Annotated in this window: 103 protein-coding genes, 3 pseudogenes and 2 CRISPR repeat arrays (2 of these 108 cut by a window edge); of the genes and pseudogenes, 31 read left to right on the forward strand and 75 right to left on the reverse strand. The window is 52.6% G+C overall.

Translation table 11 applies throughout. From position 1 onward, the window contains the following. The 11 genes from AAFN83_RS14375 to AAFN83_RS14425 form a co-directional block, all read right to left on the reverse strand. Nucleotides 1–2,665 carry the 5' portion of an extracellular solute-binding protein gene (locus AAFN83_RS14375; protein WP_347770517.1) on the reverse strand. Its footprint begins 275 nt before the window's first position, so 2,665 of the gene's 2,940 nt are visible here — the first part of the coding sequence; the start codon lies at nt 2,663–2,665; the stop codon falls past the left edge of the window. A gap of 117 nt (nt 2,666–2,782) precedes the next feature. After that, nucleotides 2,783–4,138: an ABC transporter substrate-binding protein gene (locus tag AAFN83_RS14380; RefSeq protein ID WP_347770519.1), complete on the reverse strand. Its 1,356-nt coding sequence runs from the start codon at nt 4,136–4,138 to the stop codon at nt 2,783–2,785. 439 nt (nt 4,139–4,577) lie between these two features. Then, on the reverse strand, nt 4,578–5,609 hold the full coding sequence (locus AAFN83_RS14385; RefSeq protein ID WP_347770521.1) for a LacI family DNA-binding transcriptional regulator: 1,032 nt from the start codon (nt 5,607–5,609) through the stop codon (nt 4,578–4,580). 376 nt (nt 5,610–5,985) lie between these two features. Continuing rightward, nucleotides 5,986–7,020 (reverse strand): LacI family DNA-binding transcriptional regulator, encoded by a 1,035-nt coding sequence (locus AAFN83_RS14390; RefSeq protein ID WP_347770523.1) that lies wholly within the window; start codon nt 7,018–7,020, stop codon nt 5,986–5,988. Between the two features lie 228 nt (nt 7,021–7,248). After that, nucleotides 7,249–8,181, reverse strand: coding sequence for a manganese-dependent inorganic pyrophosphatase (locus AAFN83_RS14395; protein WP_347770525.1), 933 nt, complete (start codon nt 8,179–8,181; stop codon nt 7,249–7,251). A gap of 110 nt (nt 8,182–8,291) precedes the next feature. Next, the gene (locus tag AAFN83_RS14400) at nt 8,292–9,173 is read right to left on the reverse strand and encodes a sugar phosphate isomerase/epimerase family protein (RefSeq protein ID WP_347770527.1); all 882 of its coding nucleotides are present in this window, start codon (nt 9,171–9,173) and stop codon (nt 8,292–8,294) included. 28 nt (nt 9,174–9,201) lie between these two features. Continuing rightward, nucleotides 9,202–10,041, reverse strand: a complete 840-nt coding sequence (locus AAFN83_RS14405; protein ID WP_347770768.1) for a 1,4-dihydroxy-6-naphtoate synthase — start codon at nt 10,039–10,041, stop codon at nt 9,202–9,204. After that, on the reverse strand, nt 10,041–10,730 hold the full coding sequence (locus AAFN83_RS14410; RefSeq protein WP_347770529.1) for a futalosine hydrolase: 690 nt from the start codon (nt 10,728–10,730) through the stop codon (nt 10,041–10,043). The genes AAFN83_RS14405 and AAFN83_RS14410 overlap by 1 nt, the downstream gene beginning before the upstream one ends. Nucleotides 10,731–10,899: 169 nt before the next feature. Continuing rightward, on the reverse strand, nt 10,900–11,343 hold the full coding sequence (locus AAFN83_RS14415; RefSeq protein WP_347770531.1) for a MarR family winged helix-turn-helix transcriptional regulator: 444 nt from the start codon (nt 11,341–11,343) through the stop codon (nt 10,900–10,902). A gap of 11 nt (nt 11,344–11,354) precedes the next feature. Beyond that, a complete protein-coding gene (locus AAFN83_RS14420; RefSeq protein ID WP_347770533.1) occupies nt 11,355–12,389 on the reverse strand; it encodes an NADH:flavin oxidoreductase/NADH oxidase in 1,035 nt (344 codons plus the stop codon). 535 nt (nt 12,390–12,924) lie between these two features. Further along, the gene (locus AAFN83_RS14425; protein WP_347770534.1) at nt 12,925–13,695 is read right to left on the reverse strand and encodes a MerR family transcriptional regulator; all 771 of its coding nucleotides are present in this window, start codon (nt 13,693–13,695) and stop codon (nt 12,925–12,927) included. 228 nt (nt 13,696–13,923) lie between these two features. On the opposite strand from AAFN83_RS14425, the gene AAFN83_RS14430 reads away from it, so the two are divergent. The 5 genes from AAFN83_RS14430 to AAFN83_RS14450 are packed head-to-tail and all read left to right on the forward strand — an operon-like array spanning nt 13,924 to nt 18,517. Continuing rightward, nucleotides 13,924–14,652, forward strand: a complete 729-nt coding sequence (locus AAFN83_RS14430; protein WP_347770536.1) for an ABC transporter ATP-binding protein — start codon at nt 13,924–13,926, stop codon at nt 14,650–14,652. Beyond that, nucleotides 14,649–15,476 (forward strand): ABC transporter permease, encoded by an 828-nt coding sequence (locus AAFN83_RS14435; RefSeq protein ID WP_347770538.1) that lies wholly within the window; start codon nt 14,649–14,651, stop codon nt 15,474–15,476. Before AAFN83_RS14430 ends, AAFN83_RS14435 begins: the two co-directional genes overlap by 4 nt. Before the next feature lie 43 nt (nt 15,477–15,519). After that, nucleotides 15,520–16,287: an ABC transporter permease gene (locus tag AAFN83_RS14440; protein WP_347770540.1), complete on the forward strand. Its 768-nt coding sequence runs from the start codon at nt 15,520–15,522 to the stop codon at nt 16,285–16,287. Nucleotides 16,288–16,340: 53 nt separating this feature from the next. Then, complete coding sequence (locus tag AAFN83_RS14445; RefSeq protein WP_347770542.1) at nt 16,341–17,036, forward strand: response regulator transcription factor; 696 nt, start codon at nt 16,341–16,343, stop codon at nt 17,034–17,036. Continuing rightward, complete coding sequence (locus AAFN83_RS14450; protein WP_347770544.1) at nt 17,015–18,517, forward strand: HAMP domain-containing sensor histidine kinase; 1,503 nt, start codon at nt 17,015–17,017, stop codon at nt 18,515–18,517. Before AAFN83_RS14445 ends, AAFN83_RS14450 begins: the two co-directional genes overlap by 22 nt. Before the next feature lie 192 nt (nt 18,518–18,709). On the opposite strand, the gene AAFN83_RS14455 is transcribed toward AAFN83_RS14450, so the two are convergent. The 4 genes and pseudogenes from AAFN83_RS14455 to AAFN83_RS14470 all read right to left on the reverse strand — a co-directional run bounded on the left by AAFN83_RS14455 (nt 18,710) and on the right by AAFN83_RS14470 (nt 22,017). Next, nucleotides 18,710–19,738: a hypothetical protein gene (locus AAFN83_RS14455; RefSeq protein ID WP_347770546.1), complete on the reverse strand. Its 1,029-nt coding sequence runs from the start codon at nt 19,736–19,738 to the stop codon at nt 18,710–18,712. A 281-nt stretch (nt 19,739–20,019) separates the two neighbouring features. Then, nucleotides 20,020–20,199, reverse strand: a pseudogene (locus AAFN83_RS14460) (RNA ligase family protein); the annotation flags it as partial. 57 nt (nt 20,200–20,256) lie between these two features. Next, nucleotides 20,257–21,165: pseudogene (locus AAFN83_RS14465) on the reverse strand (AAA family ATPase); the annotation flags it as partial. A gap of 213 nt (nt 21,166–21,378) precedes the next feature. Beyond that, on the reverse strand, nt 21,379–22,017 hold the full coding sequence (locus AAFN83_RS14470) for a bifunctional 2-keto-4-hydroxyglutarate aldolase/2-keto-3-deoxy-6-phosphogluconate aldolase (protein ID WP_347770548.1): 639 nt from the start codon (nt 22,015–22,017) through the stop codon (nt 21,379–21,381). A 234-nt stretch (nt 22,018–22,251) separates the two neighbouring features. Here AAFN83_RS14470 and AAFN83_RS14475 point away from each other — a divergent pair, with 234 nt between their 5' ends. After that, entirely contained in the window at nt 22,252–23,205 is a 954-nt protein-coding gene (locus AAFN83_RS14475; RefSeq protein ID WP_347770549.1) for a sugar kinase, read from the forward strand. Between the two features lie 187 nt (nt 23,206–23,392). Beyond that, nucleotides 23,393–24,214 carry a MerR family transcriptional regulator gene (locus AAFN83_RS14480; RefSeq protein ID WP_347770551.1) on the forward strand — a complete coding sequence of 274 codons (822 nt, stop codon included), beginning with the start codon at nt 23,393–23,395 and terminating at the stop codon, nt 24,212–24,214. A gap of 152 nt (nt 24,215–24,366) precedes the next feature. Here the strand turns inward: AAFN83_RS14480 and AAFN83_RS14485 are convergent, their stop codons facing one another. After that, complete coding sequence (locus AAFN83_RS14485) at nt 24,367–25,392, reverse strand: LacI family DNA-binding transcriptional regulator (protein WP_347770770.1); 1,026 nt, start codon at nt 25,390–25,392, stop codon at nt 24,367–24,369. A gap of 260 nt (nt 25,393–25,652) precedes the next feature. On the opposite strand from AAFN83_RS14485, the gene kduI reads away from it, so the two are divergent. The 3 genes from kduI to kduD all read left to right on the forward strand — a co-directional run bounded on the left by kduI (nt 25,653) and on the right by kduD (nt 28,102). Further along, the gene (gene kduI / locus AAFN83_RS14490) at nt 25,653–26,486 is read left to right on the forward strand and encodes a 5-dehydro-4-deoxy-D-glucuronate isomerase (protein ID WP_347770553.1); all 834 of its coding nucleotides are present in this window, start codon (nt 25,653–25,655) and stop codon (nt 26,484–26,486) included. A gap of 30 nt (nt 26,487–26,516) precedes the next feature. Further along, nucleotides 26,517–27,272 (forward strand): DeoR/GlpR family DNA-binding transcription regulator, encoded by a 756-nt coding sequence (locus AAFN83_RS14495; RefSeq protein WP_347770555.1) that lies wholly within the window; start codon nt 26,517–26,519, stop codon nt 27,270–27,272. Between the two features lie 74 nt (nt 27,273–27,346). Further along, nucleotides 27,347–28,102: a 2-dehydro-3-deoxy-D-gluconate 5-dehydrogenase KduD gene (kduD, locus tag AAFN83_RS14500; RefSeq protein WP_347770557.1), complete on the forward strand. Its 756-nt coding sequence runs from the start codon at nt 27,347–27,349 to the stop codon at nt 28,100–28,102. A gap of 148 nt (nt 28,103–28,250) precedes the next feature. Here kduD and AAFN83_RS14505 read toward each other — a convergent pair whose 3' ends face one another. From AAFN83_RS14505 to AAFN83_RS14550, 10 genes are all read right to left on the reverse strand, one after another. Beyond that, nucleotides 28,251–30,152: a DUF2264 domain-containing protein gene (locus AAFN83_RS14505; protein WP_347770559.1), complete on the reverse strand. Its 1,902-nt coding sequence runs from the start codon at nt 30,150–30,152 to the stop codon at nt 28,251–28,253. 13 nt (nt 30,153–30,165) lie between these two features. After that, nucleotides 30,166–31,332, reverse strand: coding sequence for a glycosyl hydrolase (locus tag AAFN83_RS14510; RefSeq protein WP_347770561.1), 1,167 nt, complete (start codon nt 31,330–31,332; stop codon nt 30,166–30,168). Then, the gene (locus AAFN83_RS14515; protein ID WP_347770563.1) at nt 31,329–33,173 is read right to left on the reverse strand and encodes a heparinase II/III family protein; all 1,845 of its coding nucleotides are present in this window, start codon (nt 33,171–33,173) and stop codon (nt 31,329–31,331) included. The genes AAFN83_RS14510 and AAFN83_RS14515 overlap by 4 nt, the downstream gene beginning before the upstream one ends. An 80-nt stretch (nt 33,174–33,253) precedes the next feature. Next, entirely contained in the window at nt 33,254–35,602 is a 2,349-nt protein-coding gene (locus AAFN83_RS14520) for an ATP-dependent helicase (protein ID WP_347770565.1), read from the reverse strand. Continuing rightward, a complete protein-coding gene (locus AAFN83_RS14525; protein WP_347770567.1) occupies nt 35,599–36,141 on the reverse strand; it encodes a guanylate kinase in 543 nt (180 codons plus the stop codon). The genes AAFN83_RS14520 and AAFN83_RS14525 overlap by 4 nt, the downstream gene beginning before the upstream one ends. A 19-nt stretch (nt 36,142–36,160) precedes the next feature. Continuing rightward, nucleotides 36,161–37,450 carry an MFS transporter gene (locus AAFN83_RS14530; RefSeq protein ID WP_347770569.1) on the reverse strand — a complete coding sequence of 430 codons (1,290 nt, stop codon included), beginning with the start codon at nt 37,448–37,450 and terminating at the stop codon, nt 36,161–36,163. A 31-nt stretch (nt 37,451–37,481) separates the two neighbouring features. Then, entirely contained in the window at nt 37,482–38,258 is a 777-nt protein-coding gene (locus AAFN83_RS14535; RefSeq protein ID WP_347770571.1) for a YdcF family protein, read from the reverse strand. Between the two features lie 57 nt (nt 38,259–38,315). Then, nucleotides 38,316–39,461 (reverse strand): hypothetical protein, encoded by a 1,146-nt coding sequence (locus AAFN83_RS14540; RefSeq protein ID WP_347770573.1) that lies wholly within the window; start codon nt 39,459–39,461, stop codon nt 38,316–38,318. Between the two features lie 91 nt (nt 39,462–39,552). After that, nucleotides 39,553–40,656 (reverse strand): sensor histidine kinase, encoded by a 1,104-nt coding sequence (locus AAFN83_RS14545; protein WP_347770575.1) that lies wholly within the window; start codon nt 40,654–40,656, stop codon nt 39,553–39,555. Continuing rightward, nucleotides 40,653–41,327 carry a response regulator transcription factor gene (locus tag AAFN83_RS14550; RefSeq protein WP_347770577.1) on the reverse strand — a complete coding sequence of 225 codons (675 nt, stop codon included), beginning with the start codon at nt 41,325–41,327 and terminating at the stop codon, nt 40,653–40,655. The genes AAFN83_RS14545 and AAFN83_RS14550 overlap by 4 nt, the downstream gene beginning before the upstream one ends. A gap of 221 nt (nt 41,328–41,548) precedes the next feature. Between AAFN83_RS14550 and AAFN83_RS14555 the strand changes: the two genes are divergently transcribed. After that, entirely contained in the window at nt 41,549–43,933 is a 2,385-nt protein-coding gene (locus AAFN83_RS14555; protein ID WP_347770579.1) for an ABC transporter ATP-binding protein/permease, read from the forward strand. Nucleotides 43,934–44,112: 179 nt separating this feature from the next. After that, nucleotides 44,113–45,210 (forward strand): threonine aldolase family protein, encoded by a 1,098-nt coding sequence (locus AAFN83_RS14560; protein ID WP_347770581.1) that lies wholly within the window; start codon nt 44,113–44,115, stop codon nt 45,208–45,210. Here the strand turns inward: AAFN83_RS14560 and AAFN83_RS14565 are convergent. Continuing rightward, complete coding sequence (locus tag AAFN83_RS14565; RefSeq protein WP_347770583.1) at nt 45,207–46,484, reverse strand: MDR family MFS transporter; 1,278 nt, start codon at nt 46,482–46,484, stop codon at nt 45,207–45,209. The two genes, AAFN83_RS14560 and AAFN83_RS14565, sit on opposite strands and share 4 nt — an antisense overlap. A 339-nt stretch (nt 46,485–46,823) precedes the next feature. On the opposite strand from AAFN83_RS14565, the gene AAFN83_RS14570 reads away from it, so the two are divergent. From AAFN83_RS14570 to AAFN83_RS14580, 3 genes are read left to right on the forward strand one after another with little or no spacing between them, the layout of a single operon-like run. Then, entirely contained in the window at nt 46,824–48,275 is a 1,452-nt protein-coding gene (locus AAFN83_RS14570; RefSeq protein ID WP_347770585.1) for a spore germination protein, read from the forward strand. Next, on the forward strand, nt 48,272–49,420 hold the full coding sequence (locus AAFN83_RS14575) for a Ger(x)C family spore germination protein (RefSeq protein ID WP_347770587.1): 1,149 nt from the start codon (nt 48,272–48,274) through the stop codon (nt 49,418–49,420). Before AAFN83_RS14570 ends, AAFN83_RS14575 begins: the two co-directional genes overlap by 4 nt. Nucleotides 49,421–49,439: 19 nt before the next feature. After that, entirely contained in the window at nt 49,440–50,531 is a 1,092-nt protein-coding gene (locus AAFN83_RS14580; protein WP_347770589.1) for a GerAB/ArcD/ProY family transporter, read from the forward strand. A gap of 52 nt (nt 50,532–50,583) precedes the next feature. Here the strand turns inward: AAFN83_RS14580 and AAFN83_RS14585 are convergent, their stop codons facing one another. The 7 genes from AAFN83_RS14585 to AAFN83_RS14615 all read right to left on the reverse strand — a co-directional run bounded on the left by AAFN83_RS14585 (nt 50,584) and on the right by AAFN83_RS14615 (nt 56,730). Continuing rightward, nucleotides 50,584–51,588, reverse strand: coding sequence for an ROK family protein (locus AAFN83_RS14585; protein ID WP_347770591.1), 1,005 nt, complete (start codon nt 51,586–51,588; stop codon nt 50,584–50,586). Between the two features lie 129 nt (nt 51,589–51,717). Beyond that, complete coding sequence (gene rpmG / locus AAFN83_RS14590) at nt 51,718–51,867, reverse strand: 50S ribosomal protein L33 (protein ID WP_347770593.1); 150 nt, start codon at nt 51,865–51,867, stop codon at nt 51,718–51,720. Between the two features lie 114 nt (nt 51,868–51,981). Then, a complete protein-coding gene (locus AAFN83_RS14595) occupies nt 51,982–53,055 on the reverse strand; it encodes a CobW family GTP-binding protein (protein ID WP_347770595.1) in 1,074 nt (357 codons plus the stop codon). Beyond that, on the reverse strand, nt 53,052–54,269 hold the full coding sequence (locus tag AAFN83_RS14600) for a GTP-binding protein (protein WP_347770597.1): 1,218 nt from the start codon (nt 54,267–54,269) through the stop codon (nt 53,052–53,054). The genes AAFN83_RS14595 and AAFN83_RS14600 overlap by 4 nt, the downstream gene beginning before the upstream one ends. A gap of 16 nt (nt 54,270–54,285) precedes the next feature. Beyond that, entirely contained in the window at nt 54,286–54,555 is a 270-nt protein-coding gene (gene rpsN / locus AAFN83_RS14605; RefSeq protein ID WP_347770599.1) for a 30S ribosomal protein S14, read from the reverse strand. Between the two features lie 73 nt (nt 54,556–54,628). Then, nucleotides 54,629–55,546, reverse strand: coding sequence for a TIGR03943 family putative permease subunit (locus AAFN83_RS14610; protein ID WP_347770601.1), 918 nt, complete (start codon nt 55,544–55,546; stop codon nt 54,629–54,631). A 146-nt stretch (nt 55,547–55,692) separates the two neighbouring features. Continuing rightward, nucleotides 55,693–56,730, reverse strand: coding sequence for a permease (locus AAFN83_RS14615; protein ID WP_347770603.1), 1,038 nt, complete (start codon nt 56,728–56,730; stop codon nt 55,693–55,695). Between the two features lie 216 nt (nt 56,731–56,946). Between AAFN83_RS14615 and AAFN83_RS14620 the strand changes: the two genes are divergently transcribed. Next, entirely contained in the window at nt 56,947–57,912 is a 966-nt protein-coding gene (locus AAFN83_RS14620) for a CPBP family intramembrane glutamic endopeptidase (protein WP_347770605.1), read from the forward strand. A 25-nt stretch (nt 57,913–57,937) separates the two neighbouring features. Here the strand turns inward: AAFN83_RS14620 and AAFN83_RS14625 are convergent, their stop codons facing one another. From AAFN83_RS14625 to AAFN83_RS14655, 7 genes are all read right to left on the reverse strand, one after another. After that, complete coding sequence (locus AAFN83_RS14625; RefSeq protein ID WP_347770607.1) at nt 57,938–58,432, reverse strand: DedA family protein; 495 nt, start codon at nt 58,430–58,432, stop codon at nt 57,938–57,940. Between the two features lie 17 nt (nt 58,433–58,449). Further along, complete coding sequence (gene pssA, locus AAFN83_RS14630; protein WP_347770609.1) at nt 58,450–58,974, reverse strand: CDP-diacylglycerol--serine O-phosphatidyltransferase; 525 nt, start codon at nt 58,972–58,974, stop codon at nt 58,450–58,452. After that, nucleotides 58,971–59,657 carry a response regulator transcription factor gene (locus AAFN83_RS14635; protein ID WP_347770611.1) on the reverse strand — a complete coding sequence of 229 codons (687 nt, stop codon included), beginning with the start codon at nt 59,655–59,657 and terminating at the stop codon, nt 58,971–58,973. Before AAFN83_RS14635 ends, pssA begins: the two co-directional genes overlap by 4 nt. Nucleotides 59,658–59,682: 25 nt before the next feature. Further along, nucleotides 59,683–61,443, reverse strand: coding sequence for a sensor histidine kinase (locus AAFN83_RS14640; protein ID WP_347770613.1), 1,761 nt, complete (start codon nt 61,441–61,443; stop codon nt 59,683–59,685). 255 nt (nt 61,444–61,698) lie between these two features. Next, complete coding sequence (locus AAFN83_RS14645; protein WP_347770615.1) at nt 61,699–62,202, reverse strand: hypothetical protein; 504 nt, start codon at nt 62,200–62,202, stop codon at nt 61,699–61,701. 175 nt (nt 62,203–62,377) lie between these two features. Next, on the reverse strand, nt 62,378–63,436 hold the full coding sequence (locus AAFN83_RS14650) for a hypothetical protein (protein ID WP_347770617.1): 1,059 nt from the start codon (nt 63,434–63,436) through the stop codon (nt 62,378–62,380). Next, nucleotides 63,437–65,275 carry an HSP90 family protein gene (locus AAFN83_RS14655; RefSeq protein ID WP_347770619.1) on the reverse strand — a complete coding sequence of 613 codons (1,839 nt, stop codon included), beginning with the start codon at nt 65,273–65,275 and terminating at the stop codon, nt 63,437–63,439. A gap of 548 nt (nt 65,276–65,823) precedes the next feature. Between AAFN83_RS14655 and AAFN83_RS14660 the strand changes: the two genes are divergently transcribed. After that, complete coding sequence (locus AAFN83_RS14660) at nt 65,824–66,519, forward strand: hypothetical protein (protein ID WP_347770621.1); 696 nt, start codon at nt 65,824–65,826, stop codon at nt 66,517–66,519. Nucleotides 66,520–67,032: 513 nt separating this feature from the next. Then, nucleotides 67,033–67,670: direct repeats of the CRISPR family, unit length 33 nt; unit sequence ATTTCAATCCACGCACCTCATACGAGGTGCGAC. A gap of 181 nt (nt 67,671–67,851) precedes the next feature. Here the strand turns inward: AAFN83_RS14660 and cas2 are convergent. From cas2 to AAFN83_RS14720, 12 genes are all read right to left on the reverse strand, one after another. Further along, nucleotides 67,852–68,142, reverse strand: coding sequence for a CRISPR-associated endonuclease Cas2 (gene cas2, locus AAFN83_RS14665; RefSeq protein ID WP_347770623.1), 291 nt, complete (start codon nt 68,140–68,142; stop codon nt 67,852–67,854). 12 nt (nt 68,143–68,154) lie between these two features. After that, the gene (cas1c, locus tag AAFN83_RS14670) at nt 68,155–69,186 is read right to left on the reverse strand and encodes a type I-C CRISPR-associated endonuclease Cas1c (RefSeq protein ID WP_347770625.1); all 1,032 of its coding nucleotides are present in this window, start codon (nt 69,184–69,186) and stop codon (nt 68,155–68,157) included. Then, the gene (gene cas4 / locus AAFN83_RS14675; RefSeq protein WP_347770627.1) at nt 69,183–69,842 is read right to left on the reverse strand and encodes a CRISPR-associated protein Cas4; all 660 of its coding nucleotides are present in this window, start codon (nt 69,840–69,842) and stop codon (nt 69,183–69,185) included. Before cas4 ends, cas1c begins: the two co-directional genes overlap by 4 nt. Continuing rightward, the gene (cas7c, locus tag AAFN83_RS14680) at nt 69,829–70,701 is read right to left on the reverse strand and encodes a type I-C CRISPR-associated protein Cas7/Csd2 (protein WP_347770629.1); all 873 of its coding nucleotides are present in this window, start codon (nt 70,699–70,701) and stop codon (nt 69,829–69,831) included. Before cas7c ends, cas4 begins: the two co-directional genes overlap by 14 nt. A 1-nt stretch (nt 70,702) precedes the next feature. Continuing rightward, a complete protein-coding gene (gene cas8c / locus AAFN83_RS14685; protein WP_347770631.1) occupies nt 70,703–72,661 on the reverse strand; it encodes a type I-C CRISPR-associated protein Cas8c/Csd1 in 1,959 nt (652 codons plus the stop codon). Beyond that, nucleotides 72,662–73,381, reverse strand: coding sequence for a type I-C CRISPR-associated protein Cas5c (cas5c, locus tag AAFN83_RS14690; RefSeq protein ID WP_347770633.1), 720 nt, complete (start codon nt 73,379–73,381; stop codon nt 72,662–72,664). Nucleotides 73,382–74,017: 636 nt separating this feature from the next. Then, nucleotides 74,018–75,139: a helicase-related protein gene (locus tag AAFN83_RS14695; RefSeq protein WP_347770635.1), complete on the reverse strand. Its 1,122-nt coding sequence runs from the start codon at nt 75,137–75,139 to the stop codon at nt 74,018–74,020. Nucleotides 75,140–75,299: 160 nt separating this feature from the next. Beyond that, nucleotides 75,300–76,451 carry a CRISPR-associated endonuclease Cas3'' gene (locus AAFN83_RS14700; RefSeq protein ID WP_347770637.1) on the reverse strand — a complete coding sequence of 384 codons (1,152 nt, stop codon included), beginning with the start codon at nt 76,449–76,451 and terminating at the stop codon, nt 75,300–75,302. Nucleotides 76,452–76,863: 412 nt separating this feature from the next. After that, a CRISPR array of direct repeats spans nt 76,864–77,573; the repeat unit is 33 nt; unit sequence ATTTCAATCCACGCACTCCATACGGAGTGCGAC. A 281-nt stretch (nt 77,574–77,854) separates the two neighbouring features. After that, nucleotides 77,855–78,853: a MerR family transcriptional regulator gene (locus tag AAFN83_RS14705; protein WP_347770639.1), complete on the reverse strand. Its 999-nt coding sequence runs from the start codon at nt 78,851–78,853 to the stop codon at nt 77,855–77,857. A gap of 339 nt (nt 78,854–79,192) precedes the next feature. Beyond that, nucleotides 79,193–79,612 carry a hypothetical protein gene (locus AAFN83_RS14710; RefSeq protein ID WP_347770641.1) on the reverse strand — a complete coding sequence of 140 codons (420 nt, stop codon included), beginning with the start codon at nt 79,610–79,612 and terminating at the stop codon, nt 79,193–79,195. Between the two features lie 109 nt (nt 79,613–79,721). Next, nucleotides 79,722–80,171 (reverse strand): hypothetical protein, encoded by a 450-nt coding sequence (locus AAFN83_RS14715; RefSeq protein ID WP_347770643.1) that lies wholly within the window; start codon nt 80,169–80,171, stop codon nt 79,722–79,724. Further along, a complete protein-coding gene (locus tag AAFN83_RS14720) occupies nt 80,168–81,202 on the reverse strand; it encodes a methyltransferase (protein WP_347770645.1) in 1,035 nt (344 codons plus the stop codon). The genes AAFN83_RS14715 and AAFN83_RS14720 overlap by 4 nt, the downstream gene beginning before the upstream one ends. Nucleotides 81,203–81,597: 395 nt before the next feature. Between AAFN83_RS14720 and AAFN83_RS14725 the strand changes: the two genes are divergently transcribed. The 3 genes from AAFN83_RS14725 to AAFN83_RS14735 all read left to right on the forward strand — a co-directional run bounded on the left by AAFN83_RS14725 (nt 81,598) and on the right by AAFN83_RS14735 (nt 84,134). Next, complete coding sequence (locus AAFN83_RS14725) at nt 81,598–82,797, forward strand: MFS transporter (RefSeq protein WP_347770647.1); 1,200 nt, start codon at nt 81,598–81,600, stop codon at nt 82,795–82,797. 256 nt (nt 82,798–83,053) lie between these two features. Beyond that, on the forward strand, nt 83,054–83,485 hold the full coding sequence (locus tag AAFN83_RS14730) for an Lrp/AsnC family transcriptional regulator (protein ID WP_347770649.1): 432 nt from the start codon (nt 83,054–83,056) through the stop codon (nt 83,483–83,485). Between the two features lie 22 nt (nt 83,486–83,507). Continuing rightward, the gene (locus tag AAFN83_RS14735) at nt 83,508–84,134 is read left to right on the forward strand and encodes a LysE family translocator (RefSeq protein WP_347770651.1); all 627 of its coding nucleotides are present in this window, start codon (nt 83,508–83,510) and stop codon (nt 84,132–84,134) included. 2 nt (nt 84,135–84,136) lie between these two features. Here AAFN83_RS14735 and AAFN83_RS14740 read toward each other — a convergent pair whose 3' ends face one another. Together AAFN83_RS14740 and AAFN83_RS14745 are read right to left on the reverse strand one after the other, a co-directional pair. Then, nucleotides 84,137–84,880: a CD3324 family protein gene (locus AAFN83_RS14740; RefSeq protein WP_347770653.1), complete on the reverse strand. Its 744-nt coding sequence runs from the start codon at nt 84,878–84,880 to the stop codon at nt 84,137–84,139. Between the two features lie 4 nt (nt 84,881–84,884). Next, nucleotides 84,885–85,679, reverse strand: coding sequence for a hypothetical protein (locus AAFN83_RS14745; RefSeq protein ID WP_347770655.1), 795 nt, complete (start codon nt 85,677–85,679; stop codon nt 84,885–84,887). Between the two features lie 290 nt (nt 85,680–85,969). Between AAFN83_RS14745 and AAFN83_RS14750 the strand changes: the two genes are divergently transcribed. Both AAFN83_RS14750 and AAFN83_RS14755 read left to right on the forward strand, forming a co-directional pair. Next, a complete protein-coding gene (locus AAFN83_RS14750) occupies nt 85,970–86,416 on the forward strand; it encodes a GNAT family N-acetyltransferase (protein WP_347770657.1) in 447 nt (148 codons plus the stop codon). Nucleotides 86,417–86,428: 12 nt separating this feature from the next. Next, nucleotides 86,429–86,941, forward strand: a complete 513-nt coding sequence (locus tag AAFN83_RS14755) for a GNAT family N-acetyltransferase (RefSeq protein WP_347770659.1) — start codon at nt 86,429–86,431, stop codon at nt 86,939–86,941. Nucleotides 86,942–87,074: 133 nt separating this feature from the next. On the opposite strand, the gene AAFN83_RS14760 is transcribed toward AAFN83_RS14755, so the two are convergent. Both AAFN83_RS14760 and AAFN83_RS14765 read right to left on the reverse strand, forming a co-directional pair. After that, nucleotides 87,075–87,485: a rhodanese-like domain-containing protein gene (locus AAFN83_RS14760; protein WP_347770772.1), complete on the reverse strand. Its 411-nt coding sequence runs from the start codon at nt 87,483–87,485 to the stop codon at nt 87,075–87,077. A gap of 18 nt (nt 87,486–87,503) precedes the next feature. After that, entirely contained in the window at nt 87,504–87,773 is a 270-nt protein-coding gene (locus AAFN83_RS14765) for a metal-sensitive transcriptional regulator (RefSeq protein WP_347770661.1), read from the reverse strand. 418 nt (nt 87,774–88,191) lie between these two features. On the opposite strand from AAFN83_RS14765, the gene AAFN83_RS14770 reads away from it, so the two are divergent. Then, nucleotides 88,192–89,136 (forward strand): ring-cleaving dioxygenase, encoded by a 945-nt coding sequence (locus AAFN83_RS14770; protein WP_347770663.1) that lies wholly within the window; start codon nt 88,192–88,194, stop codon nt 89,134–89,136. A gap of 2 nt (nt 89,137–89,138) precedes the next feature. Next, on the forward strand, nt 89,139–89,753 hold the full coding sequence (locus AAFN83_RS14775; protein WP_347770665.1) for an alpha/beta hydrolase: 615 nt from the start codon (nt 89,139–89,141) through the stop codon (nt 89,751–89,753). Between the two features lie 136 nt (nt 89,754–89,889). Here the strand turns inward: AAFN83_RS14775 and AAFN83_RS14780 are convergent, their stop codons facing one another. Beyond that, on the reverse strand, nt 89,890–90,513 hold the full coding sequence (locus AAFN83_RS14780) for a YcnI family copper-binding membrane protein (RefSeq protein WP_347770666.1): 624 nt from the start codon (nt 90,511–90,513) through the stop codon (nt 89,890–89,892). A gap of 154 nt (nt 90,514–90,667) precedes the next feature. Next, nucleotides 90,668–91,075: a GNAT family N-acetyltransferase gene (locus tag AAFN83_RS14785; RefSeq protein ID WP_347770668.1), complete on the reverse strand. Its 408-nt coding sequence runs from the start codon at nt 91,073–91,075 to the stop codon at nt 90,668–90,670. A gap of 120 nt (nt 91,076–91,195) precedes the next feature. On the opposite strand from AAFN83_RS14785, the gene AAFN83_RS14790 reads away from it, so the two are divergent. From AAFN83_RS14790 to AAFN83_RS14800, 3 genes are all read left to right on the forward strand, one after another. Beyond that, nucleotides 91,196–92,074, forward strand: coding sequence for a LysR family transcriptional regulator (locus AAFN83_RS14790; RefSeq protein WP_347770670.1), 879 nt, complete (start codon nt 91,196–91,198; stop codon nt 92,072–92,074). Between the two features lie 87 nt (nt 92,075–92,161). After that, entirely contained in the window at nt 92,162–93,571 is a 1,410-nt protein-coding gene (locus AAFN83_RS14795; protein ID WP_347770672.1) for a carboxylesterase/lipase family protein, read from the forward strand. Between the two features lie 110 nt (nt 93,572–93,681). Continuing rightward, nucleotides 93,682–94,068, forward strand: coding sequence for an iron chaperone (locus tag AAFN83_RS14800; protein ID WP_347770674.1), 387 nt, complete (start codon nt 93,682–93,684; stop codon nt 94,066–94,068). A 159-nt stretch (nt 94,069–94,227) separates the two neighbouring features. On the opposite strand, the pseudogene AAFN83_RS14805 reads toward AAFN83_RS14800, so the two are convergent. Next, nucleotides 94,228–94,644, reverse strand: a pseudogene (locus AAFN83_RS14805) (MerR family transcriptional regulator). Nucleotides 94,645–94,792: 148 nt separating this feature from the next. On the opposite strand from AAFN83_RS14805, the gene AAFN83_RS14810 reads away from it, so the two are divergent. Further along, nucleotides 94,793–95,833, forward strand: coding sequence for an NAD(P)-dependent alcohol dehydrogenase (locus AAFN83_RS14810; protein WP_347770676.1), 1,041 nt, complete (start codon nt 94,793–94,795; stop codon nt 95,831–95,833). A gap of 46 nt (nt 95,834–95,879) precedes the next feature. Here AAFN83_RS14810 and AAFN83_RS14815 read toward each other — a convergent pair whose 3' ends face one another. After that, a complete protein-coding gene (locus AAFN83_RS14815) occupies nt 95,880–96,194 on the reverse strand; it encodes a hypothetical protein (RefSeq protein ID WP_347770678.1) in 315 nt (104 codons plus the stop codon). Between the two features lie 269 nt (nt 96,195–96,463). On the opposite strand from AAFN83_RS14815, the gene AAFN83_RS14820 reads away from it, so the two are divergent. Genes AAFN83_RS14820 through AAFN83_RS14830 form a run of 3 tightly spaced genes read left to right on the forward strand, consistent with a single transcriptional unit; the run spans nt 96,464 to nt 99,468 of the window. Then, nucleotides 96,464–97,744, forward strand: a complete 1,281-nt coding sequence (locus AAFN83_RS14820; protein ID WP_347770680.1) for a phosphotransferase enzyme family protein — start codon at nt 96,464–96,466, stop codon at nt 97,742–97,744. Next, the gene (locus tag AAFN83_RS14825; RefSeq protein WP_347770682.1) at nt 97,737–98,984 is read left to right on the forward strand and encodes a class-III pyridoxal-phosphate-dependent aminotransferase; all 1,248 of its coding nucleotides are present in this window, start codon (nt 97,737–97,739) and stop codon (nt 98,982–98,984) included. The genes AAFN83_RS14820 and AAFN83_RS14825 overlap by 8 nt, the downstream gene beginning before the upstream one ends. Nucleotides 98,985–99,009: 25 nt before the next feature. Next, nucleotides 99,010–99,468, forward strand: coding sequence for a GtrA family protein (locus AAFN83_RS14830; RefSeq protein WP_347770684.1), 459 nt, complete (start codon nt 99,010–99,012; stop codon nt 99,466–99,468). On the opposite strand, the gene AAFN83_RS14835 is transcribed toward AAFN83_RS14830, so the two are convergent. The 14 genes from AAFN83_RS14835 to AAFN83_RS14900 form a co-directional block, all read right to left on the reverse strand. Continuing rightward, nucleotides 99,458–100,471, reverse strand: coding sequence for a zinc-dependent alcohol dehydrogenase (locus AAFN83_RS14835; RefSeq protein ID WP_347770686.1), 1,014 nt, complete (start codon nt 100,469–100,471; stop codon nt 99,458–99,460). The two genes, AAFN83_RS14830 and AAFN83_RS14835, sit on opposite strands and share 11 nt — an antisense overlap. Beyond that, a complete protein-coding gene (locus tag AAFN83_RS14840) occupies nt 100,449–101,849 on the reverse strand; it encodes a helix-turn-helix transcriptional regulator (RefSeq protein ID WP_347770688.1) in 1,401 nt (466 codons plus the stop codon). Before AAFN83_RS14840 ends, AAFN83_RS14835 begins: the two co-directional genes overlap by 23 nt. Before the next feature lie 203 nt (nt 101,850–102,052). Continuing rightward, nucleotides 102,053–102,364, reverse strand: coding sequence for a hypothetical protein (locus AAFN83_RS14845; protein WP_347770690.1), 312 nt, complete (start codon nt 102,362–102,364; stop codon nt 102,053–102,055). Between the two features lie 22 nt (nt 102,365–102,386). Beyond that, complete coding sequence (locus AAFN83_RS14850) at nt 102,387–103,469, reverse strand: hypothetical protein (RefSeq protein WP_347770692.1); 1,083 nt, start codon at nt 103,467–103,469, stop codon at nt 102,387–102,389. Nucleotides 103,470–104,176: 707 nt separating this feature from the next. Next, nucleotides 104,177–105,496 carry a hypothetical protein gene (locus tag AAFN83_RS14855; protein ID WP_347770694.1) on the reverse strand — a complete coding sequence of 440 codons (1,320 nt, stop codon included), beginning with the start codon at nt 105,494–105,496 and terminating at the stop codon, nt 104,177–104,179. Beyond that, nucleotides 105,493–106,377: an AbiJ-NTD4 domain-containing protein gene (locus tag AAFN83_RS14860; RefSeq protein WP_347770696.1), complete on the reverse strand. Its 885-nt coding sequence runs from the start codon at nt 106,375–106,377 to the stop codon at nt 105,493–105,495. The genes AAFN83_RS14855 and AAFN83_RS14860 overlap by 4 nt, the downstream gene beginning before the upstream one ends. A 50-nt stretch (nt 106,378–106,427) precedes the next feature. Next, entirely contained in the window at nt 106,428–107,027 is a 600-nt protein-coding gene (locus AAFN83_RS14865; RefSeq protein ID WP_347770698.1) for a hypothetical protein, read from the reverse strand. 76 nt (nt 107,028–107,103) lie between these two features. Further along, nucleotides 107,104–107,853, reverse strand: a complete 750-nt coding sequence (locus tag AAFN83_RS14870) for a TatD family hydrolase (protein WP_347770700.1) — start codon at nt 107,851–107,853, stop codon at nt 107,104–107,106. A 14-nt stretch (nt 107,854–107,867) separates the two neighbouring features. Next, nucleotides 107,868–109,211, reverse strand: a complete 1,344-nt coding sequence (gene qatC, locus AAFN83_RS14875; protein WP_347770702.1) for a Qat anti-phage system QueC-like protein QatC — start codon at nt 109,209–109,211, stop codon at nt 107,868–107,870. Nucleotides 109,212–109,213: 2 nt separating this feature from the next. After that, complete coding sequence (locus AAFN83_RS14880; RefSeq protein WP_155612114.1) at nt 109,214–109,939, reverse strand: hypothetical protein; 726 nt, start codon at nt 109,937–109,939, stop codon at nt 109,214–109,216. Nucleotides 109,940–109,946: 7 nt separating this feature from the next. Further along, complete coding sequence (locus AAFN83_RS14885; protein ID WP_347770704.1) at nt 109,947–111,905, reverse strand: KAP family P-loop NTPase fold protein; 1,959 nt, start codon at nt 111,903–111,905, stop codon at nt 109,947–109,949. A gap of 106 nt (nt 111,906–112,011) precedes the next feature. Then, nucleotides 112,012–113,178: a UvrD-helicase domain-containing protein gene (locus AAFN83_RS14890; RefSeq protein WP_347770706.1), complete on the reverse strand. Its 1,167-nt coding sequence runs from the start codon at nt 113,176–113,178 to the stop codon at nt 112,012–112,014. Next, nucleotides 113,123–114,751 carry an ATP-dependent nuclease gene (locus AAFN83_RS14895; protein WP_347770708.1) on the reverse strand — a complete coding sequence of 543 codons (1,629 nt, stop codon included), beginning with the start codon at nt 114,749–114,751 and terminating at the stop codon, nt 113,123–113,125. The genes AAFN83_RS14890 and AAFN83_RS14895 overlap by 56 nt, the downstream gene beginning before the upstream one ends. Before the next feature lie 97 nt (nt 114,752–114,848). Further along, nucleotides 114,849–115,343 carry the 3' portion of an AlbA family DNA-binding domain-containing protein gene (locus AAFN83_RS14900; RefSeq protein WP_347770710.1) on the reverse strand. 429 nt of this gene lie beyond the right edge of the window, so 495 of the gene's 924 nt are visible here — the last part of the coding sequence; its start codon lies off the right edge, out of view; it ends in the stop codon at nt 114,849–114,851.

The following is a 115,343-nucleotide window of genomic DNA, read 5'->3' on the forward strand; positions in this document are numbered from 1 at the left end:
TGAGTCCTTCCATCTCGCGTCCGAACAAGGTTTGCGCTTCTTCACTCGTCCACCATTTCATGAACTGCCATGCCGAATCTTTATCCTTGGCATGCTCGAGCATGAGGGTGCCGCTTCCGCCGGCAGGAACGTCCCGGCGAATCGTTCCGTCCGCTTGGAGGGTCCCCGGTACAGGAGCGAAGCCCCACAGGCCGCGGATTTCCGGCGCAAAGACGACAAGTTGGTTGTAAATCGTATAATCGGCTACGCCGATCGGCATTTGACCCGTACGGAAACGGTTCGCGAAGTCATATTCGCGCTCCAGTTTATAGTCCGTGTAATACTCGGTCCATTGCTTGAACGCCTCGACGCCAACCTTGGCATCCAGGTCAGAGGCTTCTCCGTCGTTCTTGTAGAATTGACCGCCGTTCTGGAACAAAAGCGTGGCAAACATGGAGTTCGGCTGCAGGTTGGTCCATTGGTTCGGCGCCTGTGCGACGACGGGCAGTCCGAGGTCCATGTGGTTCTTGTTCAGAACCGCCAGCAGGTTGGCAACATCATCCCACGTTTGCGGAACGCTTAAGCCCAGCTCCTGAAGGACGTCCTTGCGATAGAACAGCATGTTGAAGGTTTGGGTCTCCGGCAGGGCAAAAACCCCGTCGCGATACGTATAAGGCACCATCGCACTGTCCCGGAAGGCTTTGATGGTCTCTTGGAAATCCGGGAACTGGGTCAGGTCGGCTGCGGCATTCCGCATCGCATAGTTGACCGGAAGGTCATTCCCGATCTGCATGGCGACATCCGGTCCTTTGCCGGCCAGAGTAGCAGGCAGCAGCGTACCCATGTTAACCAGCTTCAGGTTTACGCTGATGCCGGTCTTCGGAGTGAACGATTCGTCGATCATCGCCTTGATCGTGTTGGCTTGGTCGCGACCGCTGCCGATCCATACGGTGATCGATTTTGCATCTTCGCTGTTCTCCGACACATTCCCGATCTGGCTGTAGTCGATGAAGAAGGAGTAGAGGAACGTGCCTGCTTCATGCTTCAGCTTCGAGAAGAAGCTCATGCCCTTCGTAGAAGGCTTCTTATTGGTTGGAGTGATCTGAATCGAATCAAACTCCAGCGGCATCTCGCGGGCTTGCTGCAGCCAGGTGCCGAGACCGCCGGTGTTGGTTTTGTAAGCATTCAGCCGACGCGGAATCGTATCCGGCTTTTTGATCATTTCGTCCAGTTGCTGCACCATCGTCTTCAGGAGCGCATCCTGGTCGCCGGTTTGCCCGGACAGTTCGACAAGCTTCTTGGCCGTCGTCTGCAGGCGTTCTTTCTCCGTTTCGAAGGTGGAGAGAAGATCCGGAATTTGCGTATCCAGCCGGTAGTCGCGAACTTCATCGGGCGTAGACCCGGTGATCATCAGGATTTTCCGGTACATGGAGTTCAGGTTCAAAAGGCTGGTTTTCACTTCGTCGATGAGCGGAGCGAACTCGCCCAGCGTCGCTTCCATGCGAAGCACGTGCTTGCCCTTCGTGAGCGGGAACAGATAAGGCTCGTCTCCGCCCATCTTGTCGAGACGATAGCCGCTCTTGTACTTGAAGGCGACATCTTTCATCTCTTCAAAGGGTACCTTGCCGTCGATCGTGAGCTTACGGGTCGAGTAAATGCCGCGAACGAAGTTCTGCTGCGAGATGAAGGACAGGTTGTACAGCCCTTCTTCCTGAACCTCGAATTCCCACTCGATCCATTGGCCCGGCAAGCGCCAGTTGTAGCCGCCGATGGTATTGATGCGCACCTTGGAGGCACTGTAAGGGGACACTGCGGAGCTGGAGCGCTCGCTCTGTGGATAGAGCGTCGGTGAGGATTTGGCACTCGCCTGCTCCGCTTCGATCACGATGGGTTCCCCCGTCGCTTCCTTCATCCCATTCGCTTTTGCCTGCTCAAGCACTTTCTCGTAAGGCAGCGGCGCATCTTCCTGATAGAGCTTGATCTGGGAGATGACCATCGGCTCGCGCGTCGAGACGAGCGTCAGGGTATGCTGGCCTTTCGTGAAATAAAAGAGAAAAGGTTCGACCTCATACCCGTCCGAATCCTTGAAGAAGCCTTCCCTCCATTCGGGATGCTCCACCTGTCTTGGACGAAGGTCATTTCCTTGGTTGTCCTTCTCTACCGCTTCTTTCTCATTGCCCCAAACCCGGTCGAACTGCAAATACTTTGCCTGCTCGAAGGGAGTTTCCCCATCGATCAGCAAAGAGCGTTCGATCGCCGAGCTTTTCCCCTCGACGGGGAAATAGAGAGCCGAGATATTGTAGAGACCCTCCTCATCAACCTGGAAGGTCCACTCTGCTTTTCCCGTCTCTCCTGTATAAAGAGAGGTTCCCGACTGGCCCTCATAGTTTTCCAACCTCTTAAAATCGGTTCCTTCCACCACGCCGGGCTCTCCTGCTTTCAGGACGATCTCCCGGTCAGGGCGAGGCATGGCGCTGTACTGCTTCAAATACTGGCTGTAGGCGATGCCCGTTGGCGCTACCGTCAGGTCCGACTCGCTAGTCGTAGCCGTCTGTTCGGTTGCTGCGGTATTCGTCGATTCCTCTGCATAGAGAACGTGACCGCTGGTAGGCATCAGAAGTCCGATTGCCAGCCACACGGTCAAGATTTTTCCTGCTTTATGAAAACGCCGCTTCTTCCCGCTCATGCTAGTCCCCCTCTCACACACCGCTATTCTCTGCGGCTACTCATAATCCGAATTCTGAGATCAAACACAATGGGGAGGTCTCCACGACATCCCCATTGTGACTCGACCTTTTTTGGTTTATTGACCCAGCTTTTCGATTGCTGCTTGTGCTTGTTGCTTGTATTTCTCAGCAGCAGCCGTTACCGAGGTATTCTTCACGAGAACGTCTTCGACGAATGCATACGTCGGATAGTCCGGATAAGCGTCATCCAAGGTCGTTACGCCCGTACGAGCGATGTGCTGACGAACCATGTCGATGTCTTCTTGGTGCTTGTAAAGGCTTTCCAGGTAATCTTGGCCGGCATATTCTTCCGTAGGAGGAATGTCGAACGTTTCTTCGAAGATTTGGTAGACCAGCTTCGGATCCTTAACACCCTTCGGAATGAACTTGCCGGATTGGGCGGTGTTGGCATAGGTAGCTTCTTTGTTGCCGTTCGGGCCTTGCGGCATCGGAACTACACCGAAGTCAAACTTGGTGTCCGGAAGCATCCATTCAGCAGCGGTGAACATTGCGACATCGCCGTCTTTGAACGTGTTGGATTCGTTCCAGTCCATCTTGTTGCCGGTCTTCACTTTGACAACCTTGTCAACGTTATACATCTTGTTAACAAACTCGGTTGCTTCGATCGTCTTAGGATCGGAAAGACCTTCTTTCTTGTTCGTAGCGTCAACAGTCACGCCGCCGTTCGAAACGGTCAGGTGACGGACGATATCGAGAGACCAGCCAGAGAAGCCCCAAACGTCGGTCTTACCGTCGTTATCGGTGTCTTTCGTAGCTTGCTTAGCGATTTCGAGGAACTTATCCCAGTTCCATTCGCCCTTGTTGTACAGCTCTTGCAGGTCCGGAAGACCGAGCTTCTTGAACACGTCGCGGTTGTAGTGCATGCCGAGACCCAGTACAACGGGGTTGTCGAATGCGTATTCGCCGCCTGCGATAGCCGGCAGTTTTTCCAGCAGATTGTGTTCCTTGTTGATATTGTTTTCCGGAGTGGTGTATTCGCTAACCGGAAGCAGTTGACCCTTCAGGATAGCAGGCAGAGCGGATTTGTATTCCATTTGCACGATATCAGCGAACGGTTCGCCAGCCAGTACCGTGGTCGTGAATTTGTTCATGTACTCTTCAAACGGTACATTGACGAATTCGAATTTAACGTTGTATTTTTTCTCAACCTCAGCGATCTTCTCAAGACGGGCTTTCTCGCCTGCCGTGTTGCCAGCCGGCTTCAGATCCCACCATGCCGATACCTTGATCACGCGGCCGCCAAGGTCCGGTACTTCTTCCGGCGTAGGCGTGGCAGCCGGCGCAGTCGATGCGCTGGGGCTGGTAGCGTTTTCAGAAGGAGATGTACTTGGGGATGCCTCTTTGCCACCGCAAGCCGAAAGCGAAAGCATCATGCCTGCAAGCAAAATTGTAAGCACTTTCATCTTTTTCATGAATAAACCTCCCATTTGATTTGTGGACATCAGATGTACGATTGCTGGCATACATTTGACCCCGACCCATTCCTTGCATTCTTGCCTCATGAACCAATAAGACAAGTCAAAAACAAAACCAATAACCACCACCGTTTGTTATTCATTTTGTTTTGTTTTACAAAAAAAATAATAACATCGTATGCTAGTTCCGTCAATAAAGATTTATTTGATTTTCCAACGGATATTCAAGTTTTTTGAAATTATAAGGAACTGTGATCCAACTCACTGTCATTTTCGATCCTTTGGTATCGATTTCATTCCCAAAGAGATCGCTTTCAACAACTTGAAGGGCTTTTTCCTTCTTTTCTTCTTAGAATGACTAGCGCTTTCATAATAACCTAACAAAAAGAGGGTTTGCCTGGGGCAAACCCTCTCCTTTCGTTCGAGTTCGTTTGGGTCAGGATACGGTTTCCTTCACTAGCGCGAAGGATTCCCGCACCATGACATCCGCCTGGATGAGCAGCTTTTCGAAGGAGGTCGTCCGGTTCTGGATTCTCCACAACAGAAGATCCACCGCGCGCCGCCCCAGAAGCTCCTCATTCACGTTCACCGTGGCGAGGATGGGCATCTCCTCGTAGGTATTGTCAAAGCCGGTTACCGCCACTTGACCGGGAACACTGATGCCGATCCTCTGCATGGTTTCGATCGCGAAGGTGGCCACCGTATCGTTGACGCATACGAAGACTTCAGGAAGCTCCTGTCCCTCCAGCATATCGGGGAGCAGGCCGTGAATGTTCTCCACCTCCGGGCTGATCAGAGCTGGAATCTGCTGATGGGGAATATCAAATTCCTCCAGCGTCGCTCGAAAGGTGATCCAGCGCTCGTAGTAGCTCTGGGCGTCGCGGATGTTTCCGATGAATTGATACTTTTTGTACCCGCGGCTGATCAGCTTGATCATCAGCTCTCTCATGCAGGACAGGTTATCGGTGAAGACCATATCGCAGTGGAAGGCTGGATCCAGATGGTCGACCATCACCACCGGGATGTTGAGCCGCTTGATCTCAAGGAGAATGGGAGTAGAGATCGACCCCACTGTCACGATGCCTTGAATGGCATCCGGGTTCAGCAGGGTAAACAAGCGGTCCCCCGTCGGCTCCGTCAGCGTCAGGATATCGCGCCCCTTCTGATTCAGTCGAGCAGATATTCCGTCAAACAGCGGCCCCCAATACAAGGAGTCCTTGTTTTGGTACCGGATATTCGGAAAGAGCACAAGAATGGTTCCCGATCCTTCTCTCGATTCAGGCTGCAGGCGTTCGGCTTCCTCGGTCATCGGCCGGGACTTAAAATACCCGAGTTGACCCGCAGCTCGCAGAATCATCTCCCTCGTCTGGCTGCTAACGCCGGATTTACCGGACAGTGCGCGCGAGACAGCAAATTTGGATACCCCGGTCAAGTCTGCTATTTGTTGAATGGTTACTTTGCCCCGCATCCTCATCATCCTATATTCCGCAGTTTTTAGAAGCTCTAGGCGACTCTTCGGTTATCGCTATCCCAAGAATGTTTGTTCGGTTGAGTGGTTTTTGTGCCGCCACATTTGTTATTCTACAACATAACGTTTTGTTGTAAAACTGTTTTTTTTCGACACTCAAAAAAACCGCGAAAAATCCGCTATTTATACGAAAAAAGGGGTCGAACTACCTATCAAGTAAGCGCTATCTGAAAACCCATTCTTTATCCTGCCCCCATTCCGTTTTTCGACGTTAGGAAAAAAGGAGCACCGATCACCAAACGAAAAGGACCCGCTCCCGCGAGTCCTCCTTCTATCGATCTTCCCCATTATACCTGACTGTTTCCGCTTCTCTTCCCTAAACCGATTCACGAAAGACCGGATCCGCATAAACCAAGGTTTTCTCCGGATGGGAGCCCGGGTGCTCGATTCTCCACAGCATCTTGTCCGCCGCTCTTGCTCCGAGGTGCTCCAGGTTGACATGAACGGTCGTGAGCAGCGGCTCCGCATCCGGTCTTGAATCATCGAAGCCCGTTACGCCGACTTGCCCGGGGATGGAGATTCCGAGCTCCTTGCAAGCCTTCAGGACGAGAGCAGCCGTATCGTCGTTCGAGCAGACAAAGACATCCGGCAGACGATCCTTGCGAAGCACCCGAGGGATGACCTGCTCCAGGGAGTCCCGGCTGATCAGATCCGGATTCTGCTCATAGGGAAGGCCGTACTCCTCCAGAACCGAGCGGAATGCAAGCCTTCTCTCTTGAAAAGAAAGCCCGCCGCCGGGGTCGCCGACAAATTGAAAGCGGCGGCAGCCTTTGCTGATCAGCTTGACGACCAGCTCGCGCATGGAGGAAAAATGGTCCGTTGTGATGATATCGCAAGGAAAAGCGGGATCGGCATGGTCCACCATGACTACCGGGATTCCAAGCCGTCTCATCTCCAGCAGATTCGGCGTGGACACCGGGCCTAACACGATGATTCCTTTGAGCGCGACCGGATTCAGCAATTGAAACATGGAATCCCCCGAAGGCTCGGTCAGGGTCAACACATTATAAGGACAAGAAGTCAACCGGGAAGCAATGCCGTCGAACACCGAGCTCCAGGAGGTCGATGTCCGGGATTGCGCCCGAATGCTCGGAAAAAGCACGAGGATGGCGCCGGATGCAGGAACAAGCGTTGGAATTGCCGAAGGCAGCTCTCTCTTTGGTTCTCTTGCTGCCGGACGAGCATCCTTTGCTTCCTTTCGTTTGTAGTACCCCAGCTGTCCCGCTGTGCGTACAATCAGTTCTCTCGTCTCTTCGCTAACCCCTGGCTTGCCCGATAAGGCACGGGAAACGGCGAACTTGGATTTGCCGGTTAAATCGGCTATCTCTTGTATGGTCACTTTATTTTTCATTGTTGCCTCATCCTACTCTCGACAGTCTGGGGACTTCCCCTCACTCCTCTACAAAGAGTAGCATACCGCCCCGGTTCAGTACAATTTCAAGCGCTTTCTTGGAGAAAAACCCGACCGAAATTCGGTTCAGCCGGGAAAAACGTACCGAACCCTCAAAGAAAAACCGCTTCTCCGCATAGGGAGAAACGGTTGACAGTCGATGCGAGTTTAGCAGGAATGAGTCGATCATTATGCCTTGGACAGAACATCCGTGAGCACTGGAACGACCTGCAGCTTGCGGGAGACTACGCCCTTCAGGACAGCCTTGCGGTCTGCAAGGGTGACGCCAAAGGCTTCTTCTACGGCTTGCGAAGCGCGGCCGAGCACGAGAGCCGTGGAATCGTTCTTCAGGATGTCGGTCACGACGAAGAGGAAGAGGTCCAGGTCCTTCTCCTGAATGATGCGGCTGAGCGCATCCTCCAGCTCGACCTGGCGGGCGAAGACTTCTGCCGGGTCCACGGCGTTGACCTGGGCGATCTCCACCTTGCTCTTGCCCATGCCGAATTCCTTAGCGTCCAGGGAAAGAAGCTCGGCGATCGTCTTCTGGCTGAGGTCTGCTCCCGCCTTCAGCATCTTCAAGCCGTATTCCTCTGCGTTCACGCCTGCGATCTCGGCCAGCTCCAGCGCAGCTGCACGATCTTCGTCCGTAAACGTCGGCGATTTGAAGAGGAGTGAGTCTGACAGGATGGCGGACAGCATCAGCCCGGCAATATTCGCCGGAACCGGTACCCCCTTCTCCTTAAACAGCTTGAGGATGATCGTCGCGGTGCAGCCTACCGGCTCTGCGCGATAGTATAGCGGTCCTGACGTTTCGAAGTTGGCGATCCGATGATGGTCCACCACTTCCTTCACTTGAACATGCTCGATTCCGTTCGCGCTTTGCTGCTTTTCGTTATGATCGACGAGAATAACGCCTGCCTTCACGCCTTCCACGGTCTCGATCAGGCGCGGAGCTTCCACCCCGAACGTATCGAGCGCGTATTGGGTTTCACCGTTGACGGCTCCGAGACGAACCGCTTCCACCTCAAAGCCGAGGCTTGTCTTGAGCGCCGCGTAGGCGAGCGCCGAGCAGATGGAATCCGTGTCCGGGTTTTTGTGTCCGAAGATCAAAGTCTTTTCCATAATCCGACTCCTTATATATTGAAGAGTATAAATCCCTATGCGTGCTTGAACAAACACGCGCTTGCTACGATTATACCTTGCAGCCAGAGGATTTTCACCCCCGAAAGACTTTAGGAACGCATCAGCACGCGCAAAAAGCGGACGGCGTTCGCAATGTCCACCTCGGGGCGTACGCCGTCCTCCCTTTCAATGGTCAGGTATCCCTCGTACCCGATGCTGCGAAGGGCTCGCAAGCAGGATGGCCAGTCAACGGCTCCGCTCCCGAGCGGCGTCTCCAGAAAATGTGGGCCGAATATCGCGAAATCGCGGTCCACCTCCAGCGAGTTCCGGTTAAAGCCGGGCGCTCCGTACACTTGGCGAGGATCGACGGGTCTCAAGCGGATTCCATCCTTGGCGTGGACGTGAACAATATACTCCCGCAGGGTGTGGACCCCCTGCACCGGATCATCCCCCATCACCATAACCAGGTTGGCGGGATCGTAATTGACCGCGATACCCTTCGTTCCGAGGGAATCCAGGAAGGCCTTAAGCCGGGCGGCCGGCTCCGGCCCGGTCTCCACCGCCAGCCGAAGACCAAGCGATTCAGCGTATAGGCCAAGCTCCATGCAGGCTCGCTGCATGGCGGCGTAGGCCGGCGTTCCCTCCTCCTCCGGCACGATACCGATGTGGGTCGAAACCACCGGCGTGCCGAGATCCGCAGCGAGTTCAAGCACGCGCTTGACCTGCCGGATTCGCCGCCCATTCTCTCCCGCATCCTGAAACCCATGGCCGCCAAAATCACCGACGAGCGCGGACAAGCCCAGGCCGAGCTCATCGAGTCTGCGAACCAGTGCTCTCCGATCAGACGGCTGCAGCTTCTCCGGGTCCATCTCTCCCGATACGGCATAGAGCTGTACCCCGTCGGCTCCAGCCTGCTTGGCCTTGAGCAGATTCTCCTCCAGCCCGGCGCGAAAGCTGTCCGCAATCACGCCGATTTTGTTCGGCTCGTCCATCTCTTGTCCTCCTTTTTCGTTGGAAACGCTAGGACAGCTCGGTAAGCCATTCCTCCGGTACCCGGGGAACCAATCCTTCCTCCGCCGCCCGGTTCAGCAAGGCCCTCACGGCATTCCTGCCCTCTTGTCCGAGGTCCTCCGTGTACTCGTTTACGTACAGCTTGATATGGGCGTCCGCCACCTGCGGGTCCATCTCCTGGGCATGCTGGAGCACGTAAGGCCTCGAGTCCTCCGGGTTCTTCCAGGCATGACGCACGGAAGCCCGAATCCATTCCGCCAAGGCCTTCCGGTCGAGGCTTCGTCTGGCAACGATCGCACCGAGCGGAATGGGCAGCCCGGTATCCAGCTCCCACCATGCCCCCATATCGGCGAGAAGCGTCAAACCATAAGCCGGGTAGGTAAAGCGCGCCTCGTGAATAACGAGCCCGGCGTCGATCTCCCCGTCTCGCACGGCAGCCATGATGCGATCGAACGGCATGACGACGATCTCGCCGACACCGTTCGGGACATGACGGGCGGCCCACAGGCGAAAGAGCAGGTAGGCCGTCGAGCGGTCACTCGGAACGGCCACCCGTTTTCCGGCGAGGAAGGCGGGGTCGGACGAGCCGTCCCGCGTCAGCACGAGCGGCCCGCAGCCTCTTCCTAGTGCTCCCCCGCAGGGGAGAAGCGCGTACTCCTTCAGCATCCAAGGGAGCGCGGCGTAGGAAACCTTGAGCACCTCGGGACCGTCCGGCTGCAGGGCAAGGCTGTTCGTCACGTCGATGTCGGCATAGGTGACGTCAAGCGGCGGTGCGCCGGGAATCCGGCCGTGGACCCAGGCATGAAAGACAAAGGTATCATTCGGGCAAGGGGAAAAGGCGATGCGCATCATTCGTTTAAAGCCTCCTTCACGATCAAGGCTGCCGCTTCGAGCGCGGCGAAGGCCTCCTTCATCCGCCAGGCCCCGCGGTCACGGGGGCCGACGGCGTTGGAGATCGCGCGCAGCTCGGCAAACGGCAGGCCGAAGAGCTGCGCGGCTTCTGCGACGCCGAAGCCCTCCATGCCTTCGGCGGCAGCTCCGGGCACCCGGCGGCTGCGAGCCGCCAGGGTCTCCGCCGTCCCGGTGACGGTGCTGACCGTCAGCACCGGGCCTTCCACGGCGGAGAGCCCCGCTTCCCGCAGCAGCCGCAGCAGCCACCCCGCCGCGTGCGGATCGGCGGGGTAACGACTTACGCCGAAGCCGAGCTCCTCCAGCGGGAGGAAGCCTCCTCCCGGCTGGTCCGTCTCCGGCGTCTCGGCGCCCAGGTCGGCGGCGACGCTCTCCGTCGCCACGACGAGCTCGTCCGGCCGTGCTCGGCCGGGGAAGCCGCCGCCGATGCCAGCGCTCACGACGAGCGCGTAAGCGCCGGGAGCCGCAGCCAGCAGCGCCGCCGTTCGCGCGGCCGCGGCAGCGGGGCCGACGCCGGCCAGGGCCAGTTGGACGCGCGGGGAATCGGCGAGCGGCGCGAGGGCGACGAGCTCGGCCTCGACGGCGGCGAGCACGAGCACCTTGCCGGTGCGGGAGGAAGGTTGGGTCATTGCGGCAGCTCCTTGTTCGTTCGTATTCTCCTTAAAAGTGTATAGTCCCCCCTCGGCAAAAGCAAATGAGGCGCTCGGGCGGCTTCAAGCCCTGGACTCCTCACACGAAAAAGGCTCCCCTGCCCAAATGGTTGGGTCAGGGGAGCCTTATCCTGGAAGTCTACTTCGCTTATTTGTCCGCCGCTTCATCCCGCGCGGCGAGCAAGGTGCTCAAGGCTTGCTCCAGCTCCCGTTCGGAGAGGGCTTCGGCAAGGACCTCGCGGAAGGTAGCCGTTGCGGCTTCCACCTTCGCATCGCCCAGCTCCGTCAGCGCCGTGTAGATGCTGCGGCGGTCTTCATCACAAGCATGACGCTGCAGAACACCGCAAGTCTTCGCTTCGAAGCGGCTGACAAGCCGGGAGACGGCGCTCTGGCTGAGGCCGATCATGCCCTCCAGCTGCTGCAGCCTCAGCTTTTTGTTTGGAGCGACAGACAGGAAATAGAGCAAGTAAAAGTCGTTAAGCGACAGCCGATGGCGGGCCTGCAATTCCTGTTCCAGCTTTGCAGCGACGCCCAGTTGGACCTGGGTGAGCGCGAGCCACCCGTCAATCAGCCCGTTCGGTTGCTCCTTCATACTACCTCCTGTTACTTTCGAATGGTGTATCCTCTCTCCAGCGCCTTCGGAATGTCCGTGCTCTTTCCAAGCGCTTCGGCAGCATTCAGCGTCCAGTTGGGATCTCTCAGCATCCCGCGGCCGACGGCCACCAGCTCGGCATCTTCATTGCCGATCACCGCATTCGCGAGTGCCGGATCATCCAATCGTCCCACGGCGATCACCGGTACGTCAAGGGCTTCTTTGAGCTTCCGGGCAAGCGGCACTTGGTAGCCCGCATGCGTGCCGGGACGTCCGGCAGCCCCGATCGGGCCTTCGCCTCCGGCGCTGACATGGAACACATCAACCCCTGCATCGCGGTAAACCTTGCTGAACGCGATGCTTTCCTCGATGCCATAACCGCCATCCACAAATTCCTGTGCGGAAATGCGGAGCAAGAGCGGCATATCAGCCGGCATTTCTTCCTTCGCAGCGCGGATGATCTCCGCTCCGAAGAGGGTTCGATCCTGTCCGTATTCATCCGTTCTCTTGTTGGTGAGCGGAGAATGGAATTGATGGATCAGGTATCCATGAGCACCGTGAATCTCGATGGTATCAAAGCCCGCCTTGACGGCGCGGCGCACCGCGTGACGGAACTTCTCCACCATGTCCTTGACTTCAGCGGTCGTCAATTCCCGCGGGGTCTTCCAGCCTTCATCGAACGGAATCGGCGACGGTCCTACCGGAACCTCAGCATCCTCTGCCTTGCGGCCGGCATGGGCAATCTGAATGCCCACCTTGGCTCCGTAAGTATGACTGGCTTCGACGATGCGAGCAAGCGGCGCAATGTGGTCATCCGACCAGAGCCCGAGGTCATAATCGGAAATGCGGCCATCCGGCTCTACATCGGTCATCTCAATAATGACCAATCCGGTGCCTCCGATCGCGCGGCTCACATAATGCAGGTAGTGCCAATCGGTGGCAACCCCGTCCTTGTTCGGCACCGAATATTGGCACATCGGCGGAAGGACAACCCGGTTTTTCAATTCTAGGCCCTTGATGCGATAAGGCGTAAACAAATCGTTCATGATCTCCACTCCCTCAATACGGAATAGTCGGCAGCCCAGTCTCTCTTAGGCTCCCAAGTGAAACACGGCTCTATGCCTGGTCATGCATTCATAAGGAGGGGAGCAGCATCTTGCCTCCAAGTTCTCACAACCTCCAATGCCACACACGAGGTGCTCAACCTATTGGACAGGTGATATGGAGCGGGGGGAGACTTGCTCAAGATCAGACACTCATGAAAAAGGGAAGTATTCCATTCGAGCTCTTCTCCATCCATCCTTATAAATGCATGCACATGCATGTAATTGCAGTATACTCCCTCTCTTCGTTTGCCGTCAACCTCCCTTTGTATTCTTTTCGCAGTCCGAATCCTGCTCAAAAGCTCCGCCCTTTGGGGGCCCCATGAATGGATCAGAACGCCAAAAAGGACCGGATCGCCATCCTGCAGCGAACCGATCCTCAATTAGGCTTCTCGTGTTACCCTGATACTTCTCCCCATGTTGCCCCTATGCTTCTACCATTACCTTAGTGCCATACTGCTGGCGCTGCCTTCCACGCTTATTCTTGCGGCAGGCTCGCCGTATACGCCAGCACGGCATCTCGCAGGAAACGGGACGCCCCCTCCCGATGCTTGTCGTAGTAAGCGGTGAACCGCTCGTCATCGACGTACATCTGGGCGACGCCTGCATGTGCCTGCGGCGAGTACGAGCCCCAATGGGACGTGATCCACTCCCGGTGCAGCTCGGCCGCACGCAGGGCCGCTTCGCCGGAGGGGTTCTTCTCATCCATGCCTCGGAGCAGGGCGGCAAGCATCGCTTCCTCCGTTTCGCACAGCCTGCGGTAATCCGCCTCCGTCATGCCGTTCCATTGTTTCTTGCTCTCCTCGTAAGCCGCTTCTCCATAGCGCTCCCGGACCTCCTGTCCGTAGTTGCGCTCATTGTCCTCCAGCTTCTCGCGCTTGAAGGCTTCAAATTTCTGTTGATCGCTCATGACGATTCTCCCTTCCGCTGCATACAGCGTCTTCTCGACGCTTGCAATGAGCCGGTCCAGTTGCATCCGCTTCTCCACCAGGCGTTCCCGGTGCTCCCGAAGCGCGGCCGACGCATCGAAGCCCGGCGAATGGACGACGTCGCGAATCTCTTCCAGGGGCATACCGAGCTCGCGGTAAAAGAGAATCTGCTGCAGCAAATCCACCTCCGCTGCTCCATAAATCCGATACCCGGACGAGTTCACGCGTCCCGGCGCAAGCAGCCCGAGCTCGTCGTAATAACGCAGCGTTCTCGTGCTGATGCCCGCTAATTTCGCCAGCTTTTGAATGGTGTATTCCACCGGATGCACCTCCCGACTTCCCTCAGCTTAAACGTTTCCGCAACGTGAAGGTCAAGCGCCATTTTTAGCCCTTTTTATGTCTCAATCGAAAAAGCAGTTCCCGCCTATTCGCAAGGAACCGCCTCGGAAACCGCCTCGAATCAAAGGATTCCTTCGGTCCAGGTACCGCTCCTTTATTCTTTCTTGAGAATTGCGCGATATCCTGTTCACCAGAAGGAGTTGAACCCCATGACAAACCTTGTTCTGGATGTCCAAAACGTAACCAAAACCGTCCGCGGCCGAAAGCTGGTCGATTCGCTTCGCTTCTCCGTTCCGAAGGGGCAAATCTGCGGGCTGCTCGGCCCGAACGGCGCCGGCAAGACCACCCTCATCCGCATGATCACCGGATTGATTCGCCCGACCTCCGGTTCAATCGCCATCGGCGGCACCGATGTGCACACCCATCGGCCGGAAGCGCTCGCCAAGCTCGGCGCCATCGTCGAGTCTCCGATCTTCTTCCCGTACCTGACCGGCAGCGGCAACCTGCTGAACCTCGCCCGCCTCGATGCGAGCCTCTCTCCTGCGGAGCAGAAGGATCGCGTCCGCGAGGTGATCGCAACCGTCGGGCTGGAGGGACGCGAGCATGACCGCGTCGGCACCTACTCGCTCGGCATGAAGCAGCGGCTCGGCATCGCCCAGGCCATTCTCGGCCGCCCCGAGCTGATCATCCTCGACGAGCCCGCGAACGGCCTCGACCCGATGGGCATTCGCGAGCTGCGCGAGCTCATCCAGAAGCTGCACGATCAGAGCGGCCTCACCTTCCTGATCTCGAGCCATCTGCTCGACGAAATCCAGAAGATTTGCCCGCAGGTGGTGCTCATGAAGGAGGGACGGCTCGTCTACCACGGCACGACCGATGAGCTTCGAAGCGGCAGCGAAAGCCTGGAGGATGCCTTCGTGGAGAGGATGCTCCGATGATCCGACTCCTCCATAGTGAATGGCAGCGGCTGTGGAAGCATCGCATTTTCCTGCTCATGCTGGCTGCCGTCCCCGTCTCCGCCTATGCCGCAGCGGCCTACATGAAGAAAGCGAATGCCGGAACGGACGCCAGCCTCCCGCAGTATGCCGTTGCCGGCAATTTCAGCGTGCTCGGCTTCGAGGAGATGCTCCTCACCGCCTTCAACCTCGCCGTCATCGTGCTGGCCGCCTACGTCATCACGGACGAATACCGATCCGGGGCGCTCCGGATGGTGATGCAGCGGGCCTATACGTTCGGCCAGCTCCTCGCGGCCAAAGCCATCATCCTATTCGCGGCGATCACCACGCTTTGCCTCGTCTACTTGCTCACGACCCTGCTGGTCGGCGCCGTCATGCTGCCGCATTCGGAGGCGTTCCCGCTCTTTTACCGGGAGGGGACGGTGGATTACATGGGCGGACTGCTGTATGCCCTGCAATTCTACGGCATTGCCCTGCTCTCGCTCGCGGCCATGACGGCTGTCCTCGTCTTCCTTGCCGTGATCAGCCCAACGGTGACGACGGCGATGGGCCTGGGCCTCGGCTTTCTCATCGTCTCTCTCACCGCCCCGATGCTGCTCAGCTATTTTGCTCCGCTGATCGAGACAAACCTTTTCTTCCGCCTGTATTTCTCCTCGATCCCCATGATCCAGTGGCAAGGAATCGTCTACCTCCTGGCCGAACCTCCCCGCTATGCAGGCTGGATGTATGGAGTCCTTGCCACGTACCTGCTCGTGTTCAGCACAGCTGCTTATGCCGTATTCACGCGAAGAGACCGTTGGGTGTAAGGCGCCTGTCCTATTTTTCCGTAATCGAAAGGAGTTATGTCCGATGCTTAACCTGATGAAAGGCGAATGGGCCCGCATGATGGCCCGTACGAAAACCAAAGTCATCCTTATCCTTTATTTTTTGGCTGTTCTGTTCATCTGTGTTTTCCTGAAAGCGATGGGAACCGGAATGGTCGACATCACCCGCTCCTTCCACCTGGACGAGCTGAATCTCTCCCCTTATCTGCTGCGAGAGTTGTCCATCTTGCTCAATTTCCTACTCATTCCGATGCTGGCCGCGGACAGCTTTAATGGGGAATATACCTCTGGCGCCTATCGGATGATGCTGCTGCGTCCAGTCTCCCATGCCCGCTTGGTCACGGCCAAATGGTTGGTCCAGGCACTCATGCTCCTCGCTCTCACACTGGTTACCGGGGTCGTGGGAACGGCCTTCGGCAGACTGTTTCTCCCTTCCGCCGAGACGACGCAGTTTCTGGGGATGTCCCCTGTAGGTCCAGGCAAAGCGCTTGCGTATACGGTTGTCTTTTACCTGATCTTCTATCTCGTGGAGCTGGCGGTGCTCGCCCTTGCGGCGTTCTTCTCCACGATTGCGCCTCATCCCATTCTCGCCTACGCCTGCACGGTATGCGGACTTATCGGAGCCATGTACGTGTCGGATCGCCTCTCATTCCTCTTCAGCTCGTCGGATGCGATCTTTGCCCTCCTGGGCGGGGAAGGCGGAACCAGCATGCTCGTGGTCTCTGCGCTCTGTGTTATGATGGCGTATAGCGCTGTTCTCCTCCTTTGGAAGAAAAGAGATTGGCGCCAGTAAGGCGCTCGTCAAGCGGCGAGGCCTGCTAGAGATCGAAAGAGAGGCGAAGCCTTTTGCTTAAAGAACGCATACTCGTCGTGGACGACGAACCCGATATGGTGGCCTTCATCCAGGATGCGCTGGAGGATGACGGCTACGAGGTCTTAACTGCCACCCGTGGAGACGAGGTCTTTGCCCTGCTTGGAAAAAAGCCGGATCTCATCCTGCTCGATATCATGATGCCTGGGCTGAACGGACTCGATGTCTGCCGTGCGATCCGTGACAAGGCCCTCTGCCCCATCCTCTTCCTGAGCGCGCGCCATACGGAGATCGACCGCATTCAAGGCCTAGCGGCAGGCGGCGACGATTACCTCGTCAAGCCGTTCAGCCTGCGGGAGCTGAAGGCGCGCATCATGGCTCATCTGCGCCGCGAGCAGCGGGCGCATCGGGCTGACAGCCGGACGCTCCTCCATGACGGCGAGCTGACGCTGGATTTAAACAGCCTGACGCTGTTTTGCCGGGAACAGGAGGTTCCGCTCACGCTGCGGGAATTTGAAATTGTCCAGCTTCTCGCTCTGCACGCCGGGCAGGTGTTCTCCCGAGAGCAGATTTACGAAAAGGTGTGGGGCTTTGAGGCGGAAGGAGACTCGGCAACGGTGACCGAGCACGTCAAAAACATCCGCGCCAAGCTTGCCAAATGCGCATCGGGAGCCGACTTTATCTCAACCGTCTGGGGGATCGGGTACAAATGGCAAAGCCGTCGCTCTTGAACCGTTGGTTGAACCGGCAATCGCTTCACCAGCAATTTCGCTCCATCTCGCTCCTCACGCTGGTCAGCACCATTGCCGCCTCGCTCTTCACCTGGATCATCAGTGTCGGCTATGTGTTCGCAGCTGACCTCGGGTTTCCTCATCCGGCTAACACCTACGAGCAGCAGATCCCGGCCATCCTCGCTTACGTGGACGAGCAGCGGGATGCTCTGCTCCGGCCGGAAGCCCGAGCAGCGCTCGAACAATTGATTCCGGCAGAGGGCATCCGCTACCAGGTGGTTACCGCTGCCGGGGACAAGCTCTATGGCACGCTCGAAGGAAGCTTCTTCGCGAGCGGGAAAGCCTTGGTGCACAAATTGAACTCCGTTGATTCGATCGCGGATGGTTCGTTCCTGCGGGTATACCCCGTGCTGGACGAAGGCGGGACGCTGCGGGGGGCGGTGCTGCTCGATTACCGGCTCAGCCTGGCCGATGCGAACCAGGACCGCCCGGTGCTCGCCCGGTTCTTTATCTTAATGAACCTCGCCGTCCCCTTCGTCTGGCTCTCGTTCTTCACCTTCTATTACGGCCGACGCCTTCGGGAACGGATAAAGCCGGAGGTGGGCTACCTGATCGACGCGGCGCACCGCATTGAGCGTCAGGATCTGGACTTCACGCTCCGAACGGTTTCGGGAGCGAAGGAGCTGGAGGAGCTCGGCCTCGCCTTCGAGCGCATGCGGGCCGCCCTCCGGGAGGCGCTGAGCCGCGAGTGGCGCTCCAATCAGGAGCGGCACGACATGGCGGCGGCGATCGCGCACGACCTCCGCACCCCGCTCACCATCGTGCTCGGGCATGCGGACGGGCTGATGGAGAGCCTGGAGAGCGGCGGAAGCATTCCGCCGGAGCGGCTCGACCGCTACGTCCGCACCATCCGGCACAACACCGAGCGGGCGGCTCGGCTCATCCAGGAGATGAACCAGGTCACCGAGCTGCAACGGGAGGGCTTTACCCTCACGCCGGGAGCGGTGCTGGTGGAGCCCTTCTTCTCGCGCAAGGCAGAAGAGTATCGCATGCTCGCCGCGGCGAAGAAGCAGCGCCTCCTCTACGAGTATCGTGATCTGCGCGAGGAGGCCCGGCCCTTCTGGCTCGATGCGAGCCGGATCGAGCAGGTGCTCGACAACCTCGCCGCGAACAGCATCCGCTTCACCCCGGAGGGAGGCGAGCTGCGCCTCGCCATTCGGGTGAAGCCGGGCTGGATTGAGGCGGAGCTGCGGGACAGCGGCCCCGGCTTTACGCCGGAGGACCTGCATCACCTGTTCCGCCTCTTCTACCGCGGCGATCCCGCCCGCTCCGGCTCGGGCTCGCACGAGAAGGGCCATTCCGGCCTCGGCCTCTACCTCGTCCGTACGCTGCTCCACAAGCACGGCGGCGATATCGAGGCAGCCAATCACCCGGACGGAGGGGCGTGGCTCCGCTTCACCCTCCGCGAATTGGCGGAGTAGCGCGGAGCAGCAGCGTGCTTGGAGCAGCCGGTAGGCTGCTGAACGCTAGGACCGAGCCGAACCCGCCGCCGCAAAAAACAAGAGAGTGGCCCGCTAGGATCAAGTCTATGATTGGTATGATCCCCTCACTGTAGACCAGAGGGGATTTTTTGTACCACCAAAGACACGGCTGATGACCCGTCTGGCATCCGTTTAGTCCGCTTGATAGTGCTTTTCTGACTCTTTTAACAAGGTATTCTGATCCCAGACGAGTTTTTGGATAACCCCAGAGTTATAATCTGCCTTCTGCCAATTTAACAAGTATCCATCATGCACTTCAAATTCTGAAAGCATCTCATCACATTGTACTTTAACAAAATTGTTGGCAGATTCATCCCAAACGTATAATGCATAACTGTTATTAAAAGTACCCGGTTCTTCCAAAAAACGAATATCCGCGTAGCCATCCCTATTCGCATCTATAAATTCAATAACATCATAAAATTCTCCGTATGTAGATAATGCCAACCGGTTTTCGCCTTTCTCATTTTTCAGAGTAAAATGATAACGATATGGTCGATTCTCGTCGCGATTTATTTCCCCAAAAAAGTGAGCCCCATCTTTCCCTTGAAGAATCTCATACTCTGCCTTTTCAAAATCGTTCTCGTTGTTAGCCGTGGTTACACGAACATGGGTTGTATAAGAGTCCGCACACTGTATCTTACGTTTATCCACCTCATAATTCGCGGTAGGATCATTTTTGAATAGATACATGTCTAACATACTGGAATCCGATTCAACGAAATAGTAAGCATCCCTATAGTAGACCACATAATTCGTGAGTCTACCTACTGTTACACTATATACTCCGATAATTCCAGAATCATCGGTTACATTCTTATAAATCCTTATTCTCTCATAATCAGGTGATATACCACCTAAATACGATAGGATACTTTCCGTATTGGGGAAATCTTGTTTTTCTATTGAGCGAACCTTTAGGGTTATATTCGTTTCCGGTCTAACCCTCCCCTTATCGACCTTATACGTAAATATTCCGGTATTATCGCTGCGTGTATCCGAGACTAAATGATAATCATCAAAATAGATGATTAATTTTCCATAATGTAATTCCTTATGAGTTTCATCCGCATATGTTTTAGCATTATTAGTTACTTCATGATTGCAAGCAACTAATATCAGTGCAGCTATAATAATGATTCCTAGCGCGATTCTTCTCATATTCCAGAACCCTTTCTTATTGACTACTATTAATTGCTACCAATTATACCATTATCTATTTTTTGTGTTGTCTGCCCTCTAAAAAAACTCGGCGACCGCTCTCCCGTGGATTTCCGGGTAACGATCGCCGCTTAGCTTACTCTTTTCTTATTATCTACTTGACGGGGCTATGACCTATGATGACGAAGGAGCACTCTCTTGTTTATTTTCTATGGAATCAACCTTTTACAAAGGGAATGTTCGTTGGGATGGGTAGTTAATAAGCTCAACGCTCTCATTCGTTACGCCAGCCGATTCGGTTCTACGGGCTTGCTCAGCCAGTGCTCGTCCGTCTGCACATGGTTTTTGCGGACAAATTTGGCCACCGACTGCTTGAAGGCTTCATAGCGGAACCCGGAGGCCAACCGGACCACATACCCTTCCTGCTCTCCGCCGTACCGGGATTCCTTCGTGTAACAGGACAGCAAATGATAGATTCGGGAGGCTCCGGCATCGCCTCCATGCAGAATCTCCATGTGAAAGCTTACCCGGTTCACCACCTGCAGCACGAACTCGTCCTCGTAGCCCAGCTCCAGTAGTACGTGACAAGCGATTGCGGCGGAGACATGCTCATGCCCAAAGTACGAATAATAGCCGCGATTCGACTTCCAGACCTTGCAAAAGGGCTTGCCTGCATCATGGAACAAAGCCGCCAGCTGCATGGCCAGACGATGCTCCCCTTCATAGAACGTATCGATATATTCCAGAACGGCATACGTATGCCGGGACAAGGTCCGCGTATGATAGGGATTCTCCTGATCAAACCCCACCATCTCGGCAAAATGCGGCGACCGGGTCAAGTAGGCGAAAAGCTCGTCATGCCCCACCTTCGCGGCCAGCAGCTCCTCCAGTCCAGCTCGGGTGAGAGGTTTCGGCAGCTTATCCTCCCTTGGGGTATGCACCAGATGCAGTCGCTCAAAGCCTTCCGCCAGCACGGGAAACTCGAAGTTCTTCGCATACTTCTCCAGCACCTTGTCCTCGATGGTTCGCTTTCGAGCTCGAACCCGATCCCGGGCCACTTCATAAGGAGCGGCAAGGATGTGGCAATGGACGGGGACCTCCTGGAATCGCTTGAGAAGTTGGACGCGTCGGTCTCGGGCGATGTTAGTCGCGTCGAAGACGACATTTCTTCCTGCCCTCAGGGCCTGCTCGATCTCGCGATAAGCCTCATGGAAAACAACATAGGAGCTGCGCTGCTTGCTCTCGGAGCCGAACAACCTCTCTCGGATCTCATCCGTTGCAACCCGCACGGCTCGTTCTCGCTTGCTGCATACCTCAGCATAGTAGCTTTTGCCGCTGCCCGGAATGCCTACCAGCATGTGAATGCTATTCATAAAGTTCACCTCCTTTCCTGTGGGCAGCCCTCCTCGGGATGAATGACCGGTCATTCAAATGCCTGAAAGAAGCTGCGTCTCAGTTCATAATAGTCGGGTACCCCATGCGCGCGGTAGGTACAAAATGGATATAACCAAAAAAAGAACCCCGCTCCAGCGAGTGTTCCCCACCCGTGTCGTTGGATTCTTGGCTTGTTTCGATTCCGTGTTGTTCCATGCCTTGCCATCAGGCTATCATAGCCATCTTGTGAAACCTGCGGACAGGCGTTATCCCCGCAGCTCCTTAAATCGGCTTACGTATTGCGAAGCGAGAGAAGCAATCTCCTCATAGCGCCCCTTCTTGGCCGGGGCGGTCAGGTTGCCGCCGATGCCAACGGCGACGCAGCCGGCCGCAAGCCACTGCTCCATGTTGGCGAGATCGACGCCGCCGGTTGGCATGATGTTGACATGCGGCATCGGGCCCTTCACCGCTTTCACAAAATCGGGGCCGAAGGCGCTGCCTGGAAACAGCTTGAGTATATCTACACCCGCCTTGAGCGCTTCCTTGATCTCCCCAAGTGTAAGAACGCCCGGCATATATGAAATGCCATACAGATTGCAGATGCGTGCGGTCTCCTCATCGAAGGAAGGGCTCACGATGAACTCCGCTCCGGCGAGCATCGCCACGCGGGCCGTAACCGGATCGAGAACCGTGCCCGCTCCGATCAAGGCGCGTTCGCCATACTCTGCAACCAGTCGGCGAATAACCTCCTCCGCTCTCGGTGTCGTAAACGTGACTTCAATCGAGGTCAGGCCTCCCTCGATGCAGGCAGCCGACATCCGGCAGGCCTCGTCGGGATGGTCGGCCCGGATGACGGCGACGACTCCGCATTCGGCAAGGCTCTTCAGCACCTTCAGCTTCTTCATGAGCGATATCCCTCCCTAAAATGGGCTTCAGTTCTCAAAGTTTACTAAACTATATTCCTTTGTCGCCCTCATAGTAATCGGAAATACGGCCAATCGTCAACGATTTATTAGGGTGAAAAAGATACACTCTTTCGACATCCTCTCGTAAATTATTCCTCCTTGTACAAAACCGGTTTACGTGTTACTTTCGAAGGGATTCCGGGCTGCTCGTTGAGGAATGAGGAGGAGTGCACCATGAGCAATGAGTTTGCGGCTGTCACGTTCGGAGAGCCGATGGCGATGTTTTATGCAAATGAGGTCGGGGACCTGCACGAGGTTCATTCGTTCACACGGGCGCTGGCAGGCGCAGAGAGCAACGTTGCCGTCGGGCTCAGCCGGCTCGGCCACAAAACCGGTTATTTCACGAAGCTGGGGAACGATCATCTGGGGACCTACATTCGGAGCGCGCAAGATCGGGAGGGCATCGATACGAGTGCGATCCGTATTCGGAACGACCGTTCGACCGGCATCCTGATCAAGGCCAAGACGCAGAGCGGAGACCCGAAGGTGGAGTACTTCCGGCATAATTCGGCAGCCTCCACGCTCGAGGTCCCCGATTTTGACGAAGCGTACTTCAATCGGGCGGGCCATCTGCATGCGACGGGGATTACGGCCGCCCTCTCTCCAACAGCCAGAGCCTTCAGCTTTCATGCTATGAAGCATATGCGTCATCAAGGGAAAACTGTTTCGTTCGACCCCAATCTCCGCCCCGTCCTCTGGCCAGATCAGGAGACAATGGTTCGGACGATCAACGAGCTCGCCGCTTGCTGCGACTGGATATTCCCCGGTGTGAACGAAGGGGAACTGCTGACCGGCAGCTCCGATCCCGAGAAAATGGCTTCCTTCTATCTGGAGCTTGGCGTCAAGCTCGTCGTCATCAAGCTCGGGCCGGAAGGAGCCTACTACAAGACCGAAGAGGAAGAGGGCGTCGTACCCGGCTTCCGTGTGGATCAAGTTGTCGACACCGTAGGTGCGGGTGACGCCTTCGCCACGGGGGTCATCAGCGCACTTCTTGAGCGAGAGCCGCTCTCCGAAGCCGTAAAGCGCGGCAATGCGCTCGGTTCGCTCGCGGTGCAGGCACCCGGCGACATGGACGGCTTGCCGACGCGCCCCGAGCTGGAGGCCTATTTGAAGCGTCACGGGCGCTGAGCAGAGGGCCTTCGGCTCCTCTCAACAGGCCACTGCCCTCGCCAAGCCTCCGACTCCGATAGAACAAACAAGGAAAGCAGCTTCTCCCTGCCGGGAGAGGCTGCTTTTTTTAGGGTTGACTCTACCATTATGCGAGACATTATGGTTAGATAGAGCTCAAAAATCACATATATGTGAGGAACCGAACATGTTAAAAATTGGAGATTTTTCGCGGCTGTCCCGGGTCAGTATCCGCATGCTGCGTCACTACGACGAGATTGGCCTCCTCGTTCCGGAGAGCATTGACGCCTTCACCGGGTACCGGTACTACAGCGAATCGCAGCTTCCTCTTGCCAACCGGATCGACTCCTTCAAGCAGATGGGGTTCAGTCTGGCCGTCATCGCCGACATTCTGAGCACCTGCAGCGATGCGGATGCCCTGAATCGGTATCTTCTCATCAAGAGAACCGAGCTGAACGAGCAAGCCGGAAGGATCAATCGGCAGCTGCAGGAGCTGGAAGCGACCCTAAGCCAAATCAGAAAGGATGAATATGTCATGGAATACGTAGTCACCGTCAAAGAAATGCCCCAGCGTCAGGTAGCGAGCCTGCGTCGGCACATTCCGGCTTACGATCAAGAAGCGATTCTCTGGGAGGAGCTGATGAGAGAATTGACCTCGCGTTCGATTTCCTACTCCACTCCGTGTTATTCGCTTGCGGTCTTTCACGACGCGCAGCACCAAGAGGAAAATCCCGATGTGGAGGTTCAGATTTCCGTGCAAGGAAGCTACGCAAGCAGCGGCAGCGTGCAATTCAAGCAAGTGCCCTCCGCCCTCATCGCTTCCGCCACCTACAACGGCGGCTACGATCAGCTTGTCGGCGTCAATCAGGCGGTTGCTCAATGGGTCCGCGACCATGACTATGAGTTCGACGGAGCGATGTTCCTCATCTATCACGTGAGCCCGTCGCAAACGAAGAATCCCGAGGAATGGGTTACGGAAGTCTGCTTCCCTGTGAAAAAGAAGGCCTAACCTCGCTTGACCGGTCCGGCATGACCGGCTAAGCAACGAGAACGCCCGTACCCACTGCCCCTAGTAAGACGGGGACAGTGGGTACGGGCTTATTTTGCGGGGCTGTGATTCATCGAGACTGGCGGGCGCATTCGCGCAGGCGTTCCTTCCGCTCAATGAGGGGATGGAAGGCCCTTCACCGACGAGCCGCGAATCAGCTCGGGATGGAAGCGATAGGTGATGGGGACCCCGACATCCTTGCCCTCAATGCGAGCCAGAATCGTCTTTGCTGCCTGCGTACCCATTTCGGACGCCGGTTGGCGCAGCGTCGTGATCACCGGATTGTAGATGGAGGCGAAGGCCGCCTCATCGATTCCGATGATCGACAGCTCGTCGGGAATGGCGATACCCCTGCGATTCGCAGCCTTGAGGACCTCCGCGAGCACCAGGTCGTTCGCCGCGAGCAGCGCCGTCGGCGGCTCCGGGAGAGCGAGCATGCGCTCGAGCTCCTCTCCAATGCGATCCACCGGCACACTGGCGAGGCAGGCTTCGTTCACCGCAAGGCCTGCCTCCTCCATCGCCCGCCGGAAGCCACTCACCCGCTCTTTGCGCGGCGTGATGGCCCGCGGCCCGAGGGCGAGCGAGAGCAGGCCGATGCGGGTGTGCCCCCGGCCCACAAACTCATCCACCGCGAGCCGGGCGGCGCGCTCGTTGTCGAGCAGCAGGCTGTGGGCCGTCACCCCGTCCACCAGTCGATCTAGGAAGACGAAGGGTACGTCCTCGTCAACGAGCTGCTTGTACATCGCATGGCGGTGGCCGGTGGGAAAGAGGATCAAGCCATCCACCTTGCGGGCGATCAAGTCCTCGATGGCGCGTCCTTCGAGATCGGGATTTTCGTCAGCGTTGCAGATCATTACCTGATTTCCCCGCCTCACCAGCTCGCTCTCGATGGCACGGATGCACTCGATGGACAACGTATAGCGGATGTCCGCGACGACGATGCCCACGGTTCGAGTCCGCTTTTGCTTCAGGCTGCGGGCCGCTCCGTTCGGCCTGTAATTCAGCCGGTCAATCACCTCGGCAATTCGCTTTCTCGTCTCTTCGCTCATATACGCATAGCGCTCGTTCAGGTATTGCGAGACCGTGCTTTTGGAGACGCCCGCTTCCCGGGCGACATCGTTGATGGTCGACTTTTTCATAAGGGAATCCCGTTTCTTTCTTCTGCCGCCATATCCGGCAACATCGTGTTTGCCCCAGTATACCGGAATTCTCGCCATCCAACCATGCCCCCTGAACTTCGATCTCCACTTACTCCTCCTCCGCTAGTGGATTCCTTTTCCGATCCTAACAAATGAACTTATATGAACATTCTTTTGTTCATTTAATCTTGAAATGAACCGTTCGGACGTTTATGATGAAGGTATCCCCTTTCATACTTGGACAAAAGGAGAGGACCCTGATGGAGAGACGATATGCATCCCACCCTCATGAGGTGAAGCAGTTTGACACGGATCGGCTGCGCAAGGAGTTCCATGTTCCGATTCTGTTTGCTCCGAATGAGCTGAAGCTCACGTTGACTCACGAGGACCGCATGATCATCGGCGGCGCGATGCCGGTCACCGAAGCGGTTGCCTTGACCACGGACCTGAAGGAGCTTGGCGTTGCCTTTTTCCTGGAGCGTCGGGAACTCGGCATCATCAATGTGGGAGGCCCGGGCACCGTGGTGGCGGACGGAACGAGCTATTCCCTCGGCTTGAAGGACTGCCTCTACGTAGGCAAGGGCACCGAGACCGTCACATTCCACAGTGATGATCCCGCGAGCCCGGCGAAGTTCTACCTCAACTCCGCTCCCGCGCATCAGAACTATCCTACTGTTCTCACGACGCTGGCGGAGGCCGAATCGGCTGAGCTCGGCTCGATCGAAAGCTCCAATGAACGCTCCATCCACCGCATCATCCACGCGAAGGGCATCCAGAGCTGCCAGCTCGTCATGGGCCTCACCCAACTGAAGTCCGGAAACATGTGGAACACGATGCCCGCCCATACCCATCCCCGCCGGATGGAGGCGTATTTCTACTTCGGCTTGCCGGAGGACGCGATGGTGGTGCACTTGATGGGGCAGCCGGAGGAGACCCGTCACCTCATCGTGCGCAACGAGCAAGCGGTCATCTCCCCCAGTTGGTCCATTCACAGCGGTGTCGGTACGAGCAGCTACACCTTCATCTGGAGCATGGCCGGTGATAATATTCGCTACGATGATATGGACCCTGTTCCCATGAGCTTGCTACAATAGGAGGAAACTACGCGAAACGAGAGGTACGCGATGAATCCGATCCGAAGGCATGAAAAAATCATGGAACTGCTCCTGCAGCAAAAAGAGGTAACCGTCCAGGAGCTGAGCGCTCAGCTTGGCGTGACGGGCAAGACGATCCGGGAGGACTTGAGCCTGCTTGAAGAGCGCGGCTTCGTTCTCCGGGTGCATGGCGGTGCGATGCTCGCGCAGAGCGAGCAGTTCGGCATCCTCCCTTCCCGGGAGCCGCTGACGATCTTCTCCGAGGAAAAGACGGAGATCGCCGCCAAAGCTTGCGCTCTCCTGGAGCCGAACGACATCATTGCCCTCGACGGAGGCAGCACGACCCTCGCCATCGCCCGCGCTATTGGAAGCTTGCCGCTTACCGTCGTGACAAACGATCTATACATCATCAGCGAGCTGGTACCCAAGAGCAACGTCCGTCTGGTCGTCCCCGGCGGATCCCGTGTTCGCAACGTGCTCACCGGTCCCGAGGCCGTCTCGTATCTGTCTCATCTCAATTTGAAAAAGGCGTTCGTATCCGCCACTGCGGTCCATCCTGAGAACGGCTTGTCCGTCTACACGACGGATTCTCTGGAATACAAGCAGGCGCTCGTGAGGACGGCCAACCACGTCTATGCCGTTGCCGACCATCATAAGTTCGGCCGTACGGCCCTGCGCACGTTCGCGCGGCTGTCGGATGTCGAGCTCATCCTGACCGACAGCGGATTATCGACCGAGCAGGCAGAGGAATTCCGCAAGGCTGGCGTTCGGGTGGACCGGGACTAGAGCCGCCTCTCAGAAGCCTGGATCGGTTCCTCGGGATGGAGCGTCTCACCTCATCTGCCAAAGGAGCTGTCATCATGACCTCTTACTTCGATCTGTCGGGCAACACCGCCCTGGTCACCGGAAGTGCCCGCGGCCTCGGCCAAGGGATCGCGCTTGCGCTCGCCGAAGCAGGAGCCGACCTCATCTGCGTTTCGCTTACTTCGAGTGAAGAAACCGTCCGTTCAGCGGAAGCATTCGGCGGGAAGGCCCTCGGTATAGAAGCTGATCTCGGCGACCACAGCAAGCTGCAGGGCGTCTTCGATGAAGCGCTCACCTTAACCAGGCGCGTCGACATTCTCGTGAACAACGCCGGAATCATTCGCCGCGCCCCGGCCAAGGACCATTCCGCGCAGGATTGGTTCGACGTGATCAACCTGAACCTGAGCACCGCGTTCCTGCTCACGCAGATCGCGGGTCGCCACATGCTGGAGCGCGGCTCCGGCAAGGTGATCAACATCTGCTCCATGCTCTCATACCAGGGTGGCATCAACGTGCCCGGCTACACAGCGAGCAAGCACGGCATTGCCGGGCTGACCAAGGCCTTCGCGAACGAATGGGCCGCAAGCGGCATTCAAGTCAACGGCATCGCCCCGGGCTACATGGCGACGGACAACACGGCTCCGATTCGGTCAGACGAAGAACGTACCCGTTCCATTACCGATCGAATCCCGGCCGGGCGTTGGGGAACAGCCGAGGATGTGAAGGGCCCCGCCATCTTCCTGGCCTCCTCTGCCTCCGATTATGTGAACGGCCACGTCCTCTGCGTCGACGGCGGCTGGATGGCCCGCTGAGCAGGGCGATCGATCGAAAGGCGCATGCAGCCTCTTCGATTTCAATCCATTGAAGCCAAAAGCCCCTTGTTTCCGCACTTTGCGGGAAACAAGGGGCTTTTTCATCGGTTTGGATGCAGCGCCAAGCGCGGATTTGATGCGGCGCCGCTTAAAGCCGAATGATCGTCGTGCCATGCGGCTTGACGATCTTGACCTCTCCCTCGTGCACGCTGACGCCGAGCCGCATGGCCGCCTCCCTCGCCGCGTCTGCCGTCAAGGCGTCCGGGTGGGCATCGGGCGTCGAGCCTGGACGCCCGTAAAAGAGGCCGGCGAGCAGGTGGGTTCCGGGGGGAAGCGCGGTCCGCAAAGTTGGAATCACCGTGCGCGGGTGGAGCACGTTCGTATTCGCCTGCGGGTAGAGAACCTCTGCCTGCGAAAATCCAACGAGTCCGTAAGCGCCGACCGCGCCGTGTTCCGTGCGGGCCCAGACGCCGCAATTCTCAACCCCGCTTCCCGGGCCGGTGCTCCCAAGGCCCAGGGCAAAGCCCCCTTCCGCCGCATCCAGCCCTCGCCTCGTCTTGATGAGATGGACCCGGGCATGCCAAGGAAGTCCGGCGATGACCCAGGTCTCCACCTCGACATCGCGCCACGGTTGCCAGCGCGCATAGAGTACGTCGCCCTTGATGCGCGTCTCCTCGTTCCGTCGGCGGACGCGGAACAGGTTATCCTCCTCCGACAACGCCAGCATTGAGTCGAAGGCGCCTTGCCAAAGCCCCCACTCGGCACGGGGGACGCTGAAGCCGAACGCAGTGGAATAGGCGAACTTTTCGTACTTCGCTGACGTGTGCGTGTGCTCGTTCGAGGATCGATGCCCGCTGTTGAAGGCCGCCACATGCCCCGTCTCCTCGTCTCGACACAGCACGAGATGAGGCTCCGGCTGAATGGAGAGCTTGGGCAGCGTCGGCAAGGGCTCCTCGTCGACCTTCCAGAAGGGGTGATCGTCAGGCAAAGCAAGCACGAGAAAGGTTTTAAACGCCCAATAGGGGGAGCCGGGGGCGTTGTAATTCTCCGCCATCACGAGGTTCGGGTAGCCGTACCCTACCGTGAGCACACCAGCTGCATCGAGAATCGGCTGCTTCCACCACCAGCGCAGGTGACGCAGGACGAGCCCTTTGAGCATGCCCGTTGTAAGCCCCGGCACCTCGACTTCCGCATAAGCCAAAGCGCTCCAGAACGCCGCCTGTGCGAAGCGGTAGGTCAAGCTGCGGCCATACGGCACTGCTGAGCCGTCCGGAGAGAACCACTGGAGGAAATCGGCCGCAAAGGCCGCCGCCCGCTCCTTGAAGAGCGTTGCCCGCTGCGGGTCTTCCTCACCCATGAAGGTGGCGTAAAGCAGCCCGTAATAGTGAATGGCAAACGGGATGTAGTAATCGCTATGCCCCCCTTCGCCGTCACTGTACCAGCCTCGTCCGAGGTAGAACGACTCCATCCGGTCGAGATTCGCCTCCATAAGCTCCTGGTTCACCGGCAAGCCTACACGGCGAAAGCCGAGGTTCACCATGATGGGGAAGAACAGCCAGTTGCAATCGCAACAGGAATGATCGTTCACCTGACTCAGCCAAGCGTAGAGGTTGGCTTTTTCCTTCTCCTCCAGAGGCTCCCACAGTTTCTCGGGGATCAGGCATAAGCCGAGCCCGATCGCCGCCATCTCAACGAGACGCTGGTCATAATCGTTGACCTCGCCCCAGTAATCCTCGCTGTCCGGGTCGGTTCCCGCCAGAATTCCACGCAGGCATCGCGACCACCACGCTTCGCTCTCGCCTTCTTCGGAATCCCCCGCCACGTAGGGAGCCATCCCCCACAGGAGCCGCGAGAATCCCTCCATGTCGGCGACGGGATGCGGATGCCCTGCCCCGCTGTACCGGAGCGCGAGGCGTCCCCCTCCTTCGCTGAGATGCTCCTCCAGCGGCATGAGCAGATGACGAAGCGCCTCCTGAACGTCCCGTTTCGTCCGCATCGGGCTCTTGCGAAGCTGATCGGCTGCAATCGACCACTCTCTATGCTCTTTCATGCTCAGAACCTCCTCATTCCCACGGAATTGGACCGATGCCCTTCAGGCGCGCCAGTCCTTCCACAAAAAAGTAATCGCCATAGATGAGCGGCACATCGAGATTCCTCTGCTCGGGATAATGGCTTGTGCCGTGCTTCAGCAAGCCCTCCTCCTGAGCATCGTTCCACGAGCCGCAGCGCTCATCCAGCGCCTGAAGCAGACGCTCGCCCATCCGCCGATAGACATGGCCGTCTTCTTCGCCTCCCTTGTCGGCCAGAAGCAGTAGCCCGCTGGCCGCGCAAGCCCCGGCCGAGGAGTCGCGAAGCTCCTGCAGCTCCAGTGGAGCGCGGAAGTCCCATGCCGGAATGAGATCATCCGGCAGGCGGCTCAGGAAGAAGTTCGCAACCCGCTGAGCCGCTTCCAGGTAATCAGCCTTGCCCGTATGATGGTACGCGAGAGTCAATCCATAGAGGGCCCAAGCCGTCCCCCGCGACCAGGCTGATTCGGGAGCATACCCTTGCCCGCCGAGAGCCTCTTGCCTCTCCCCCGTGATCGGATCGAAGAGGACCACATGGTAAACCGACCCGTCCGCTCGCACAAAATGCTTTACTACCGTATCCATGTGCGCCTCCGCCACATGGGCGTAGCGGGGGTCGCCGCTCGTCCGAGACGCCCAGAACAGGAGCGAGACATTCATACAGCAGTCGATGATGGCGAGCCCTGTGTTCCGGTCTCCCTCATGCCACGGGTTCCAGGCACGGAGGAAGCCGCCCTTCAGGTTGAAGCGTCCGGCCAAGTAATTGGCCGCCTTGAGGGCCCGAATGCGGGAAGCCTCACTTCCGCTTCGTTTGTAGGAGGCCACACTCGTCAGCGTCCACATGAAGCCGAGATCATGATCCAGCCGCACGAAGCCGTCCAGCACGGAGTCGAGCCGCTCCTCGCACTCCCCGGCCAGACGGGCCAATTCCTCTTCCCCGCTTCCGCTGTAGAGGAGCCCTAGCATGCCGGGCCAGAAGCCCGCCGTCCACCATTCCGGTTCCGCCAGCCCATAGCGTCCGCCTTCGCTCGCATGCGGAAAGCCCGCTCCGATTCGCTTCGCATTCGTCAGCGTCTTCTCCAAAGCCCGGCGCCATGCCTCGTCTACCCAGCTTTCCGACGGGGACACTTGCGACGCATTCCTCTTTTCCCGTTCGCTTGTCATGATCGCTCCTCCTCTGCACTCTCCTGATAGAGAAAGTCAAACCGCGCTTCCCCACTTACCTGCGGCTCCCGCAAGTGGAAATCAACCGTGTACCAAACCGCGTCCGCTCCTTCATGGTCCCGGAACGTTCGCTCCGTTACCTCGGGTGTCCACCGTTCGGCGTCATACGTCATCCGAATCGACAGGCCGCATTTTCCCATGAGGCGAATTCCGCTCGCTTCCACCATCGGAGGAATCCGCGTCACGAACCGCTCCGTCAAGTTCACCGGAAGCCCGTCATCCGAACAAAAGGAATCAAGCAGCGTAAGACGAGGCAGCTCCTCCTTCTCCCAACGCCAGGTCCGTTTAAGCGATCGAACCCCGGAACCCGGATAGGCTCCAGCCAGCTCTACCGAGAAGAGGTCCTCGTGCTCCCCGCATACCGCCTCCGCCACAGGAGCCGAAAAAGCAATTCCTGGCATCTGCAATTGACCATTCATAATCGGCACGGAATGTCCCTGCGATCCATTGCAGGCGTACGCATACCGCCCTTCGCCGAAGTAATCCCGGGTGTACTCTCCACAGCCCAGGTCTGCAAGAAGCACCTCTCCGCGAGCCACGATCAGAAAATGGCCCAGGTCGTTGTGATTGTGCGGCTCTCCATTGTGCCCTCCCTTTGCCGCAAACCCGAAGGTCCCGGCTCGGGTATGCACGCGGGAAATCCACCACCTCGCATCCGGGAGGTACCAGCTTCCAGGAGGCCAATCTGTTTCCCCCGTAGATCGAGACTTCCACAGCAGGCTGCGGAAGGCCGGCGCCCAACGGCTGCAGGCATCCTCCGTGTAAGGAGCCCGAAGGGAGGCCGGCGGAGCTTGAACATTCGGAAGCTTGTTGGCCAGATAATGCGAGAGTCCGATGGAAACGCTTGCAAAAGGATCAGCATCGGAGAAGTTGACCGCCGCTCTTCCTCCAAGAAAAGCTACCTGCTGGAAGCCGGCGATCCGCTTCACTTTCTCCTCATGAAACCAATTCCGCTCTCCCGAGGTTCTCCGGTCAAGCAAGTCTGCATAGTAAACGAAGTACCCGAAGCCATAATTCCAGTACCCCAGACCTTCCAGGCAAGCTCCGTCATCGTCAAACCCTCGCAGGTAAGCGCTCATGCTCTTCTCGGTCCTTAGTAAAATGCGCCGAAGCCGATTCTCATCCTTCAGGAGCAGCAAAGCCGCCGAGCCGAGAGAGCCTGCACACACCGCCGACCAATTGTGCTCCGCCTCCTCCCAACCATATGGCCCGCCCTCAAGAAAGGGGCGGAACAGCCGCTCCTCCACCAATTCCTCCATACGAGCTCGAAGGAATGGCGGAAGCTGATCCCCGAGCAGCACCGAGAGCTCGGCCAGAGAGAATCCGGTTTCGGCCGCAAACAGGTCGATCTCCCCGGTGAAGGAACGAGCCGGATCCACATGTGCCGGGAGGCACCAGGTAAACTCGCTGCACACGGACCACAGACTCTCCAGCAGCGCAGCCCGATGCTCTTCCCGGTTCGGATGATCCGGGAGCAAGAGGGCAAGCAGGGCGAACGTGTTCATTCGCCGCCTCTGCTCGAAATAGACGCGTTCATACTCCAGCCGGGACCCTCGCTCGGCAAAAAGCGCAAACCGGGCATAGCTCAGGACGGGGGCAGGGGAATTGAGCAAGCGAGCTCCCTCCTGCAAGAGCTCCTCCCGTTCTTCCCGAAAGGCATCCTCCTCGCGGAATGCGCGCCGAAACGCCTCCCACTCCTCTTCAGACCCGTAGAGCCTTCGGCCAGCAGGGCGGAAGGGGCCCCACACCCGATTTTCCAGCTTGAATCCGTCCGAAGTCATCCGAGATCACTCCTTCTCCGAAGGGACCGTCTTCCCTTTATGTTCGATGTGAACGATTCATAATGTTCGTTTCGGTTCAATTATACACCCTTTAGTAGATTCATTTCCAGACATGCGCCGATAGAAAATGCACGATTTCCCGATTTGAACTCAATCTCGATGCGATCTCCCTCCAGCTTGCGGATGATGCCGCGTCCGATCACGGAATGCTGGACGGTCTCCCCTTCCTTCAAAAAAGGCACCTCTGCCTGATAGGCAGGATCGTAGTACTTCGAACGAACCGGGGTGAGCGGCGCAGACGATCTCGCCGCCTTAGCAGTTGAGGAGCCCGACCGGCTCGGAGCAGCCGTCCATTCCTTCCGTCCACCGCCCTGCTGGCGTCCCGTGCGGCCCGTCCCCCCTCCTGTTCCTCCCGATCTTGCGCCTCTTGGGGTCGATGCTCCATCGCCTGCCTCTTGCGGGTTCACAATGCGTCGAACGGCTTTCATGAAGCGGGATTCCACAAGGTCCTTCTTGTCCTTTTTGCCGTAGGAGATCAGCGTCAGCTTCCGCTTGGCCCGTGTCATGCCCACGTAGAACAGCCTCACCGCTTCCTCCATCTTCTCTTCCGTGTCATCCCGCTCATCGGGAACAATGCCTTCCACGAGGTCGATAAGATAAACTCGCTCGAATTCAAGCCCTTTGGCGCTGTGGAAGGTCGAAAGCGTCACCGCAGGCTGGTCCTTTTTGGGACGGGGCTTGCGGGGCACGGTGCGGAGGTAGGCGAGCCGCTCAGCGAATTCCTCCATCGTCAGGAGAGGTTCCGCGATATCCTCCAGCGCGTCGAGGATGCCGGAGATGTAATCCATGTTGTAGCCGCGCCGTTCGCTCAGCTTGTCCAGTGCCTTGTCATACCCAAGCTCCTCTCGCACCGAACGGATCACCGCAAGCGGCGGCGCCCCCTTCAAGCTGCGGAGGGTATCGCGGGATTCCGTGAGCGGCTTCACCTGATAGTCGGCCAGAAGCGAACTGGCAAGCAGAGCGTCAAACATCGATTCCCCGATGTCCAGCTCCTTCAGCGCCTCCACTTGGGCTCGACTTAGGTAGCCGTTCATTTTCGAGACGAGCCTCTCCAGAAGCTCTACCCTTTTTTCCGTAAAGGTCAGCCTCATGAAGTTCAAGATGTCTTCGACGACCCAGTGGGAAAAGAAGCGATTGTCCACATCCTTCATATAGAAGGGAATGCCCGCCCGGTCCAATCGGTTCATGAGCGGAATAGACGACGTGTTGGTGCGGAACAGCACGGCGGTCTCCGACAGGTCGCTCGTCTTGCTAAGCTGTTCCACCAGGTAGGTCATCTGCATGCGATAGTCCCCGAAGCGATGAAAGACGAGCGGCTCCCCAACCGGATTGAGGGTGTTCATCTTCTTGGGGTATCGCTGCTTGTTGCGGCCGATAAACGCATTGGCCGCTTCGACAATCTCTCGGGAGGAGCGATAGTTTTGCTCCATGTAGAGGAGCTTGGCTCCCGGGTACTCCCCGCGAAAGTTCAGCAGGTAGCGAGGTTCCGCCCCCCGCCACGCGTAGATACTCTGATCGTCGTCCGCCACGACGCACAGGTTGCCGTGTTTCTCCGCCAGCCAGGCGATGATCGCATGCTGCACGAGCGAGGTGTCCTGGCTTTCGTCGGTCAGGATGTAGTCATATCGGCCTTGATAAGCCTTTAGCAGTCCCTTGTCCCGTTGCAGCGCTTCGAGCGCCAGCACGAGCATATCGTCAAAGTCGATGAGACGCCCGTTCGGACTCTCTCGCTTGTAGGTTTCATAGGCATCGAGAAGCTTTTCCGCATGGGGAAACGGTGCGTCCACCTTCGCCCATCTTTCCCCGGGAAGGGTTTTGTTCTTCACGCAGGTGATGTAGGTCTCCAAATCCTCCAGTTGATCCTCGGTCGGAAGCTCGCGGACATGGCTGCGGTACAGCTCCTTCAGAATCATCCGTTTGGTCAGCATCTGCGGGAGTCCCGGCTCCAGGCTATCCGGCAGCACATCGCCTTCTGCTTCTTCTTGGGCTTCGGAACCGCCTCGGCGTTCCCCCTCCAGCGATTGGAAGGGTTCTCCTCTTCGCCAGAAATCTTGCCGTAGAATCCCGAAAGCCAAGCTGTGTAGAGTCGAGAAATTCGGCATCTCCATCTCTGGAAAAAACCGCTCGAACCGCTCACGCATATCCCTCGCCGCCGCCCGGCTGAAAGTCACGGCCAGCATCCGCTTCGGATTGACTCCCTTCACCTGGGTAAGGTAGCCGATCCGGGAGATAAGCGTCGTGGTCTTGCCTGAGCCCGGCACCGCCAGCAGGAGGAGAGGGCCCTCCGATTGCAGGACCGCTTGTTTTTGCACGTCATTTAACACAACGCCCGCCTTGTTCAGGCGGGCCCAATAAGCAGATTCGTTCACGTGGTTAATCCTTTCTGCAGCAAATCCATGATGGCTTCCGCACTGACGCGCTGTTCATCCGAATTGGCGATGATCATATCGCATTCCGATAGGGCGGCGAGTTCGTCCGCGTAGGTTTGAAGGCGCCGCTCTGCTTCTTCGGCTGTCCCGCGTTCGAGAAGGCGGCGCCTGCAGTCGGTTTCCTCGGCATGAATGCCGATGCGGAGCACCGCCTCGGGATACAGCTGCTTCAGCCTGCGCGCTCCGTTCGGGTCAAGAATGACCGAACGCCGCTCCCCTTCCCGAAGCAGCTTCTCAAAGAAGGCGAGTGGCGTTCCGTAGAGATGCCCGTTGTAGACCGTCGTCTCCAGGAAAGCACCCTCTTCGCGCATCCGCTCCATCTCTTCCCGAGAAGCGAAATAGTAATGGATGCCGTGCGTCTCCTGCTGGCGGGGAGCCCGGGAGGTCCAGGTGACGACGCGGGGCAAGCCCAGCCGGGCTTGCAGGGTCGTTTTGCCGGAAGCGCTCGGCCCTTGCATGACGAGAATCTGAATGGTCATGGTTGCCCCTCCTTCCTGCTCATGAGATCGCATCGGATCGCAGCTTTCTCCTGCCTATGACGGCAATCAGGCAAACCGCGAGGTTGAACACGCCGGTCATCGTATAGACGAAGGTGATGCCATACCGGTCCGTGAGCCACGAAAGCAGCACGACCGAAAGCCCGAACAGCGAATAGCTGATCGTGTTCTCGGCGCTTAAGGCCTTGGGCAGCTTGTCCTCGGGGCAAGCTTGCTGGAAGACGGTGCGCTGGGTGACCTCCCGCACCTGCTGGAAGGGTCCCATCGCAATCGTGAGAACGAGTGCGATCCACGGTACCGTTGTGTAGGTGAAGAACAGCGTCATCACACCCATCACTCCAGCGCCTAAGGCAATGGAGCGTCCGGGATAACGCTTCAACCGTTTGGTCAGGGTGACGAGCATCAGCCCGCCCAGGATCGCCCCGGCGAAGTAGCCGCCGTTCAGGAAGCCGTACCACTCTTCGCCCTGCTGGATTTGGTCGGTTACGTAGATGAGCAGAAGAGCTCCAATCCACGACGCGCTCACCGCTCCCTCCACGATCTTCATGGTCAGGATCAGTCGAAGGGTGGAATGCTCCCAGATGGCGACCCAGCCTTCCTTGATCGAGTCCCAGGCACCGGCCTCCGCCTTGCGCCGGTTCTCCACCGCATTGCTAGACTTCTCCTTGATCGGAGCCGACTGGGTTGCCTCCTGCTTCTCCTCGGCATGCCCTGCTTCTTGCCCATGAGGTTCGCGCAGCAGAACCGTCAAGACCAACGAGATGCCGTACAAGGCCAGAATCCACAGCATGGCCGCATGGCCGCCGATCCGGCTGACCAGAATCCCCCCGCCGGCCCAGCCGAGCATGAGCACCATCTGGTCCGTCGTGGCCATCAGGCCGTTCGCCTTGAGCAGCGTATCCTTGCCCGTGTATTGAGGGATAAGCGAATTCCGCACCGGCGTGGTAACCCCGTCCGTGAAGGACAGAAGGCCGACCATCACCAGCGCGAGCGGAATGGTGCTCGTGTCCATACCGTTGGTGATCAGGACGAGGATGCCGAACAGGATGGCTTGCAATCCCTGGGAGAGCTTGATGAGGGAGGTGAGCTTCATCTTGTCCATGATGAGAGGCGACAGCAGGCCGCAGGAGAGCTGACCCGCCACGCGGGCGAGCGGGATGAAGGAAGAGAACAGCGCAGAGCCGGTCAACTTGTAGACCAAGGTTACGATGGTCAAGGTATAGAGGCTGTCCGCAAAGTTGGAGATCGTTTGCCCCGTCCACAGGAGGCGGAAGTCTTTAGGCTGGCGCATGGAAGCAGGTAGTCCTTTCGAAAGTGCGATTCTATCGGTCAAGTAGGTAGGATTTGATGACAGCAAGGCATTCACGTACGTAGCTGTTTATACTGACCGACCTCGGGGTTACGCTCACGATCCCAAGGGGCTCGAAGCCGTTGCGCCGAGCGAGCAGCTTGGCGCGGAACATATGAAAATCGTTCGTTACGATCATGACCCGCTTCTCGTCGGAGCCGCGAGTTTCCAGAAGCTCTTTGGAATAGCGGAAATTCTCCATGGTGCTCGTGGCGCGCTCTTCGAGTAAAATGCGCTCGGGGTCAATCCCTCCGGCGACCAGGTAGCGTTTCATTGCTTCGGCTTCTGTAATGGCTTCACCGAAGCCCTGTCCGCCTGTGACCACCACCTGGGTGGAGGGGTATCGGTTGAGGTAGTCCATGCCTTCGTTCAATCGGGCCTTCAAGGACGCGGAGGGCGTTTCCCCGTGGAGAGCCGCACCCAGAATGATCAGGGTATCCACCGCAGTGTCTTCCTGCGAGCGGGCCTCCGATTGGATCAGGACCCCGATTCCGATGAAGCTGAGCAGGGAGAGCATGGCCCCGAGCAGCAGGGTGATGCGAAGGGGACGGCTCCTCACGAGCGGCCGATCCCGGTAGCGGGTCAGCTTCAAGAGGGCGATGATCACGAGCAGCAGGCCTGCCGTCCCGGGCAGCAGCGTCCCTACGTTCACATTGGTAATGGTCAGCATAAGAATCGTGTTCACGATGCCGACTGCACCGAGGGCGAGGAGAACCCCATACCCTAGTTTCTTGGTGAAACTCTTCTTCATGGATTGTTGCACCTCTCCTTGTCTTCCCGTACACCTCATGGAAGCCCGGTTTAAGAATTAGAGTAGACCAGCTTCTCGGAGTAAGAGAATCTTTTCCAGCGGGACGCTGCCCTCAAAATCTCCACCATCCACATCAAAGCCTTCTTCATCAGCAAAAACAACGAAAAGATCGGTCACACGAATATAAGGCTTCCAATCCATCCGGTTGAGCTCCATCGCCACTTCTTGCCAAAGCGCCTTCGCTTCTCCCCACCATGTACCATACGGCAAAACAGGGCGTAAAAGCGAGTTTGACCAGTCGGAATAAACCTGCCAATAAGCCAGTAGCAGGTGAAAAGGTTCCTTTAGTTTATCATCTTCCGGGTCATCTTGATAGGAAACCGGATGCTCTCCTGAATTCCAGAGCCCGGCGGGTCCCTCTCCTTCGAGCAGTTGCTCATCCCTTATCCGTTGCACACCAGGTTGAAAAACAGGAGCGATTACCGCCTCGGGTTCATCATGAAGATAGATAGCCACAAAGCAGAGCGTCTCATCCCCAATCTTCAAGCCAATTCGCTTCATGGCTTGCTCCGAGGCGATTATAAGCTCTTTCTTCACTTTTTCACGAAGCTCACGCACTTGCTCCTCCTGGAAGACTTGATAATGATGGCTTCCATCTTTATAAATAGAAAACAAGGCACCCTCCCCATCATAGGTCAAGGTGAATTCCTGTCTTCGTTCATCCTGTCCTGCATTCCAATACTCCCTACGAAGGATAGTAGTCAAGCGGTCATGATCATATTGATACTTTTCTTCGAAATGCCATTCCTGTCCGGGCTCGGTTCCGTTGCGAACGATAAATTCCGTATAATGAACAGGCTTATCGTCTGCAATTTGAACCACCTCAATCGAATCCAAAGAGCCGTTTTGATAACGACGGTTGATCAAGCGGTCATTCTCTCGGTCGAAACACTCTTCTATTATCCATTGTACATAACAAACATGGCCGTCCACATCGAAACCATATGCCACCGTTCCATCTTCGGAATCAAGCAGCGGCGCTTGCGGCTCCAGATTGCGTTCGAACCAGAATGGAGGGATTGCATAGCGATCCCCTTCGGTGTACTCCCACCGAACAACCTTTGATTTTGCTTGTTGGACATAGCTTTCACGGTTTCTGCTCGCCTCCTGGACCAAGGCAAAAAATGATGCTTTTTCAATCATGGGATTCCTCCATAAAAAAAGTAGGGATCTTCACCCTCCTTCAAATATATCGGTATAGCAATAACCCAGTGTTATACTTTAATCCCTCATATTACCATACCCGCTCCGGAAGCCGCACCGTAAACACGGCCCCGGCCCCCGGCTCGCTCTCTACCCTGACTTCTCCCCCGCACAGCTCGACGATGCGCTTGACGAGCGGGAGCCCGAGCCCGTTGCCCTCCCGGGCTCGGGAACGGTCCCCCTGGTAGAAGCGTTCGAACGCCCTTCGCTGAACCTCCTCGCTCATGCCAACGCCTGTATCGGACACCGAAACGGTAACGCCGTCCTCCGCGCTGCGCAAGGTGACGCCGATCTCGCCGCCGCGCTCCGTAAACTTGATCGCATTGCCCAGCAGGTTCATCCAGACCTGCATAAGAAGCTCCTCGTCTCCAATGTACCGGACGGGATCCAGCTGCAGCTCCAGGTTCAGCTCCTTCTCGTTCCACAAGGGCTCCAGGAACAGCAGAGCATGGCGGATCTGCTCGTCCAGTGGAAACTCACTCGCGTTCAATGTGATCTCCTGGGTTTCCAGCTTGGACAGCTTCAGAATATTGCTGGAGAGCGAGGACAGCTGCTTCGTGCTCTCCATGATCAGGCGGCTGTATTCCTCGCGCTCTTCCATGGGAAGCTCCGGGTCCTGAAGCAGGGCGGAATATCCTTCGATCGCTGCGATCGGTGTCTTGAACTCGTGGGAGACATTCGCCACGAAATCGTTCCGCAGCGTTTCGATGCCGTTCAGCTCCTGGACCATTTTGTTGAAGTTGTGCGCCATCTCGCCCAGCTCTCGCACCTTATGGGTCTCGTAGTCCAGCCTCACATTGAAATTTCCTTTGGCGACCTCCTTGGCCGCGTCGCTGAGCTGGGTCAAGGGGGCGAGCACCTTCCGCCCGGTGAGGCCGGTGATGATGGTCCCGAGCAAGACACTGGTCATCGTCATGATCGCGATCACCAATAAAAAATTCGGATGCCCTGTTCGGACCAAATGAAACTGGATGACAATAAATGCCAGAATCGCCATGATAATACCGGCGGACAGCATGATACCAAATACGAACAGAACCAGCATCCCCCACAAATCTCCGGGAATGCGGGTTAATCTCCGAGAGATTCCCGGCTCTGCGTCCCCATTTCCGCCTTGCTTACGATGATGATTCAAACGAGCTTCACCGCCTTGTAGCCCAATCCGCGGACCGTGACGATCTCGAACTCATTATCCTTGCGGAACCGCTCCCGAAGGCGGTTGATGTGCACATCCACGGTGCGCAGGTCTGTCTCCGACTCCATCCCCCAAATTTCATCCATCAGTTGAATCCGGGTGAAGATTTTATTCGGATAGGAGAGCAGCTTATACAGCAGATAGAACTCCTTTTGAGGAAGAGGAGTCTCTTCCGCTCCACGAAAGACTGTGATGGAGTCGTAATCAAGCACCAGCTCTCCGATGGTCAGCTTGCGTTCGCTGGCGATCTTGGCCCGGCGCAGAAGCGCGCCCACCCGCAGGATCATTTCATTCACATCAATGGGCTTCACCATGTAGTCATCCGTCCCCGCAAGGTAGCCCATCTGCTTGTCCCTAAAGCTCTCTCTTGCCGTTACCATCAGAACGGGATTCAGATACCCGGCCTCCCGCAGCCGGCGTGTCAGCTCATATCCATCTACATTCGGCATCATAATATCGGCGATCAACAGATCGACGTGGGTCGTCTCCAGGAGATCGAGCGCCTGCTGGCCATCCTCCACCAGAATGGCCTGGTACCCGTTCTTGACGAGAACCGTTCCCATCAACTGACGCAGCTTCTCGTTGTCTTCTGCCACCAGTACCGTGTTCATGGCTTTCCCGCCTTTCTCACAATTTGTGAACCTACTTCGTCTGTCTTATTATACAGCCTGAATGTGAACCCATCATAAACCGAAACCCTACCCGCCCGCTTCCGTACTTAGTTTATATTGAGTTCATAAACCCGTGTTATGCTGAACGCAATCGAGACGAAGAGTGACTTTCAAGAACAGAGAAAAAGGAACAAAGAGACAGAGAGGATGAGAAACCGGTCATGCTAGAACTCAAATCCATTACCAAAAGCTACACCACCGGAAGCTTTACCCAGAAGGCGCTGAACGGCGTCAACCTGCGGTTTCGCGCGAACGAATTCGTGGCGATTCTGGGACCGAGCGGCTCGGGCAAAACCACCTGCTTGAACGTCGTCGGGGGGCTCGACCAGTACGACAGCGGCGACCTGATTATCAACGGAGCGTCCACGAAGAACTACAAGGACCGTGACTGGGATGCTTACCGCAACAACAGCGTCGGCTTTATCTTCCAAAGCTACAACCTGATCTCCCACCTCAGCATCACCGACAACGTCGAGATGGGCATGACCTTGAGCGGCGTATCCGCATCCACCAAGCGCAAGAAGGCGCTGGAAGCGCTGGAGCGCGTCGGCTTGCAGGAGCACATTCACAAGAAGCCGGGTCAGCTCTCCGGCGGTCAGATGCAGCGGGTCGCCATTGCCCGGGCGCTGGCGAACGATCCCGACATCATCCTGGCGGATGAACCGACCGGTGCTCTTGATACCGCGACCAGCGAGCAAATCATGGAGCTCATCAAGGAGATCGCCAAGGACAAGCTGGTCATCATGGTTACGCATAACCCCGAGCTGGCCGAGACTTATGCCGATCGGATCGTGCAATTCCGGGACGGCAACGTCATCTCCGACAGTAACCCGCCGGAGGAAGAAAGCATCCGCAGCAATTACCAGCTCAAGAAAACCGCGATGAGCTTCTGGACCGCCCTCAAACTGTCCGGCAAGAACATCGGCACGAAGAAATGGCGGACGGCCCTCACGGCCTTTGCCTCCAGCATCGGCATCATCGGCATTGCGCTCATTCTGTCCTTGTCGAACGGGTTTGACAAGCAGATCAGCAGCTACGAATCCGGTGCTCTGTCCAACTTCCCCGTCACGGTCAGCCAGACCGCGGCTATGCTCGACACGGCGAACGCCACCTCCCCCGGGCAGATGCAGGGAACCGCAGGCATGACCGAGTTTACCAAGGCAAGCGAGCTCTATCCGTACGATCCCATGGCCAACACGATCCTGCACAAGAACGTGATAACCCCGGAGTACATCGAGTACCTCCAAGGAATTTCCCCGGATTACCTTGATGGGATCTCTTATAGCCGCAAAGTGAACATGAACGTCCTCCGTATGGATGGAACGAATGCCGTCTCGCTCAACACAAACAACGCAGGCTTCGCTCCTTATCCGAGCAAGCCGGGCGGCTCGACGAGCAGCTACCTGGAATCCTACTATGACCTTCTCGCCGGCAGCCTGCCCAAGGAGCCAACCGACCTCGTCATGGTCGTCGACTCCTACAACCGTCTTAACAACAGCGCCCTCGAAGCGCTCGGCCTCGATTACAAGGCCAAATCCATTTCGTTCGACCAGATCGTCGGCAAAGAATTCAAGCTGATCTACAACGACGATTTCTATACGAAGAACGGCTCCCTGTTCACGGTAAACGGCGATGCCGCCAACCTGAGCAAGCTGTACAACAACCCGAATGCCGTTACCTTGAAGATTACAGGGATCATCCGTCAGCAGGAAGATTCGCCAATGTCCACCATGACAGCCGGAATCGCCTACTCGGATAAGCTGGCCGAAACCTTCATCGAGAATGCGAAGAATTCTGCTGTCGCGAAAGCGCAAACGCAAGATACTAAGCTTAATGTCGTATCCGGTAAGCCTTTCCTGGAAGCAAGCGAAGCGAACCCCATGAACAACCAAGTCATGATTGGCCAAACCAGCGTCGGCTCCGTCGATCCGCTCACAGCCCTCACGCAGGAGGATGCGCTTGGTTCTCTCGGCGCTTCGGGCATCCCCGCTATGATCTCCCTGTATCCCAAGGACTTCGAAGCGAAGGAAAGCATCGTCAGCTTCCTGGACAAGTGGAACGAAGGCAAGGAAACGAAGGACAAGATCGTCTACACCGACATGGCCGAGATCGTCACCAAGCTGTCGAGCGGCATCATGAACGGCATCACCATCGTCCTGGTTGCCTTCGCGGGAATCTCGCTCGTCGTCTCCCTCATCATGATCGGGATCATCACCTACATCTCTGTTCTGGAACGGACGAAGGAAATCGGCGTTCTGCGCGCCTTGGGCGCCCGGAAGAAGGACATTACGCGGGTATTTAACGCGGAAACCTTCATCATCGGATCGCTCTCCGGCCTGCTCGGCATTGCCATCGCCTACCTCCTGACCCTTCCGATCAACCTCATCCTGAAGAGCATCACTGACCTGTCGAACGTGGCGCAGCTCAATCCGCTGCACGCCTTCCTGCTGGTGGCGCTGAGCGTATCGCTCACCATGCTGGGCGGCTTCATGCCCGCCAAGTTCGCCGCCAAGAAAGACCCGGTTGTCGCTCTTCGCAGCGAGTAATTCAAGGAGCTCGTCTCCGGCAACACTTAAGGAGGAAGAGGATATCCCCAACGTCATCCTAGATGGCGGAGGGATATCCTCTTTTTTGTTGAACAATCTCTTATTGCCTTTTGGGAGCAGGCTTGGGATGATAGAGACAAATCAAATTCGCCGCACAGAAGAAAAGGTGGGTGTACCGAATGATCGATGAAAAAAGCTTAATGCGTTCTTATATGACAGCAGCCAATCAACTCGGAGGACACGGGAAATGGAAGGTAGGGATGTTGAAGGACGCTTTTGCTGAGGTAGAAGGAAGCCTCGGGGCCGATGTCTACGGCAGAGGACCGCACATTGAACCGTTTCAGGCGGAAATGGCGGGCTTGCTCGGCAAGGAAGCCGCCGTCTTCTTTCCGAGCGGCACCATGGCCCAGCAAATCGCTTTGCGCATTTGGAGTGACCAAGTCGGCTGCAAACGGGTGGCCTACCACCCGCTCTGCCACCTGGAGATTCACGAACAAGACGGCTTGAAGGAGCTGCATCATCTGGAGCCGCTGCTGCTCGCCGACAAGGATCGGCTGATTACGCTTGAGGATGTGTTGGCCATCGAGGGCGACCTCTCCTGCCTCCTGCTGGAGCTGCCGCAGCGGGAAATCGGCGGCCAGCTTCCCCCTTTTGGAGAGCTGGAGGCCATCTCTGCCCATTGCCGGGAACGGGGAATCCGGCTTCATCTCGACGGTGCGCGGCTGTTCGAAATTCTCCCCTATTACGGCAAAACCGCAGCCGAGGTCTGCCAATTATTTGACAGCGTATATATCTCTTTCTACAAAGGAATCGGCGCGGTAGCCGGAGCGATTCTGGCCGGACCGGAGGCATTCACCGAGCAATCGAAGATTTGGAAGAGACGGCACGGAGGAGACCTGATCAGCCTCTATCCCTACATCATCTCCTCGGCCTATTACTTCCGGCAGCGCATCGGCAAGATGGGGCTTTACTACGAAGGGGCCAAGGAGCTGGCGGCCTTGTTCAACAGCTGCCCTCATGTGTCCACTCTGCCGAAAGTACCGGTTTCGAACATGTTCCATGTTCACATCGCTTTGGCCAAGGAGAAGCTGGAGCCGATCCTGGCTTCTGTTCAGGTGGAGACCGGCATCGGCATCACCCGCTATCTGAAGGAAACCGAGGACGGCATCAACTCCTTTGAAGTGAGCATCGGAGATGCCTATTCCGCCATTCCCCAGGAGGAAACGAGGAAGGTGTTCCGCTTGCTGGCTCAGCGTCTTGAAGAGTCCGACCGCTAGGATGAAGCGGAACCGGACGTCGAAGCTGCCGCTTCGCTCTCCGGCCGCTCCACATAGATTCGGAAGAGCCAGCGATACAGCCCCACGCTGATAAGGGAGATCGCCAGAATGATGCTGAAGATTCCCATGGGAGCGATCCAATTGGACAAAAAGACGGTAAGGGGAGCGCGGAACTTCGCGATCGTATTTTGAAGGCTGTCCGCCCCCATGTACTGCCCTCGGGCATGCTCGGGGGCATACCGGCTGATGAAGCTCTGGGTCACGGGGGAACGAACCAGTTCACCAAAAGTGAAGAGGATCGTCACGAAGAACAAGTAGCCCAGCCGATCATTCAGTCCCACAGCGAAGGTCCCCACACCGGATAACAGCGAAGAAAGAATGAAGACATCCCGTTCCTTCCAGCGGCGAAACCATTTGGTTACCGGGAGAATAAACAAGACAAACAAGAGACCGTTAAAGCCCAACAGCCACCCGTAGATTTCCTTACCGGTCAGCAGAAGGGCGTCACCCCTCCAGGTAATCAAAGCTTGGGTGGGGATATGATGAATGACGTAAACAGACAGGTAAAGATCGAGCTGCATGATGGGGATGAGGGCGAAGATGCCTGCCAGAAGGTACACCCGAAACACACGGTCCCGTAAAATAACACCGTAGCCGCTCCACTGCTCCTTGAACACAAGCGACAAGGATCGGGGCTCTCTCCGCTTCCCCGTTGACGGCAGAGACTCCTGAACCAGGAAATAAATAGCAATCAAATACAGCAGCAGCACGAGCGCGCAGGCTCCAAGCAGCGCTGATCGGTAGCGGAAGAAGAAAACGGCCCCTAGCGCTGGCCCCAGCACAGCGCCAATGTTATTGGCCGTCATAAACGTGGCAAACACCTGACGCCGTTCCTCCGCGGGAACCAAGTCCGCCACCATGGCGCTGCTTGCCGGCCGATAGACGGCTCCCCCTAACCCAATGCCGATGAAGGCTGCATAGTCGATCCAAGGAGACGGGGATATCGCGAACAGAACAAACATGATGGTCTGAATGAAAGCGCCCAGCAGCATCACCGGCCGTCTCCCTAATCGGTCTGCCAATCCGCCCCCAGCCAAACTCCCGATTATGCTAAACAAGGGCGGTACGGACATGATTGCCCCCGCTACCCCATTGCCGAACGCTTCTCCGAAGTAGACGGTAAGGAAAGGGAAGTACATCCAAAACAGCATGTTGTACAGGGCTTCTCCGAATAATCGGACCTTCAAATTGGTATTCCAAAGACGAATCTGCACGGACTTCCCTCTTTCTGTCCAGAATGCCCCGGCCGGGTATTCAAACTATAGACCACTTTTTGGAAAAGAGGTAGACTTATCTTCTCGGCCGATTTATACTAATATTGTGAAAAACAAGCAGGACTTGCTTTGCTTCCATTGTCCCTCGTAACGAACATACGTTCCATATATTGTCAAGACGCTTCCCACTGGGAGCGTCTTTTTTGATGAAGGAGCGTCCTGAACAGAGAAGGCTCTTGACCGCCTACATTTGGTTAGGCTTTTTGTATTGGCATACTTTTCCGTAAAATCTGGCATCCTACCGGAATAGATCCTGCTGAACCCGGAAGGAGGCCTCCTATGTCCAAGTCCCTTTTACAGGGCTTAACCAAGCACCTGACCAACTGCTCCGATGTCACATTCAAGCCCGTTCGAACCTACGGCCGCACCGGGGTTCTGGTCTATATCCCGTCCATCATCAACACCAATGCCTTGCAGCATTCCATCCTGCTCCCACTGCGGGAGAAAGAGAATGCCGAGGAGGAATGGACCGAATTCGTTCGCCGGATGGAAGAAGAGGTAGCCTTCTCAATTCCCGGCTCTCTTGTCGAGGATCCGTCTCAGGCCGCCGATCACGTGGTGATGGGCAAAGCCGTGCTCTACCTGGAGGGCTTTCGGGCATTCGCCTCGCTGGACATCACCCAATACCAGAAGCGGTCGATCAGCGAATCACAAAACGAGTTGGTCATCATCGGCCCTCAAGAGGCCTTTATCGAGGACATGGAAAGCAACCTGTCCCTCATCCGCCACAAGATCAAGCATCCCGGCTTGAAGACTCAGATGATGACGGTCGGAACCTTTACCAAGACGAACATCTGCCTGCTCTATATCGAGGGCCTCGCTTCCGAGTCGCTCATCCAGCGCTTGAGAGAGAACCTCTCCTCAATCCAAGTGGACGGGGTCTTCGGAATCAGCTACCTGATGGAAAACATGAAGATGAGCCGGTCCCTCCTCCCCCTGTTCCTGACCACCGAGCGCCCGGATGCCGCTGCCTCCTCCGTGCTCGACGGCCGTGTCGGCATTCTGGTGGACGGAACACCGACTGTGATTCTGGCTCCGGTCACCTTTTTCTCGTTCATGCAATCGTCGGAGGATTACTACCAGAACTACTTTGCAGCAAGCTGGATTCGTCTGGTCCGGCTGTTCTTCTCGCTCGTTTCCGTGCTGCTGCCCTCTCTTTATGTGGCGATTACAACCTTTCATCCTCAGATCATCCCGTCCAATTTGCTGATCACCATCGCGTCCGCCCGGGAAAATGTCCCCTTTTCCGCTCTGTCGGAGGCCCTCGTCATGGAACTGACCTTCGAGGCGCTGCGCGAGGCCGGAACACGGATCCCCAAGCCTCTCGGCCAGACCGTATCCATCATCGGAGGTATCGTCATCGGCCAAGCAGCCGTGCAGGCCGGGATCGTCTCCGCTCCCCTTGTCATTGTCGTTTCGGTCACGGGGATCGCCTCGTACATCATCCCGCATATGGAGTTAGGATTGATTTTCCGCCTGCTGCGCTTCCCTATCCTTCTCTTAGGGGGTACCATGGGCCTGATCGGCGTGTTCGCCGGTTCCTTCCTGCTCTACGCCCATATGGCTTCGCTGCGTTCGTTCCAGACTCCGTATCTGGAGCCGCTTGCCCCGCTCATCTTTCGGGAGTGGAAGGACACCTTCTTCCGATTCCCTTCTTCTTCCCTCAACAAGCGCAAGCGTACGCCGATCTCTTCCAGAGAGCCGTCGCGGGGAGGAGCATCCGGCTCATGAAAGCGATCAAGCTGGCGATGGCGCTCGTCATGCTCTTTGGCTTGACGGGCTGCTGGTCCCGGGTCGAACTGGATGAATGGGCGTTTGCCTTCGGTCTCTACCTGGACGTCGGTCCCGCTCCAGGTACGGTGAGCGTCACGATCAGCACCCCGCTCCCCAATCACCTGACAAGCGGTCAGCAGACCGGCAGCAGCGGGGGGGCCAATAAGCCCTACGCCATGATCACAAAAACGGGCCGGACGATACCGGATGCGCTCGTCATGATCCAGCAGGACCTAAGCCGTCAGCTCAGCCTGGCGGAGCTGAAGGTCATTCTGGTGGGCAAAGCTTATGCCGCCCAAGGGCTAACCGACCTGCTGGAATGGATCACCCGGGACCCCGAGGTTTCCATGGGTGCCTTTCTCATCGGTACCGATAATGTGATACAGACAGCCAACCTGACTCCCATCTATGAGCAGATTCCTTCCCAAATCCTCATGTCCTTCGCTTCGGAGCGGCACATGCTGAATACGAGCGCGAGGGATTGCCTGGTCGCCAGCTCCTACGGGCTCGGCTACGGCTTGACGTACATCACGAGCAGCTCTGTTCCAACACCAGAGAAGTCTGCAGATGGCAACCGCACTTGGTCAGGAATCAACGGCGTGATGCTGTTCAACAAGGAGAAGCTAAAAGGAACCTTGGACCTGGAGGAAGGACGTTCGCTGGCGCTGGCCTACGGCAAACTAAAAGACCCCAGCTACACCATCTATTGGAACAACGAGAAAAGCTACGCAAACGCCATCTTCACGAAAACCTCCTCCCGACGAACCGTGAGGCTGGAGAAGGGCCGGCCGGTCTTTACGATCCATCTGAAGGGACGGGTTGGCCTGACGACGGTGAAGGATCAAGAGGGAAGGAATGCCAACGCCCTCCACAACCTGATTTTGCGGCAGCTGAATCGGCAGATTCGGCAAAATGTGGAGCAAGCGTTGACCAAAACACAAGAAGCCGGAACAGACGCCATGCGGCTGGGATCGCTTGTGGAATGGAACTACCCCAAGCTGTGGCAAAAGCTTCGCCCCCGGTGGGAGGAAGCGTACCGCAAGGAAGTCGACATTCGCGTCGTAACGGATTACACCCTCAACGATTACGGCAAGCAAAACTGAACCCGTCAGGAGGCTCGTCATGCGTACCTCTCCTTGGCAGCTCGCCCGCCTGTTTATTGTTTATTTCAACTCGCAGGCCGCCATCTTTCTTGTTCCCACCCTGCTAAACGACAAGGACTACCAAGGCTGGATGGGCATTATTGCGGGCTACCTGGGAAGCCTCGCCCTCCTCTGGTTCACTGTGTATGTCGTGCGGGCAAACGGAAACAAGCCATGGATCCAGTTTGGCCGCAAGCTGCTGGGGCGCTGGATTCATGGCTTCTTCGTTCTTTTGGTGCTGGCTTGGTGTGTGTACTATACGGCCTTCGACATGCAAACCTTCGTGCTTTTTTTTAGCTCCAATTACTTGCGCGACACGCCGCCATGGTTCATCTTAACCATCATCGGACTCGTCATCCTGTACACCGTCACGCGAGGCTTCCCTACGCTCGTCTACATGGCGGAGGGCTTGTTCCTGCTGATCATCGGCACCATGGCCTACATGGCTTTCCTGTTCACCCAACAGGCGGATTACCAAATGATGAGGGCGATGGTCACATCCTTCGACGGAATGAAGCTGATGAAGCACGGAGTGATTACCTTGTCCTGGTTCGCCGAATGGATTTTGCTGCTCTTCGTGGCCCCCGACCTGAAGCTTGAAAAGGGAACGTTCAAACGGATCGCGATTGCCGAGACCGGGTTATGCCTGGTGGTGCTGTACAGCTGGCTGCTCATCCTGATGATCTTCGGCCCTTATCTTGGAGCAGAATTCGACTACCCGTATGTCATCCGCAGCATGAACACCGAGTCGATTATGTCCAAGACCGCTCCCCTACTCATCGGGGTCTGGAGTGCCTCCATGTTCATCCACAGCGCTTTCCTGATCTACTGTGCCATTCGCTCAGTGCTCCATTTCACACGTGGCAAAGGAGAGCGGCTGATGGCTCCCGTCCTGATTGGAATCGCATGGCTCATCGCCTACTATTACGCCAATCACCTTGCAATCTACCGTATGCACTTCTATTCCACTGTGACGGTTATCCTTTGGATAGTGGTGGAACTGATCCCTGTCTATTACACCTTCGCATTCTGGTTCCCTCTTCGGCGAAGAAAGACGAGTGCAGCCGCTTAACACCTAAAGAAGGCGAGTCGTGTTCCGCCTATCCTCAGGAAAAGGCGTGTCCTCAATCCCAATGCTGCTCCTGCTCAGCGGACCGTCTCTCTGCAGAATGTCTCTCTGCGGCATAAGCGGCCGCGCCGATCATCCCCGCTCGCCCCCCCAACTTCGCGGGGACGATCTCACAGGCTTCCCGCGGCACCTTCAGGCTGTGAAGCGCCACCGTCTCGCGCACAGGAGCAAGAAGCCGCTCGCCTGCGGCGGACATCCCGCCGCCGATGATGACGAGCTCCGGGTTGAACAGGTTGATCGCGCTCCCGAGCCCGAAGCCGAACAGCTCGCCCGTCTCCTTCATCACCTGCCTCGCCAGACCATCCCCGGCGTCGTAGGCATCCGAGATCATACGAGCGGTGATCGCACTGGTGTCCCCGTCTACCCATTGCCGAACCACGCTCGGCTCGCCTTGATCCAGCCTTTCCGTGAAGGTGCGAACCATGCCCACTGCGGAGACATACCGCCCGAGGCAGCCGGAGCTTCCGCAGCGGCAAGGACGTCCTTCGCGGAACATGTTCAGGTGACCGATCTCTCCGACGCTGGCTGTTTGCCCATACAGGACGCGGCCGTCGACCACAATCCCTGAACCGAGTCCCGTCCCGAGCGTGACGAGCAGCAGGTTGCGCCGCCCCACTCCAGCCCCAAACTTCCACTCTCCGTAGAGGTTTATCCGCACATCATTGTCGATGTAGATCGGAAACGGAAAATGCCGCTGCATCTCCTCCACCACCGCAATGTTCTCCCAGCCGGGAAAGTTGGGGGAGAAGAAGGACATCCCCGTGGCCGGGTTCAGCAGCCCCGGAATGCCCATGCCCATACACTCAACCTGCTCCGAAGCGATAGCCTGCTGTGCTAGCATCTCCCGCACGATGTTGGCAATCCGGGCGAGAACAGGGAAAGGACCCGACGAGGCTTCCGTCGGGTCGCTTCTCTCCAGCAGGAGATGATTGTCGGCGTCGAAGATGGCCGATTTGATATTGGTTCCTCCGAGATCGATGCCGATCCGATAGCTGCTCATGGCGGGTCTCATCCTTTGCCTGTTTGGTTGAGACCAGTGTATACGAAGCAGAACGAGCCTACCAATGCTCCGTATGAATGGGTTCGCCCCAACCGATCTGTTCCGCGTTCCCTGTCCCGTGCGGACAGCCTATCGGGTCTCCCGGTGCAGGGTAACCTTTTTCAAGCGGGGGCAGTACTTCTTTAGCTCCAGTCGTTCCGGCGTCGTTCGCTTGTTCTTCGTCGTCGTGTAATTGCGTTCTCCGCTCTCCGTGCAAGCCAAGGTGACGATCACGCGCATGGGATTCACCTCCTTTTTTCTTCATAACCATGCTTGATGTCGCTTTAGACGTTAAACGACTTCGCTTCCTCGCTCCGTTCTGTTCACGCAATGGCGAGGGTGTTGCTCATCGCGTTACTGCCGCGCCCCAACCCGCAGCCCTGATCTTCCGCGAGCGGCTCCGGGAAGCCGCTCCTCCAGTTGAAGCACCAGTTGCCGAAGCTTTGCAAGCGAGATGCCTTCTCCCATCACGACCAGCACATCCGGGATTTTCTTGCGCGGAAGCAGCTTGGTCAGTGACAGCTCTCGGTAGGCATACTGCATCAAGTGCCTTGCTTCTCCAGAGTCCTCGCCCTGGAACGTGACGAGCCCTTTGGCTCGATAGACCTCAGGCGGCAGGCTTGCCATAAACTGCTGGAAGTTCTTCCTCTTCACCGGACCCTCCAGTTGGTGCGTAAAGACGGTGATGTGCTCGTGGGGCAGGCTTCGAGGCTCGCCCTCTTCCCGATCCGAGCGGGTCTGAGCGGGAATGCCGGGTTGGGGCTCTCCTTTTCCAGCCTCCGTGAAGCTCACAATCCAGTCTTCAACCGGAACGGATGAGTAAGAGGCAGGCTGCAAAAGCGCCTTGTCATTCCACTGCCGAAGCTTCTCCTTCACGAGGTACAGTTCGTCGGGCTGCAGAAGCTCCACCTTGTTCAGCACGATCCGATTGGCTACCCGTACCTGATCCTCCAGGAGGTGCAAGGTGGAGCGGGAGATGCGGGAGGCGTGACTGCCGAATAGCATCCCGTAGAATTGATCGGCACCGATTACGGTGATCAAGCTTCGAAGCTCGGTATTTAGGAAAAGCGAGGTGTCGGTAATCGCCTCGACGATCTCAATGGGATTCGCAAGTCCCGTTGCCTCGACAAAGAGGAGATCGGGCTTATGCTCCTCGATGAGAGACTGGATCGCCCCGACCAGCTCTCCGCGGACGCTGCAGCAGATGCAGCCGTCCATCAGCTCGGTCATCGGCACCTCCTCCTGCACGAGCGCTCCGTCCAGGCTGACCTGGCCGATCTCGTTCATGAGCACGGCTGGTCGGAGGCCCGCCCGCTTCGCTTCGTCGAGCATGCGGGTGAGCAGGGTCGTCTTGCCGCTGCCGACGAAGCCGGTCAAGAGCACGACGGGAGTCGGCCCGCCTACCGGTCCACTTCCAGACAGAGTCATGAGCCGATCTCCTCCTTCGCCTCATCCGGTACCGTCCACGCAGGGAGCGGATCGGGGAGGGCGGTCCAGTCTGAGGTAAGTTCTTCATCCGTCAGCAAGCACGCGTCCAGGTCAGCGGTGATCGCTTCCTTGTCGAGCCGAATGCCGATCAGCACCCATTCCGTCATGCGGTCGCCCCATACTGCATCCCATTGTTCCAGAACCTCTGGATTCTCCCGCAGGATGGCGTCCCGCTCAGCAGGAGAGGCGGCGGCGATCCAGTAGCCCGCCGGGCCGAACTGGATCGAGGGACCCGCTTGGCCGATAGAAGCGGCGATGGAATTCCGCGTCGCGATCCACAGGTAGCCCTTGGAGCGAATGACCTCCTCCGGCCATTCTTCAAAGAAGCGGAAGAGCCGCTCGGGATGAAACGGCCGCTTGCGGCGATAGACGAACGAGCCGATGCCGTATTCCTCGGTCTCCGGCGTATGCTCCTGCTGCAGCTCGCGCTGCCACCCGGCCGAAGCGCTCGCGGCCTCAAAGTCGAACAAGCCGGTGTTCAGGATCTCCTTCGGGTCGACCTGACCGTACGTGCTTCGGAGAAGCTTCGCCCGCGGCTGCAGGGTATGGAGGACCGCCTCCAGTTCACGCAGCTCATCCTCTTCCAGCCGATCACACTTGTTCAGAACCAGCACGTCGCAGAACTCGATCTGATCGATCAGCAGATCGACCACATCGCGGGTATCGTGATCGCCTGATGCCTGGGACCGCTCCAGCAGGCTTTCTCCCGAGGAGAAGTCCTTCCAGAAGCCGTAGGCATCGACGACCGTAACCATGCAATCGAGGCGGCAGCGGTCCGTGAGGTCGACCTGTCCCGCCTCATCCCGATAGGAGAAGGTCTGCGCAATGGGCAGCGGCTCGGCAATGCCCGTCGCTTCGATGAGGATATAATCAAAAGCCCCTTGCTCGGCAAGCCGATTGACTTCGTCCAGCAAATCCGCACGCAGCGTGCAGCAGATGCAGCCGTTTGATAGCTGGACGAGCTTCTCCTCCGTCCGCGACAGGTTCGAGCCGGAGCGGATCAATGCAGCGTCCACGTTTACTTCGCTCAAGTCGTTCACGATCACCGCGACCTTGAGGCCGTCGCGATTGTTCAGTACATGGTTCAAGAGGGTCGTTTTCCCCGAACCCAGATAACCGCAGAGCACCGTTACCGGAATGCGTGTCTCCATCATGCTCGTTCCTCCTTTTTTACCAGCTCGATTTCTTAACGCCCGGAAGCTGGCCCCGGTGGGCCAGCTCGCGAAATGCGATGCGTGACACGCCGAACTTCCGCAGGTAACCGCGGGGGCGTCCTGTCAGCGCACAGCGGTGATGCAGCCTGGTCGGCGAGGAATCACGGGGAAGCCGTTGGAGGGCTGCGTAATCCCCACGTTCCTTCAACTCCTGACGAAGCGCAGCGTAGCGAAAAACGAGCTGCTGCCGCTGCTTTTCCTTTGCAATCTTCGATTGTTTAGCCATTTTCGTCCTCCTTAATAGTAATTTTTACGATATTTCAACATAGCCTTCCGCCACCTTGCCAGCCCATACCGGATCAAGGAAGATCGGCATAGGCTCCGGTGTAGGGATAAACGTAAGGGGAGCTTGGCTTCTCCATGCTCTCCACCGAGACGGCAGTCAAGGCGAGAATCATCTGGTTCTGGTAAGGGACTTCTCGAAGCGTGCCCGTCACCCGCACCCAGTCATCTCGCTTGAAGGCAGTCGCTTCCGCCCCCTCGATCAGCAAGCCATAAGGAAGGGAGTCGGCGGAGCAGCACTGCATGACGAGCCGAGAGAGAAAGAACGCCCCTGCCCGATCCTCCGCAGGATAGACAAACCCGCTGAGCTGTAATGTCTTGCCGACAAACCGCTCCCGGTTCAAGTCCATCGCCGCCAGGCGCTCCATATAGCCGACGTCTCCGATTCGAATCCAATCCTGCCCGTGCAATTCGTCGGCCAGCAGCTCATATTCGCGCAAGCGGGCCGCACTCACCTCCGGCGAGAAGCTCTGCGGCGAGCCTCCGCCGTCTTTGCCTCCTCCCCCCTTTCCGCCTCCGCCGCCTGCATAAAGCTCTGCGCTCTTGGCCGCGTAGTCGCCGGGGTTCCACACAAGCCCCTTCTTGTCCGCGACGCTCGCCCCGAGAACGGTGTCCGGCAGCAGCGCTCCAAGCAGGAGCGGCAGGGCCAGCCACAGAGCCGCCAGCTTCCTGCGCAGCCCCGGCTTCCTCCCCTCCTCACATGCGCATGCATAGCGGGGGATGGTGTCGCGAAGGCTTTGCAGCGCCTGCCAGGCTCCAAGCAGGAAAAGCGCCAGCCCCGCCGCTCGAACCGCAGGTTCCAGCCGAGGCACAATGTAGAGGGACAGCTTGTCCGCCTGGATCAAATGAGCGAGGTAAGCAGACAGCCCGATGAAGAGAACCCCCTGCATTGCGCGCGACAAAGAGCTGTTACCCGGCTTCTGCTCATGAGCCATAGCACCCTCCCCCTCTCCAGCACAATTTCTGATTAACAAAGACGAACGCTAACGGTTCAATGCTACTCTTCGTGTCGTACCCTGCAATGACCCCGCTCTTCTTGCTGTGCTCTTCATGATCCCTATTCTCTTTCGTGCTGTGCCCTTCACGGAAACACCCAATGCGCCCACAGCATGGCTCCTCCCGTAACCGTAACGGCGACGGCACCCGCCAGCAAAAGCACAAACCGGGCGCGAAAGCCGGACAGCAGCAGCAGCGTGGTTTTGAAATCGAGCATCGGCCCGGCAACCAAGAAGGTTAAGAGCGCCCCCGCCGGGAAGACTCCCGCGAAGGAGGCCGCCACGAAAGCATCCGAAGTGGAGCACAGCGAGGACACGTAAGCGAGCCCGAGCATCATCCCATACGTCGCCCAGCCCTCCTGTCCCGCATCCATCAGCCAAGCCCGTGGAATCGTGGCCTGGATCCAGGCCGTCACGGCAATACCCAGAACCAGGTACTTGCCTGTGTCCACGAGTTCATTCGCCGTATGATCGAGAATGGAAGCGAGCTTCCCTCCCCTCGCTCTCTGCTCCCTTCCAGCCCGCCACGCATGGCTGGACCCTTGCGCCAGCAACGGTTCATGGTCGTCCGCTGCCTCCCGCAGCGGGTTCGACCGGACGAATCGGTATACCAGCCCGCTGATCGTGAACGCAACCAGCAACGCGAGGCCCATGCGGGCATAAACCATCGCGGGATACAGCCGGAAGGCCGCCCAGGTTGCGCTCCAGACGACCGGATTCACAATCGGGCCTGCCAGCAGGAAGGCGACTCCCGCATGCAGCGGCATCCCTTTGCGCAGGAGTCTGCGCACCACCGGAACCATTCCGCATTCACAGATCGGAAGGAGCAGGCCAAGCAGAGAGCCTGCCGCCATCCCTCCAATCGGACCGCGAGGAATGACTCGCTGAATCCATTCATCCTTCACCAGCACCTGCAAAATCGAGGAAACAAACGCCCCCAGCAGGAGGTAGGGGAAGGCTTCGAGGAACAGGCTGATGAACATCGCTTTAAAGGCCTGTACCTCTTCGGTTCCCAAAAAAGACAGCCCCGCCGTCAAATCCAGCTTCCCCGCCAGCCCCGATAGGAGCAGAACGGCAAGCAGGGCTAGAGAAATTGCTGCAACGGATACCGTTCGCCGAGTCACAAATCGGGTCTCCTCACCACAATTGAAGAATCAATGCTTATTAATAGTAATTTTTACGATTTAAATTGTCAAGGCAGCCTATCAGGAAGATGTCTTCCTTTTTTGAGAGGTGTGTGTCAAATTTCAAAATGAATGCTTCATTTTATCTTGAGTTACGTAGTAGTAATGCTACACTCATTCTTACTAAAGAGACACTTGGCGAAGGAGATTCTGTTTATGCTAACCCCGGCACCAGACAGCAAGAAAAGCTTCAGGAAAGAGGTAAACAAAATCGGCCTCACCCTGCTGGGCTATGAGGGAGCCCTATTCCTGACCATAATCATCTATGCCATCATCTCTATACTTATCCAAATGCAAGCTTCAAAGTCATTGGATGAAGCCGGCGATGCGTTATTTTCCTCACTGAACGAAAACGGCTGGCCCAGCATCCTGGGAATTGTCCTGGGGATGCTCTTCCTTGTGCTTTTCCGCAAAAGGAAGTTGGTTTCCCCCGACCTTACGGTGAGCAAGACCCCCATGAACACGACCACTTTTGTCCGAATCCTGCTCTGCTTCTTGTCTGCTCAAAGCGTCTTCAGCCTTTGCGGAGTAGGGGCAGAGAGAGCCTTCAACGCGTTCGGCTATTCTCTTATGGGAGAGATCGATTCGGCAACGTCTACAAGCACGACCTTATCCATGCTTTTGTACGCTTCCTTCATCGGACCGATTGCGGAGGAGATTGTGTTTCGGGGGGCGGTTTTGCGCTCGTTGGAGAAGTACGGAAGGGTGTACGCCATCGTCACCTCCTCCATTCTGTTCGGGGTGTTTCATGCCAATCTTATGCAGGGTCTGTTCGCGACTTTTGCAGGACTTATCCTGGCTTATGTTGCTATGGAGTACTCGATCAAATGGGCTATTCTTCTTCACGTCATTAACAATTTCGTGTTCAGCGATGGGCTTGGCTTCCTGATACAGGATTTTCCGGATCGGACACAGGGGATCATCACCTATACGCTTTACGCTCTGTTTTTTGTCGGAGGGATGATCGCCTTTCGGAAAAGCAAAGCAACCGTAAAAAGCTACTTGCGTGAGAATCAAGTGGAAAAGGGACGCTACCGAGCGACCTTCACAGCCCTTTGGATTGTTCTTTATGTTGCGGCAAATCTGATGCTGGCCATCGATGGCATTGAGAAGCTGCCGTAAGCTTGGGGCAGCTCTGTTCATCCGCTCAACCCGCTGCGAATTTGTCTCCAAGCATGTAGCCGATCGAAACAAACAACACCGTCCAGATCGCCGCACCCACGCAACACAGGATGACATAGCGGCGGAATGACATCTGGGTAATGCCCGAAACATAGCCCGCCACATGGCGAACGCCGGGGACAAAGTACGCGATCAGGATAGACCACATCCCGTATTTTGCCACCCAGCCCTTGATCTTCTCGAATCGCTTGGGCGTGAGGCCAATCCATCTGCCGCATTTGTTGACCGCCTTCAACCCAAGCCGCTTGCCGATCTCGTAGCTGACGAGCATTCCGGTAATCGAGCCGATGAAGCAGAAGAGGAGAGAATAGAAGTAGTTCAGAATCTCTTGAGAGGCCAGGTACCCCACGAACACCATGAGCGTTTCATCGGGAACCGGCAGGCCGACAATCCCGAGAGCAAGGAGCAGGGTGATGGCGTAATAGCCGTGCTGGGAAATCATTTCTTTTGCCATTTCCATCTGCGTTCAACACCTCATTACTTCTTGATGGCGATCTTTTTGAGGGAGGGGAACGAGATGCGGCTGACCATCAGGTAGGACAGAAGCACGATCAATAGAAGGGTTCCCACGGGAGATACGGTCGTATGAGTCAGCGATGAAAAAGCGAGAAGCGTACCGGCCGCCGTAATGGGCATTCCGGTAAAGACAGGGCTGCTGGCGGTGAGGTTAAAGCGGGCCAGACGAAGCGCTCCGCAGATGATGAACACGATGCCCGCAGCCGGGCCAAGCACAGGGGCTTCTTCGAGGTTCTGCTGCAGGATGAGAAAAACCGGGGCAACCCCGAAGGACACCAGGTCTGCGAGGGAATCAAGCTGCTTGCCGAACTCGCTCGTGCAGCCCAGCATCCGAGCCAAAAATCCGTCGAATACGTCAAACATAGCGGCGGCTACGATGAGAAGCAGCGCCCATTTGTAGTGGCCGCGGATGGTCAACAGCAGCGAGACACCTCCGGCTCCCAGATTGGACACCGTGCACGCGTAAGGAATGAGTTTCTTGTTCATATGTCCTCCATCATGGAAAATTGATAGCCGGTTCCCACCACGGTGCGGATGTGATGAGAGTCGTAGCCCAGCTTGGCTCGGAGCTTCTTGATATGCGAGTCCACCACCCGGTTGTCTCCGTCAAACTCCATGCCCCACACGCGGGCGATGATGGCTTCTCGGGTAACGACTCGCTCCTTATTCTGTATGAGGAAGGCGAGCAGCTCGTATTCCTTCGGCGAGAGCTCCACCTCTCGCTCCCCCACCTCCAGCCGATGGGACAGCGTGTTGAGCACCGCCCGGCCAAATCGCAGCAAGTGGCCGTCCGGCAAGTAATTCTCCGTGACGCGCTTCATGAGCGAATTGGCTTTGGCCACGAGCACCTTCGGGCTGAACGGCTTGGTGACGTAGTCATCTGCCCCGAGCTCGTAGCCGAGCAGCTTGTCCTGCTCGGCCGACTTGGCAGTGAGCAGAATGATCGGCACGCCGGAGCGCTTCCGCACCTCCCGGCACACCTCAAATCCGTCCATCTCCGGCATCATGACGTCGAGCAGGATCAGATCGGGATAGCACGATTCAATCCACCGAAGGGCGTCCTGGCCGTTCTCTGCCTCCGAGACATCCCAGCCGTCCTGTAGAAAATAATCGGACAAAACCTCCCGAATGCGAATTTCATCTTCGACAATAAGCACTCTTTTTGCCATATGGGTCTACCCTCTCTCTACCGAATCAGCCTCGCCCAGGGAAGGAGATCGTGAATCGCACCCCGTCCGGCTCATTGCTCACCCCGTACTCACAGCCGTGCAGATCCAGGATGTGCTTGGCGATGGAGAGCCCGAGGCCCGTGCCCCCCGTCTGGCGGCTCCGCGAGGCTTCTCCCCGATAGAACCGCTCCCAGATGTGACTGAGTTGGGCCTCCGGGATCGGCTCCCCTTTATTTTTGACGGACAAGCGGCTGGTCTTCTCGTCACTCTGGATCTCGACGGTGATGGGGCTCCCCTCTTCCGCGTGGCGAATGGCATTGGTCAGCAGGTTGATCATCACTTGCTCCATCAGCTCGGGATCGGCCCACACCGGAAGCTCGTTCGTTGGAATAACGACAATGGCCAAGCCTCTCTCCTTCAGGAGATACGTCAGCTTGTCCGCCACCTTCTCGACGAGCTCGCTCAGGAGGAAGGATTTCCGGGCGATCGGCGTGGTCCCTGACTCCAGACGGGCCAGATCCAGCATCGTGCGGGTCAGCATCTCCAGCTTATCCGCTTCCTCTAGAATGACGGAGATATAGTGGTCCTTCTTATGGACGCTCACTCCATCCTGCAACCCTTCAGCATAGCTCTTGATGATGCTGATCGGCGTCTTCAGCTCGTGGGAGGCATTGGAGAAAAAGTCCCGTTGGATCGTCTCCATCCGTTCCTTTTGCTCCATATCGTGTTGCAGCTGGTGGTTGGCCTCCTTCAACTCCCGCAAGGCTTTGTCGAGCTCCCGAGACATCGTGAACAGGCTTTCCGACAGGTTGCCCAGCTCGTCGTTCTTGCGCAGAGGGGTAAGCGCCGTAAAGTCGAGGCGCACCATCTTCTTCGCCATGCGGTTCAAGGCCAGGAGCGGCTTGGTCACCATCTTCGAATAGAAGAGGGCCAAGATCAGGATGAGAGCAAACCCGCCTATCCCCAGGTAGAAGTAAAACCAGCGCATCGCTTCGTTCGCATCCTTGATCTCTTGAAAAGACGTAACGGAGAACAGGAGCTGGACCTCACCCGCTGAGGTGGTCACAGGCTGAATGATGATCTGGTTGTTCATTCCGCTCCAGGCTTCAACCCAGTGCAGCTTGAGCTTCTCCATGCTTTCGACTTTATGAATGGCCTCCGCTGACAAGGGGAAGGTTTCGCTAAGTGCGCTCATCAACAGCCCCTGGCGTTGGCTCCAGTTTTTGATGTTCGGCAGCAGGATGTTCAGCACCGTTCCGGTTAGGGGCTCGGTTTCCGGCTCCAGGCTTTTGCCTACGACGACCTCGGTTCCCTGCTTTTCAATCTTCTCGGGGTACAAAACGGGGGTATGGCCCTCTCGTTCATCGATCTCCCCCCAGATGGTCAGACGGTCGCCTACGCGAATGTTTGCACTCCGCAGCTCATCCCCGTATTGGTTCATCAGGACGGACAAAGAAACCATCATCTTCCGCCCATCCGAGAGCTCCAGGTCGATCCGGTATGGATCCTCCAACACCAGGTCCCCGTTTGCATTAATGATGGCCAGCTGACTTCGGCTTCGGCTCATGTATTTGGCCGCATGGAGGGCGGTCTCGTTCCCGTTCCAATGGGCGGCGGAGTATTCCTTGGCAAACTTGTCCAGCGCCCGCTCGACTTTGTTCACGCGGTATTCCTGATAGAAGCTGTTGAAGAACAGCAGATGGGACGCAATGATCATGATATAGAAACAGCCAAAGAAAATGACGGTCAGAAGAAACAGCTTTGCGGTAATGCTCTTGCGCTTCATGGTGCCCTCACTTCCGAATAACCGGCTTGGCAGGCGGACTGCCCTACTGTTTCCAGTATACCGGTGCGGTTTGTTCTTCATGTGTCCATACCAAAAAAGACGAGCGAACCCGCTCGCCTGTTTCACCGACCCTTCTTCCCTTCACTTGTCCACCTGTGGATAAAAATGATTGTGGATATGTGTGAAAGTTTGGGGAAGAGAACGCTCGTCTATACCCAGAGCCTGTTGATGATGTGCACAACCTTGTGGATATCCTTAATCCATCAGCTTCAAACCCGGGAACATGACTTGACGGTATATGGTTCTTGCTTCCTCAAGTGTCTTGGCCGGGCCTGCCAGCATTCCATCCAGGGTCATGACCGCCACAGAGGTAAAATCAGAGTTCGCGTATACAACGTCGAACTCAAATGAGACGGGATCGGCTTGCTGCCGCCGAATGGAGAAGGAAGTCGTTCCGTTCCTCTGCTCTGCTGAGACCGGCTGGATGTCATATCCTTCTTCCCCGATCACAAACTCGCCAGAAATGGAGGGGCGGAACCACAAAAAGGTTTTCCTCGTCAGGTCCAGTTGGACGGGAACAATCTCCCCTTCCTGATATACTTTTTCTCGCTGACTGACTTGCCCGATGCTGTCATTCACCACAACCATCTGAAACGACTTCGTGACATGCTGGGTTCTCGGGATGCCCCACTGCCAGATGGCTCCGAGGACAACGACGAGGGCAATTGCCCACAGCCATATTTTGCGTTTCCTGTTCATGACTCTCCCCCCTTTCCTCAGATTCCTTGAAAAGCCAGGGGCTGTCAATAACGACCCTCACACATAAGAAGAGCAGCTCCCGATGAGGGAACTGCTCTTCTCGTTCTCATGCCGTGATGGCTGGTTATTCTTTTTCTCTTCCGCGGCGCTTTTAGGGTAGCCGTTGGAACACAGCCTACAACCGTTGCAGGAGCGCGGCATAATAACCGTTGCCGTTTCGCTTATCCAGCTTTTCCGCTGTGACGAGGGCCGCTTGCTGGAAATGCTTCGCGAGCGCCTCTACATCCTCGGACTGGTTCCCGCACGGGTGGCCTGCCGGAAGCTTGATCTGGAAGTGGATCGACTCCTGCGCCAACCGGCGGAACATCTTCGCCGAATAGGCGTTGAACATCATCTGATCGACCGGATTTTCATGATCCATGGAGGATGCGACATACTCTTCAAAGACCTCCAGCGCCTTAATCGGATCAGTCAAGGTCAGGTAGCCGATATGCTCTCCCTGGTGAAACAGGAAGTCGCGGTTCCCTTTTACCAATTTGTAGCCCTTCTTCTGAAGCTTATCCGCTTCCTTCTGACGATCCAATCGCAGGAGAGGGAACAGCACCTTCGTAATGGTCACATGAGGCACTTCGCCGCAGCTCATTTTGCCCTTCAGAATCGGCTCTGCCGCCTTCACGGTCCCTTCGTCGTCTCCCCGCTTCGCCAGAAACTCGACAAGGCGATTTTGCTCGCAGGCCGGACAATCGCTCATCTCATCGCGGTCCATGGTCTGGACGATGTCCCACTCCGCCTGAGACGCTTCCAGCTCCCCGAACTCCGCGAAGATGTGCGCCCTGTAATAGTGATAGGAGCGACTGCTGTAGCCTGCGGCCGCATAGCGGGTCTTCATGTCTTCGAGCAGGTTCTCGATCTGGGCGCGGCTGATGTCCGCGAAGGCCGTGATGCGGTCCAGAACCCACTTGTAGGACCACAGCAGGCTGTAATCATCGAACCGATCCGGGTTTTTGTCATACTGCCCCAGTTGCCAGGAAAAGGCGATCAGCGCCTTCATCGGATAGCCGTGGAAGCTGCCCGTCTCCACGATTTCGCTGCGAGCCTCGAAGCCCTGATCGAGATCTCCTGCAGCGTCCGCCACTCGAACCGCTTGCTCCAGCAGCTCCAGCTTGGCCTTGCCTCCCGGCAGGTCATAGGCTTCGTCCATCAACTCTTCAAAATCCATCTCGGTATGGTTCATCTATTCTTCTCCTCCCGCTGTGTGACGGGCCGTCATGCCCCAATCGATAAATTGAATGATGCCCTTGTTCAGAAGCGCCATCTCCTGGCGGCTCATCGGATAATGGCCCATCATCAGCGCGTTGCAGTACAGCATCTCTACAGCCGAAGGCAGCATCGCCTTGTGCGCTGGATGGAATACCCGCTCGACGACGGGGTTGTTCAGGTTGAAGTACAGGGTCGCGTACGCCGTATCCTTTAGCGTTGCGCCCAGGCTGCCCAGAACCGAGGACAGGGCGTCGGTGCTCACTTCTTTGGTCGCCTCCAATAACCGCAGATGAGCGGATTCCTGGGACAGCGTATAGAGAACCGGAATCTCCTCCGGCTTGAAGTTGCGAAGCTGCACCTGACAGCGAAACTTCTGTAGCACACTGTCCGCCAATCGGACGGACTCATAGTAGCGGAGCCGCTCTTCCGGTGTAATGTCGGTAAAGGATAGCGACACCTCCTCCGGCAGCAAACGCTCGGTCTGCACGACCGGGTCAACCAGCGGCAGCCGGGACAGCAGTTCGGCATCATAGACATACCCGCCGTTCACCACCAGCATGGATTGGGCCGAAGCCACATGCGTAATCTGGCGGTACTCATCCAAGGTGGCGGTGAAATAGATGGGGTTGTGCTGCTTCAGCTCGCCCAATGACTTCGTGCCAAACGTGCTCTCGAACGGCAGCCACTCGTGAATGATGGAATAGAACGGCCGGTCTTCCACCGCGAGTGCCTTCATGGACAAGGCATGCAGCAGAATGATTGCCTTCAAGCGATCCGGGTCGTACTCCGCCATCCGCATCAATTCCTGCCGAATGGCTTGCCCCAGCTCTTCCCGCACCTGCTCCAGCTGTGCGTTCTCATAGAAATGCTCCCGGGAAGCGGTGGGCTGCAGCTCGTCGGTCCAGATCAGGCATTTTACGAAAAAGGCCCAGTCCGGCAGAACATTGCTGGCGGCTTCGGATACCAGCATGTGCTTCAAGTACACCCGGTGATTGCGCTTGGCATTGAGGTTCACCGCCTGCGGCAGGATGAAGGCAATGCCTCCCGTCCGACCCGAGGAGGTTTGCAGGGGGATGAAGTCACGGAACGTCTCCCCGAGCACTTGCTTGCCGAAGGCCAGCACCTCGTCACGGTGCCTCCGGGCCAGCTGCGGTTCTTTTACCCAAGGCGGAGATGGCGGATTAATCAAGCGGGTGGTGTGGGCGGACGCCAAATGGATAGGATAAGGCAGCAGAGCCCCGTAATGGAACAGCCACTCTTGCAGATTGCCCTCTTCAAAGTAAGACTCGGAGCCTTCTTTGCAGCGCAAATAAACCTTGGTTCCCGGAGCGTGTGCTCCCTCCAGCTTGCGAATCGTATACGTCCCGTCCGGCTTCCCGCGCCATTCCAGCGCCGGCCCGCCCTTGGCGGATTGCGTGACCATGACAATATCGTCGCTCACCATAAAGCAGGACAAGAGCCCGATGCCAAACCGTCCGATAAAGGAGGTGTTGGTCGAGAGAAAGTCTTCGCCCCGCTTCGAGGATTGCCCGATCATCGCCAGAAACTCATGGATCTCTGCCTCGTTTAACCCGATCCCGTTATCTTCTACTAGCAGAGTGGCCCCGGTGGAGGTCCCGCTTACCTCGATATGAATCTTGCCTTCGTATCCATCGGGAGAATACGCTTGCCGTGCGGTGATCGCGTCTATGCCATTTTGCAGCAGCTCTCGCAAGAACACCTTCGGGTTGCTGTACAAATGGTTAGACAAAATGTTGATCATTCCGCTTAAGTTTACTTGAAAGCGATATGTATCTGGATCTTGGTTCTCCATCCTTGTTCTCCTATTCTGAAAAGTTTTTACTTCTTATGCACAGTTGGAAAACAGAGCGGCTTACATGCTTCCCCGCTAAGCCAATAAATTGGCATAATCGGTTATGTGAATTACCCAAAGATTGCCCTTAAGAATCAGTCCTACGGCTATCTCCGCTTCGTTAAATCCCCCTCTTTCCAGTTTTATACTATAGTAATTAGAATGATTCTTCTACTTTCTTACGCAAAATGGGTTATTGGGCCTAGTCTTGCAATCGGTTGGTGCTCATTGCCGAAAACGATTTTTCTATGTAAGTTTGTAAACGCAGCAGTCCCAAGTCACATGAGAGATAAATTCCGATGGTTTGGACTTTATTTTTCCCACTAACATATGCTGAACATTACAAACTCATTATTTTCAAAAACAAGAGAATACAAGCGTAAATTGAAGCTTTCCGCTGGTTTTATGGGATAACACGAGTCATTCATGTTTTTCACCTAATTCCCTTTTCGTGGAAATTGATGTATGTTTTATCCATCGACTGGTCGAATAAGAATAAGGAGGAAACCATGAAAAAAATAGCATCTCTTTTCCTAGCAGTGATCTTATTGCTATCCCTTGCATCAACTTCATTTGCAGAAGCATCAACAAAAATTGATGCAAAAGGGGTATTCACCAATGAATCAGCGGATTTCTACAAAGGAAAGTATAAAACCATTGACGAATTAATCGCCGCATTAGAAGCCAGTGGTAGCTCTGTTTCTGTCAAGAAAGCGGATGATTCTAGCGTCTATACAGCACAATCACTAGATGAAGCTGCTGCTATTCTTGATCCAGAAAATCACTTTCTCAAAAAAGAACCTATTGCTGAGAATCAACTTGCACCGCAAATCGATTCTGGGCATGTCTCCCCTACGTATGTCCCGCCAGCAGAATACAAAGACTACACCTATGGATATAATGGCGCAGAGACAAGGGACAAAATTTCAGTCTATTTCACAATGAGTGTTACAACAAGGCATTACTCTGACGGTACAATTGGTAACGTGAGAGTAAATTCGTTCAACGGTTATGCGAACATTACAAGCGGTGCCTATGCTAACACTACTTACGCTCCAATGTATTTCAACTTCACGATAAATGGTGGTTATGTTACTGTAAACTATGGTGGCATTATCACTCAAAGACTAGTTGTGGCAGGACAAGAGCTTACAACCGTCACAAATGTTGCACAATCAGTAAACATCTACCCTGAGGTTCATTAAAAAAGAGCTGTACTAAGTGCAGGTAGGCTCCCACTACACTTAGTACAGCTTTTTATTGTAACAAGTTAAGAAAACCAATTAACAAAGGGAATGCACACATCAAAATGAACCCCATTACCAAATTGTATATTACATCGGAGTTCTTTTTATCCCTCTTTAGTAAGAGTAAACCTTTCGCAATAAAAAGTACTCCAACTAGTAATGAACCCAGTATTAAGATCGCATAAATACTAACTTGCATCAGCATCCTCCTTCATTTTTCTCAATGTTATTTTAACCCAATCAGCATGTCGATGTTTATCAAATCAACGAATGAAACCTCTCCCCCTTGTGTCAAAACAAAAAGTAGCGATTGAAATCACTGCTCTGTAAGCCTTAAAGATCGAGGTCTCCCTCATCAATTTTACGAAGGCTTTTTTCAATAACCTTTGCATACTCATGGTATGCTGACCCTTTTCTTTACTTTCGAAATAAGCAACCCCTCCTGCTCTTTTTTAACCCCAAGTACTCCTCATTTCAATACACGCACCTCATACGATGTGCGACGCCGTGCAAAGCGCGCGCGTCAACGTGCGCTTGAATTTCAATCCACGCACCTCATACGAGGTGCGACCGCCAGTTGATGGGATCGTGTGGGGTTCGGTGATATTTCAATCCACGCACCTCATACGAGGTGCGACTCTCCCAAGGCGATCAGAGTCGCCCAAGGCTGGTATTTCAATCCACGCACCTCATACGAGGTGCGACACAGTTTACCCTTCGTTTGATCCTATCAAGGAGGTATTTCAATCCACGCACCTCATACGAGGTGCGACCCTTCGGTGGAGAGCCTCGGCTTAGCAGCTGGTCGCATTTCAATCCACGCACCTCATACGAGGTGCGACCCTACCAGCAAGAGGCGCGGGAATCTATCCAAATCATTTCAATCCACGCACCTCATACGAGGTGCGACGAGATAGAGTTTGCTCTCGCGGTGCTGTATAAGATTTCAATCCACGCACCTCATACGAGGTGCGACTGATTTTCCAGTGGTGCATTTGACGCTGTGTGGTATTTCAATCCACGCACCTCATACGAGGTGCGACGACAGCTTCGTTTCCGGCACGGCCAGCGATTTGATTTCAATCCACGCACCTCATACGAGGTGCGACGGCAAAAATCGTTCTGACCCATGCTGGCTCGGCATCAATCCGAGCAAATTCTGCAATAAACCAATCCAATAAAATATGCATCATCACTTGACAAAATTGAAAATAAAGGTTTTTCATCCGATTTCGACAAATTCTGAGGTGCGAAGGAGCCGGGGTTTTCATGGGAGCTTGGCATTCGCACCTACAAGATGATCGGTCCCTCCATATCAAAAGCAGGCTTGCTCCCGATATGTTCAACCTTGCTTTTGTATTTGTCTCCGAGGTTATATAGACGCAGGCTGTCTTTGTCTTCATCGATCAGTTCCTTCAGTTCGTGCTTTAGCTTCACATACTGAGTTTGATCAATGGTGCATTCAAAAACCGAATTCTGCACCCGTTGCCCGTAAGCCAAGCACTTCTTCGCTACCTGGTTCAGTCTTCTCCGCCCGGCAGCATCGGTCGTGCTGACATCATACGTTACCAGAACCAGCACTTGATCTCCTCCTCACTTCCACAAGAACGGCGGATACTCGTCCAGATCGCCGCGTAGATGACGGGCAAGCAGTAAAGCTTGAGCATGAGGAACCAACCCCCAAGCGATCTTTTCTCCCAGGTAAGGGTGCACGATCGTCTCCTGCTTCTTCTCTTGCCACAGCTTCAAAACCTGCTTGCGGGTATCGTCATCCATCACCACGGCTCCCGTCTCCTTGACCAAAAAACCGCTGCCCGATACCAGCTTCTTGTTGATCAGGCCCAACACAAACCGATCCACATAGATGCCTCGCAACTCCTCCATCATATCGAGAGCTAAAGACGCACGCCCCGGACGATCCCGATGAAGGAACCCTACATAAGCATCTAGTCCAACACCCTCCAGAGCAGACTTCATGTCGTTCGCCATGAGCGCATAGCAAAATGACAGCAAAGCGTTCACTTTATCCAGTGGAGGACGGCGGCTTCGGCCTTGAAAGAAAAACTCGTCCTTTTGCTGCAAAATCAGCTCATCAAACACAGCAAAGTATTGAGCTGCCGCCGTCCCCTCCAAGCCGCGAAGTACTTCCAAGTCCTCCACCTGTCGAATGATCGTCAAGGTATCGGTGAGCGAAGAAGATATTCGCTTGAATCGGTCCACATCGATTCGCAGGGGATGATCGCGAGTGGCGCGTTCCAATATCCATTTACTGTTGTAGAGCTTCCCGGCAATCATGTTGCGGGCGAGAAGAGCGCTCTGCCGTTCATCATTCGACCGACGGTATTGCTCCTTGCGCAGAACCACATTTCCCCGATCTTCTCCGATCACTCGAGCCAAATATCGACCGTTCCGTGTAAAAAAGGTTAATGCAATCCCGCGCTCCGCACATGCTCCCATCAGCCTGGGGCTTACTCCGGCGTAGCCATACGTGCAGATTGCTTCAAAATTGAGCAAGGGAAACCTTTTCAGAATGGTCTCCTCCTGCTTCACGACCACATTCTCGCCATCCAAAGAGAGATAGACCTCTGGGGTTGTTATGTAGAGCGTATTCAGCAGCTTTTTCATTCCGATAACCTGCTTTCCAGATAGCTAGCCACGGTACGGCGTTCCGGGAGATTGGGTAGACAGAGCTGGTTAAGAGAGCAACTCTTGCAATGCGGGCCTGTAGATGCTTTGGGCGTATATCTTCGATCATAGTACTGGTGCATTTCTCGTAGGGCCGCTCGAGTACGTTCTTTGTCTTCTTCCGTCACCTGCACCTCGACGCGGTGCTTGATCTCGTTATAGAAAAAATACCCGACTGACAGCTCACAAGCCAACATTTCCTCCAGACACATCAGTTGGGCGATGAGTTGCGACCGATCGGACTCATCCCGCTTGGGCTTGCCGCGCTTGTATTCAACCGGAACAGGGAGAAAGTGCCCCTTCTCCCCCGTCAGTGGAACACCACGATCATTCTGGATAAACTCGACCACATCACAGACACCACTAATACCGAGCTGCCGGGAGTGCACGGGGAGTGCCCGTACAATCAGGCGATCCCCGCGCTTTTCCCGCAAGAAAGGTTGGTCCGCAATTTCATGAACGTATCCTCCCTCTACGGTGCGGACGTTTTCCTCCCACTGTTGTTCAATATGGATGAGTGCCCATTGTCTTCGGCAAAAGCGAAAATGCTGAATGCCGGACAGCTGAAGGAAGTCCTCTTCTTTATAGTCCGTCATATTCCCGAACCGCCAGCCCTTCGAGCGGCGTCAAGGAAATCTCGTAATCATTGATACTCCGAGGTTCATTTCCCTCCTCCTTCTTCTTGACGGACAGAGAATGATGAACCTTGGCCGACGAGTATTGCCCCAGCTTCGAGTTGTGCTCCCACCAGTACACCTTATGAATCTCCATGGTTCCATCAGGACGAGCAGACGACACATCATTTTCAAAAAGGCTGATGAGGGCTTCGCGAACCTTGTCCGCGTCCTCGTTAGTAAAGCCCGTCTTCTCCGCCAGTTGGGTGTTAATGCTTCCATAGAACTTGTAAACCCCAAAGTCCACGCGATGCTTCATCCCCATGGTGTCCGAACCGCGCTTGTCCGATGTCTCCGAGTTGACGCTCTTGGTAATCTGCATGCTGGAAATGTCGATCGGGTCAATACTAACTGCGGTATGGAGAGATACCGGGCCGCGCACGCCGACGGATACGCCTTTTCCTTTGTCATCCTTAGAGGAGAACGCGAAAACCTGCCCAAAACTGCGCACATCCATCCAGGCTTCGCAGGCAGCGCGCGCGAAGAGGTCGCTGTTTTGCTTTTTCCCGGAGTAAAACTCCTGCACCTCCGCATTCCCAACTACCCGATCCTTGATGCTTTGGAACGCATCGTTGCGGCGATCATCCGACTGAACGAGAATGGCCTCTCCGTTATCTTGCAGGCGGTTGCGAATCTTTCGCTTCAAGCAGACGTCGGAGATTTCGCCATGTCCGTCATAGTTTTGACGTGGGCGGTTGCCATTCAAGGGGTCCCCGTTCGGATTGGCGTTCTTCACGGACAGCACAACAGCGAAATCGATTTTATGGTCGAGCGTACTCATTTTAGTTTTCCTCCTCTTCGGTAGTGGAATCAAGCGTGTCTTCCGGTTTACCCGTTTCTTTGGCCTTCTTCTGATAGAGAGCATGACGCTGACTGTAGAACCCAAGCAAGTATTTGCCCGTGAGCGGACTATCTGTGTATTCCTCCGGTTTAAGCATGGAACCCACTTCGTCCAGCAAGCGGCTATGGTATATGGCTCGCGCGCCCATTCTTGCCTGATAAGGCTGCAAAGCCGTTTGGATGATATTCCAGGTGCGCGCCGGGTGGCGAGAAAAGGCGCTCATGTAGCGGATAGCGTTAGTTGCTCTGCCATCTTCCCGGGAAAGTGCGGAACGCTCTAGAACATCGGCGATGGCCAGCATTCGGCCAAACAAGTAGCTTCGATCCTCATTCGTAGTATCCAAGCCCAATTGATACCCCTCCTTTTCATGCTCCTTGCGGATGACCGCACAAGCGACACTTAATGTCCGTTCCCACTCCCAGCCTTCCATTCCCACCGGATTTGAAGCCCGGTTTATCAAGCTGCGAACGATGTCTCTTGGAATTTCGCGTCCGTCTACAATACTAGGCAGCATGCGTTCCAAAAAACCCTTGACGATCTTATCATCCGCTTTGAATCCGTAAGTCGCATTCGCTATATCCCGAGTAGCCGGCGCTCCATAGAAGGTCCGATTCTTCTTCTGCTCCTTATCGTAGTAAGGATGAAGCCACGCACAGGAAGTATGCCATTTCTCAAGTTGTTTCAGGAACAGCTCTTTGTTCATATCGCGATAGTACACGACCGCCATCCGGCCTAGCGTAGCTGCATCCAGAACGAGCAGGATCACTTCCGCTTCATAAGTTCCATCATAACGATAGCCATTCAATGCCTTGCCTAGTTGCCTCGCAAAGGCTTGATGAGTTTTGTCACCTGTCCCTTCCTCCTCCGACAGAGTAAAGAGATCGTCGTCTTCGTCCTCCCCCTTTACAGTCGAAACCAACTCTTGTGAGCTTACATGGAGCGGGGGAGCATCGACTTGATCCGTTCCCCATAATACGAAGACCCGTCCGCCCATATTAATCCCTTGCCGTTCAATCAACCATTTCAAGGCATTATGAGCCTTTTGAGAAGCGACAAAACTAATGGCTGCCGCTTCCCGGCTAGTGGAAAACCGCCCCCGATACGTAAAGCCTGCGCTATCGTTCGAGGAGATTAGCTTTGCCTTGTCCCCCGAGCTACGAATGCGGGAAGCGTGTTTGTCTACGCAAGGAAGCCATTCCCCAGTTATATAACACAGGTCTTTCTCTACCTGTTGCCGTTCGGAGTACTGAATAAACGCCTCTTGAACCGATCGATCACGCCATAGGCGCGGCTCTGGATCACCAGGAATCTCCACAAGAAATCGCACGAAAGCCGCTTGCTGATCCCCCGCCAGAACCTGAAAAATTCGTTTCTTCTCTCCGTACTGGGCTTCCGCATCCTTGTTCCACTTGGTCAAGAGCTTGCCGTCTTCCCCTAGCCAAAGAATCTCTCGCTTCACCAAATCCCCGATCAGGCAACCTTTTTGCAAATAAGCATAGACACTGTTCACCTTTGAGTGAGCCTGCGGAGACTCGCACCAGCCACGCAACTGTTCCATATAGAGAGCGTAGGTGTTTTCTTTTGCTCCATCCACATATTCCGCATAATCACCCGCAACGTACATCAGCTTGTCGAACAACGGGTAGGGAACCGGACTGCTCGTCCGGCTCGCCGAATCCTCGGTACACGGAATAATGGTGGTGGCATCTGCCTTGTCCACAATTGATGCGAGTTGCAGCTCGCCTTTTGCATCCAAGACGATTTCGATGTGTGCGCTCTGGGTCGTATGGGCAACCGGAATGAGCGTATACTCACTGTCAAAGCGATTTCGTTCAAATTTCCCGACATATTGATCGTCGTTCTCTTCGTAAGTCTGCTTCAGCTTTGCGAGCCAGCTCACCTAGAGCCCCCCTTCCGGAAAAAAATCGGAGTACAGCTCGTCCGCTTTTTGCAGAGTATCCATGGTAAAGGGCTTAAGAGTCCCTGGCCCTAAGCTTCGAGTCATGGTGCACTCCTCCGGACGTCGAAACTTGATGTAGCCTCGCTCCATCGTGACGGGCCACAATCGGCCCACTCGTTCTCCCGATTCGGTTTCATCGGCATAGGAGATTCCATGAACCATTGTTCCGAAGCTAACCTCTGGGATGTTGTCATAGAAGCCGTCTCCCGACCCAAACTCGCAGGGCTCCACATATCCTTGGCATTCACGCGTCCCCAGGAATATATCCCGCCGCCCTCCCGCTTGCACACAGCGTTTGGCAATGTTGTGATGCTTGTGTTCATTGCGATCGGCTACCAACTCTGGCCGATTGAGGTTGAACTCGAAATGAGCGCTAACTTGATAGCGCACATCCCTCAAATACGTGTAATAGGCAAGGGAATTCCCGCCATTGTACTCGATGGGACGCATTCCCTTCGACTCCGTTTGAATAACGTTCATGATTCGAACCGCATCTACATGCCAGATGATCGTGGGTTTCCAGTAAATGCTTTCGACAATCCCCTTGATCGCCTGATAGGTGGGAACCTGATAGGTCAGCTTCTCTCCACCCAGCTTGGTTAAAGGGTCCGTGAATAAGGCGTAGCTTCCCCATACTTCAAACTCGATTTGATTTCTCAATGATCGCTCCTCCTCAGACCGATTCAAGCAACGGTTGTTACGATCCTATCGGGTATATCCGTGTTGCGGGTTGAAGGTAAGTGAACCGCGAGCGTGCCTTCTATTCTCCGCTCAAATCTCTTTTCAAAAAATCCTTGAATGGAGAATAGAAGACACGCCCCTCTGTGTTTCAGCCACTTCCTCTGGATGTCGCGGCTCAACGTGTTGCCTCCTTTCTTCGTCTATTCGGTTTCGAGACGAGTAGTAGACTGAATGATGGTTTTCTTTGCAGTAGGCGCTGATGGTTCTCTCTTGGATGAATCTGGTTTCCCTACATTCTTAGCTACCTTCTCGACCTTGAAATCAAGTGAAACGCGAAATCCAACCTGCAAACTGTATCACCTCCATTAGTTCCCGTAGCTATATAATATTTTGTATCTTTACCTTGTTATAGTATAATTTTACTCCAGAAAACTTCCATTTTCAATCCTTTTAATTGAAAAAAATCCCTGTTGTTTTTGCTAACATAATGGTAAATTTAATATAATTGTCACACTTTCATAAGAGTGTGTGGATTGAAACCCGTAGCTATAGAAAGAATTGTGTGCATGTGTGGAGAACCGGCCCGCCGCTTATCGGCAAGCCGGTTCTCTCCCTTTACGCCCCCGCAAAGCTTGTCTCCGCCCCTTCTCCCTTCAAATCGATGCCGTAGTTTTTGGAGTAGGCTTGTTCCAGCAACACCCAACAATTCCCGTGCAGAAGCGGATGCAAATACCCACCTTGACTCAATTCTTGCCATTCATATTCGTAGAGGTTAACCACATACTGTTGCGCTTCCCGTAGGAGTTCCCCCAGCTTCTCCGGTCGGTCCGCTCCATTCAGATCGGCAATCACCCTGTCGGCTTCACTCTTTCCAGCTTCATCATGGTAGGGAACCAGAACCGACCTTGTCGAATTGCTGATGACTTCAAAGTGCTCCTCTGCCGTAGCCCAGGCGGGAGCCCAATAAAGATCTGGCTGGTGGCCGTGCTTGTTTCGATAATAATCCTTATTCTTACGATTTCGATCCAACAGCTCATAAAGAGTTCCTTTATCCTTTAGGAGATAATCTAAACCTTGGCTATTGTCTAATTGGTAATAAACATACTCAAAATACTGCCGCATGGCTTCCTGTGAGAGCAGATTTCCTCCAAATCGCTGAGGATCTCTTTGAACCTCCCGAAGCAATCGACACGTAACCGCTCCCGCTGCCTCAATTTCCTTCAGCCTCGACAGGTTTTCCTCCGCAGAACGAAAGACGTAGACATTGCGAGACTCCACCTCCCCATGGCGATTGCAGCGACCGGCTGCCTGTGCAATGGAGTCCAATCCAGCCAGAGAACGGAGCACGCATTGGAAGCTGATGTCCACTCCCGCCTCGATAAGCTGCGTGCTAATGCAAATGATTGGTTTGTGCTCTATCAGTCCCTTACGCACCTCGTCCAGCGTATCCTTCCGATGGGCAGGGCACATGCTCGTGCTCAGGTGGTACAGCTGGATTCCTTGATCCTGCACCCACTCTTCCTTTTTCAACTGAGTGTATAGCTTTCTTGCTGCTGATTTGGTGTTGTGAATAACCAATATACTGTTCACATTATCCTCAGAATCGTTCATTCGACTGCATAAGAAGTCGGCCACATCCGACGTGGTCCAGAGTTTCTCCGACAAAACAGGAGCCAGTTCAAGATGAACCCGTTGAAAAGCTGGACTCTGGTGAACCTTTGCCGCATCCTCCCCCATAATTTCTCCATCTGGAGACAGGAGCAGCTTTTTGTTGACATAATCAAGAGCAGGTTGAGTTGCTGTGCAGAGAACCAAGCACGAATTCCCATAGGAATGAAGAAAATTTAGCGCCTCGTTGAAAAGGGAAATGCAATGAGAAGGGACAGACTGGACCTCGTCAAAAGCAATCACCGCATTGGTCAAACGATGCAATCGTCGGGCGTTTCGGGTCCCTTTTGCATAAAAAGAGTTTAGGAATTGAACCATTGTCGTAAAAAATCAAGGGGCGATCCCAGTTGTCCCGCGCAAGGCTCAGTCTCTCCTTTGCGAGATCGTAGTCTTTCGCTGAAGAAACCGGATCAAACTGATCGATGACATTCGAATGATGCTCCAGAATCTGATCATCCTCGTTCAGAATACTTCGGATTTCACTGGCGTTCTGCTCAATGACGGTGGTATAGGGAACAATGTAAATAATGCGCTCTTTGCCATGCTCCACTGCATGCTTCAAAGCATACCGCAAGCTGGCCAATGTCTTTCCGCCACCTGTTGGGATCGATAAGGTATAGATGCCAGATGGATTTGAAGCGAACCGATCGCATGCCTCCGACATGCTCCTTCTCAACTGATTAATGGGATGCTCGGCATGATCCCCCTTGTTTTTAGCCTCCAGGTGTTGAAGCAACGCCTCATAGCTTCGCTGAAAAAAAGGAGAATGGTCTCGGCTCCAACCTTCCCTTCGCCCCTCTTCAAATTGACGGCTATCCGTCCGATCCGCATCAATCAGGCAACTAAAGATGTATTTTATCAATAGGGAAAATGAAAATTCAGACAATTTCATTTTCTTCCTTCGTGCAGCCAGTTGACGGAGCTCCTTTTTGGCATGTCCATAATAATCATCCAGCATGGGAATAGGCCACTCAGTTAAGAAGGCCGCTACGGCTTGTCCATACTCCTCCATTCCCTCCCGTTTCTTCACCACTCTATCGAGAAAGGGGGACTCCCCTTCCGGGGAAAAGTAGTCTCTCAACCCCTGATGGTGGGAGATTACACAATTGGCAATCCATTCTGCCACAATCTTATCTTCACTGGTTTTCAAGGAGTGGTAGCGTTCATAAATCCACTTGCCTCCCGCCGTCGAGTGATCAACAGAGCCCTTGGCCGGAGGATGATTCGGGTTTTCTACCGCTTTGCTTATGTACTCTCGAAAGGAATTTGTATTCTTGCCCATGTCATGGAGAAGTCCAGCCATGCCCGCGAGATGAGCGGCTCCGATCTTCTGACCGAACACTTCACAACCTTCACGAACAGCCTCCAGATGTTCAACCACCGTCTGCGCTTTCCCATCCGATTGCCGGATATGGGCGATGTACTCCCTGTCTGCTGTCACATCCAAGCCCCCATCTTCACCTGAATTAAGCTCGATCTACTCTGGCCACCAAAGAAATCGGATTATTTGTAACCTTTTTCGACAAAAGTAAATTTATTCCTCTTCCAAACTACAAATCTCCAAAGGTCTATACAGAAAAAAGCCTCTCGGTGAACATAGAGGCTTGGCTATCACAAATTTAACTTCCTTACAAGAAGGAAGTAGTGGCGGGGTGATCCTTTTGCAATCACACATACCCCATACGGGGTGCGACGGGACGCTGGACGGAAACGACCTGCTCCGCTACGAATTTAATCCACGTATCCAGTACGGGGTACGACTTGGTTTTTTAACGCGGCATTGTACTCTGCTTATTTCAATCCGCGTACTCCATACGGAGTGCGACCTTACAGTAAACCTTGATCGAGTCCCGAACAGTGATTTCAATCCACGCACTCCATACGGAGTGCGACATTTCTTTCAGCTTGATTCTGACGTAACTCATATATTTCAATCCACGCACTCCATACGGAGTGCGACTTTAATGCGGACCATTGCGCAAAATGCGGCATGTTATTTCAATCCACGCACTCCATACGGAGTGCGACTGCTACTATGATTTTAGCAACGTTTTTCAATTCCTATTTCAATCCACGCACTCCATACGGAGTGCGACTTTAGCTTTTCCCCGGTCGCCCGGACCTTCGGTGTATTTCAATCCACGCACTCCATACGGAGTGCGACTCACAGGCCTAGCATGATCGATAACCGCATTCGGATTTCAATCCACGCACTCCATACGGAGTGCGACTGCATATATCGCAATAATCCTCACCTATGGGCTGGTATTTCAATCCACGCACTCCATACGGAGTGCGACAGCCAGCCACGATCCACTCGAACGGTAAAGGGTTTGATTTCAATCCACGCACTCCATACGGAGTGCGACGCAAAGGATGCGGTCCATTCCTCGTCACTTTGTCATTTCAATCCACGCACTCCATACGGAGTGCGACTCGTCAACTATCGTCGTTTTTCCTTGTGATAATTATTTCAATCCACGCACTCCATACGGAGTGCGACGGCGAAAAAGTGCCCCACCCATGCATTTCAGGCATGAGTAAGCCCACTTTCTCGCTTCTTCCATCTGCTTTTTCTATAAAAACAAGCTTGACAAATACTGATATAAAGCTTTTTCGTCCGTTTCCGACAAAATTTGAGGTGCGAAGGACCCAGGGATTTCATGGGAGCTTGGCATTCGCACCAACGCTCCCATGAACCTTCCTTTCCGTATCTCTCTCCTCTATCTAGCATCAATCACCCACTAGATTTTGTCAAGAAGGGTCCAAAGTCATCGCGAGTGCTCATTTCGCCCTTATCGGGAACAGCAGATCCATCTGCATGGTGTTAAAATCGAAATTCGGGTTTTGGCTGTTCGTCAAATAGTTCAATTGCTCTTCCATCGCCCAGTCCATCTCTTCGGCGTGCGGGGTACAGCGTACGGAGCCCCAGTCGCTTGTGTACAGCTCGTTGTTCTTAACCCACTCATAGAGCAAGCCCCAATGATCAAAGTTCCCGAACGTGATGGCGTGCGCCGCATATAACCCGCCATGAAACTGAAGTTTCTTCAGGGGAGCGGGTACCTCCATGTCCTCTGGGATGGAGATCCACATTTCGTAACCGGTGGATGACGAGCCGAGAGCGCCTTGGTGAACGGGGTTGTTGAAGCCAAAATGCCGAATGTCCGGCTTGCTCTTGAGCAGCCCTGTTTCGTGAACGAAGGTCTCCAGTACGCTTGCCGCGCGATCCTCACAGCCTTCCCCGAACGAATGGCTGGACGCCACTGTCATCGGCGGAAGATAGATGATCCTCACATCGGTCAGTTTGGTTACCTTTTCCGTCGCTTTGTTCAATTCCTCCATCATTTTGTCCTCCTTGAGATGATTTTTGGAGAAGGACAAGGAGGCGGTCAAGACAAGCACGGCTTCATCCTCCAGCGCACCCAGACGAAACGGAATGTTCGCCTTCGCCTGCAATTCCCGTACGAACCGATCCAACACAGCGCGGATGGTCGACAAAGCCTCAATTTCCTGATCGAGCTCGTTGATGTTTTCCTGAAAGACCTCAATCGCGGTCGCAGCATCCGGGTTGTTCAGGATCGTGCCGATCTGCTTGACCGGGACACGCAGCTTCCGAAGGATGATAATTTGCTGCAATCGCTTCAGGGCCTTCTCATCGTACATCCGATAGGAATAATCCTCTTTGCGTAGACTTTCGATCAGTCCGATCTGTTCGTAATAACGCAGCATGCGCGTAGAGATCCCAAAGTGCTGGGATACCGTGCTAATGGTTTGCAAGTCCATCCCTTTGCCCCTCCCTTCTCATCTCGAGGGTAATCGACGACACGGTGTCAAAGTCAAGAAGCAACCCGAAAGGAACTGCGATCTATTCGCAGCAAAGGGAAATTCGACGAAAGGGGCTTTCCTTCCTCCGTCAAGCTTCTACAAACCTCCCTTTGGGCTAATCTTCCAAAAGAACCTCTAGCAAAAAGAGCCTCTAGGTGAAATAGAAGCTCTCTCCATTATCCTTATGATTCCTCTGCCTGTTTCTTTTCTCAAGAAAACCGGTTCCATGGGCAAGGAGATTGGCATTCGTGCCAACACCCATGTGATTCCACACGATCGTCTCCCGTTAGCCGTTGTTCAAACCTCAATATATAGTGTCTTTCCATTCATTAGCTTAATATTTACGCCTGCAATATTATTGCCCGTTTCGTATGTCTCCCCCTGTTGATATAGAAATTTCACCTCATTAGCAATGATCATTTCGTTGTTCTTAAGGACGTTAGATGCTTGTTGCTTTAAATCTACGTTTTCCAACTTCTTTGCAATAACACCTTGAAACACAGGTTCTACCCATTCAATGGTTAAGTCTGCATCCGTCTGGTTTTTTATTGCTACTTTAAATAGAAAATTCATTTCCGTATCGTTAATTGGTTGCATTGTTTCAACTACACGAACAGAATCCAGTCCCTTATGTAAAGCCCCGTCATTTCTAAAGCTGATAATGAAGACTAATGCAATCATAAGGAAGCCGGAGTAAAGGAAAAACTTTCGTTTCATTCGTTCGTTCACCGCCTATGGTTGTCTGATGATGTTAGTTTACCATTATTCCAGTTCCAGGTGTTGCATATGGGGTACTGCACGAAACAGCTTGTTCATCCATTCTCCCTCAAACGGGTGAGGAGAAAAACCTCTCCACGACCGCCCGGTGATCCGCCTCCGAACTCGTCCAGAAGATGACGGGCGCTTCGAGTCGATTCAGTTGGCGGAGAGCGACGTGACGGTGCCGGCCGTCGTTGATTTCAAATTGCCCATCCGCATAATTCACGATGAGGGGCGGATAATCCCAGTCTCCCATGATTCCCTTCATCCGGTCCACAATTTGAAAGAACCACTCGATGTCATTCTCCTTCGTCAAATAAGAAGGCGCTCCCTCTTCTACCCCGAACACCGAGATGTCAGGCACCACAATGGGTCCGGCGTAATACCGCTTTTCAAGCATTAGCCCGTCGGCAAACGGGACGTTTCCCCCGTCATTGCGCAGAAAGAGCTGCAGCCACTCCTCAAGCGCCCCCCGCTTTGCGTATTCCTGGGCTATTTGGGTGCTACCATAGTTCATTTGGATCTATCCTTTCGAAGTTCATAGATAATAGGATGAAGGCCATGCAAACTGAGTGGATACCGCGGTGTCAGGTCAAATCCACATTCCTCCGCCGCAGCGGCAAGCTCCTCATGACAATCCGTGAGCAGAACCATCCGCCCCGTGGGCTTCAGGATGCGGTCGGCTTCTCGAAGAAAATCCGCATACAAGCTCCCCACATCCGCAACAGCTACCTGACGGTTCCAGGGTGGGTTTGAAATCAGCGCATCGACGCTGGCTGGAGCGGACGGAGTATTCCGCGCATCGGCGCAAAAGACGATGTACTTCCCCATTCCATTCGCTTCTGCAAGCCTCACCCGTTCCTCATCCCAGTCGCTCGCCAGAATTCGCCTCGCTGGATAGGATGCCCGCTCCTCCGTGATGGTCCCCGCTCCGCAAAACGGATCGTACACCACATCCGTTCGGCACGGTTTGCTGATGAGCACGAGAGCGGCGGCCACCGTCGGCCGAATTCCTCCGCTCACAAAAACCCGCTCCGCCCTCCGGTAGCGAAACGCCGCATCCGTCAGCTTCATGGAGAGGATGCACTCTTCCTCTACGAGATCCGCTCGAAGCTGCAGGGCCCCCTCTTTTGTGGATGGACAAACGAAGCCTCTTTTTCGCAAGGATGCCGCCATCTGATCCATCAGCTCGAACCGACTGAAGGCATGCGTTCCCTTCCGGCTGGCGCTCACGTGAATGCCTCGCGAGTTGTCCATTCCCTCCTCCGCCAGATTCCGCCATGGAACCCGGTCCAGGAACTCCGCAAGACGAGCCAAGTCCGCCCGCTGCTTGCCGAGCGTGATCCGGCCGATGACGCGGTACACATTGTCCGCACAGCGAAGCCGCAGCAGCTCGTTCCACGGCCTTTTCATCTGAAAGAAAACCTTACCCCGCTGGATCATGACCTCCTGCAGGTCAGACCCAAGCTCCTTGATTTCCTCGGCTAAAATCGGCTCCAGGCCAACCGCCGCCGTCGCAAAATATCGTCGAATCACTCCGTTTGTCATCGTCCGCCTCACGGTCTTGAAAGCTTTCTGCCACGCTTCCATGATAGTGAGGCCGCGTTCTTCAAGATAGAACACGTTTGGCTCAAGGTAAACTTGCCTTACCCCTTGATATTCGCAGACAACTTCTCGTTCCCGCAATAAGAAGATCTGCTAGATCGACGGCGTCGTCTTCTTCGGGACGGTCTTTCCTTTTTAAAGAGAACCCATTCATCCCTAAATCGCTACTAAAAAGATTTAAGTAAATCCATCAAAAACATAAAGAATGATTGACTTTCTCGTAGAATCTATCCATTTATATGGGAGTCTGTATAATTTTCTTATAGAAATGCTCCGCGACTGGACGCGATGGATCATCAAGTTCTCCCCCAATAAGATGAGGTGATAACAGGTTTCTTATGGCAAAAAACTCCGATTCCGATTTACCGTGGCCCTACCTGCGCTTCTTGATCGGCATGTTCGTTTCGCGATTGGGCGACTCGCTCTATTCCTTTGCCATTCCGTGGATTTCCTACGAATTGACGGAGTCGAGCATTGTGATGGGCTCCATGTATGCGGTGAGCGTGCTGCCGATCGTCCTCTTCGGGCCGATTGCGGGAAGCCTCGTGGACCGCTGGGATCGACGAAAGCTCATGATCCGAACCGATGTCCTGCGGGCTCTGCTGATCGCGACGATTCCCCTCCTGCATATGGCGGGGGCGCTTCAGCTTTGGCATCTGTACGCAGTCAGCTTCGTGCTCACCGTGCTCTCGCTCCTCTTCGACGTGTCCACGGTCGCCATCATTCCCGTGCTTGCTCCCGGCCGCTTGACCAAGGCCAACGCCTCGTACCAGCTGACCAACCAGCTCGCGGACCTGGCTGGGCCGCTGGTCGCCGGCGCGGTCATTGCGGCAGTCGGCGGGTTCAACACGCTATGGCTGGATGTCGTCTCCTTCGCCGGAACGCTTGTCGTCCTCCTGCTCCTGCAGAGCCTGGGGCAGCCGAAGCCAGCGTCCAGCCTCTCGCAGATCGTTCGCGACATCCAAGAGGGCTTTCGTTGGCTGATTCGCTCCAGAACGAACCTGGCCTTCTCCCTGCAGGCGATGATCGGCAATTTCGGCTACAGCGCCGCCTTCGGCGTGCTAATGTTCTATTTGCTGAACACCCTGCAGCTTAGCTCGCACCAGAGCAGCATGAACTACACGCTGCTCGGATTCGGCGGCATCATCGGCAGCCTGCTGGCGGTTCCGCTGGAGAAGCGAATTCGCCGCGGCCGCCTGATTCCCCTGCTGCTGGCCTTCGGGGCGGGCGGCTTCCTCTTCGCTTCCGCCAGCCGGTTCTGGCTGGCTCCGGGCATCGCCTTTTGCGCGGTCACGATCTGCAACGTCGCCTGGAATACGATTGTCACCTCCGTCCGCCAGGAGACCATCCCTTCCGACATGATCGGGCGCGTGCTCGGCTTCTCCCGTGTCTTGACCCGCCTGGCCATGCCGGCGGGAGCGATGGTCGGGGCGGCGATGGCCGAATGGGGCGATCCCCGGGCTGTCTTTGTTTTGGCCGCAGCAGCCAAGTGCGTGGAGGTGGTCATCGCGCTGGTGACCCCCATTCGAAAGCTGTAAGGTGCTCATCCGAGCGTAACAAAGACCGTCTTCCGGCAGGCTCCTGCCTTCTCGGGAACGGTTCTTTTGTTTTTGAAGGCGGTAGCGAGCGCCTCATCATTCCCTTTTCTTTTTAAGCCGAGCTCACCTATAGATAAGTTGAAGTTAAAGATCATAAGCATTTTGCTTCTATCACTTAAAGAATGATTGCATTTCAAGAGAAGTCTATTCTTTTCTAATGAAATCGATATAATTCTCTTAAAGGATGGGATGCACAATGGATGCGATTGATCACCAAATTGTGGAGCTGCTGAAGGCCAACAGCCGCATCTCCAGCTCCGATATAAGCAAAGCGGTTCACCTCTCCGTGCCCGCCGTCTCCGAACGAATCCGCAGGCTGGAGAAGAACCAGATCATTGACCGATTTACCGTAAAGCTGAATCGCAAAGCAGCAGGGCAGCACATTCAGGTACTGATCTCCGTCCAACTGACCGCTTCGGCCGATCTCCCCCGGTTTCGCCAAAGCATGCTCGAAGTCCCCTCTGTGCTGGAATGTCACCACATCGCAGGCGAATACGACTACCTCTTGAAGGTCGCCCTGGCCGATCTCTCCGAGCTGGAGACGTTCATCACCGATACCTTGAAGGCCCGGCACAGCATTGCACGGACCAATACCGTCTTTATCTTGAATACGATCAAGGAAGAATGAGGGAAAAGGAGCCGGATCGTCTATGGAATGGTTGATCAAAGGCTGGCTGCTCGGGTTTACGATTGCCGCCCCCGTCGGCCCCATCGGCTTGCTGTGCATCAGGAAGACGCTGACCTCCGGCATGAAAGCCGGGCTTATGAGCGGGTTGGGTGCCGCTACGGCGGATGCACTCTATGGCATGGCAGCGGGGTTGGGCTTGTCCGCGCTGACTGCCTTTTTGCTGGATTATCAAATGCTTCTCCAGACCGCAGGAGGATTGTTCCTGTGCTACCTGGGCATCAAGCCGTTCTGGCGCTCGTCGGCTCCCGAATGGAAAGGACAAGAGCCCTCTCCGGAGAAAGGGCTGCTCTATTCATATCTGACCACCTGGCTCCTGACGCTGTCGAATCCGCTGACGATCCTTGCCTTCCTCGGCGTATTTAGTGCATCCGGGGTCTTGAAGGAGCAAGCGGGCTCCTCGATCCCCTTCCTGGTCGGCGGCGTCTTTCTAGGCTCGCTCTCCTGGTGGGTCTGCTTAACGGGGGCCACCGCTATTTTTCGGCTTCGTCTGGCTGCCGTCCCTTCCCGCCTGAAGCTCGTCAATCAAGTGTCCGGCCTCGTCATCCTGTGCTTCGGGATGCTCGCACTTGTACAAGCCCTCTTTTTCTGAGCTTATCCCGCTTCCTGCACGGGATAAGGGGAAGGGGCGTAGTCCGTCAAGAACGTATCCCGGTCCTCTTCTCCCGTAACCCAGATGACGACCGGATAAGCTCGGACGCCGGAGCGAACCAGAGCCTCGAAGAGCGGACTGTCACTGTTGAGCTCAAACTCTCCTTCGGCATATTGAATAAGGAGCGGCGGTGTGCCCTCGCCCGAGAGAAGCTTCCCCTCCCACTTCGCCACGCGATCGGCAAACACAGCCGGATGCACCTGCCACTTCATGCCTTCCTCCGGCCCGCTTGTCCGCCGAAACAACGACAGAGGCATATCGAACGGACCCAGGTAGTACCGATGCGCAAGCCGCAGCCCGTCCGAGAAAGCCGGGTTGACGCGATGAAAGAGCAAATAAGTATGAACCCATTCCTCCAGCAAGCCGACCTTCGCATAGTCCACCGCCGATGCGGAAGTGGGGGCATAGCCCAACCGATTCGGGTCCTTGCGAGAATAGACAATCCGCTTGATCGACTCCTCCGATAACCCGAACTCCGCCGCCAGCTCGCGAATCGAGATGCCGTGCTCGAACTTGTTCCGAAGGTACTGGTTCCGTTTGACGAGTGCATGGCGGTAGCCGGAGACTTCTCCCCAGGCTTTCTTATCCGGCTCCTGCGGGACATACAGCAGCTTGCCCGCTGCATACTTCCTCACTTCGTTCAGCAGCGCCTCCGGCAGCACCTCGCCTGCATTCAGATAGTCCACTCGCTCACCCTCTTTCAAGAGAGGCTTTAGCCTGCTCCAAATAGGCGATCACCAGAGCTGCCTTGCTGCGGTACCCTTCCTGGTTGGCTAGCAGCTTTGCGTCATAGGCGCAAGCCAGCCGTCCCATGTAGGCATACAGTTCCTCCTTGCGCGAAACATCGACGGAAGACAGCTGGAGAGAAGAAGGAAGAAGCTCTCCGTAGCCAAACCGATGGATGTTCGTTCCGTGTTGCTTGTCCCTCTCCAGCATCTCCACCACGAGGTATTCCCGCACGAGGTCGAGCAGCAGGTGCAGGCCGATCAAGTGATCCTGGCGGACAAACTTTTTGATGGCGATAAAATACTTGAACCACGTCTCATCGCTCGCATAAGCCTCAAACGGATTCGGCATCGGGGCAGCCGGTCGACGCTCCTCGGCCCACTCCAAGCTGCCATAGAGCAGAGTCGAAGCTTGATCCCGGTACGCCTCCGTGGAGACCCACTCCTCATACGAGCAAAAGTGGGCGTCCAGCAAGTGAACCGCACCTTCATATTCAATGGCAGCTCGATACAGCACAGACTGCTCGCTGACCCCCTGGATCTCCTTTCCGATCACGAAGCCGAGTTCATCGATCACCTGAAAAAGCCGCTCCTTCTGCAACTCAGCCGCCGGGTTCAGTACAATCAGCAGGTCGGTATCGGACCAACTGTCCGTTTCCGCATCCAAATCGGATTGCCGGGAGCCCCTCAGCACAAGCGCCTTCAGCTCCTTCACCTGTTTAACCAGATGTGATAGTACATGCTCCAAAAAATCGGTCAAGGAAATCAACCCCTCTTTTTCCACGGTAAATCTTATCCTGATTATATATCCGCCAGCCGCACGGCCACTTGGAAAATTTATGTTGAGCCAATGTTTCCATCCTTTCAAAGCGGGAATCGTCAAGATAATCTCGAAAGAATTGAAGTAGATCCACTAATGGGCAAGGAGTTTCCATAATTCGAGAGGAGTGATGTCGTATGAAAAACATCCTGGTTGTGGTTGAGAAGAGAACCGTTACATCGTAATCGTGGAGGAAAAACTCCTCTGCGAAAAAATGAGGAGGATTTGAGATGACGATTTCATTGAGGACTGTGACAAGTGAGAATTGGTATGCCTGTACCCAGCTTAAGGTGAAACCCGAGCAGCTAGACGTCTTTCCTGCACCGATCGTGTATTGGATTGCCGAATCCAAATATGTAGAGGATTTTGAGCTTCGCTCCATCTATTGGGAAGAAGAGATTGTCGGGTTTCTCGTCTTTTGTCCGAAGCCGGATCAAGACCACAATCACTGGATCCCGGCCATCATGATTGACGAAGCCCATCAAGGCAAGGGCTATGGCAAAGCCGCTATGGAGCAGTTAATTGCAGACATGAGCCATTCCCATTGCAAAAGAATCATGATCGGGCATCGGCCCGCCAATCAAGCGGCAGGAAGATTATATAAGTCCCTGGGATTCTCTAAGATTAGCGAAGAAATCATCGATGGGGAGATCATCCGTCTTCTCGAAATCGAGTAGGAGGAAGCTAGCTTGGCTATCAAAAGAGGGACCGCCGACGAGGCAGCCGCGATCATGGAGTTGGTCGAATGTGCTCGCAGGCATCTGAGGGAAAGCGGAATCCTCCAGTGGGACCAACACTATCCCAACCGCGAGGTTATTGAATCCGATCTGGAGAAAGGCTGTCTCTTTATATGGATGGAAGAGGATAGCCATGCAGGTATTGTCGTGCTCAATGAGGAGCAGGACCTCGAATACTCCGCCATTCCCTGGGAGGACTCCGATGGACGGATGTTGTGCCTCCATCGGTTGATCGTTCATCCCGGGCAGCAAGGCAAGGGATTTGGAAAAAGCCTGCTTCAGTTCGCAGAGCAGCAAGCAAGAGATGGGGGATATACGAGCATCCGGTTGGATGCGTACAGTGGAAACCCCGTCGCTCTGCGGCTCTATGAGCAGCACGGCTACCACAAGAGAGGGGAAGTCTATTTCCCGCGAAGAGAATTGCCCTTTCTCTGCTATGAGAAAATGGTGTCCTCGCGTTCATAACTTTTCCTGCTGGCTTCCTTAGCCACCTATGCCATACGAAAAAGACCGTCCTGATAACTCCTCAGGACGGCCTTTTATGATGAGACCCGTAGGGCCTATTCTTCAATAGTTCAGCAGCCAACCGCCAATCGAATTAGCAGCCTCGGCATTCTGCCTTCGAGAAGCCGCTGCGTTCCTGGCACGGGCTGGGAGGCAGGAAGCAGCCGCGAACCGCGTACAGCTGCCGAAAGCCGCGTCTGTGCAGAATGCGCGCGGCCCGATTGCTTTGATAGCGGCTGGTGGACAAGATGACCACCACATCGCCGGGAGAAAGCTCCTTCTCCCACACATAGGGCAGGCGTCCGAGGGAAATGTTGATGGAGCCCGGGACATGCCCCTCCGCGTAGTCGAAGGCATCTCGAACATCAAGCAGCTTCGCATTCGGATGGGTTTGCGGAATCTCCTGCCACTCGTGGCTTCTAACATAACGAAGAGAAGACACAGGCCAGAACCCGCGAAGCCCCCACAGAAGAATGGCTCCGGTTAGTATGGATATGAGAATCATCAAGGGAAGTCCTTTCTGTTAACGACTCTTTACGATGAGGTCGACGGCCTCCTGAACGATCTTGCCGGTTTCTTCCCCGCCGCTCTCCTGCTCATCCCGGATACACTTCTGCAGGTTCTCGGCCACGATCTGAGCGATGGCTTTGTCGGAGGCGTTGCGGACAGCCGATAGCTGGGCCACAACCTCCTTGCAGGGCTTCCCTTCCTCCATCAGACGAAGAATTCCCCGTATTTGACCTTCTATCTTCTTCAAACGCGTTTTCATGGGTTCTGTATAGTGGCCTTCCATTCGTTTAGCTCCTTTAAAACCGATCCCGGGTTGCCCTGTATCGGCTCTTCTGTTTCGGTGCTACGAGGGCATTGTTGCCTGATACCGATACCCCTATGGGTATTATAAACGAATGCCCCTTCCTTCACAACCCACCTTCTGCAGCCTCCCCTACACAACCTGCAGGCCCAAAATCAACTGCTAAGTGATGCAAGAGCCTGTAGCACAAAAGGCTTTCTTCTTGCCAAAGGGTTTTCGTTCATGTTCATTGTTACTTACCATTTATAAGTTAATTACTTCCCTTATGTAATGACTTGTGTTATACTTACAATTGTAAAGTAACTTACAAACCGAGAGATGTTTACCCTTTTTATTATCCTCCTATGAAATTCAAGCCGACGCGGAATACTACCTCCAAAGAGGAGAAGGAGAATGACCGATGAGCAAACAAACGACCGGCATCCATCACATCACCGCCTTTGCGAAAAATCCGCAAGAAAATCTGGATTTCTATGCCGGCATTCTGGGCCTGCGGCTGGTGAAGAAGACCGTTAACTTCGATGCTCCAGAGGTTTATCATTTTTACTTCGGCAACGAGAATGGAAGCCCGGGAACGATCATGACCTTCTTCCCTTGGTCGACTGGCCGCAAGGGCCGCATCGGCGGAGGGCAAGTGGGCATCACCACCTTCGTCGTGCCCAGCGGGTCGTTCGCCTTTTGGCTGGAGCGGCTGCAGAAGTTCGGCGTCACCGCGAAGGAAACGGTGCGATTCGGAGAGCGCTACTTGCAGTTCTCCGACCACGACGGACTGGCACTCGAAATCGTCGAGCGCGAGGAGGGAACCGCAAGCGAGTGGTCGTTCGGCGGTATTCCTCTGGAGCGTGCGATCAAGGGATTTGGGGGAGCCGTCCTCTACAGCACCGCTCCGGCTCAAACCGCCTCTCTGCTCGAAACCGTTATGGGGCTGGAAAAGATCGGGCAAGAAGGCGACTGGGTTCGTTTCAAAGGATCCGCGGAGCTCGGGAATGTCATCGATGTGAATGTCGCGCCGGTTGAGCATGGATCGGGCGGGTACGGAACGGTTCACCACATCGCCTGGAGAGCTAATGACTTCGACGATCATCAGGAATGGAGAGCCCATGTCGCCCAAAGCGGCTACCAACCCACTCCCATAATCGACCGCCAATATTTTAACGCTATCTACTTTCGGGAAGCCGGAGGCATTCTGTTCGAGATCGCAACTGATCCGCCCGGATTCACGCGCGATGAAGCGTTTGAGGAACTCGGGACGAACCTGTTGCTCCCCGCTCAGTACGAAGGGCACCGAGCGGAGATCGAGAAGGGGCTCCCCCCTGTTCAGGTGCGCGAGCGGGAGGTGGAGTGAGCATGCACCATCTCTTCGAGCGTGGCCGCGACCCGCTGGCCCCTACCCTCGTTCTGTTCCATGGAACAGGAGGAACCGAACGAGACCTGCTTCCGATCGCTCAACACCTCTCCCCTTCCTCCTCCGTGCTGAGCCTTCGAGGGAAGGTGTCGGAGAACGGAATGGCACGCTTCTTCCGCAGACTCAGCGAAGGAGTGTTCGACGAAGAGGACCTGATCTTCCGCACCCGCGAGGTGAACGACTTCCTGACAGAAGCCGCTTCCACCTATGGGCTGGATCGCAGCAACTTCCTCGCGGTGGGCTACTCGAATGGCGCCAACATAGCCGGCAGCCTTCTCTTTCACCACCCGGGAGCGTTCAGAGGCGCCATCCCGCATCACCCGATGGTGCCGCGCCGCGGAATCCCGCTCCCGGACTTGACCGGCGTCCCTGTGTTTATCGGGGCGGGCCGCAACGATCCCATCTGCTCCCCGCAGGAAACCGAGGAGCTGGGCCGGATGCTGCAAGAAGCCGGAGCGGCCGTTACCGTTCACTGGGAATCGAACGGACACCGATTGACCCCGTCCGAAGTAGACGCATCAGCCGACTGGCTCCAAGCTGTGATCCTGGAGAAGTAGGGGAACGCGGCATCCGGTCGATCACCTTCAAGCAGGCTGTTGAAGGAACGCCTTCCTAACGAAAAGAATCGTCCTGATCAAGAGGACGGTTCTTTTCGTTATGTACTTTGGCTCGGACCTGGCGGACAGGTCCCCCTTACTTGGCTCGTCTGACCAGAGAAATCAGAATTGCCAGGAGGCTGAACAGCAGACTCATATACGAGAGATAAAGCGGAAGCTTCGAATCTCCGGCTACCGCTTGTTCAGATGGGGCTGTCTCCGAATGCCCGCCACCATGGCTGTGGGCGTCTTCTCCCGCCCGCTTCGGGTTGACGGTTGTTACGGATGCCGGGGTGTTTGCATTCGCTCCCGTCCACTCCACCACCGATCCATCCTTATAGGTTTGGACCGCCTTCCAGACGAGCTCCGTGGCATCATCCCCCACCTTCCCCTCCATGCTGAAGGTGCCGAACTCCGTTGGAGACAGCCCCGCTCCCGTTGCCGTCCAGGTGACCTGGGTGATCTTCCCGTTCGAGTCCCGGGTGAGCGCATAGCTCCACCCTTCCTTGGGCTCGAAGCGGCTGATCTCCACCTCCGCAGGCACCTTCACTTCCAGCTTGACCGTTGGCGTATCCTTTTCCGTGGGAACGCGAACCGTAAATACCTCATAGGTCCCCTGACTTGTTACCGCCGGGGATACCACCACATGAGCGCTCGCCGTAGAGGCAAACCAAAAGAGTGATAATGCGATCATGGGCACCAACCGAAATAGTTTCCTCATCCTGGCCTCCCTCCGCTTCCTCATCCTTCTAAACCGCTATGCGGTTAGCATGGTGTTTTTTCCGTAGGTTGATACTGCCGCTTGCGGAGGTTTTCATTTGCGAAATCAAAAAAGACCCTGACGGCTTCCCCATCAGAGTCTTCGTTCGTATAAGCTATACCCTTCGAACCATCGCCCTCTCGGGGTTCCGGGTGAAACCAAACTGCTCGTACAGGCCATGAGCATCAGCCGTTCCCAACACGCCGTTCAGGTTCTTCAACACCTCGTGCTGCGTCACGGCCTCCATCAGCTTTTTCCCGATTCCTTGGCCGCGGTAATCATCATCCACAAAAACATCACACAGCCAGAACATCGTCGCATAATCGGTCACGGCCCGCGCGAAGGCGATCTGCCGATCTCCATCGTACACGCCAAAGCAAAGGGAATGCTCCAGCGATTGCTCCATCTGCTCGTACGTTCTTGTTTTGGCCCAGTAGGATTGTTGCAAGAAGGTGTAAATCGTCTCGCGGTTCAGTCGCGTCTTGTCTGTGGAAATGAGATACTTCTGATAAGGGGTGTCCATAGCGTCATCTCTCCGTTTTTTAGCCCATCTTAGCATACCCGTACACGCAGAACTAGAGGAATTGGTGTATCCTCTATGTTAACTATCCTAACCATTCCCGAATGCAAGGAGAAGGATTTCGTGGAACTTCAGCAGCTGCTCTACTTCCAACATGTGGCTCATTCCGAGAATATGACTCGTTCCGCAAGTGATTTGCATATCTCGCAGCCGTCCCTAAGCAAGGTCATTCGAGTGCTTGAGCAGGAGCTTGGCGTACTGCTTTTTGACAGAAGGGGCAGGAAGATTGCATTAAATGAGAAAGGCAGGTTGTTCCTCCGGCGAGTGGAGACCGTTTTGAACGAACTGAAGGAAGCTCGCAGCGAGCTACAGGCCCAGGACAAGGAAGTGAAGGGAACCCTCCATTTTTACTTCGATGTAGCATCCTCGGTCATCCCGGATGTCATCCGGTCGTTTCGCCTGTTGTACCCGGAGGTTACCTTTGAGCTGGATCAGCACTATGGAGCCCCCTCCTCCCCTCGTTTCGATTTATGTGTAACGTCCATGCCGGTCGGGCTTCGCGGAACCGAAAAGGTTGACCTGCTCAAAGAGGAGCTCCTGCTTGCCGTCCCCCTGGATAATCCTTTGGCTGTGCAGTCGAGCATTCGCCTGGACCAAATCGCGGACGAAGGTCTCATCTGCCTGAGGAAGGGCAACAGCTTGCGAGAATTAGCCGATGCATTATGCAAGACGGCTGGCTTTGTCCCCAAAATCAGCTTCGAAAGCGATGACCCCGCAACGGTCAGAGGACTGATAAGAGCAGGACAAGGGATTGCGCTCGTGCCTTCCCTGACCTGGCCGGGAACCTTCGACGAGACCATCAAGCTGCTCAAGCTGGAGAATCCTAATCGGTTCCGAACCATTGAGCTGCATTGGAAAAAGGACCACCCACTCGGACTCGCCGCTCAGACCTTCCGCCTCTTTTTGATCGATTACTTCTCAAAGTTACCTCATAACCTGTAGGTTATGTATGTTATATGAAACTATATATTTTTATTGATCTATGTAACTCGCTATAATAGCCCCATAAAGGAAGGGAGGACTGCTGTTTTGATTGTACAAACCCAAGCTGGTCGAATTTGCGGTGTTCAAGAAGGGAACCTCTGCGTCTTCCGAGGGATTCCCTATGCACTCCCGCCAACGGGAGAGCGCCGCTTCGCCCCTCCGGCCCCTCTCCCCGGATGGGAAGGCGTTCTGGAGGCGGATCATTTTGGCCCAGCCGCGCATCAACCCGAGAGCCCCTTATGCAAATGGGAAGATCAGTCCGAGGATTGCTTGCGGCTCAACATCTGGACGCCTGGAGTGGATAAGCAGCGGCGCCCCGTGTTGGTTGATATTCACGGGGGCGGCTTCACCACGGGAACCGGTGCTCACTTTGGCGGCTTTACCTTCGCCGAGCGAGACCAGGTTGTCTGTGTCTCCATCAATTACCGCTTAGGAGCGCTAGGCTTTCTCTATTTAGGGGAGCTGTTGGGGAGCGCGTACCACACCTCCGGCAACAACGGGCTGCTGGATATCGTTGCCGCTCTTCGCTGGGTGCGGGGCAACATCGAGCACTTTGGCGGCGACCCCACCCGCATCACCGTTTCCGGCGGGTCGGCCGGAGCCAAATGTGCGAGCACCCTGCTGGCTATCCCCGCCGCAGAAGGGCTGTTCCATCAAGTCATCGCGCAGAGCGGCGCGATGCAAACAGTTCGAGATCCCCATACCGCCCATCAAGTAACCTTGCGGCTGTTGGACAGGCTGGGCATCCCTCACTCGGAGGCGGAGCGCCTTCTTTCTCTTCCTGCCCAAACGATCATCGAGGCGCAGGAGAACCATCTTCACGCCTTCGGCCCGGTTCGGGACGGATTTACGATCCGCCAAGAGCCCCTAGGCCGCCTGCTCTCTGCTCGTAGACACAAGACTCCCATCCTGATCGGGACGAACCTGGACGAGGCTCAGTTCTTCCTCTCGCCTGACCGGGAGATTCCCGAACAAGCGGTTGTCGATTCCCTCTTTGGCAGGAATGCGGACGCCTTCTGGTCCCTCTATCATCGTGCCGCTGCCGGAAAGTCCGTAGAGGCGGCCTGGAAGGACACGTTGACCGAGTGCTTGTACCACACCGGGGCCGTCCGTCTTGCCGAAGAAGCCTCCCAGCAGGGGTATCCGGTTTGGCTCTACCGGTTTGGCTTCTCGAATGGGGTCGGCGCTGTTCACGGCTTCGAATCTGGATTTGTCACGAATCATCCTCCCGAACACTCGACCGTCCCCCCTGAAGGAAAACCACTTGCCGCCTCCATGCATGCGGCATGGGCCGCATTCCTTCATTCGGGGCAGCCCGAAACCGAATGGCTGCCGAAGTGGCCCTCCTTCACCGCAGCGGAACGTTCTGTCATGGTTTTGAATGAGAACTGCACCGTTGAGCGGGAGCCCGAGCTTCCAGAGCCGCCCCTTCCCGAACCGCTATTTCAGCTATAGCAGCAGGAAAGAAGACTTCGATCGAAGGGTCGAGCTTCGACCAATGCTACAGTCGAGCTTTGGCCTGTGCTACAATAGACGCAAAAACGATACCGGGAAAGGGGAAGCTTATGGAAGGCAAAGCCGCATTTACTTCCACGGACGAATACATTGCACTGTTTCCACCAGCGGTTCAAGAGCTTTTGCAAACCTTGCGCAACGTCATCAAGCAAGCCGCCCCGGACGCCAAGGAGAAGATCAGCTACCAGATGCCGCCCTTTGATCTACACGGCAATCTGGTGCACTTTGCTGCCTATGAGCACCATATCGGCTTCTATCCGGCGCCAAGCGGGATCACGGCTTTTCAGGATGAATTATCCGCTTACAAAAGTGCCAAGGGCTCGGTTCAGTTTCCCCTCGACCAGCCGCTCCCCTACGAACTGATCTCCCGAATTGTCCAGTTTCGGGTTCAGGAGAATACGGAGAAAGCCGCAGCCAAGGCGAAAAAGAAAAAGTAGGTAGGCGCCCCTATCACATGCACAATCCTGCTTCCGAGAGATCAAAAAAGAATAAAGCCCCTCAGCTGTTAGCTGAGAGAGCCTCCATCCTTGCAAATATGCCTCCTCCTGCCGGATTCCCTCGAGAGGAGGCTTTTTGTTTTCCTAAGCTGGTTTCGATTAGTGAGGCAAGGAACTTTCGGCTTTATCCGACTTATGGATCTTCTCCGTTCCGGCATTTAAGGCTGATTTATATTAAGAGCATTTGTACTCAATCGTCTCCATCGTCTTTCGAAGTTCCTCCATCTTGGCTTCCACGGTTGCCCTTCGTTCCAGGAACATGTCGTACCTTTGCTGTAAGGTGGAATCGCCCTCATGGCACCAATCGATGAAGGTCTTGATCTCCTTGATCGGCATTCCGGTTGCCTTCAGGCATTCCACAATTTTTAGAGCTTCAATATCTGTTTCGGCAAACCATCGGGTTCCGCTGGATGTCCGCTCTACAAAAGGCATAAGCCCTTCTTTGTCGTAGTAACGCAAGGTATAAGGCGTTAGATTTAGTTCCTTCGCCACTTCGCTGATCGAATATTTCCTCATCCTCAATCTCTCCTATCGCCCTACTGTGCCATTGGGTAAAGAAGGGCTTGACTTAGAGTTAACTATAAGGGGTACCATTGGATTTGCCAAGGGAGAGGATCCACCCCCTCTTCTCGGCTGAGACGAAATCACAGGGAGGTTTTTACTTATGATAAACGCGAAAGCCCGAGCTGTCGACGGCCCCGACCAACCGTTTCGAGCGGCCGAAATTGAGCGGCGCGATCTGGATGCGCACGATGTTCTGATTGAAATCAAGTACGCCGGCATTTGCCACTCCGACATTCACACCGCTCACGGCGAATGGGGTCCGGTTCACTATCCCCTCGTACCGGGGCATGAGATCGCCGGCATTGTAACGGCGGTTGGCCCTGCCGTTACCAAATACAAGCTTGGCGACCGGGTAGGTGTTGGCTGCATGGTGGATTCCTGCGGCGAATGCGAGAACTGCCGGAAGGGCGAGGAGCAATACTGCCTCCGTGGAAATGTCCCGACCTACGCCGGCGTGGACAAGTACGGCGAACCTACCCAAGGCGGGTATTCGACCCATATCGTCGTAACCGAAGGCTTTGTTGTTCGAATTCCGGATACCATCGAACTGGATGCCGCTGCTCCCTTGCTTTGCGCCGGGATCACGACGTATTCTCCGCTCCACCATTGGGGTGCGGGCCCCGGGAAAAAGGTTGCCGTCGTCGGCATGGGCGGCCTTGGCCATATGGCCGTCCAAATCGCCCATGCCATGGGCGCCGAGGTCACCGTCCTGTCTCAATCGTTGAAGAAAAAGGACGACGGCCTGGCCCTCGGCGCTGACCATTATTATGCCACCAGCGATCCCGAAACCTTCCAGAAGCTGGCCGGATCCCTTGATTTGATTATCAACACGGTAAGTGCCAATCTTGATCTAGATGCTTACTTCTCGCTCCTCACCCTTGACGGAACGGTGGTCAACGTTGGCGCGCCTGGCGAGCCGATGTCCTTGAATGTCATGTCGCTCATCGGCTCCCGCCGTTCCTTTGCGGGCTCCATGATCGGAGGGATTCAAGAGACCCAGGAAATGCTGGACTTCTGTGCAGCCCACCATATCGTTCCCCGAATTGAAGTCATCTCCGCCGACGAGATTGATGAAGCCTATAAGCGAGTGCTGGCTTCCGATGTGAAGTATCGCTTTGTCATCGACACCAGCACGATGTAAGGAAACGAAAAAGGCAACCACCCTTGAGGCGGTTGCCTTTTTTACGTTACCCTTCCACAATATCGGCCTGCAAATCCGTTGCAATTTCAATCATGACCGGCACGATCTCTTCATGAGAAAGGGCAACATACAAGTCCCCCATATAATGGCGGAACGGAAATTGAGCGTCCCCGTGCGCCCACATGAAGAAATCCCCTTCTATGCTCATCGTACTCTCCGGACCCTTCACCGTAAAAACCCTCTGGTAAGTAAAATCCGTTCTCGTTGCAAAATAAGCTTGGCATTCCTCAAGGGTAATCTCCTGCACCTCGCCAGTTTGTTTCATGGATCGGGTTATGCGAAAACGTTGTTTCGGATTCATTTCTATCCTCCAGAAGATCATTCTGTCTTGTCACTCATTACCTTAATCGTTCGGTTTGGTACTGTCAACGGAGCACCTATTCTTGATTATTCTTTTATCAATGTTATATATATTAACTTTATATGTCATTAATTATTACTATATAATCAGCTCAAAAGTTTATATTTTCCCATTTTCACGCAATAAAAAGTTGAGTATTATGATTTTAACGTTAATAATAACGTCTAATGTCAAGTATATGTGGGTTATAGGTGGAGATGAGGTGACATATGAAGACACAGCATAAAGGTATATTTCGTGAGCTACCCTTTGAACAACAGGTCGATCATGTCAAAGAGGTAGGAAGACGTGCCCTATCGAAATGGGGATATCCCGAAAATGCTACCATGAAGTTGTTAAATTTTACGGAGAATGCAACCTTCTCCGTGGAAGCCGAAGAAAAGCAAAAAATCATTATGCGTGTCCATCGACTGGATTATGCAGAGGAAGAAACCATCCTTACTGAGTTGAAGTGGATCATGGACTTGAAAAAAGATACCGATATCGAGCTGGCCGATCCTATTCAATCTGAAACAGGAAAATACGTGGAGGGAATTGAAACTCCGGAATATAGGGAAACGAGATATGTTGTATGCTTTACCTTTCTAGAAGGCCATACACCTGTAGATAGCAGTGATGACAATAAAGCGGTCGGAGAAATGATTCGTAGAATTGATAAAATCCCGGACAACATTACGATTCCTTTATTTAAACTAGCAGCTGTCATTTACGCAAAAGTGGGAAAGCTGCAAAGAAAATCGTCGATGAACGATATGGATCGCAGACTCTTTTTTGAGGTTGGGATGATTGCCGGGAAACTTCACGCGCAGTCGAAAAAGTGGGAGCAGCCGTTTTACTACAAAAGAATGGAATGGGATTTTGAGGGTACCTTTGGGGTAGAATGGAACAATTTTTATGGAGAAAGCTACCGCTCCGAAAAATGGCTAACCGCTTCTGAAATCGCAGCTCTGGATTGTTGTGTGGACATGATAAAACGCCGTTTGGAGGCCTATGGGAAAGCTCCGGACCGATATGGAATGATCCATAGTGATTTACGAATCGCAAATCTGTTGATGAATGGCAATGCGATCGGTGTGTTGGATTTCGATGACTGTGGAAAAGGCTGGTACATGTATGAGATTGCAGGTGCCGTAGCACTCATTGAGCATCGATCTGATTTGCAAGAGATCATTCAAGTGATCCTAAAGGGCTATGAGTCTGTCTTGCCCCTATCCAATGAAGATAAAGAAGAAATTGAGACGTTCATTATGATGAGAAGAATCGGAATGCTGCAAAGCTTAATCTGCCGGATCGGTGCTGTTATTCCTGGCGACGGAGAAGCAGTCGAGCTTACCCCTGAGATCCTTGCTTTTTATGCCAAGGGAACGGTTGTTCTCGCCAAGGAGTACCTGAAGAAATGCAAGAGAAAAGCATTGCCCGTGTCCGATCCGGTTTTTACAAGGCCGACACGGTCTACCATCCACAAATATAGGAGGACTTCAAATGAGTAAGGCTCACACTATTTATGAAGAAGCGTATGAGATGTGGAACCCCAATAAGGTTGATACCTTTCGAGGATATGGCATTGAGCTTTCCATGGGCGAAAGGGCCGGCAGCCGGTTTAAAGACTTGGACGGGAATGAATTCATTAATATGCATTCCAACGGCGGAGTCTTTAATTTGGGCCACCGCAATGAAGAAATCAAAGAAGCTTTGATCAAAGGCGCCGAATTGGTGGATGCAGGGAATCACTATTTCCCCTCTCACTATAAGAATGAATTATGTCATGCTCTCTTGAACGTCTCACCAACCAATATGAAGTATGTGTACATGCTAAGTGGCGGCGGTGAAGCCAATGACGCAGCCATTAAGTTTGCCAGGAGAGCGACCAAAAGAACCCGAGTCATCGGTCTTGATTGTGCCTTTCATGGTTCAACCGGAATATCGATGCAGGCCGGCTATGAAAGCATGGCAGAATTCTTCAATATGAAGCCGAATCCGGAGCACTATACGCACATCCCGTATAACGACCTGGAGAGTTTGGAAGACGTATTGAAATTAAACGATACGGCGTGTGTGATCATCGAAACCCTTCCGGCTACAGCAGGCTTTCCTATGCCAATGGAAGGGTATCACAAGGGCGTCCAGGAATTAGCGCATAAATATGGTGCTCTCTTTATCGCCGATGAAGTGCAGACGGGACTCATGCGAAGCGGTCAGATGTGGTGTGTTAGTAAATATGGAGCGACACCTGACATCATTGTAACCGGAAAAGGACTTTCCGGCGGGTATTACCCGATGTCAGCCGTCATTATGTCGGAAGAAGCAGGCGCCTGGTTAAAAGAAGACGGGTTTGCCCATGTATCCTCTTTTACTGCACCCGAGTTGGGCTGTATTGTCGCATCCAAGGCCATGGAGATTACCTCCAGACCCTCTACCCAAGAGAATGTAGCGATGCTGACTGCTCTATTTGCAAAAGGCCTTGATGACATGGTGGGGAAATACCCCGATTTCATTACCGAAATCAGACAGTGCGGAGTGATTATGGGGATCAAAACAGCTCATCCCATGGGCGGAGCTGCTCTCATGGGGTCGCTAATCAAAAATGGCGTCTGGGCGGTGATGGCGAACTTCGACAAGTCCACGCTACAGTTTAAACCAGGCTTGTTAATGAAGGAAGAAACGGCGAGGGAAGTGTTGGTTCGGTTAGACAAAGCCATACAAGACATGAAAGTAGCTCTCCCCCTATAACCGGAGCATAAGAAAGGAGATCCGCATGGTAAATAAAGCAAGGACAGAGTTACTCCGAACGGTTAAGTATTTTGGAATCGCAGCTTCTGCCGGCGTCATTCAAATGCTGATGTTTACCGTGCTTGATCAATTTACCCATTGGTCCTATTGGTTATGTTATATAACCGCGCTGGTACTCTCGATCTTGTGGAATTTTACCTTGAATAGAGAGTTTACGTTTAAAGCGAACAATAATATTTCAATAGCCATGATGAAGGTAGCCCTGTATTATGCTGTCTTTACACCTGTCACTACGATAATGGGTAATCACCTGGTTGAGAACCTCTCCTGGAACCCCTATCTTGTCACTTTCCTTAGCCTGTTCTTGAATGGCGTTACGGAATTTTTGTACCAACGGTTTTTTGTATTTGGAAAATCAATTGACGGAAAAGTGGCGATCTCCCTGAAAAAGTTGGATGCTGCTGCATCAACCGTCAGGCATTAATCGTTAACCCTATTCGCGGATAATGATAGTTCTGCTCTACATCGAAGGCAGTGAGAGCCTCCTTCATGGGATATTCGGAATGGATTAAGGGTTGTAAGTCTAACGAATTCAGAATAGTCCGTGTCTCGACAAGCTCCTTTTTTGTGTATAAAAAGGAGCTTGTTATGTTTATATTCATCAGGAAAAATTTAATCGAATTAATCGTAAAATCGATAGGCAAGTCATAGTACACCATGAGCATCACCGTACCGCCTCTGGCCACTACATTTGTGGAAACCGAAAGCCATTCCGGATGACTGGAGGTTAGAACAACGGTTTGAAATCCAATGAAATCCGACAATTTCATCAGTTCTGTTCTGTAGGTATCTTCGCGAGGATCCACGACATAATCGGCCCCAAGCTGCCTGGCCAGTTTTTGGTTTGCTTCTTTAGGGTCCACGATGGTGACCGTTTTGGCTCCTGCTTGTTTGGCAAGCTGAAGCAGGACCAATCCGTTAAAATCACCGCCAAAAATACAAATGTTCTCTCCTCTTTGGATAGCAGCTTTGCGGAAGGCATGATAGACAACGGCCACGGGTTCTAAGAGGCACCCTATGGAAAAGGGCATATCGTCAGGAATGGGCACAACCTGATTCTTATCCCACACGACATATTCACAGATCGTACCGGCCTTCGAGGTTAGTTCCAGGCAGTTGTTTTCTTCCCCCTTCTCACAATAAACGCATTTTCCACAAAACTGCGCAATTGTACCCGATACATGCTGACCTAGATAGAAGCCGTCCTTTTTGGCTGCTGCTCCCAGGCCTACAATAATACCGGACATTTCATATCCGGCTAACCCGTTTTTGGCATAAAAGTCCCATGTTCGATACACTCTAAGATCTTGGATGCCAATTGTGCTATACATGACTTTAATTTTAACGTCATTTTCAGATAAAAGTTGGGGTTCGTCTATTTCCTTAGAGGCTAGCATTCCATTTTTATATTTCCATAAGGCCCACATATTTTTTTTGAAAGTCCTCCTTATCTTCTCTTAACAAACGGAATTCAAGTGCAGAAAAGCCGGTCGCTTTCCGGAAGGTCTTAATAAAATAACCCGTGTCACGAAATCCGACAGAAGAGGCAATGTTATACACTTTTTCATTCGTAAAAAGAAGCAGATACTTCGCTTCCTGCATTCTTAAGATGTGAAGGCTCTCTGCGATGGTTTGATGAAACTGGCTTTTGAAAATCCGATTTAGGTATACTTTGCTCAGCCCCAGCTTGTTTGCGATGCCATCAAGCGAAATCGTTGTGTGATACTCTTTATAAAGTGTTAGGATGCATGGCTTTATCTTATCTTGTTGCGAAGAAGATCGATAAGCTCCCGGGACAAAGAGTTTCGATTCAAGCAGCCAAGCCAGTTCTTCCTCAACGCTTGGGAATCCGAAATCTATGCTTTCCTTGAAAAACAAGGAGTATACGATTTGTAGATGCATGCGGATGTATTCCAGAACCGAACGATCGTAGCTCTCCTTTATGGTGTGCATATACATATCCTGCAAAATGTGCTTGGCTGATTCTATATCAAGGTCTAGGAGATCGCTCAACAATAATAAAAATTGCTTTTTCAAATCATTGCGAGCTGGCGAAATGACGGGATGTTGTAAGGTTTGGAGGCTTTTCGTGTCGCCCAGTATGAAATAGAGGAGAGGAATCCGATCTACCATTTCCTCAAGGGTCGACTGCAGGTTTTTCCATGGGATATTTTCTTTGTAAAACAAAGCGGTCTTCTGCCCCAAAATTTGAAAGATGAGAGAAGAAAGCTTTGCATAACTAAACTCTTTTTTGATTTGGGAGCGGTTCATATAGAAGATAGCAATCGAATCGGAGGTATGAATCAGATGCAGATTACAGAATGGAGTCGCTTTTGCAATCAGGGTTTGGCAAGAGGTACGATCCAAAACATCCATCTCATGAAAAATCCTTATGACAAGAACATGATAAGAATCCGGATGGATCATAACCGAGTGCGTTCCATTCCAGGTAACCGTAATCTTCGTATTCCGATTTTGTAAGGAAGACCAGTGTCGTTGTCTTATATGGTCGATGATTTCATGAAACAGTTCTTTGCTCAGGGTACCCTTGTCCAGCAAAAACAGATTATCCTTTCTTGGATAGTCAAGATCGGCTTCATCACAGATAAGAAGAACATGAAAAGGCCAATTGTATTGATCCATTTGATCAAGAATATCTTCAAAAGGTAAGAATAGGGAAGTGTCTACGATGACAATGTCGGAATGCGTTTCACAAAAAACATCAACGGCATCCATGCTGAAGGGAACCATATGAATCCGGAACAAAGAGGGATCTTCCAGCATTTCATACATGTTTTTTAGCAAAATTCTGTTTTCCGAAACTAAAACAATGTGGTACAAAAAATCACCTACGATTCTTTGTTAGAAATGTGTCTCTTCAAGCTCGGCTACCCCATGAGTTCCCTACTCATTTATTCGACAAGAATGCTTGTTTCCCTTGAAGCTTAACAACTTGGGAAATGAAAACAAGCGATGGATCGGTTCCATCGCCGCGCTATCATAATCACTTAGTGTTGTGAAAAGTTATCTTTAATCGTCGGGTATCTGTTACTTACCAACTTTCTGAAGACCTCTCTATCAAGCCCTCCACCATCATCAAAGCTTAGAAGTTCATTTCTGATCAGTCGCTCTTCAATGATTTTAAGTTTTGCAATGAGCCAACCTATAGAAGTCGCAGCGTCATTATTGTAAGCTTCATCAAAAGATAAAAGAAGTTTTTTGGGTATAACCTTGCTCGTTCTAAGGTAATAATCTAACTGCGTGTTATATTCTACTGCGGACTTAATTTGTTGTGGATTTGGGTATTCCGGTATATCCATGGATCCCTCCATTGTGTTTTCTTCATTGATTCGCTCTTTGTTTTTTAATGTAAACGACCATATTGCAATCGGACTGCTCGGGGTCCACTACATGAACCTCATCGAACACTTCTTTTAGACGGCCATCTTTTTTATAGGCTTCCATCATTTTCGATTGATAGGTAGACTTTTCAAGGTAATCAAAACTTCGCCCTTTTAGCTCAAAATGAATGCTATTTAACCAAGAGGCAAGGGAGTTCTTCCTGGAGTATGCCTCTATCACGACACAACCACCAACCTGTAAAGATTCTGCATAATGAAGTAGCTGATTCGCGACCTCTTTTTGTGGCTTGTACCGCAGAACGCCTTTGATATCCCAAATAACATCCACCTTGGGATACCCTTCTTCCTTCAACCATTCTACTGCAAGGTCTGCGTTAATGCTGCCTTTATACCGAAAAATGAGGGTCTCTTCTTCAATTGGCCCCGGCTGTTCTTTACCGCTCAATTGGTCAGATGCAAAGCAAATAACAGGATGCCCTCTGGATTGAAGGAACCTAGAAAGCTTCAACTCATAGGTGGCGCGATTTGCTGAAGGCGACCAAATGACAATTCGCCCGCTCCCGAAACATCTGGCTTCTTCGAGATTCCGGAAGACGCGCTCCGCCCAATTGATTTTCGCGAGATACTGTTCGGTTGCCTTGGACCAGTTCCGGAAACGGCCTCCCTTTTCATAATCGAGTGACAGCATCTTCGGATGAATGTTCTCTAAAAGATAAAACATGAGTGCCATTGTTGCGCATCCCAAACCAGTGGCGAAGAATGCAAGCGAGCCATTTATCCAAGAAAAGAGGCTTACTTTCAAATACAGGATGGAGATTCCCTTCACTCCCATGAGTGCAGCTGAAGCTAAGATGGATATCATCACGTAAAAGCCAATTATAATGGCAAGAACTTTGTTCATCCCCATGAGGATCTGATTCATTGACCGCACATACTTAAGGAGAATCTGGATCACCCGGAATCGGAACCCTACCCTAAAAATGAAGTAAAGGATAACAGCCCCTGCGAGAATGTAGAAAAGTATCTTGTAATATTCCTCCAAGTCGAACAAGAAATAATCCAATTAGCAAGCCCCCCTGCGCTTTACTCAATCAGGTGGAAATTTTCAAAAAAATCGCCATCAACCCGGGCAAAAGCTATGATCGCATATCTTCATGCACTTTACCTCCGCATAAATGGAAAGGGAGCACCGAATTACTCCTCGGTGCTCCCTTCTAGCTGTCGAATCAAGTTCGTTAGGTTCACGACATCTTTTTACTGGTTCACGACTTTTTTATCATCTGACAACAATTAATTGTCAGGTGTAAAAAATCTCTGGAACCAATTTTGTTGATTTTATTGGGTTTGCCGCGGCACGTGATAAACATGAAAAGAAGAAAGTTGGTAACCACTAGAAATTACCATGTAAAGAATGTTGGAAACCGCTTGCTTTACTATTACTTTAAATATGATTATGCACTGAACCAACCTCTAATATATTCAACAATGCACGAGAATAACTTCCATATTTACTTCAAACTTAAGTTATTTTTTGGCTCAAACCAGAAATCAGTGCTTGACTTGGGCCGAGATGAGAAGCTACGGGACAGAGGGTTCTTCCGATCGCTGTTAAAGCCCGATTCCTTTTATTTATATGAGGACTATGGTGGGAATCGGTCTTTAAAGGCGAACACTGACGTTTCTCCAGAATCCCTCCGCCCCTCCGCTTAGCTCTGTTTTCTGTCAAGCACTGATTATTAGGTTGAGCCTATTTTTTATATAAATTATTGATCATAAAGGACGGATAATCCCAGCTTTAATACCTGCATTCATATTCCCATATAAACTTCTCACCATATTTTCGTTTGATTCTGCCGTATCCCATTTGGAAAACATAGCTTTGGCTGAATAAATAAAATGTTCGTCTACATGCGTTTCTATTTGTATATTATAATCGTGAAAAGATTCATAAGAGCTTATATATCTAAAATAAGCTTCAAATTGAAGGGCATCATCAAAATATGTATCAACTATAAAACAATAGGTTGAATCATTAGCGAAAAAATATTTATTCATCTTTTTCAATAAATCAAATTGCTTTTCATCTAATTGAAACCAATCATTAGATAAGCGTTTTTTTATTTCTGGATTGTTTTTATCGTACCTGAGATCATTCGCTAATTTAGACATATATTTTCCAGCAATTACGACCAAAACATCAGAAATTCGAAGTCCAACATGAGTAGTGGAATCTTCATTTTCTTTTATTGATGGAAACTTTAATTTTTTGAACGGTTCTATTGGTATCCCTTCATCAAGAATCAGTTCAGTGGACTGCATATTAAATTTATTGGCAAGGCTCATTTCTGTGATCCACAAATCAATGTCAAATGACACCTTGTTCCAATCAAATGAGCCTTCCTCAAAAGGGGTGTCTTTAATTAAATGCTTTGTTTTTCTGACTACTTTAATAATCTCCCTATAATTCTGTATTTGTCTCTCCATTCTCTTAATAGAATTGTTTTTTTCAACAAAATCTACCATGTGTTTCTGAATTTCTGTGAGAACCTCTCTATTTCCCATATTTGGATCAAAGATAGATTGAATTACACGTTCACTAGCTTCAATCTCCAAATATTTTACAAAAGAATATTTTAAAGTCCGTGCTGACGGTATATAGCCTTTTTCTTCTATATCAAGAATCCAACTTGTCAATCTATTGTCTACAACTAGAGACATTTTGTTTAACGAAAATAATAGATTATCAACTTCATTTTCAAGTAGTAAGTCGAACAAGGAACTATAAAAATCTAGTTCGCGTTTTTTAAGACTAGCGATACCATAATTGAAATTCTTGTTCAAAATATCTTTTCCTTTTAATTCTCTACCGTCAGGAAAATTTCTAGAAGACATGTATCTTCCTTCTAACATTTTATATTTATCTTCAATGTTAAGTAGGTTTTTCTCATTTATCTTAATTATGTCAGCAACATAAACAAACATGTTATCATTACCTAACTTAATTTTCTTCTCTTCATCATAGGGTGTCGTAATCCTAATTGTTTCTTGCGGACCTTTTTCATCAATATATAAGTAATCCAATTTTTTCATCCTTCTTTCACTTTATCCATACACAGGTCAATCAACGCAATTAAGCGATAGAATAAATAGTCAATTTGTTTCATAGACATGATTTGTATTTTGTTGGTTTCAAAGTGTCGTATTTGATACTTATTTCCGATATCTGTAAGGGTTTTGAACTCATCTTCTAGTAGTTTATCAAACTCTGCAGTTCCCTCCGCTATATTTAAAACCAAAGTTCTTGCTGAGGCTTTTTTGTTTGGGTCATAAAACGTTTTTATCCTTTCGAAAGCATCCCAAAGCTTTTCAATCGCGATTTGGCGATCTATCTCCTTTGGCTTACGAATATTCTCTATTGCTAAATTCACCAATTCATTCAAACGGTTATCTTTCGATTTTACACTTAGATTCTGAAGCACTGCATCTAGTTGAGTAGGTAAATTTCGCTTGATCATACCATCATTATCTAGATAGAAAACTATCCCGTTCCGTGCAAAGATTTGATTTATTTCAACTCGAAATTTTTCTTTTTCGATTTCTGTGTCTGGATAGAATATGTGAAAATGCTTGAAGTAACTATGATAGTCGCTTTCGTTTATATCATTTATTTTTGAGTAGCAGAATTCAATAAAGTCAAGTAAGGAGTACTTATCAATCTCGTCCTCATCCCATTTTACGTCTACAGGAATCTCTATATCAGGAATCTGAGCTCTGATAGCGGCATTAAGAAGTTGAATATCTGTGCCACAAACCATTTCATTATCTGGACAGGTAACAGGAAAATCGTATGAAAAGTTTTTCTGAAACCTTTTATACGTCCCAACTACTCCGTTATAAACAGAAGTGGTTATTTTTTCAGAACTCAACTCCTTTTTTCCAAGTTCTCTGTCACTAAAAAACTCATGTGTCATGTCTCAACCTCACTTCCATTCATATTGTTAGTAACTCTATGACTGTTGGATCACATTATATTACCAAAAAAAGATGGCTCAACTTCATTTTTGATTAGGCTCTCATTCAACAAATTAAAATGAAAAACTCGAATCATGTTGTTATTCTTCCTCAAATCATCAAGCATTTGTTGAAGCGTACGACCTTTACTATCCCTTGAGATAATTGTATTTATTGCTTTGATTTGTCCAGGTAGTGGCTCGCGATTTTTATTTTTCTCAATTTCATTCTTTATTTTTTGCAAAACACCTCCTGGAACCTGTCCCCAGCATATAACTATCAGATTGATTGCATTGAACAGTTGTTTTGCAGTTGGATGCCATGTATCATTTAACCCTCTATCTCTATTAGTACCATTGCTTGTTATTGTTCCAACATTTTCGGATACTAACGGGTCAAAGACCTTTAACTTGGGGTGCTGAATTAATTCAAGAAAATGATTTGCTGCATAGGTACCACATAAAAAAGTTCCTGTAACATCACTTTCTTTTGCTTTATAAGAGAAACAATAATAGCTGTCAGTAAGTAAGTCCTTAGTACAACTTTGGCGCTTTTGTCCATTTAACAATCGAACATGAGCGATGGGTTTAATGTTATATTCTTGAACCATTTTCTCTCTCACTTTTGATGATCTGCATAGGAGCATTTTATGCACCTCATTCCTCAATGTCCCGTCTCGCCATAAATTAAATCCCTTTAATATACTGTTGTATTGGGAATATAATTTTGTTAAAGTTATTTTTCACTTGCAACTCAGCATCTTCATATGAACATTCCCAAAAATTACTCAAATATTTCAGAACAAGCGATATATCACGAGATGTAACAACATTTCCTTCAACTTTGATAAAAGGTCCATCAGTTTCAGTTAACATTCTATCTCTTGGGATTTTCGCAATGATTTTACAACCATTAGCAGATTCAATCATTGCAGGGTTAATAGAAAAATAGTGTCCTTCTTCAACAATGGCTTTTATTAAGGATAATGAACCACTGTACCAATGAAAAACAGCCTGTTGAATTGAGAACTCTTTTAGCATTTGTAAGACTGTAGATTCTGCTCTTCTTGAATGAAGGGAAATAAATCGCGGTCTATCACTGATATGACTTAACACATGCCGCAGGCTTTGGAGTTGTTTTGTTTTTGTACTTATGCCTTCTCTTGAAAAGTCCAGACCAATTTCTCCAATGTATGATGTCGTTTTTGCATACTCAATAAATTTATTCATTTCAGTAGGTGTATGCTTATCGGCATAGATTGGATGTAAACCCAGAGCCACTCGAATATATTTAAATTCTTTCAAATGAGAATATCCCAATGCATAGTGGCTCGGTAAATTTGTAACTGCAATAGTAGGTATACCTTTTTTTTCATTTTCATTAGCTATTATATAAGGGCTCTTGTACAAATCTATATGGCAATGAGTATCAATCATTTTAATTCACATCCTTAAGTAAGACCGACCAATCGTTTAATTGCAGTTGTTCCTTTGTCATTAACAAGTTCCTTTATCTCGGTCATGGCTCGAATAACAAGATTTGAATATTCTTCAATTTCTTCTATAGACACACCACTAGAAAGCAATAATCTTTTTATTTCCTCAACTTTATAGTTATGCCCTAGAAATGATAACATAGCCCTAAAATCTAATACAGAGTCCTTATCGGCAGTCAATTCGATTTCGTCACTAAAAATCTCAACACCATATTTTTCAATGTCTGCATGTATAACATGCAATGACGCTCTTCTAAAAATACAGGGTACACATCTCCCACAACCCTTTGCATCTCTTCTAAACCAACTGGATTTATGCCCGCTTTTCCCACAGGATACTGAATCGGGTATAGCGTTTTGTAATACTTGTTGATTTCTGCACTGGCTAATTGCCTCTCCTTTGGTCTTCATACCTAATGGGTTTAATATTGGATTCGTTATCCCAACACTTTGTAAAATATAACTCAGCATTCGCAAATAGCTTGGATGAGCGGTTCTCGTGCTACAAGACCCTCTGCGAGATGGTGTAAGAGGTATATTCAAAGCAATTGTTCCATTCTCCGGTATTAACAATGGTACATCCTCACCAATACTCGCAGCTGCGTAGATGCCGATGGCCAGGAACAATATGGAGCGACTTCTGAAAGTTGTTTCTTTTCCTGAAGGCCTCTGCCCTGCCCTAACTTGTAATGAATCGATTCTGGTAGCATAATGTTGCTGCATATGTTTTAAAAGATTACTCTGATCTGTCTTAGGTCCACTTACTTGCCCATCATAGTGCCCCACCAGTAAAATATCTCCTTGTGGATTGCTTTCTAACCAGTCAACAGCACCCACTAATGAATCTAAACCACCCGAAAATAAGCAAACCATGTCTGCATTCACACGTGACAGGACTCTTCTTGGTGGACGTCTACTTTCTGCTGGCCTGTGTAACGAAGAAGTATTTTGATAAAACTCAATATCCCATATATCTCCTGTCAAAAATGACATACACTTATCCAAATTTTCCTTTTCAGCTTGCCACTTCATTAACTCATATACAGGAATTTTAATCTTAATATTCCGAGTCCATTTATCCTCTACACTTTTTCTCTCAACAAATTTATCTGTGGCATAGAACACAGAAGCCATAAACAAAAAGTCCAAAACAGTATTGTTCGGAATTCCACATCTTTGAAATAGTGTTTTAAAATCTAAATCAAGATTACTGACTTCTTGAGTATCGGTATTCTGAAGGGACACTTTTGCTAGTTCGCGTTTAGTTTTTTCCGCCGGGCTTACCGTCACATTTATCATGGCTAACCTCCAAATACATCTAGTGTTTTTTCTAATACTTGAACACATATTGATTCGCCTTCTGGCCCGCTCCAATCTACCTGTGTAATGTCTTTATCGAGAGAAAAGACTGTAATTTCTGATTTAATATAATCTAATATATCATTTAGGAATGCATCGGCTTGAGCATTACCAACTTTAGAAGCTAATCTTTCATAAAAAGATCGACAAAATTGTTGATAAACATAATAACCAAAAAACTTTTCCAGCATCTCCGTCAAACTGTCTGGGTTTGAACATCCTTCTAGTACTTGAGTGATTTCATCAATCCCCTCAACTTTCTCAAACATTTCGTCCATAAGTTGAGATAGAGCATTTCTGGCATCAACTTGATCGATAGTACTTGCTTCTTCTCCAAAATAATCAATAAGCGACAAAACAATATCCGATGTTGCCTTTCCCTTTAAATGCTCTAATCCCGTTTGTTTCAGTGCTTCATTGATTCCTAGACGGTTTACTAAGGAAAGAAATGAACCTAAATTCTTTGCAACAGCTTGAGCGCTTTTAGCACCCATACCTCCATTCCTTGCTACACCTTGCGTACCTCCATTGGCACGAATAAACTGTCCCACTAATTCCTTGGAGTTATCAGAGCCAGGGCGACCTACTTTAGCTAGCCTTGAAACTTTACTCTTCAGATCTCCCCATTGAGGGGTTGTTGGTGCATCGTAGCCTTTAGATGTTCCCATTGAATATCTACCTCCTTTTTTCGATAGGTTTTAAAGCTCGACCAATTTTTGTCTCGGTTGATTTTAATTGTTTAATTACGGGTTCAAAATGCTTATTCAGTTCTTGTTTACTTCTTTGCAAAGTAATCAAATCGTTACCAACCGCCGGGGGGATAGCATCCGCAGGAACATTTAATAAAATGCGAGCGAGAATTTCAATACTTTCAATGACATCCTTTTCTATTAATCCTCTTAATGCATCATAGCCAACTTTTTGATCTGGATTTCGGAGGATATGCTTTTCAATTTGATTTAGCAGTAAAATGCGATCATCTGTACTTAGTTTTAATGTAGAATCAAACGCACGTCCCATCCTTCCTGCATTAGAGGACAGAATGTCTTCAAGTATAGTTCTTACAAATGGTGGAATCATAGATACCCCTGATAAAGTTGAACTCAGCTTGTCCCTTGCTACCCAAAAATAATCCCTCAAATCTATATCGCTCAACAACGGCTCCATTGCCACCCAGCGGCGCATAAAAGAAGAAGACCATTCCGGAGCAATTTGTTTGGCCTCATCTTCATTTTCGAAATTACCATCAGGCGGTGCTAGCACCGCTTCAAGTCGCTTTAACTCTGTTGGCCTACCTTCTTGTTTAGCTTGCCACTCAAATAAATCCATGAATTGCTTATAGTGTCCGTACTCAAGAACCATCAATTTCACCAGAATGTCATCTCGGATACTTTGTAGTCCTGCAACCCTTGCTAGTTCTTTTCTTAAAAAATAGGCATTTAAGAATCGTTTAACTTGCCTTGGATTCCCCTTAAGCCCTTCTGTAATAAGCGGCGCAATGCTGGAACTGAAAATTAAACTTTCACTGAGAGTAGACGGAAGTTCCGCTTCACCAAATGCTTCTTTCACGGCAGCGTAACCAAATACGGAGTAACGATTTGCACACCTTTGTTCATCACAAGCCTTGTGCACTTTTCCAAGTAAGGTTTCATCTTCAACGTCCCTAGCACAAAATAGTAGGGCCATGTAGCTTTCAACCTCAGCCGGTGATAATTTGGGTAACCTATAGGGAACTTGTATTAACTTTTCTAAGTAGTCGGTTACAAGCCTCTCCGAGGCTTCAACAGGGTCTCGCTCATCCTTGAACTTCATTTGCGCATATCTAACTTCAATTGCATGACGTACTATCCGAGGGTCTGCACCTATAACAAATGCTGTTCTCTCAACATTTAAAAACAATTTAATTGCTTCTAAATTTTCTATGATGCGTTCGTTCGAACATCTGTCTAAATCATCAATTAACACGACTAAGGATTCTATATTCGTATCTTTAAGCAACTTTTCGAAGTCCTGTCGAAATGTCCGTACATCCATGGCGCTTGCTTCGCTCTTATCTTCCTTTATCATTTCCTCCCAATTAATATCGGATTTTGATTCCCCTTCTTCCCCTGTCTCTTCATCCTCTTTTGTCGGTAGAATTGATCCCAATGCTTTCTTACCAGTGCTCATTAAACTTGGTACAATACTTGCTCCGCCCGTTATGTACGCTGCCAGTGCAGGCATACCTATTTCCTTCACACCGAATTTCGCTACCCGCATCCAATTTACGGATTTCAAGAGCCCGGCAACTTTTTCTTTTATTTTAGGACCAAATCTTTTATGCTCACCGAGTTGTAATAGAATCGAGCTGAGGAGTGCTGACTTTGCATCATCATATCCTTCGAAAAGCCAACCATTGAAATATAAAACTGCTATTTTCTCGTATTTTGCTCTTTCAGGAGCACCCGGTGGATAATTTTCGGGATCTAAATCGTTCTCCAACATTTTCATAATACTTGTTTTTCCACTACCCCAATCCCCAAAAACCCCCAATGTGACTGGGAGTAGCTTAGGATTGGTAACAACTGACCTTATTAAGTCGGCATGAACTTTAAATCCCAGTAGATCCTTAGATGTTTCATTATCTGACCACATTGTAGTACACCTCCACTTTACCAATCTATGATAATGCTATTAAAGCTGAGTTTGCTTAATACGTTGGCGAAGCTCACAACAAGCTCATGTATCCATAAAATCAGTTTCATATTTTAAACTTTAAAACCGTAACGTCCTTACCACCAAAATTAATACTATCTTCAAAAAAATATTCGTTGGGTTTGAACTCTTTAACCACAAATGCCAAGCTGTATTTGGCTCGAGTGACACCAACAAAATATTTGTCCGGAGCCTTCAATCGACTTATAGGATCTAGCAAGAATGAATAAAGTGGCTTATTAGGAAAAATTAAAACTCGATCCAAAGTCATCCCCTTGCTGACACCAAAGTTTAGAGATGGATACCCCGAAGTTGACGTTTTGACATCGTACTTCAATATATTTGGTTTGAAGTGCTGAATGTAAGCATGTATATCTGTATGAAGAATCTGAAAAACCCCGATGGCCGGTTTTTCGGCTTCTAGCAGTCCAACGATCGGGTCCTCTGGGTATACCAGATTCGCAAAGTTTGCTATATCAGAAACAAATCGTTTGGAAATGTTATTTTTAACAATGTTTATTTGATGTGTGTCTTTGCAAGTCTCAAGATAACTAAAAACATGCATACCACCCTTTTTTCTATCCGATTTCGGATTGTGTGTCTTAAGAGTCGCTTGTTTATAGTCACCGACACAATGGATTTTGATGGATGAAAGGAATAAAACTTCGAGGAGTTCTATATCCTTTCCCACCAAATCCTGCAACTCATCAATATAGATGCATGCATATGTTTCCTCAAGCCTTTTTAGGACAGCGCCTTCTGATAATTGATTTAAGAAAAGTGCAAACTCGGTAGCATTGTTAGCCTTCACATCTTTGTTCTTGTTCAAAAAATACGACACAGTATTTTTTCTTGCATAATCAACACCATATGTTCTAGAAAAATCAAGAGACTTTATTTGACTGATTTCTCCTAAAAAGCTTCTCTGATACGGCCTGATTAATTCTTTCAATATGAATTGGAACCATGTGCTTATAACGACATTTTTATCAATCACACCATTATTTTGTTTTGCATACTCTTTCTTTATTGAGTAAACACCCTTATTTGTATAAGACAGCATCAATATTTTCTTATTAGATTTCTCAGTTATAGATTTCGCATCACTACACATTCCGTATGTTTTACCTGAGCCAGCACAAGCAAGAACCAATGTATTATCGTATCGCATCTTTAATATACGCGGGGTATTCGATACATTCGTCTGAATCAAATACCCTCATTCCCCATTCAGCTTTATTGTTAATCATAAAAGATTCTATTTCTACCACATTTTTTTTAATCATCGAATTCCCTTTAGAGATAACCCGTTTAAACTTGTTAAACACTTCCTCCTCAACTGAGTTAACAGCTAGTACACTCGGTTCGATTGTATGAAGTATTTCATTAGTTTCATAATATATTTTTATCAAATCACCATGCGCCTTGAGGTAGTCCTTATATTTATCTATGATATTCCGTTGAACATCCCCATCATTATCCGTAATAATTCGTAATGGTTTTCGTACTAAAACGGCTAAATCACAATACCTTTTAAAAGCCAGTGAATCAACAGTAATGACATCCACTCCATTTTCAATTGGTAACTTTCCGTGAACATCTTTGTAAGCACGTTGAATAATTAATTCATCAGTCGGCCCTTCAACCAATATTACTTTCTCTGCCAATAGAAAACGAACTGTCCCATAACCGGGCAGTTTTTTAAAGAAATCCATAGTATCAGGATCTACAGCATCCAGTTGATTTGTGTGCCCCTTATACAAGAGAATTATATTTTTAAGACCTAATTTGTTTGCTACAAAACTGCTGTGCGTTGATATAAAAACCTGTTTATTCTCATCTTGATTTATTTTTGAAATAAGACGTGACATATTCCCAAATGCTAAATTATTTTCAGGCTCCTCAAACAATACTACATTAGATTTCTCGGTATCTTGTTTAAATACCAGTTCCATTTTAATTAGATTTTGAGTACCAAAACCCATATCTTCAAAAGGAATGTTCTCGACTTCGATTGAAACCTCGTTCATCCAAGATTCGAGTACATCTTCCTGCATACCAAACTTAATCGCTTTATCATCAAGTTTTTCTTCTACTGCTAACCTTTCATTAAGGGCTATAACGTTCGGATTGTTATTAAATTCGTGTTTCATTTTTCTGTATGCTCTAGTTAGATGTACTTTTTCATCATCAGATAAATTGTTAGTAATTCTTGAATTAATAAATTTGTTTACTGCTGAGTCATAATCTTTTTGTGTAGTATCAATCAGTGATACCTTTACCGGAAAAGTCCTAAATATAATTGGATTGTCACCAAAATCTCTCCAGCTTACTTTGTAAAACTCAACCGGTATATCATAAATCTCTCCATCCTGTACCATCGTTTGAAATGCAGGTGAATAATCTTGATTAAACTCAACACTCATACGAATGCCCGGACAGTCTTCACCAAGCTCATTATTTGTTCCTTTATAACTAGAGTTACTGATATCATTATCGAAATAAGCTTCAACAATTATAGAAGGTAATTCTTCAATTTTCTGAGAAGGATCTGCAATGATTTCTTTAAAAATAGAACGAGATTCATAGTTGAAAAAAGATGCCTTTAATTGACGCTCAAAGGACGAATTATTTATTTTTCCACTCAGAAGGACTTGAATTATTTCAAGCAATGTACTTTTTCCTGAATTATTATCGCCAACAAAAATATTACAGCCGCTATTCACTTTTATGAGCTCATCTTTGAACATTCGATAATTTTTGATATAGAGTTTGTTCATCTTCATAATGAGTTCCCCCAAATTCCATATAGAATATCTGTCAGCCAACCTCTTTTAAACAGAATACTGAGCCATAGTTTCAATACCCACACATGATATTAAATCATCTATGCGTCCGAAACTTATGTGGGATTCCCATCTGTTCTTTCACCTTCCAAAGAAAGTCGCCGATCACAAAAACTCTTGCATTATTCATAGTTGCGGAATATCGTTTCTCTCGTGCATCCACTAGCAGAAGCTCGAATACGTACTCCCCAGCACATATTCCGTGCTCATCAATATTTAATCTAAACGGATCTGATGATTCAAAACCAACCATCAAGTGGCCAACTATTTCTGTTTTTGGTGGTACCGCTAATTTGAAATCCGCACCTATAAATTTATCCAATCCATATACGTGGTGCCTTGACAGTTCTTTTCCTTGATTATTGCGGACATATAATGTGCCACCGATTATCGTAATAGGTAATTCTGTTGTATTAGCAAACGCAACTTCAATAGATGCGCAACCCTGTGCATCATGTACTGCGTGTAGTGCATAATCTAGAAATCTTATCTCGAACTGTCCTTTATTAAAATACATGTAATCATAGTCGCT

The sequence above is a fragment of the Gorillibacterium sp. CAU 1737 genome (genome assembly GCF_039888655.1).
In the GTDB taxonomy this organism is placed as follows: Bacteria; Bacillota; Bacilli; order Paenibacillales; family NBRC-103111; genus Gorillibacterium.

Excerpts from the sequence above, each read along its gene's own strand:
- AAFN83_RS14835 (WP_347770686.1), bottom strand. The coding sequence starts at position 100,471 with ATGTGGGCCTTATGGAAATATAAAAATGGAATGCTAGCCTCTAAGGAA.
- AAFN83_RS14495 (WP_347770555.1), top strand. The coding sequence starts at position 26,517 with ATGAATCCGATCCGAAGGCATGAAAAAATCATGGAACTGCTCCTGCAG.
- AAFN83_RS14625 (WP_347770607.1), bottom strand. The coding sequence starts at position 58,432 with ATGGAAATGGCAAAAGAAATGATTTCCCAGCACGGCTATTACGCCATC.
- AAFN83_RS14635 (WP_347770611.1), bottom strand. The coding sequence starts at position 59,657 with ATGGCAAAAAGAGTGCTTATTGTCGAAGATGAAATTCGCATTCGGGAG.
- AAFN83_RS14655 (WP_347770619.1), bottom strand. The coding sequence starts at position 65,275 with ATGGAGAACCAAGATCCAGATACATATCGCTTTCAAGTAAACTTAAGC.
- AAFN83_RS14485 (WP_347770770.1), bottom strand. The coding sequence starts at position 25,392 with ATGAAAAAGTCGACCATCAACGATGTCGCCCGGGAAGCGGGCGTCTCC.
- kduD (WP_347770557.1), top strand. The coding sequence starts at position 27,347 with ATGACCTCTTACTTCGATCTGTCGGGCAACACCGCCCTGGTCACCGGA.
- AAFN83_RS14705 (WP_347770639.1), bottom strand. The coding sequence starts at position 78,853 with ATGGACTTGCAAACCATTAGCACGGTATCCCAGCACTTTGGGATCTCT.
- AAFN83_RS14400 (WP_347770527.1), bottom strand. The coding sequence starts at position 9,173 with ATGGACGAGCCGAACAAAATCGGCGTGATTGCGGACAGCTTTCGCGCC.
- AAFN83_RS14870 (WP_347770700.1), bottom strand. The coding sequence starts at position 107,853 with ATGATTGATACTCATTGCCATATAGATTTGTACAAGAGCCCTTATATA.
- AAFN83_RS14515 (WP_347770563.1), bottom strand. The coding sequence starts at position 33,173 with ATGACTTCGGACGGATTCAAGCTGGAAAATCGGGTGTGGGGCCCCTTC.
- AAFN83_RS14435 (WP_347770538.1), top strand. The coding sequence starts at position 14,649 with ATGATCCGACTCCTCCATAGTGAATGGCAGCGGCTGTGGAAGCATCGC.
- AAFN83_RS14720 (WP_347770645.1), bottom strand. The coding sequence starts at position 81,202 with ATGACAAACGGAGTGATTCGACGATATTTTGCGACGGCGGCGGTTGGC.
- AAFN83_RS14820 (WP_347770680.1), top strand. The coding sequence starts at position 96,464 with ATGAAGACACAGCATAAAGGTATATTTCGTGAGCTACCCTTTGAACAA.
- AAFN83_RS14510 (WP_347770561.1), bottom strand. The coding sequence starts at position 31,332 with ATGACAAGCGAACGGGAAAAGAGGAATGCGTCGCAAGTGTCCCCGTCG.
- AAFN83_RS14540 (WP_347770573.1), bottom strand. The coding sequence starts at position 39,461 with ATGATTGAAAAAGCATCATTTTTTGCCTTGGTCCAGGAGGCGAGCAGA.
- AAFN83_RS14575 (WP_347770587.1), top strand. The coding sequence starts at position 48,272 with ATGAAAGCGATCAAGCTGGCGATGGCGCTCGTCATGCTCTTTGGCTTG.
- AAFN83_RS14815 (WP_347770678.1), bottom strand. The coding sequence starts at position 96,194 with ATGAATCCGAAACAACGTTTTCGCATAACCCGATCCATGAAACAAACT.
- AAFN83_RS14715 (WP_347770643.1), bottom strand. The coding sequence starts at position 80,171 with ATGAACTATGGTAGCACCCAAATAGCCCAGGAATACGCAAAGCGGGGG.
- rpmG (WP_347770593.1), bottom strand. The coding sequence starts at position 51,867 with ATGCGCGTGATCGTCACCTTGGCTTGCACGGAGAGCGGAGAACGCAAT.
- AAFN83_RS14440 (WP_347770540.1), top strand. The coding sequence starts at position 15,520 with ATGCTTAACCTGATGAAAGGCGAATGGGCCCGCATGATGGCCCGTACG.
- AAFN83_RS14865 (WP_347770698.1), bottom strand. The coding sequence starts at position 107,027 with ATGGTTCAAGAATATAACATTAAACCCATCGCTCATGTTCGATTGTTA.
- AAFN83_RS14765 (WP_347770661.1), bottom strand. The coding sequence starts at position 87,773 with ATGGAAGGCCACTATACAGAACCCATGAAAACGCGTTTGAAGAAGATA.
- AAFN83_RS14880 (WP_155612114.1), bottom strand. The coding sequence starts at position 109,939 with ATGGGAACATCTAAAGGCTACGATGCACCAACAACCCCTCAATGGGGA.
- AAFN83_RS14885 (WP_347770704.1), bottom strand. The coding sequence starts at position 111,905 with ATGTGGTCAGATAATGAAACATCTAAGGATCTACTGGGATTTAAAGTT.
- AAFN83_RS14415 (WP_347770531.1), bottom strand. The coding sequence starts at position 11,343 with ATGAAGGAGCAACCGAACGGGCTGATTGACGGGTGGCTCGCGCTCACC.
- AAFN83_RS14530 (WP_347770569.1), bottom strand. The coding sequence starts at position 37,450 with ATGCGCCAGCCTAAAGACTTCCGCCTCCTGTGGACGGGGCAAACGATC.
- AAFN83_RS14750 (WP_347770657.1), top strand. The coding sequence starts at position 85,970 with ATGACGATTTCATTGAGGACTGTGACAAGTGAGAATTGGTATGCCTGT.
- AAFN83_RS14695 (WP_347770635.1), bottom strand. The coding sequence starts at position 75,139 with ATGGGGGAGGATGCGGCAAAGGTTCACCAGAGTCCAGCTTTTCAACGG.
- AAFN83_RS14895 (WP_347770708.1), bottom strand. The coding sequence starts at position 114,751 with ATGAAGATGAACAAACTCTATATCAAAAATTATCGAATGTTCAAAGAT.
- AAFN83_RS14710 (WP_347770641.1), bottom strand. The coding sequence starts at position 79,612 with ATGAAACGAAAGTTTTTCCTTTACTCCGGCTTCCTTATGATTGCATTA.
- AAFN83_RS14505 (WP_347770559.1), bottom strand. The coding sequence starts at position 30,152 with ATGAAAGAGCATAGAGAGTGGTCGATTGCAGCCGATCAGCTTCGCAAG.
- AAFN83_RS14550 (WP_347770577.1), bottom strand. The coding sequence starts at position 41,327 with ATGAACACGGTACTGGTGGCAGAAGACAACGAGAAGCTGCGTCAGTTG.
- AAFN83_RS14770 (WP_347770663.1), top strand. The coding sequence starts at position 88,192 with ATGAGCAAACAAACGACCGGCATCCATCACATCACCGCCTTTGCGAAA.
- cas4 (WP_347770627.1), bottom strand. The coding sequence starts at position 69,842 with ATGACGGACTATAAAGAAGAGGACTTCCTTCAGCTGTCCGGCATTCAG.
- rpsN (WP_347770599.1), bottom strand. The coding sequence starts at position 54,555 with ATGGCTAAACAATCGAAGATTGCAAAGGAAAAGCAGCGGCAGCAGCTC.
- AAFN83_RS14650 (WP_347770617.1), bottom strand. The coding sequence starts at position 63,436 with ATGAACCATACCGAGATGGATTTTGAAGAGTTGATGGACGAAGCCTAT.
- AAFN83_RS14385 (WP_347770521.1), bottom strand. The coding sequence starts at position 5,609 with ATGCGGGGCAAAGTAACCATTCAACAAATAGCAGACTTGACCGGGGTA.
- AAFN83_RS14775 (WP_347770665.1), top strand. The coding sequence starts at position 89,139 with ATGCACCATCTCTTCGAGCGTGGCCGCGACCCGCTGGCCCCTACCCTC.
- AAFN83_RS14810 (WP_347770676.1), top strand. The coding sequence starts at position 94,793 with ATGATAAACGCGAAAGCCCGAGCTGTCGACGGCCCCGACCAACCGTTT.
- AAFN83_RS14760 (WP_347770772.1), bottom strand. The coding sequence starts at position 87,485 with ATGATTCTCATATCCATACTAACCGGAGCCATTCTTCTGTGGGGGCTT.
- AAFN83_RS14555 (WP_347770579.1), top strand. The coding sequence starts at position 41,549 with ATGCTAGAACTCAAATCCATTACCAAAAGCTACACCACCGGAAGCTTT.
- AAFN83_RS14860 (WP_347770696.1), bottom strand. The coding sequence starts at position 106,377 with ATGACACATGAGTTTTTTAGTGACAGAGAACTTGGAAAAAAGGAGTTG.
- kduI (WP_347770553.1), top strand. The coding sequence starts at position 25,653 with ATGGAGAGACGATATGCATCCCACCCTCATGAGGTGAAGCAGTTTGAC.
- AAFN83_RS14455 (WP_347770546.1), bottom strand. The coding sequence starts at position 19,738 with ATGAGAAGAATCGCGCTAGGAATCATTATTATAGCTGCACTGATATTA.
- AAFN83_RS14570 (WP_347770585.1), top strand. The coding sequence starts at position 46,824 with ATGTCCAAGTCCCTTTTACAGGGCTTAACCAAGCACCTGACCAACTGC.
- AAFN83_RS14600 (WP_347770597.1), bottom strand. The coding sequence starts at position 54,269 with ATGATGGAGACACGCATTCCGGTAACGGTGCTCTGCGGTTATCTGGGT.
- AAFN83_RS14475 (WP_347770549.1), top strand. The coding sequence starts at position 22,252 with ATGAGCAATGAGTTTGCGGCTGTCACGTTCGGAGAGCCGATGGCGATG.
- pssA (WP_347770609.1), bottom strand. The coding sequence starts at position 58,974 with ATGAACAAGAAACTCATTCCTTACGCGTGCACGGTGTCCAATCTGGGA.
- AAFN83_RS14430 (WP_347770536.1), top strand. The coding sequence starts at position 13,924 with ATGACAAACCTTGTTCTGGATGTCCAAAACGTAACCAAAACCGTCCGC.
- AAFN83_RS14380 (WP_347770519.1), bottom strand. The coding sequence starts at position 4,138 with ATGAAAAAGATGAAAGTGCTTACAATTTTGCTTGCAGGCATGATGCTT.
- AAFN83_RS14800 (WP_347770674.1), top strand. The coding sequence starts at position 93,682 with ATGGAAGGCAAAGCCGCATTTACTTCCACGGACGAATACATTGCACTG.
- AAFN83_RS14405 (WP_347770768.1), bottom strand. The coding sequence starts at position 10,041 with ATGCGCATCGCCTTTTCCCCTTGCCCGAATGATACCTTTGTCTTTCAT.
- AAFN83_RS14735 (WP_347770651.1), top strand. The coding sequence starts at position 83,508 with ATGGAATGGTTGATCAAAGGCTGGCTGCTCGGGTTTACGATTGCCGCC.
- cas1c (WP_347770625.1), bottom strand. The coding sequence starts at position 69,186 with ATGAAAAAGCTGCTGAATACGCTCTACATAACAACCCCAGAGGTCTAT.
- AAFN83_RS14660 (WP_347770621.1), top strand. The coding sequence starts at position 65,824 with ATGAAAAAAATAGCATCTCTTTTCCTAGCAGTGATCTTATTGCTATCC.
- AAFN83_RS14580 (WP_347770589.1), top strand. The coding sequence starts at position 49,440 with ATGCGTACCTCTCCTTGGCAGCTCGCCCGCCTGTTTATTGTTTATTTC.
- AAFN83_RS14390 (WP_347770523.1), bottom strand. The coding sequence starts at position 7,020 with ATGAAAAATAAAGTGACCATACAAGAGATAGCCGATTTAACCGGCAAA.
- AAFN83_RS14595 (WP_347770595.1), bottom strand. The coding sequence starts at position 53,055 with ATGACTCTGTCTGGAAGTGGACCGGTAGGCGGGCCGACTCCCGTCGTG.
- AAFN83_RS14535 (WP_347770571.1), bottom strand. The coding sequence starts at position 38,258 with ATGAAGAAGAGTTTCACCAAGAAACTAGGGTATGGGGTTCTCCTCGCC.
- AAFN83_RS14410 (WP_347770529.1), bottom strand. The coding sequence starts at position 10,730 with ATGACCCAACCTTCCTCCCGCACCGGCAAGGTGCTCGTGCTCGCCGCC.
- AAFN83_RS14480 (WP_347770551.1), top strand. The coding sequence starts at position 23,393 with ATGTTAAAAATTGGAGATTTTTCGCGGCTGTCCCGGGTCAGTATCCGC.
- qatC (WP_347770702.1), bottom strand. The coding sequence starts at position 109,211 with ATGATAAATGTGACGGTAAGCCCGGCGGAAAAAACTAAACGCGAACTA.
- AAFN83_RS14730 (WP_347770649.1), top strand. The coding sequence starts at position 83,054 with ATGGATGCGATTGATCACCAAATTGTGGAGCTGCTGAAGGCCAACAGC.
- AAFN83_RS14620 (WP_347770605.1), top strand. The coding sequence starts at position 56,947 with ATGCTAACCCCGGCACCAGACAGCAAGAAAAGCTTCAGGAAAGAGGTA.
- AAFN83_RS14855 (WP_347770694.1), bottom strand. The coding sequence starts at position 105,496 with ATGAAAAAATTGGATTACTTATATATTGATGAAAAAGGTCCGCAAGAA.
- AAFN83_RS14825 (WP_347770682.1), top strand. The coding sequence starts at position 97,737 with ATGAGTAAGGCTCACACTATTTATGAAGAAGCGTATGAGATGTGGAAC.
- AAFN83_RS14450 (WP_347770544.1), top strand. The coding sequence starts at position 17,015 with ATGGCAAAGCCGTCGCTCTTGAACCGTTGGTTGAACCGGCAATCGCTT.
- AAFN83_RS14420 (WP_347770533.1), bottom strand. The coding sequence starts at position 12,389 with ATGAACGATTTGTTTACGCCTTATCGCATCAAGGGCCTAGAATTGAAA.
- AAFN83_RS14525 (WP_347770567.1), bottom strand. The coding sequence starts at position 36,141 with ATGACCATTCAGATTCTCGTCATGCAAGGGCCGAGCGCTTCCGGCAAA.
- AAFN83_RS14610 (WP_347770601.1), bottom strand. The coding sequence starts at position 55,546 with ATGGCTCATGAGCAGAAGCCGGGTAACAGCTCTTTGTCGCGCGCAATG.
- AAFN83_RS14470 (WP_347770548.1), bottom strand. The coding sequence starts at position 22,017 with ATGAAGAAGCTGAAGGTGCTGAAGAGCCTTGCCGAATGCGGAGTCGTC.
- cas7c (WP_347770629.1), bottom strand. The coding sequence starts at position 70,701 with ATGAGTACGCTCGACCATAAAATCGATTTCGCTGTTGTGCTGTCCGTG.
- AAFN83_RS14395 (WP_347770525.1), bottom strand. The coding sequence starts at position 8,181 with ATGGAAAAGACTTTGATCTTCGGACACAAAAACCCGGACACGGATTCC.
- AAFN83_RS14830 (WP_347770684.1), top strand. The coding sequence starts at position 99,010 with ATGGTAAATAAAGCAAGGACAGAGTTACTCCGAACGGTTAAGTATTTT.
- AAFN83_RS14645 (WP_347770615.1), bottom strand. The coding sequence starts at position 62,202 with ATGAACAGGAAACGCAAAATATGGCTGTGGGCAATTGCCCTCGTCGTT.
- AAFN83_RS14585 (WP_347770591.1), bottom strand. The coding sequence starts at position 51,588 with ATGAGCAGCTATCGGATCGGCATCGATCTCGGAGGAACCAATATCAAA.
- AAFN83_RS14640 (WP_347770613.1), bottom strand. The coding sequence starts at position 61,443 with ATGAAGCGCAAGAGCATTACCGCAAAGCTGTTTCTTCTGACCGTCATT.
- AAFN83_RS14780 (WP_347770666.1), bottom strand. The coding sequence starts at position 90,513 with ATGAGGAAACTATTTCGGTTGGTGCCCATGATCGCATTATCACTCTTT.
- AAFN83_RS14725 (WP_347770647.1), top strand. The coding sequence starts at position 81,598 with ATGGCAAAAAACTCCGATTCCGATTTACCGTGGCCCTACCTGCGCTTC.
- AAFN83_RS14785 (WP_347770668.1), bottom strand. The coding sequence starts at position 91,075 with ATGGACACCCCTTATCAGAAGTATCTCATTTCCACAGACAAGACGCGA.
- AAFN83_RS14845 (WP_347770690.1), bottom strand. The coding sequence starts at position 102,364 with ATGGATATACCGGAATACCCAAATCCACAACAAATTAAGTCCGCAGTA.
- AAFN83_RS14560 (WP_347770581.1), top strand. The coding sequence starts at position 44,113 with ATGATCGATGAAAAAAGCTTAATGCGTTCTTATATGACAGCAGCCAAT.